At 66.7% G+C, this 108,112-nt stretch carries 128 protein-coding genes and 1 pseudogene (2 of these 129 only partly in view); 81 read left to right on the top strand and 48 right to left on the bottom strand.

The window, feature by feature from the left end:
* The 7 genes from CFB81_RS22810 to CFB81_RS22780 form a co-directional block, all read left to right on the top strand.
* On the top strand, nt 1-556 hold the final stretch of the coding sequence (locus CFB81_RS22810) for a PLP-dependent aminotransferase family protein (protein WP_089436614.1). It extends 923 nt beyond the left edge of the window; 556 of the gene's 1,479 nt are visible here — the last part of the coding sequence; the start codon falls outside the window, past its left edge; the stop codon is at nt 554-556.
* An 84-nt stretch (nt 557-640) separates the two neighbouring features.
* Complete coding sequence (locus CFB81_RS22805) at nt 641-1,000, top strand: hypothetical protein (protein WP_256976303.1); 360 nt, start codon at nt 641-643, stop codon at nt 998-1,000.
* A gap of 367 nt (nt 1,001-1,367) precedes the next feature.
* The gene (locus CFB81_RS22800; protein WP_089436613.1) at nt 1,368-2,213 is read left to right on the top strand and encodes a CPBP family intramembrane glutamic endopeptidase; all 846 of its coding nucleotides are present in this window, start codon (nt 1,368-1,370) and stop codon (nt 2,211-2,213) included.
* A 44-nt stretch (nt 2,214-2,257) separates the two neighbouring features.
* Complete coding sequence (locus CFB81_RS22795) at nt 2,258-3,160, top strand: hypothetical protein (protein WP_256976302.1); 903 nt, start codon at nt 2,258-2,260, stop codon at nt 3,158-3,160.
* A gap of 348 nt (nt 3,161-3,508) precedes the next feature.
* Nucleotides 3,509-5,140, top strand: coding sequence for a trypsin-like peptidase domain-containing protein (locus CFB81_RS22790; RefSeq protein ID WP_179236044.1), 1,632 nt, complete (start codon nt 3,509-3,511; stop codon nt 5,138-5,140).
* A gap of 228 nt (nt 5,141-5,368) precedes the next feature.
* Complete coding sequence (locus CFB81_RS22785) at nt 5,369-6,577, top strand: MFS transporter (RefSeq protein WP_089436610.1); 1,209 nt, start codon at nt 5,369-5,371, stop codon at nt 6,575-6,577.
* Nucleotides 6,578-6,703: 126 nt separating this feature from the next.
* On the top strand, nt 6,704-7,243 hold the full coding sequence (locus CFB81_RS22780) for a DUF4303 domain-containing protein (protein WP_069617927.1): 540 nt from the start codon (nt 6,704-6,706) through the stop codon (nt 7,241-7,243).
* A 58-nt stretch (nt 7,244-7,301) separates the two neighbouring features.
* Here the strand turns inward: CFB81_RS22780 and CFB81_RS22775 are convergent, their stop codons facing one another.
* From CFB81_RS22775 to cobA, 6 genes are all read right to left on the bottom strand, one after another.
* Nucleotides 7,302-8,000 (bottom strand): fumarylacetoacetate hydrolase family protein, encoded by a 699-nt coding sequence (locus CFB81_RS22775; RefSeq protein WP_089436609.1) that lies wholly within the window; start codon nt 7,998-8,000, stop codon nt 7,302-7,304.
* Nucleotides 8,001-8,117: 117 nt separating this feature from the next.
* Nucleotides 8,118-9,056, bottom strand: a complete 939-nt coding sequence (locus CFB81_RS22770; RefSeq protein WP_089436608.1) for an AraC family transcriptional regulator — start codon at nt 9,054-9,056, stop codon at nt 8,118-8,120.
* Nucleotides 9,057-9,146: 90 nt separating this feature from the next.
* Complete coding sequence (locus CFB81_RS22765) at nt 9,147-9,746, bottom strand: uracil-DNA glycosylase family protein (protein ID WP_089436607.1); 600 nt, start codon at nt 9,744-9,746, stop codon at nt 9,147-9,149.
* A 124-nt stretch (nt 9,747-9,870) separates the two neighbouring features.
* Nucleotides 9,871-10,923 carry a CmpA/NrtA family ABC transporter substrate-binding protein gene (locus tag CFB81_RS22760; RefSeq protein WP_089436606.1) on the bottom strand — a complete coding sequence of 351 codons (1,053 nt, stop codon included), beginning with the start codon at nt 10,921-10,923 and terminating at the stop codon, nt 9,871-9,873.
* A 5-nt stretch (nt 10,924-10,928) separates the two neighbouring features.
* Complete coding sequence (locus CFB81_RS22755) at nt 10,929-11,522, bottom strand: ANTAR domain-containing response regulator (RefSeq protein WP_069617922.1); 594 nt, start codon at nt 11,520-11,522, stop codon at nt 10,929-10,931.
* 120 nt (nt 11,523-11,642) lie between these two features.
* Nucleotides 11,643-12,404: a uroporphyrinogen-III C-methyltransferase gene (gene cobA, locus CFB81_RS22750; RefSeq protein WP_089436605.1), complete on the bottom strand. Its 762-nt coding sequence runs from the start codon at nt 12,402-12,404 to the stop codon at nt 11,643-11,645.
* Between the two features lie 654 nt (nt 12,405-13,058).
* Between cobA and CFB81_RS22740 the strand changes: the two genes are divergently transcribed.
* The 7 genes from CFB81_RS22740 to CFB81_RS22705 all read left to right on the top strand — a co-directional run bounded on the left by CFB81_RS22740 (nt 13,059) and on the right by CFB81_RS22705 (nt 26,510).
* A complete protein-coding gene (locus CFB81_RS22740; RefSeq protein ID WP_089436604.1) occupies nt 13,059-14,384 on the top strand; it encodes an MFS transporter in 1,326 nt (441 codons plus the stop codon).
* A 21-nt stretch (nt 14,385-14,405) separates the two neighbouring features.
* A complete protein-coding gene (gene nirB / locus CFB81_RS22735; RefSeq protein WP_089436603.1) occupies nt 14,406-16,979 on the top strand; it encodes a nitrite reductase large subunit NirB in 2,574 nt (857 codons plus the stop codon).
* Nucleotides 16,980-17,016: 37 nt separating this feature from the next.
* Nucleotides 17,017-17,364, top strand: a complete 348-nt coding sequence (gene nirD, locus CFB81_RS22730) for a nitrite reductase small subunit NirD (RefSeq protein ID WP_069617918.1) — start codon at nt 17,017-17,019, stop codon at nt 17,362-17,364.
* A 16-nt stretch (nt 17,365-17,380) separates the two neighbouring features.
* Nucleotides 17,381-21,568: a bifunctional nitrate reductase/sulfite reductase flavoprotein subunit alpha gene (locus CFB81_RS22725; protein WP_089436602.1), complete on the top strand. Its 4,188-nt coding sequence runs from the start codon at nt 17,381-17,383 to the stop codon at nt 21,566-21,568.
* Between the two features lie 209 nt (nt 21,569-21,777).
* A complete protein-coding gene (locus tag CFB81_RS22720; protein ID WP_089436601.1) occupies nt 21,778-22,212 on the top strand; it encodes a hypothetical protein in 435 nt (144 codons plus the stop codon).
* 426 nt (nt 22,213-22,638) lie between these two features.
* Nucleotides 22,639-25,233: a bifunctional lysylphosphatidylglycerol flippase/synthetase MprF gene (gene mprF, locus CFB81_RS22710; RefSeq protein WP_069617915.1), complete on the top strand. Its 2,595-nt coding sequence runs from the start codon at nt 22,639-22,641 to the stop codon at nt 25,231-25,233.
* Nucleotides 25,230-26,510: a virulence factor family protein gene (locus CFB81_RS22705; RefSeq protein WP_089436600.1), complete on the top strand. Its 1,281-nt coding sequence runs from the start codon at nt 25,230-25,232 to the stop codon at nt 26,508-26,510. The genes mprF and CFB81_RS22705 overlap by 4 nt, the downstream gene beginning before the upstream one ends.
* Nucleotides 26,511-26,594: 84 nt before the next feature.
* Here the strand turns inward: CFB81_RS22705 and CFB81_RS22700 are convergent, their stop codons facing one another.
* The 5 genes from CFB81_RS22700 to CFB81_RS36910 all read right to left on the bottom strand — a co-directional run bounded on the left by CFB81_RS22700 (nt 26,595) and on the right by CFB81_RS36910 (nt 31,454).
* Complete coding sequence (locus CFB81_RS22700; RefSeq protein WP_069617913.1) at nt 26,595-27,032, bottom strand: DUF934 domain-containing protein; 438 nt, start codon at nt 27,030-27,032, stop codon at nt 26,595-26,597.
* Complete coding sequence (locus tag CFB81_RS22695; protein WP_089436599.1) at nt 27,029-28,813, bottom strand: nitrite/sulfite reductase; 1,785 nt, start codon at nt 28,811-28,813, stop codon at nt 27,029-27,031. The genes CFB81_RS22700 and CFB81_RS22695 overlap by 4 nt, the downstream gene beginning before the upstream one ends.
* 194 nt (nt 28,814-29,007) lie before the next feature.
* A complete protein-coding gene (locus tag CFB81_RS22690; protein ID WP_089436598.1) occupies nt 29,008-29,397 on the bottom strand; it encodes a hypothetical protein in 390 nt (129 codons plus the stop codon).
* A gap of 92 nt (nt 29,398-29,489) precedes the next feature.
* Nucleotides 29,490-30,923, bottom strand: coding sequence for a PLP-dependent aminotransferase family protein (locus CFB81_RS22685; RefSeq protein ID WP_069617910.1), 1,434 nt, complete (start codon nt 30,921-30,923; stop codon nt 29,490-29,492).
* Between the two features lie 129 nt (nt 30,924-31,052).
* Nucleotides 31,053-31,454, bottom strand: coding sequence for a hypothetical protein (locus CFB81_RS36910; RefSeq protein ID WP_373452654.1), 402 nt, complete (start codon nt 31,452-31,454; stop codon nt 31,053-31,055).
* Here CFB81_RS36910 and CFB81_RS22675 point away from each other — a divergent pair.
* On the top strand, nt 31,436-32,557 hold the full coding sequence (locus CFB81_RS22675; protein WP_089436597.1) for a PotD/PotF family extracellular solute-binding protein: 1,122 nt from the start codon (nt 31,436-31,438) through the stop codon (nt 32,555-32,557). The genes CFB81_RS36910 and CFB81_RS22675 overlap by 19 nt on opposite strands.
* Complete coding sequence (locus CFB81_RS22670) at nt 32,554-34,326, top strand: GGDEF domain-containing protein (RefSeq protein ID WP_089436596.1); 1,773 nt, start codon at nt 32,554-32,556, stop codon at nt 34,324-34,326. Before CFB81_RS22675 ends, CFB81_RS22670 begins: the two co-directional genes overlap by 4 nt.
* Before the next feature lie 84 nt (nt 34,327-34,410).
* Here CFB81_RS22670 and CFB81_RS22665 read toward each other — a convergent pair whose 3' ends face one another.
* Together CFB81_RS22665 and CFB81_RS22660 are read right to left on the bottom strand one after the other, a co-directional pair.
* Nucleotides 34,411-34,710: a DUF4148 domain-containing protein gene (locus CFB81_RS22665; protein WP_069617907.1), complete on the bottom strand. Its 300-nt coding sequence runs from the start codon at nt 34,708-34,710 to the stop codon at nt 34,411-34,413.
* A gap of 291 nt (nt 34,711-35,001) precedes the next feature.
* Complete coding sequence (locus tag CFB81_RS22660) at nt 35,002-35,259, bottom strand: hypothetical protein (RefSeq protein ID WP_069617906.1); 258 nt, start codon at nt 35,257-35,259, stop codon at nt 35,002-35,004.
* Between the two features lie 539 nt (nt 35,260-35,798).
* Here CFB81_RS22660 and CFB81_RS22655 point away from each other — a divergent pair.
* On the top strand, nt 35,799-36,695 hold the full coding sequence (locus tag CFB81_RS22655) for a LysR family transcriptional regulator (protein WP_089436595.1): 897 nt from the start codon (nt 35,799-35,801) through the stop codon (nt 36,693-36,695).
* Nucleotides 36,696-36,813: 118 nt separating this feature from the next.
* Complete coding sequence (locus CFB81_RS22650; RefSeq protein WP_089436594.1) at nt 36,814-37,446, top strand: LysE family translocator; 633 nt, start codon at nt 36,814-36,816, stop codon at nt 37,444-37,446.
* Between the two features lie 70 nt (nt 37,447-37,516).
* Here the strand turns inward: CFB81_RS22650 and yddG are convergent, their stop codons facing one another.
* Both yddG and CFB81_RS22635 read right to left on the bottom strand, forming a co-directional pair.
* On the bottom strand, nt 37,517-38,461 hold the full coding sequence (gene yddG / locus CFB81_RS22645) for an aromatic amino acid DMT transporter YddG (RefSeq protein ID WP_141723401.1): 945 nt from the start codon (nt 38,459-38,461) through the stop codon (nt 37,517-37,519).
* Nucleotides 38,462-38,904: 443 nt separating this feature from the next.
* Entirely contained in the window at nt 38,905-40,590 is a 1,686-nt protein-coding gene (locus CFB81_RS22635; RefSeq protein ID WP_089436592.1) for a metallophosphoesterase family protein, read from the bottom strand.
* 308 nt (nt 40,591-40,898) lie between these two features.
* On the opposite strand from CFB81_RS22635, the gene CFB81_RS22625 reads away from it, so the two are divergent.
* From CFB81_RS22625 to CFB81_RS22595, 7 genes are all read left to right on the top strand, one after another.
* A complete protein-coding gene (locus CFB81_RS22625) occupies nt 40,899-41,198 on the top strand; it encodes a YXWGXW repeat-containing protein (RefSeq protein WP_089436590.1) in 300 nt (99 codons plus the stop codon).
* 227 nt (nt 41,199-41,425) lie between these two features.
* Entirely contained in the window at nt 41,426-42,220 is a 795-nt protein-coding gene (locus CFB81_RS22620; RefSeq protein WP_089437107.1) for an RNA polymerase sigma factor, read from the top strand.
* Nucleotides 42,217-42,648 carry a hypothetical protein gene (locus CFB81_RS22615; RefSeq protein WP_069617900.1) on the top strand — a complete coding sequence of 144 codons (432 nt, stop codon included), beginning with the start codon at nt 42,217-42,219 and terminating at the stop codon, nt 42,646-42,648. The genes CFB81_RS22620 and CFB81_RS22615 overlap by 4 nt, the downstream gene beginning before the upstream one ends.
* Nucleotides 42,645-43,148 (top strand): periplasmic heavy metal sensor, encoded by a 504-nt coding sequence (locus CFB81_RS22610; RefSeq protein WP_069617899.1) that lies wholly within the window; start codon nt 42,645-42,647, stop codon nt 43,146-43,148. The genes CFB81_RS22615 and CFB81_RS22610 overlap by 4 nt, the downstream gene beginning before the upstream one ends.
* A gap of 228 nt (nt 43,149-43,376) precedes the next feature.
* Nucleotides 43,377-44,771: a DUF1800 family protein gene (locus CFB81_RS22605; protein WP_069617898.1), complete on the top strand. Its 1,395-nt coding sequence runs from the start codon at nt 43,377-43,379 to the stop codon at nt 44,769-44,771.
* 2 nt (nt 44,772-44,773) lie between these two features.
* Complete coding sequence (locus tag CFB81_RS22600; protein ID WP_089436589.1) at nt 44,774-45,931, top strand: DUF1501 domain-containing protein; 1,158 nt, start codon at nt 44,774-44,776, stop codon at nt 45,929-45,931.
* 57 nt (nt 45,932-45,988) lie between these two features.
* Entirely contained in the window at nt 45,989-46,207 is a 219-nt protein-coding gene (locus CFB81_RS22595) for a YXWGXW repeat-containing protein (RefSeq protein WP_069617896.1), read from the top strand.
* Between the two features lie 83 nt (nt 46,208-46,290).
* Here the strand turns inward: CFB81_RS22595 and CFB81_RS22590 are convergent, their stop codons facing one another.
* A complete protein-coding gene (locus CFB81_RS22590; RefSeq protein WP_089436588.1) occupies nt 46,291-47,487 on the bottom strand; it encodes a tyrosine-type recombinase/integrase in 1,197 nt (398 codons plus the stop codon).
* A 296-nt stretch (nt 47,488-47,783) separates the two neighbouring features.
* Here CFB81_RS22590 and CFB81_RS22585 point away from each other — a divergent pair, with 296 nt between their 5' ends.
* Entirely contained in the window at nt 47,784-48,164 is a 381-nt protein-coding gene (locus CFB81_RS22585; protein ID WP_069617894.1) for a DUF4377 domain-containing protein, read from the top strand.
* A gap of 9 nt (nt 48,165-48,173) precedes the next feature.
* On the opposite strand, the gene CFB81_RS22580 is transcribed toward CFB81_RS22585, so the two are convergent.
* Nucleotides 48,174-49,562, bottom strand: a complete 1,389-nt coding sequence (locus CFB81_RS22580; RefSeq protein ID WP_089436587.1) for an MFS transporter — start codon at nt 49,560-49,562, stop codon at nt 48,174-48,176.
* 91 nt (nt 49,563-49,653) lie between these two features.
* Nucleotides 49,654-50,931 (bottom strand): acyltransferase, encoded by a 1,278-nt coding sequence (locus CFB81_RS22575; RefSeq protein ID WP_256976300.1) that lies wholly within the window; start codon nt 50,929-50,931, stop codon nt 49,654-49,656.
* 514 nt (nt 50,932-51,445) lie between these two features.
* Between CFB81_RS22575 and CFB81_RS22570 the strand changes: the two genes are divergently transcribed.
* On the top strand, nt 51,446-51,682 hold the full coding sequence (locus CFB81_RS22570; protein WP_089437106.1) for a DNA-binding protein: 237 nt from the start codon (nt 51,446-51,448) through the stop codon (nt 51,680-51,682).
* A gap of 63 nt (nt 51,683-51,745) precedes the next feature.
* On the opposite strand, the gene CFB81_RS22565 is transcribed toward CFB81_RS22570, so the two are convergent.
* Genes CFB81_RS22565 through CFB81_RS22545 form a run of 5 tightly spaced genes read right to left on the bottom strand, consistent with a single transcriptional unit; the run spans nt 51,746 to nt 54,893 of the window.
* Nucleotides 51,746-52,825, bottom strand: a complete 1,080-nt coding sequence (locus CFB81_RS22565; protein WP_179236040.1) for a tyrosine-type recombinase/integrase — start codon at nt 52,823-52,825, stop codon at nt 51,746-51,748.
* Nucleotides 52,825-53,016, bottom strand: a complete 192-nt coding sequence (locus tag CFB81_RS22560) for an excisionase (RefSeq protein WP_027791759.1) — start codon at nt 53,014-53,016, stop codon at nt 52,825-52,827. Before CFB81_RS22560 ends, CFB81_RS22565 begins: the two co-directional genes overlap by 1 nt.
* A 44-nt stretch (nt 53,017-53,060) precedes the next feature.
* A complete protein-coding gene (locus CFB81_RS22555) occupies nt 53,061-53,771 on the bottom strand; it encodes a hypothetical protein (RefSeq protein WP_089436585.1) in 711 nt (236 codons plus the stop codon).
* Complete coding sequence (locus CFB81_RS22550) at nt 53,764-53,964, bottom strand: hypothetical protein (RefSeq protein WP_089436584.1); 201 nt, start codon at nt 53,962-53,964, stop codon at nt 53,764-53,766. The genes CFB81_RS22555 and CFB81_RS22550 overlap by 8 nt, the downstream gene beginning before the upstream one ends.
* Nucleotides 53,961-54,893 carry a phage Gp37/Gp68 family protein gene (locus CFB81_RS22545; RefSeq protein WP_089436583.1) on the bottom strand — a complete coding sequence of 311 codons (933 nt, stop codon included), beginning with the start codon at nt 54,891-54,893 and terminating at the stop codon, nt 53,961-53,963. The genes CFB81_RS22550 and CFB81_RS22545 overlap by 4 nt, the downstream gene beginning before the upstream one ends.
* On the opposite strand from CFB81_RS22545, the gene CFB81_RS22540 reads away from it, so the two are divergent.
* The 4 genes from CFB81_RS22540 to CFB81_RS22525 all read left to right on the top strand — a co-directional run bounded on the left by CFB81_RS22540 (nt 54,892) and on the right by CFB81_RS22525 (nt 56,847).
* Entirely contained in the window at nt 54,892-55,551 is a 660-nt protein-coding gene (locus CFB81_RS22540; protein ID WP_089436582.1) for an HNH endonuclease, read from the top strand. The genes CFB81_RS22545 and CFB81_RS22540 overlap by 2 nt on opposite strands.
* A gap of 77 nt (nt 55,552-55,628) precedes the next feature.
* Nucleotides 55,629-56,213, top strand: a complete 585-nt coding sequence (locus tag CFB81_RS35700) for a hypothetical protein (protein WP_143328630.1) — start codon at nt 55,629-55,631, stop codon at nt 56,211-56,213.
* A gap of 145 nt (nt 56,214-56,358) precedes the next feature.
* A complete protein-coding gene (locus CFB81_RS22530) occupies nt 56,359-56,559 on the top strand; it encodes a hypothetical protein (RefSeq protein WP_089436580.1) in 201 nt (66 codons plus the stop codon).
* Nucleotides 56,560-56,586: 27 nt separating this feature from the next.
* Nucleotides 56,587-56,847, top strand: coding sequence for a DUF1488 family protein (locus CFB81_RS22525; protein ID WP_089436579.1), 261 nt, complete (start codon nt 56,587-56,589; stop codon nt 56,845-56,847).
* Nucleotides 56,848-56,849: 2 nt separating this feature from the next.
* Here the strand turns inward: CFB81_RS22525 and CFB81_RS22520 are convergent, their stop codons facing one another.
* The 3 genes from CFB81_RS22520 to CFB81_RS22505 form a co-directional block, all read right to left on the bottom strand.
* A complete protein-coding gene (locus CFB81_RS22520) occupies nt 56,850-57,299 on the bottom strand; it encodes a hypothetical protein (protein WP_089436578.1) in 450 nt (149 codons plus the stop codon).
* Nucleotides 57,296-58,480, bottom strand: coding sequence for a hypothetical protein (locus CFB81_RS22515; RefSeq protein ID WP_089436577.1), 1,185 nt, complete (start codon nt 58,478-58,480; stop codon nt 57,296-57,298). The genes CFB81_RS22520 and CFB81_RS22515 overlap by 4 nt, the downstream gene beginning before the upstream one ends.
* A 292-nt stretch (nt 58,481-58,772) precedes the next feature.
* A complete protein-coding gene (locus CFB81_RS22505) occupies nt 58,773-60,674 on the bottom strand; it encodes a DNA cytosine methyltransferase (protein ID WP_089436575.1) in 1,902 nt (633 codons plus the stop codon).
* Between the two features lie 142 nt (nt 60,675-60,816).
* Here CFB81_RS22505 and CFB81_RS22500 point away from each other — a divergent pair, with 142 nt between their 5' ends.
* Nucleotides 60,817-61,149 (top strand): hypothetical protein, encoded by a 333-nt coding sequence (locus CFB81_RS22500; protein ID WP_089449582.1) that lies wholly within the window; start codon nt 60,817-60,819, stop codon nt 61,147-61,149.
* Between the two features lie 310 nt (nt 61,150-61,459).
* Nucleotides 61,460-62,083 (top strand): hypothetical protein, encoded by a 624-nt coding sequence (locus CFB81_RS22495; protein WP_143328629.1) that lies wholly within the window; start codon nt 61,460-61,462, stop codon nt 62,081-62,083.
* Between the two features lie 9 nt (nt 62,084-62,092).
* Here the strand turns inward: CFB81_RS22495 and CFB81_RS22490 are convergent, their stop codons facing one another.
* The 15 genes from CFB81_RS22490 to CFB81_RS22430 all read right to left on the bottom strand — a co-directional run bounded on the left by CFB81_RS22490 (nt 62,093) and on the right by CFB81_RS22430 (nt 72,249).
* A complete protein-coding gene (locus tag CFB81_RS22490; protein ID WP_089437105.1) occupies nt 62,093-62,533 on the bottom strand; it encodes a zinc-finger-containing protein in 441 nt (146 codons plus the stop codon).
* 83 nt (nt 62,534-62,616) lie between these two features.
* Entirely contained in the window at nt 62,617-63,228 is a 612-nt protein-coding gene (locus CFB81_RS22485; protein ID WP_089436573.1) for a 1-pyrroline-5-carboxylate dehydrogenase, read from the bottom strand.
* A complete protein-coding gene (locus CFB81_RS22480; protein WP_256976337.1) occupies nt 63,225-64,970 on the bottom strand; it encodes an AAA family ATPase in 1,746 nt (581 codons plus the stop codon). The genes CFB81_RS22485 and CFB81_RS22480 overlap by 4 nt, the downstream gene beginning before the upstream one ends.
* A 17-nt stretch (nt 64,971-64,987) precedes the next feature.
* Nucleotides 64,988-65,872: a DNA translocase FtsK gene (locus tag CFB81_RS22475; protein ID WP_089436571.1), complete on the bottom strand. Its 885-nt coding sequence runs from the start codon at nt 65,870-65,872 to the stop codon at nt 64,988-64,990.
* A gap of 30 nt (nt 65,873-65,902) precedes the next feature.
* Nucleotides 65,903-67,102, bottom strand: coding sequence for a hypothetical protein (locus CFB81_RS22470; RefSeq protein WP_089436570.1), 1,200 nt, complete (start codon nt 67,100-67,102; stop codon nt 65,903-65,905).
* Between the two features lie 11 nt (nt 67,103-67,113).
* A complete protein-coding gene (locus CFB81_RS22465; RefSeq protein ID WP_089436569.1) occupies nt 67,114-67,923 on the bottom strand; it encodes a PD-(D/E)XK nuclease family protein in 810 nt (269 codons plus the stop codon).
* Nucleotides 67,920-68,219, bottom strand: a complete 300-nt coding sequence (locus CFB81_RS22460) for a KTSC domain-containing protein (protein WP_089436568.1) — start codon at nt 68,217-68,219, stop codon at nt 67,920-67,922. Before CFB81_RS22460 ends, CFB81_RS22465 begins: the two co-directional genes overlap by 4 nt.
* Nucleotides 68,220-68,311: 92 nt before the next feature.
* Entirely contained in the window at nt 68,312-68,455 is a 144-nt protein-coding gene (locus CFB81_RS36225) for a hypothetical protein (RefSeq protein ID WP_009927940.1), read from the bottom strand.
* Entirely contained in the window at nt 68,452-68,619 is a 168-nt protein-coding gene (locus tag CFB81_RS36220) for a hypothetical protein (protein ID WP_179236038.1), read from the bottom strand. Before CFB81_RS36220 ends, CFB81_RS36225 begins: the two co-directional genes overlap by 4 nt.
* Complete coding sequence (locus CFB81_RS36215; protein ID WP_179236036.1) at nt 68,616-68,792, bottom strand: hypothetical protein; 177 nt, start codon at nt 68,790-68,792, stop codon at nt 68,616-68,618. The genes CFB81_RS36220 and CFB81_RS36215 overlap by 4 nt, the downstream gene beginning before the upstream one ends.
* Nucleotides 68,792-69,037: a hypothetical protein gene (locus CFB81_RS22455; RefSeq protein ID WP_089436567.1), complete on the bottom strand. Its 246-nt coding sequence runs from the start codon at nt 69,035-69,037 to the stop codon at nt 68,792-68,794. The genes CFB81_RS36215 and CFB81_RS22455 overlap by 1 nt, the downstream gene beginning before the upstream one ends.
* Complete coding sequence (locus CFB81_RS22450) at nt 69,034-69,384, bottom strand: hypothetical protein (protein WP_089436566.1); 351 nt, start codon at nt 69,382-69,384, stop codon at nt 69,034-69,036. The genes CFB81_RS22455 and CFB81_RS22450 overlap by 4 nt, the downstream gene beginning before the upstream one ends.
* A gap of 48 nt (nt 69,385-69,432) precedes the next feature.
* Nucleotides 69,433-69,861 carry a hypothetical protein gene (locus tag CFB81_RS22445; protein ID WP_256976298.1) on the bottom strand — a complete coding sequence of 143 codons (429 nt, stop codon included), beginning with the start codon at nt 69,859-69,861 and terminating at the stop codon, nt 69,433-69,435.
* A 538-nt stretch (nt 69,862-70,399) separates the two neighbouring features.
* A complete protein-coding gene (locus CFB81_RS22440) occupies nt 70,400-71,230 on the bottom strand; it encodes a hypothetical protein (RefSeq protein WP_069264275.1) in 831 nt (276 codons plus the stop codon).
* Between the two features lie 671 nt (nt 71,231-71,901).
* Complete coding sequence (locus tag CFB81_RS22430) at nt 71,902-72,249, bottom strand: helix-turn-helix transcriptional regulator (RefSeq protein ID WP_172820435.1); 348 nt, start codon at nt 72,247-72,249, stop codon at nt 71,902-71,904.
* A gap of 84 nt (nt 72,250-72,333) precedes the next feature.
* Between CFB81_RS22430 and CFB81_RS22425 the strand changes: the two genes are divergently transcribed.
* From CFB81_RS22425 to CFB81_RS22350, 17 genes and pseudogenes are all read left to right on the top strand, one after another.
* Nucleotides 72,334-72,636 carry a YdaS family helix-turn-helix protein gene (locus CFB81_RS22425; protein ID WP_089436565.1) on the top strand — a complete coding sequence of 101 codons (303 nt, stop codon included), beginning with the start codon at nt 72,334-72,336 and terminating at the stop codon, nt 72,634-72,636.
* A 116-nt stretch (nt 72,637-72,752) separates the two neighbouring features.
* Nucleotides 72,753-73,127, top strand: coding sequence for a hypothetical protein (locus CFB81_RS22420; protein WP_059584259.1), 375 nt, complete (start codon nt 72,753-72,755; stop codon nt 73,125-73,127).
* Nucleotides 73,124-73,345, top strand: a complete 222-nt coding sequence (locus CFB81_RS22415; RefSeq protein WP_179236034.1) for a hypothetical protein — start codon at nt 73,124-73,126, stop codon at nt 73,343-73,345. Before CFB81_RS22420 ends, CFB81_RS22415 begins: the two co-directional genes overlap by 4 nt.
* The gene (locus CFB81_RS22410) at nt 73,339-73,566 is read left to right on the top strand and encodes a hypothetical protein (RefSeq protein WP_089436564.1); all 228 of its coding nucleotides are present in this window, start codon (nt 73,339-73,341) and stop codon (nt 73,564-73,566) included. The genes CFB81_RS22415 and CFB81_RS22410 overlap by 7 nt, the downstream gene beginning before the upstream one ends.
* Nucleotides 73,563-73,832, top strand: a complete 270-nt coding sequence (locus tag CFB81_RS22405; RefSeq protein WP_089436563.1) for a hypothetical protein — start codon at nt 73,563-73,565, stop codon at nt 73,830-73,832. Before CFB81_RS22410 ends, CFB81_RS22405 begins: the two co-directional genes overlap by 4 nt.
* Nucleotides 73,775-74,698 carry a hypothetical protein gene (locus CFB81_RS22400; RefSeq protein WP_256976297.1) on the top strand — a complete coding sequence of 308 codons (924 nt, stop codon included), beginning with the start codon at nt 73,775-73,777 and terminating at the stop codon, nt 74,696-74,698. The genes CFB81_RS22405 and CFB81_RS22400 overlap by 58 nt, the downstream gene beginning before the upstream one ends.
* A pseudogene (locus CFB81_RS22395) lies at nt 74,695-75,814 on the top strand (site-specific DNA-methyltransferase). The gene CFB81_RS22400 and the pseudogene CFB81_RS22395 overlap by 4 nt, the downstream one beginning before the upstream one ends.
* The gene (locus tag CFB81_RS22390; protein WP_179236032.1) at nt 75,811-76,785 is read left to right on the top strand and encodes a phosphoadenosine phosphosulfate reductase family protein; all 975 of its coding nucleotides are present in this window, start codon (nt 75,811-75,813) and stop codon (nt 76,783-76,785) included. Before CFB81_RS22395 ends, CFB81_RS22390 begins: the two are co-directional and overlap by 4 nt.
* On the top strand, nt 76,689-77,888 hold the full coding sequence (locus CFB81_RS36660; RefSeq protein ID WP_256976296.1) for a YdaU family protein: 1,200 nt from the start codon (nt 76,689-76,691) through the stop codon (nt 77,886-77,888). The genes CFB81_RS22390 and CFB81_RS36660 overlap by 97 nt, the downstream gene beginning before the upstream one ends.
* Nucleotides 77,885-78,148 (top strand): hypothetical protein, encoded by a 264-nt coding sequence (locus tag CFB81_RS35695; RefSeq protein ID WP_143328628.1) that lies wholly within the window; start codon nt 77,885-77,887, stop codon nt 78,146-78,148. Before CFB81_RS36660 ends, CFB81_RS35695 begins: the two co-directional genes overlap by 4 nt.
* Complete coding sequence (locus CFB81_RS36210) at nt 78,145-78,318, top strand: hypothetical protein (protein ID WP_179236030.1); 174 nt, start codon at nt 78,145-78,147, stop codon at nt 78,316-78,318. The genes CFB81_RS35695 and CFB81_RS36210 overlap by 4 nt, the downstream gene beginning before the upstream one ends.
* Nucleotides 78,315-78,539, top strand: coding sequence for a hypothetical protein (locus CFB81_RS22375; protein ID WP_089436560.1), 225 nt, complete (start codon nt 78,315-78,317; stop codon nt 78,537-78,539). The genes CFB81_RS36210 and CFB81_RS22375 overlap by 4 nt, the downstream gene beginning before the upstream one ends.
* Nucleotides 78,536-78,799 (top strand): hypothetical protein, encoded by a 264-nt coding sequence (locus CFB81_RS22370; protein ID WP_089436559.1) that lies wholly within the window; start codon nt 78,536-78,538, stop codon nt 78,797-78,799. Before CFB81_RS22375 ends, CFB81_RS22370 begins: the two co-directional genes overlap by 4 nt.
* A gap of 11 nt (nt 78,800-78,810) precedes the next feature.
* Nucleotides 78,811-79,065 carry a hypothetical protein gene (locus CFB81_RS22365; protein WP_089436558.1) on the top strand — a complete coding sequence of 85 codons (255 nt, stop codon included), beginning with the start codon at nt 78,811-78,813 and terminating at the stop codon, nt 79,063-79,065.
* A complete protein-coding gene (locus CFB81_RS22360; RefSeq protein ID WP_089436557.1) occupies nt 79,062-79,532 on the top strand; it encodes a RusA family crossover junction endodeoxyribonuclease in 471 nt (156 codons plus the stop codon). Before CFB81_RS22365 ends, CFB81_RS22360 begins: the two co-directional genes overlap by 4 nt.
* A gap of 10 nt (nt 79,533-79,542) precedes the next feature.
* A complete protein-coding gene (locus tag CFB81_RS22355) occupies nt 79,543-79,869 on the top strand; it encodes a hypothetical protein (protein WP_089436556.1) in 327 nt (108 codons plus the stop codon).
* Nucleotides 79,866-80,525 carry a hypothetical protein gene (locus CFB81_RS22350; protein WP_089436555.1) on the top strand — a complete coding sequence of 220 codons (660 nt, stop codon included), beginning with the start codon at nt 79,866-79,868 and terminating at the stop codon, nt 80,523-80,525. The genes CFB81_RS22355 and CFB81_RS22350 overlap by 4 nt, the downstream gene beginning before the upstream one ends.
* A 319-nt stretch (nt 80,526-80,844) precedes the next feature.
* Here the strand turns inward: CFB81_RS22350 and CFB81_RS35690 are convergent, their stop codons facing one another.
* Nucleotides 80,845-81,027 carry a hypothetical protein gene (locus tag CFB81_RS35690; protein WP_143328627.1) on the bottom strand — a complete coding sequence of 61 codons (183 nt, stop codon included), beginning with the start codon at nt 81,025-81,027 and terminating at the stop codon, nt 80,845-80,847.
* Between the two features lie 193 nt (nt 81,028-81,220).
* Here CFB81_RS35690 and CFB81_RS22345 point away from each other — a divergent pair, with 193 nt between their 5' ends.
* The 13 genes from CFB81_RS22345 to CFB81_RS22285 all read left to right on the top strand — a co-directional run bounded on the left by CFB81_RS22345 (nt 81,221) and on the right by CFB81_RS22285 (nt 91,663).
* A complete protein-coding gene (locus tag CFB81_RS22345; RefSeq protein ID WP_089436554.1) occupies nt 81,221-81,880 on the top strand; it encodes a putative metallopeptidase in 660 nt (219 codons plus the stop codon).
* A gap of 18 nt (nt 81,881-81,898) precedes the next feature.
* On the top strand, nt 81,899-82,378 hold the full coding sequence (locus CFB81_RS22340) for a DUF2280 domain-containing protein (RefSeq protein ID WP_089436553.1): 480 nt from the start codon (nt 81,899-81,901) through the stop codon (nt 82,376-82,378).
* Entirely contained in the window at nt 82,329-83,882 is a 1,554-nt protein-coding gene (terL, locus tag CFB81_RS22335) for a phage terminase large subunit (protein WP_089436552.1), read from the top strand. Before CFB81_RS22340 ends, terL begins: the two co-directional genes overlap by 50 nt.
* 20 nt (nt 83,883-83,902) lie before the next feature.
* Nucleotides 83,903-85,369: a DUF1073 domain-containing protein gene (locus CFB81_RS22330; RefSeq protein WP_089436551.1), complete on the top strand. Its 1,467-nt coding sequence runs from the start codon at nt 83,903-83,905 to the stop codon at nt 85,367-85,369.
* The gene (locus CFB81_RS22325; RefSeq protein ID WP_089436550.1) at nt 85,366-86,121 is read left to right on the top strand and encodes a phage minor head protein; all 756 of its coding nucleotides are present in this window, start codon (nt 85,366-85,368) and stop codon (nt 86,119-86,121) included. Before CFB81_RS22330 ends, CFB81_RS22325 begins: the two co-directional genes overlap by 4 nt.
* A gap of 1 nt (nt 86,122) precedes the next feature.
* The gene (locus CFB81_RS22320; RefSeq protein ID WP_089436549.1) at nt 86,123-87,577 is read left to right on the top strand and encodes a DUF2213 domain-containing protein; all 1,455 of its coding nucleotides are present in this window, start codon (nt 86,123-86,125) and stop codon (nt 87,575-87,577) included.
* A gap of 9 nt (nt 87,578-87,586) precedes the next feature.
* Nucleotides 87,587-88,093, top strand: coding sequence for a hypothetical protein (locus CFB81_RS22315; protein ID WP_089436548.1), 507 nt, complete (start codon nt 87,587-87,589; stop codon nt 88,091-88,093).
* Between the two features lie 69 nt (nt 88,094-88,162).
* Nucleotides 88,163-89,254 carry a DUF2184 domain-containing protein gene (locus tag CFB81_RS22310; protein ID WP_023474713.1) on the top strand — a complete coding sequence of 364 codons (1,092 nt, stop codon included), beginning with the start codon at nt 88,163-88,165 and terminating at the stop codon, nt 89,252-89,254.
* Nucleotide 89,255: 1 nt separating this feature from the next.
* Nucleotides 89,256-89,723 (top strand): hypothetical protein, encoded by a 468-nt coding sequence (locus CFB81_RS22305; RefSeq protein ID WP_089436547.1) that lies wholly within the window; start codon nt 89,256-89,258, stop codon nt 89,721-89,723.
* A gap of 62 nt (nt 89,724-89,785) precedes the next feature.
* Complete coding sequence (locus tag CFB81_RS22300; protein WP_089436546.1) at nt 89,786-90,169, top strand: DUF4054 domain-containing protein; 384 nt, start codon at nt 89,786-89,788, stop codon at nt 90,167-90,169.
* 28 nt (nt 90,170-90,197) lie between these two features.
* Entirely contained in the window at nt 90,198-90,677 is a 480-nt protein-coding gene (locus CFB81_RS22295; RefSeq protein WP_060009935.1) for a hypothetical protein, read from the top strand.
* A gap of 61 nt (nt 90,678-90,738) precedes the next feature.
* Nucleotides 90,739-91,110 carry a hypothetical protein gene (locus CFB81_RS22290; protein ID WP_089436545.1) on the top strand — a complete coding sequence of 124 codons (372 nt, stop codon included), beginning with the start codon at nt 90,739-90,741 and terminating at the stop codon, nt 91,108-91,110.
* A gap of 4 nt (nt 91,111-91,114) precedes the next feature.
* The gene (locus tag CFB81_RS22285; protein WP_089436544.1) at nt 91,115-91,663 is read left to right on the top strand and encodes a hypothetical protein; all 549 of its coding nucleotides are present in this window, start codon (nt 91,115-91,117) and stop codon (nt 91,661-91,663) included.
* A 49-nt stretch (nt 91,664-91,712) separates the two neighbouring features.
* Here CFB81_RS22285 and CFB81_RS22280 read toward each other — a convergent pair whose 3' ends face one another.
* Complete coding sequence (locus tag CFB81_RS22280; RefSeq protein WP_143328626.1) at nt 91,713-92,168, bottom strand: hypothetical protein; 456 nt, start codon at nt 92,166-92,168, stop codon at nt 91,713-91,715.
* A gap of 208 nt (nt 92,169-92,376) precedes the next feature.
* Here CFB81_RS22280 and CFB81_RS22275 point away from each other — a divergent pair, with 208 nt between their 5' ends.
* Genes CFB81_RS22275 through CFB81_RS22245 form a run of 8 tightly spaced genes read left to right on the top strand, consistent with a single transcriptional unit; the run spans nt 92,377 to nt 98,978 of the window.
* Entirely contained in the window at nt 92,377-93,852 is a 1,476-nt protein-coding gene (locus CFB81_RS22275) for a DUF3383 domain-containing protein (RefSeq protein WP_089436542.1), read from the top strand.
* 15 nt (nt 93,853-93,867) lie between these two features.
* The gene (locus CFB81_RS22270; RefSeq protein ID WP_089436541.1) at nt 93,868-94,308 is read left to right on the top strand and encodes a phage protein; all 441 of its coding nucleotides are present in this window, start codon (nt 93,868-93,870) and stop codon (nt 94,306-94,308) included.
* A 2-nt stretch (nt 94,309-94,310) separates the two neighbouring features.
* Nucleotides 94,311-94,883: a phage tail assembly chaperone gene (locus CFB81_RS22265; protein WP_089436540.1), complete on the top strand. Its 573-nt coding sequence runs from the start codon at nt 94,311-94,313 to the stop codon at nt 94,881-94,883.
* Between the two features lie 59 nt (nt 94,884-94,942).
* Nucleotides 94,943-95,074, top strand: coding sequence for a hypothetical protein (locus CFB81_RS36905; RefSeq protein ID WP_009927600.1), 132 nt, complete (start codon nt 94,943-94,945; stop codon nt 95,072-95,074).
* Nucleotides 95,067-97,124 (top strand): mannosyl-glycoprotein endo-beta-N-acetylglucosamidase, encoded by a 2,058-nt coding sequence (locus tag CFB81_RS22260; RefSeq protein WP_089436539.1) that lies wholly within the window; start codon nt 95,067-95,069, stop codon nt 97,122-97,124. Before CFB81_RS36905 ends, CFB81_RS22260 begins: the two co-directional genes overlap by 8 nt.
* Before the next feature lie 8 nt (nt 97,125-97,132).
* Nucleotides 97,133-97,696 (top strand): phage baseplate protein, encoded by a 564-nt coding sequence (locus CFB81_RS22255; RefSeq protein ID WP_256976295.1) that lies wholly within the window; start codon nt 97,133-97,135, stop codon nt 97,694-97,696.
* The gene (locus tag CFB81_RS22250) at nt 97,696-98,013 is read left to right on the top strand and encodes a hypothetical protein (RefSeq protein WP_059638706.1); all 318 of its coding nucleotides are present in this window, start codon (nt 97,696-97,698) and stop codon (nt 98,011-98,013) included. The genes CFB81_RS22255 and CFB81_RS22250 overlap by 1 nt, the downstream gene beginning before the upstream one ends.
* Nucleotides 98,010-98,978 (top strand): hypothetical protein, encoded by a 969-nt coding sequence (locus tag CFB81_RS22245; protein WP_089436537.1) that lies wholly within the window; start codon nt 98,010-98,012, stop codon nt 98,976-98,978. The genes CFB81_RS22250 and CFB81_RS22245 overlap by 4 nt, the downstream gene beginning before the upstream one ends.
* On the opposite strand, the gene CFB81_RS22240 is transcribed toward CFB81_RS22245, so the two are convergent.
* Nucleotides 98,975-99,520 (bottom strand): hypothetical protein, encoded by a 546-nt coding sequence (locus CFB81_RS22240; protein ID WP_143328625.1) that lies wholly within the window; start codon nt 99,518-99,520, stop codon nt 98,975-98,977. The two genes, CFB81_RS22245 and CFB81_RS22240, sit on opposite strands and share 4 nt — an antisense overlap.
* A 10-nt stretch (nt 99,521-99,530) precedes the next feature.
* Between CFB81_RS22240 and CFB81_RS22235 the strand changes: the two genes are divergently transcribed.
* The 6 genes from CFB81_RS22235 (at nt 99,531) to CFB81_RS22210 (ending at nt 104,055) form a co-directional block, all read left to right on the top strand.
* On the top strand, nt 99,531-100,280 hold the full coding sequence (locus CFB81_RS22235) for a Gp138 family membrane-puncturing spike protein (RefSeq protein WP_089436535.1): 750 nt from the start codon (nt 99,531-99,533) through the stop codon (nt 100,278-100,280).
* Between the two features lie 7 nt (nt 100,281-100,287).
* Complete coding sequence (locus CFB81_RS22230) at nt 100,288-100,641, top strand: hypothetical protein (protein ID WP_089436534.1); 354 nt, start codon at nt 100,288-100,290, stop codon at nt 100,639-100,641.
* Nucleotides 100,638-101,819, top strand: a complete 1,182-nt coding sequence (locus CFB81_RS22225) for a baseplate J/gp47 family protein (RefSeq protein ID WP_089436533.1) — start codon at nt 100,638-100,640, stop codon at nt 101,817-101,819. Before CFB81_RS22230 ends, CFB81_RS22225 begins: the two co-directional genes overlap by 4 nt.
* Nucleotides 101,819-102,481, top strand: a complete 663-nt coding sequence (locus CFB81_RS22220) for a DUF2612 domain-containing protein (protein WP_089436532.1) — start codon at nt 101,819-101,821, stop codon at nt 102,479-102,481. The genes CFB81_RS22225 and CFB81_RS22220 overlap by 1 nt, the downstream gene beginning before the upstream one ends.
* Nucleotides 102,482-102,544: 63 nt before the next feature.
* Nucleotides 102,545-103,831 carry a hypothetical protein gene (locus tag CFB81_RS36655; RefSeq protein WP_256976294.1) on the top strand — a complete coding sequence of 429 codons (1,287 nt, stop codon included), beginning with the start codon at nt 102,545-102,547 and terminating at the stop codon, nt 103,829-103,831.
* A gap of 29 nt (nt 103,832-103,860) precedes the next feature.
* Nucleotides 103,861-104,055, top strand: a complete 195-nt coding sequence (locus CFB81_RS22210) for a hypothetical protein (RefSeq protein ID WP_089436531.1) — start codon at nt 103,861-103,863, stop codon at nt 104,053-104,055.
* Between the two features lie 9 nt (nt 104,056-104,064).
* Here CFB81_RS22210 and CFB81_RS22205 read toward each other — a convergent pair whose 3' ends face one another.
* Nucleotides 104,065-104,772, bottom strand: coding sequence for an SGNH/GDSL hydrolase family protein (locus CFB81_RS22205; RefSeq protein ID WP_089436530.1), 708 nt, complete (start codon nt 104,770-104,772; stop codon nt 104,065-104,067).
* A 2-nt stretch (nt 104,773-104,774) separates the two neighbouring features.
* Nucleotides 104,775-105,059, bottom strand: coding sequence for a transcriptional regulator (locus tag CFB81_RS22200; RefSeq protein ID WP_089436529.1), 285 nt, complete (start codon nt 105,057-105,059; stop codon nt 104,775-104,777).
* A 173-nt stretch (nt 105,060-105,232) separates the two neighbouring features.
* On the opposite strand from CFB81_RS22200, the gene CFB81_RS22195 reads away from it, so the two are divergent.
* The 4 genes from CFB81_RS22195 to CFB81_RS22180 are packed head-to-tail and all read left to right on the top strand — an operon-like array spanning nt 105,233 to nt 106,992.
* Nucleotides 105,233-105,415 carry a hypothetical protein gene (locus tag CFB81_RS22195; protein ID WP_060010129.1) on the top strand — a complete coding sequence of 61 codons (183 nt, stop codon included), beginning with the start codon at nt 105,233-105,235 and terminating at the stop codon, nt 105,413-105,415.
* Nucleotides 105,408-105,905: a lysozyme gene (locus CFB81_RS22190; RefSeq protein WP_089436528.1), complete on the top strand. Its 498-nt coding sequence runs from the start codon at nt 105,408-105,410 to the stop codon at nt 105,903-105,905. The genes CFB81_RS22195 and CFB81_RS22190 overlap by 8 nt, the downstream gene beginning before the upstream one ends.
* Complete coding sequence (locus CFB81_RS22185) at nt 105,902-106,450, top strand: hypothetical protein (protein WP_089436527.1); 549 nt, start codon at nt 105,902-105,904, stop codon at nt 106,448-106,450. Before CFB81_RS22190 ends, CFB81_RS22185 begins: the two co-directional genes overlap by 4 nt.
* Complete coding sequence (locus tag CFB81_RS22180; protein WP_089436526.1) at nt 106,447-106,992, top strand: lysis system i-spanin subunit Rz; 546 nt, start codon at nt 106,447-106,449, stop codon at nt 106,990-106,992. The genes CFB81_RS22185 and CFB81_RS22180 overlap by 4 nt, the downstream gene beginning before the upstream one ends.
* A gap of 20 nt (nt 106,993-107,012) precedes the next feature.
* On the opposite strand, the gene CFB81_RS35680 is transcribed toward CFB81_RS22180, so the two are convergent.
* Complete coding sequence (locus tag CFB81_RS35680; RefSeq protein WP_143328624.1) at nt 107,013-107,690, bottom strand: DUF6602 domain-containing protein; 678 nt, start codon at nt 107,688-107,690, stop codon at nt 107,013-107,015.
* Nucleotides 107,691-107,783: 93 nt separating this feature from the next.
* A protein-coding gene (locus CFB81_RS22170) for a hypothetical protein (protein WP_089436524.1) crosses the window boundary here: on the bottom strand, nt 107,784-108,112 show its 3' portion. 151 nt of this gene lie beyond the right edge of the window; 329 of the gene's 480 nt are visible here — the last part of the coding sequence; the start codon falls outside the window, past its right edge — the gene reads right to left on this strand; it ends in the stop codon at nt 107,784-107,786.

Genomic DNA, 108,112 nt, shown 5'->3' with positions numbered 1-108,112 from the left:
GCCGATCGGCGCGATGCAGGGGCTTGCGCCCGATTCGCCGGTCGTCTATCTCGGCTCGTTCAGCAAGACGATGTTTCCGGCGCTGCGGATCGGGTTTCTCGTGCTGCCCGACGCGTTGCTGGCCGCGGTACGGCCGGCGCTGCCGGAGATGCTGCGCGGCGGGACGCGCCATGTGCAGCTCGCGCTGGCTGATTTCATCGAGACGGGCGAGTACGGCCGGCATCTCGGGCGGATGCGCCGGCTGTATCGCGACCGGCGGCGTTTGCTGCTCGCGGCGCTCGATAGCAGCCTGAGCGTGCCGCATCAGGTCGAGGGCGGCCCGTGCGGGCTGCATCTCGCGCTGCGGCTGCCGGCGCGTTATCGCGATCGCGCGATCGTCGACGCGGCGCGCGCGCATGGCATCGGCCCGTTTCCGCTGTCGGGTTTCGCGATCGATGCGGCGCGGGCCGGCAACGGGCTCGTGCTCGGTTTCGGCAATACGTCGGCCGACGCGTTCGAGCCGATGTTGCGGATGGTGTCGACGATCGCGGAGCGGGTGGGCGCAGGTGACGCGTGATGGTATGGTTTCGCGATTTCAACTGCCTGCTGCCCGATCGTGATGACGCTCCGCCCGTCCCTGCCTTTCGTTGCCGTTGCCTGCATGTCGTGGGTGGCCGTCGCCGCTCACGCTCAACCGATGCGCGACGGCTTCATCTGCGATACCGACAAGCATCACGTCGTGATCGATCACACGGCGGATCGCGCATTGCGCTACCGCGCATGGAACAAGCCGCATCCGGTCGACGGGAAGCCGGACGTCGAAGTGCGCGGCGGCACGGAAACCACGGGCGGAACGGATCCGTGCGTGAGCACCGACTGGTCGTTCAAGCGCGGCAATATCACGTACGAGGTATCGGACAGCGCCGCTTGCACCGACGGCAAACCGCCGCGCGGCGCTTACGGGACGGTCTCGGTGACGATCAACAAGGAATTCGCGGCGCGTTACTGGTGCGTCAAGTAACCGGTGCTTTAAAACACCGAAAGGCTGCGCCGTCAGCAAAACATTCAATATTTTAAAAAATCGGCCGATATCCCGATATTGAAGTTTCCCGAGCGCATGGCGTGAATCGAAAGTCTTGCTTTTTCGATCGTAAGGAATGGTCAACGGCGCTTGCCACGACGCATGCCATGAGCGACGATTCTTCTCCGTAACAAGCGGTTACTTTTCGTGATGAATGAATAGTGGAGGACGAAGGCCGGCCAAGTCGCGATGCGTCGCATCGGCCACGTGCTCCCTATAAATAAAAATGCCGATCCGATGAGATCGGCCGCAGGCATCCGAGCGCGCAATTACTGCGTGTGCCGTCTGCGAAATCGTACAGAGCCAGATGAAATCCGATTCAAGCCACTATTGCTTCCCGGATCTGCTGGAAGCATTTTTTATCGTCGTCGTGCTGAACCTGGTCGAGTATTTGACGAACTCGATTATCTGGTCGCTCGGCCGCAGCGCAGGGCTTCAGACGATGGCGATCGCCAGCATCGGGAGGGTGCTCGCGAACGGGCTCGTATTTACGGTGCTGCTTCATCACGGCAAATTGACCTACCGTAGCCTGCTGCACGACAGCGTCGATTCCTGGCGAACGACGATCGCGCGATTTCTCGTGCCCGTTTTGCTGATCACACCGGCATTGCTCGTGGCGATGAGCGTGCTTGAAGTCGGCGTCGGGCAGTTTTTCCCGTGGAGCGGAAGCCGGGAGGAAGCCAGCGAGGTTTATGCGAATGGCGGACTCGGCCTGATCGTATTGACCTGCGTGATTGCGCCGCTACTCGAAGAGATGTTGTTTCGCGGCGTGATGCTGCGCAGCTTCTTGCGACAGTACCCGGAGGGAACGGCTATCGCGCATTCGGCGGCCGTGTTCGGTCTCGCACACTTGAATGTGTATCAGTTCGCGCTTGCATTCGGACTCGGTTTGTTGATCGGAAAGCTATATGCGGCCACCCGATCGTTGTTGCCGGGAATATTGATTCACGCCTGCTACAACACCGCGGTGGTCATCGTCGCACTGAAATCGCCGTTCGTCCTCACCCGGGAGAGCCTGCTCGAGGTCTGGCCGACTTCCTGGTGGTTCGGCGCGCTGGTGTTGGGCGGCGTCGGCGCATGGGGGCTGGTGAAGTCGGTGGCTGCGCTGCGAATGGCGCCCGTGCGTACGGTAAACGACAACGGCGCGAACTGAGCGCGCGCCATGATGGTTTCTACAACGAGAAAACGAGGTAAAGCATGCGGGGCAAGCAAGTCTGTCTGGTGGGTCTGGCGAGTACGGTCCTGATGTTGACGGCCTGTGGCGGTGATGATGGCGGCGGCGCCGGTACGGGAAGCAGCGCATCGAACAACGATACGGCGGGGACGCCGCCGGTCACGTCGCCCGCCACGCCGGCGCCGGGCGCCCCTACCCAGCCGTCCGTACCCACGGCCTGCCGACCGAACGGCAGCTTCAGCTATTCGGGTGCTGCGTCGCCGGTTGCGGCGAACAACGGCCAGCTGGCGGTGCTCGTGGTGCCGAATTTGCCGAGCGAGTGGGCGAAGAACCGCAACATGACGGCGGCCAATGTGCCGGCGACGAGCCTGGTTCAGCAGGGAAGCGGCGCGTTTACGACGCTGGCGTCGTCGGCGGCGGCGACCGACTGCCTCGGGCTCGACCACGGGGCCGTGACCGAGATCCAGGGCGTCGGCACCGATGTGGCGATCGGCCGGTGGAATCGCGCGATGGACACCGACGGCAATACCTATACCGATGCGCAGGGCGTGCACTACGCGGTCGGCACGCCGCTGTCGTTGCCCGCCACGGGCGCTCCGCTTTCGTGTACGCAGGTGATCTCCGACACGGTGGCGAGCAACAACGGCGGCGCGGATGGGACGCTCGTTTCGGCTTCGGCCACGCTGGATCCAGTCACGCGCATGCTCACCACGCTGAACCTGTCGATCCAGCTCGGAAGTGCGCAACACGGGCTGACGTATACGCAGGTGCCGTTGAACGGTGTGTTGAAGACCACCGGGCCCGCGACGATTCAATCGATCGTCGTCGGACATGACGCGGCCCAGCCGCTGGTCGCCGTCGGTTACACGGCTGCATTGCCGAACACGCAAGGCGTCGGCGGGGTGGCGGTGTTGTCGTGCCATTGAACGGAGCGGGTGCCGGTTCGTCGACGGATGCGGACCGATGACGGACCATCCGCGCTTCGCATGCTGTCTGTCGGTGATGCGCGACAGACTGATGATTGGCCGCAGACCGCCACGATGACGCCGGCACGCGCACCGCTGCGTGGTGGATATTCGGATTGACGAACCGCGCGCTTTGTTCGAAACGAACGCCGTCGCGGCTCTGCCGCCACGGCGCCTCCCGGCATACGGGTTTCGATTCGTATGTTCCAACCGGCGCGTGCGCTATAAATGGTTGGGTGTACCGGTGCTTGTCGGGCGCCTGCGCGTCGCGCGCAGGGGAGCGTCGCGGCTGCCGGGGGAGGTGGCGCCGTGGTTTGCCAGACGCTTGCTCGCGCCGTGCTTCGCACCGCGTTGATCGGGGGCGTGTTTGCCGGATGTTTGCCGCCGCCCGCCGCCGTTGCCGGTACCCTCGCGCCGCACGCCGCACCGCCGGCGATGAAGGCGCGGCCGCCTGCCGCGCCTTACGCGATGCCGGTCGACTTCCCGGCGATCGTCGAGCGCTACGGCCCGGCGGTCGTGACCATCCTGGCCGCCACGCCCGATCCGCAAACCGGCGGGCCGGCCTTTGCCGCCCTCGATCCCGACGATCCGCTTGCCGCGTTCTTCCGGCACGGCGCGGCGTCGCCTGCACAAGCGGCGCAGACGCCGGCGCCCGATACGCCGCCGCGGGCGGTGTCCGGCAGTGGCTCGGGTTTCATCGTCAGCGCCGACGGCCTGATTCTCACGTCCGCCCATGTGGTCGACGAGGCGACCGACGTGACGGTGCGGCTCACCGACCGCCGCGAATTCAAGGGGACGGTGCTGGCCGTCGATCCGCAAAGCGATGTCGCCGTGCTGCGCGTCGACGCGACGAAGCTGCCGTTCGTGCGCGTCGGCGATTCGTCGAAAGTCCGCGCGGGCGAACCGGTGATGACGATCGGCGCGCCGGACGGATCGGGCAACACGGTCACGGCCGGCATCGTCAGCGCGACGTCGCGCCGCTTGGCGGACGGCAGCGCGTTTCCGTTCTTCGAGACCGACATCGCACCGAACCCCGACAACTCGGGCGGCCCCGTGTTCAATCGCGCAGGCGACGTGATCGGCATCGCGGTACAGGTCTATACGGGCACCGATCGCTACGCCAGCACGACGTTCGCCATTCCGATCGCATTCGCGGCAAGGATGCGCGCCCAGTTGCGCGCGCAACAGCAGGCGCAGATGCAGACGCAACAGCAGACTCAGGCGCTCGCGCCGGGCGCGCCGTCGGGCAATGCGTTCGGCGCGGAGGTGCAGGACGTCGGTGTCGGGCTGGCCGCGGCGTTCGGGCTGCCGCGCCCGGCAGGCGCGCTCGTCAATGGCGTCGCGCCCGGCTCGCCGGCCGCCGTGGCCGGCCTGAAGCCCGGCGACGTGATCGTGAAGATGGGCGACAAGACCATCGGTCGCTCGGCGGAACTGGACGATCTGGCCGCCGCGCTGCCGCCCGGCGCGAAGGCGCCGCTGCGCGTGATCCGCAACCGTGCGCCGATGAAGCTGACGATCGTCGGTGCCGACGACGCGGGCGGGAGCGCGGCCGCAACGGTCGGCTCGGCCGCGCCGAAGGCCGCTGGACGGCCGGGGCTGGGGCGGGCCGCCGGCGAGCCCGGCGAGCCCGGCGACACCGGTGGCAGCGGTGACCGCGGTGACCGCGGTGACCGCGGTGACCGCCTCGGCCTGACGATGCACGCGCTGAGCGACGCCGAGCGCCGGTCGACGGGGCTCGCGGTCGGGATGATGGTGGATGCGGTGCACGGCCCGGCCGCGCGCGCAGGCATCCTGCCCGGCGATGTCGTGCTGGAACTCAACGACACGCTGCTCGAGACGCCGGACGACGTGCAGACGCTTGAAGCGAGCGGCGGCAGCGTGATCGCCGTGCTGATCCAGCGCAACAACGCGCGGAAGTTCGTCTCGGTGCGCGTGCGGTAGGGCGTTGACGCGGCTGCTGGCGTCCGCCTAACATCGTCCGATATCGCTGGCGGTCCGCCACGCATTCAGGAGCCATTCGGCATGAAAACGGCTTGCTTCATCGTAGTCATTCATAGGCGCAGGGTCCGGTAGCGGCACCGCGCCGGCACCCATGCGCCCCCGACTCGTTCGGGGGCTTTTTTTTGTGTTGCGCACGGCCGTGCGGCCCGTGCGCGGGAGGGCATTCGCTTGTCATCGAACCTGTCGACCGCTTCCGACCCGGCGTCGCCGCGGCATGCAACGTTGATTGTGCTGTGCGCGTTGTCGGTCCTGCCGCTGAGCCTGTTCCTGCCGTCGCTGCCGGCGATCGTGCGCGACCTGCGCACCGACTATGCGCTCGTCGCGCTGTCGCTCGGCGGTTATGCGGCGGTGGCCGCGTCGCTCGAATGCGTGACGGGGCCGCTGTCCGACCGGTTCGGGCGGCGGCCGATCGTGCTGACGAGCGTCGCGATATTCGCGCTCGGTTCGCTCGGCTGCGCGGTGGCGACCGATATTCGCGTGTTTCTCGGCTGCCGGCTGATGCAGGCGGCGATCACGTCGGTCTATCCGGTGTCGATGGCGGCGATCCGCGATACCGGCGGCGGTGCGCGCGCGGCGAGCCGGATCGGCTATGCGGCGATGGCCGCCGCGTTCGCGCCGATGCTCGGCCCGACGCTCGGCGGCGTGCTCGAGCAGACAGTCGGGTGGCGCGCAAGCTTCTGGTTGCTGGCCGCAGTCGGCATCGCGCTGTTCGCCTGGTGCGCGCTCGATCTCGTCGAAACCCATATACGCCGGCCGTCGAGCTTCGCGCAGCAGCTTCGAGCGTATCCGGCGCTGCTGCATGCGCGCCGTTTCTGGGCCTATGCGCTGTGCATGGCGTTTTCGACGGGCGCGTTCTATGCGTTCCTGGCCGGCGCGCCGCTCGCCGCGAAAACGCTGTTCGGCATCGCGCCGGCGGAGATCGGCTTCTACATGGGGACGATCACGGCCGGCTTCGTGTGCGGCAGCTTGCTGGCCGCGCGGGCCGCGCACCGCTACGCGCTGGCCACGACGATTCTGTGCGGGCGGGTCGTGGCGTGTGCGGGTCCGCTGATCGGCCTCGCACTCGCGTTCGGCGGCGCGACGCACGCGCTCGCGTGGTTCGGGCCGTGCGTGCTGGTCGGCATCGGCAACGGGCTGAGCACTCCCGGCGCCCATGCGGGCGCGGTGTCGGTGCGCCCGGAGCTGGCAGGCAGCGCGTCGGGGCTGGCCGGCGCGATGACGATCGGCGGCGGCGCCGCGCTGGCGTCGCTGACAGGCGCGCTGCTGACCCCGCGCAACGCAGGCTACCTGCCGCTCGCGATGATGCTGCTGTCGGCGGCGATCGCGCTGGCGGCCGCCGTGTGCGTGCGGGCGTTCGACGGGCAGGACGCCGGGTGAGCGCGGGTGCGCCCCGGTACCGGCGCGCAGCCGAATGACGGACAATCCGCCGCATGCCGGGAGACAACGCATGATCCGCGCGCCGCGCGTCCCGGCGAGCGCGAAGGGCGACTGGACGAGGATGCGATGAGCGACTTTTCTGATTTCCAGCGGGACATTGCCGACGCCGCGAGGGCGACCTTCAGGGCGCTGCGGGCGTTGCACCCGGACGAGCATTTCTATGCGTTTGCGTTGTACACCGACAGCGGCGCGATGACGGTGGTGCCGGCCGCCAATTCGGTCGAAGGGCTGCGCCGGATCCGCGCGCAACAGGCGGTGGCGGACGACGATCCGTGGTTCGTGTGGGGCGTGTCCGAGTGGGCGTATGCGGCGGCCGAGGCGTCGCCGTTCAACGCGATCTGCGGCAGGCTGGCCGACGAAGTGCTGAGCCCGCAGTTCGTCCGGTCGCGATTCGCGGAATTTTCCCGGCAACTGCACGCCGACATGATCGCGGCATTGCGGCTACTCGATCGCGACGGCGTGTTCGGCACGGGCGACGACAGGGCGGCCATCACGCTGTTCGTGTCGATCAGCGACGACGACGCGGCCGAGGCGCTGGAAAACGCGTCGGCGAAAGCGCTGAATCCGCCGGCCGTCGCCGACGCGTTCCTGCGCCGCTACGACTGACCGGCATCGGAATCCCGCGCGCCGCCCGGCCCGGCGGGCGGCCGCCCTGCACACTGCGTTACGGCTTCGCGCCGACCACGAATTCGAACGTCGCGATGCCGTCGACGCCGCCCGTCACGCGATCGCCAGGCTGCAGCGCGCCGACGCCGGCGGGCGTGCCGGTGAAGATCAGGTCGCCGGCCTTCAGCTCGACCGAGCGCGACACGTACGCGATGACGTCGGGCACGGCCCAGATCATGTCGGCGAGGTCGCCTTGCTGGCGCGTGTCGCCGTTGACCGCGAGCCAGATGCGGCCGGTCGCCGGGTGGCCGGTGGCCGTCGCCGCGCGCAGCGCGGTCACCGGGCCCGATGCGTCGAAACCTTTCGCCCAGTCCCACGGCCGGCTCAGCTTCTTCGCTTCGGCCTGCAGGTCGCGGCGTGTGAGGTCGACGCCGACGCCGTAGCCCCACACGTGCGACAGCGCGTCGGCCGGGTCGATCGACCGGCCGTCCTTGCCGATCGCGACCACCAGCTCGATTTCATGATGGAGATCGTTCGTCAGCGGCGGATAGGCGACCGTGCCGCTGGCCGGGACGATCGCGTCGGCCGGCTTCGTGAAGAAGAACGGCGGTTCGCGGTCGGGGTCGGCGCCCATTTCGCGGGCGTGGTCGGCGTAGTTGCGGCCGACGCAGAATACGCGGCGCACCGGAAAGCGCGCGGACGACTGTTCGACTTCGACGGAAGGACGCTCGGCGGCGTCGATGACATAGGCGGACATCGGATTGGCCTCGTTCGGTAGGAAGACGGATGGCCGGCGCGCCGGCCGGCATGCGTGCAACGATACCCGACGCGCGCGCGCGCGGATGCGACGCAACTGCGTTTTACCGGGACAAAACTACGCGTCGGCGGGTTGCGCGTCGTCGGCGGCGGGCAGCGCGGCGTTTGCGTCGCGGTACGCCTTCGGCGACACGCCGACCCGCGCGCGGAAGCGCCGCGCGAAATACCCTTCGTCGCGGAAGCCGACCGAGCGAGCGATGTCCGCGATGCGCCGGCTGGTATGGGCCAGCAGCGACTGCGCGAGCGCGATCCGGCGCTCGGTGACGAGATCGGTGAAGGTGCTGCCGGTTTCCTTGCGCACCAGGTGCGCGAGGTAGTTCGGGGAGAGAAACGCGGCTTCGGCGGTCGCGGCGAGCGTCAGGTCCTCGCGGGTCAGGTTCGCGCGGACGTGGCGCAGCACGCGGGCCAGTGCGTCGCGCCGGCCGGCGCGCTGGGCGCCGCGCTGCGCGAGCTTGTCGAGCGCGCCCGCGTACTGGGTGCAGACGAGCCCGATCAGCTGGAGCAGGTAGCCGCGCAGCAACGTGGTCGAGCCGAACGTGCGCGCGCGATCGGCGTCGAGCATGCACAGTGCGAGGCGGCGCGCTTCGTCGTACGTATCGCCGGTCAGGATGAAATCGAGGTGCTCCTGGAAGCGGAACGGCGTCAGTTCGGGGAAGCGGTGCGCGGGCACGTCCTCGAGATCGAGCGGATCGACGTCGAGATCGGCGCGCAGGAACGCCTGGCTGAAGTTGACCACGACGAAATGCGCGCCTTCCGGATGCGGAATCAGGTGCTCGCGGTGCGGCAGCACGAACGCGAGCGCGCCGCGCGGAAACGGCCGCGTGACGCCGCCGATGCGCTGCTCGGTGTCGCCGCCGAGGTTGAACTGGATCTGGAAATACGCGTGCCGGTGCGGCTCGGTGATCGCCTGGCGCGACGCCTGGTCGCGGATGTAGAAATCGAGCCGGTCGCTGCGTTCGGGCATCCCGTACAGGCGCGGCGGGGCGGTGGAGGGCATGAAGGATTGTGCTGTTCGTGACGCGGTTGAGCCGCGATGGTACAGCGAACCGGGCGCGACGGGGACGGGCGCGGCCCCGCGCCTGCGCGGTCAGCCTGTCGCGAGCGGCGCGACCCGGCGCCGCAGCTCGGGCACGACCTCGGCGCCGAACCACGGATGGCGCTTGAACCATGCCTGGTTGCGCGGCGACGGATGCGGCAGCGGCAGGATCGCGGGACCGTAGTCGCGCCACGCCTGCACGGTGTCGGTCAGCGTCGCCTTGCGCGTGTCGCGCAGGAAATGCCGCTGCGCGTACTGGCCGATCAGCAGCGTGAGCCGGATCGACGGCAGTTCGGCCAGCAGCCGGTCGAGCCACAGCGGCGCGCATTCGGGACGCGGCGGGTTGTCGCCGCTCGCGCCGCGGCCCGGGTAGCAGAAACCCATCGGCACGATCGCGAAGCGCGTGTCGTCGTAGAAGGTCTCGGCGTCGACGCCGAGCCAGTCGCGCAGCCGCTTGCCGCTCGCGTCGTCCCACGGGATGCCGCTCGCGTGGACGCGCGCGCCCGGCGCCTGGCCGACGATCAGGATGCGTGCGTGGCGATGCGCACGCACGACCGGGCGCGGGCCGAGCGGCAGGTCGGCTTCGCATGCACGGCACGCGCGGATTTCGGTGAGCAGCACGTCGAGCGGCGTGCGTGTTTGTTTCGGCATGGATACGGAGCGGGGATGGGGTCGCAACGCGGTGCCGCATGCGCGGCACGGGCGGCCGGCGGTCAGCGGCCGGGCCGCCTGCGTGGCGCCGGCTGCATTGCGCGGTGCGCGCTACGGCCACGCGTTATGCCCGCGACAGACCCGCTGCGCCGCCTTCGGCGACCGCGGCATCATACAACGCGGTCTGCGCGATCGCCGCGGCGATGCCCGCGTCGTCGTGCGAACCGTCGAGCATGCCCCAGCGCCGGTATTGCGACAGGAACCACTGGCCCTCGCGCGGGTCGGGCCGGTTCACCGCGCCGCCGTCGTGAAAGCGGATCGGCAGGGGCGGCGTCGCGAACGGCCCCGCGCCGTAGTCGCCGAGCAGGCGCGGCGCGATCAGGCGGGCCGGCACGCCGAGCGCGTCGGGCGACGCGAGCCAGTCGGCCGCCTCGCGGCGGTGCGCGGCGCTGTCGAGCCACGCGCACGCGTCGACGAGCGTGCGGACCAGCGCACGAGCGGTGGCCGGATACAGCGAGACGAAATCGCGTCGGCTCGCGAGCACCTTCTCCGGGTGATCGGGCCAGATCTCGCTCGTGACGGCGACGGTGCGGCCCGCGCCGCACGCTTCGGCCACCGCGTGCCACGGCTCGCCCGCGCAGAAGCCGTCGAGCTCGCCGCCCGCGAGCGCCGCGACCATCTCGGGCGGTGGAATCACGACGCTGCGCACGTCGCGCAGCGGATCGATGCCGTGCGACGCGAGCCACGCGTTCAGCCACATCGCGTGCGTGCCGGTCGGGAAGGTCTGGGCGAGCAGCGGCTTGCGGCCGAGCGTCGCGAACGCGGCGCGCACGTTGCCGGTTTCGCGGTAAGCGTCGGCGAGGCCGCGCGAGAACGTGATCGCCTGGCCGTTGCGGTTCAGCACCATCAGCGCGGCCATGTCGGCCTGCGGGCCGCCGATGCCGAGCTGCAGCCCGCAGACGAGCCCGTACAGCGCATGCGCGGCGTCGAGCTCGCCGCTGAGCAGCTTGTCGCGCACGGCCGCCCACGACGGCTGGCGGCTCAATTCGAGCGTGAGGCCATGACGCGCGCCGAGGTTCAGGCGCTGCGCGACGATCAGCGGGGTCGCGTCGCTGAGCGCGACGAACCCGAGGCGAAGATGCGCGCGTTCCGGCGCGGCGGGGAGAGAGGTATTCATGGCACTCATGACTGGGGTGACGCGTCGAGCAATTGTCGCGCGATGTCGACGATGCGCAGGCCCTGATCCATCGCGCGCTTGCGCAGCGCCGCATAGGCGTCGTGTTCGGACAGCTTGCGCTGGTCCATCAGCACGCGTTTGGCGCGATCGATCAGCTTGCGTTCCTCGAGTTCGCGCTCGACGTCGGCCAGCCGGCGACGCAGCGCATCGTCGTGCGAGAAACGCGCGAGCGCGACTTCGAGAATCGGCGCGAGGCGCTCGGCCGACAACCCTTCGACGAGATACGCGCTGACGCCCGCGCCGACTGCCGCGCGGATCAGTTCCTGGTCGGCGTCGTGGCTGAACATCAGCACGGGGCGAGGCGCGGTCGCATGCATGACCGCGAGCTGCTCGAGCGTGTCGCGCGACGGCGAATCGGTATCGATGATCACGACGTCGGGGCGTTGCTCCTCGACGGCCGCCGGCAGGCGCGCGGGCGTCGCGACGTCGTTCAGCATCTCGTAGCCGAGGCGCGCGAGCGCGTCGCCGAGCTCGCCGATCGGCTTGTCGGTATCGGTGACGAGCAGCACGCGCAGGCGGACGGGGGCGGACGAACTCATGAGGCGGGCCACCGGGGCAGGGACGTATCGGTGCAACCGGCGAACGATGCATGCAGGCTGCGCGCGCGGCCGGGGCGGACGGAGACGGAGAGCGGCTGAAGCCGCGCGATGCCGCGCATGTCAGGCGGCCCGCGCCAGCGTCGCGTCGGTCGTTGCGTCCGCGTCCTGCGCGGCCGCTTCGCCGATCGCGCCGCCGACGAGGATCACGGCCGGACTGCCGAGCCGCGCGGCTTCGATGCCGCGCGCGAGCGTGCCGAGCGTGCCGGTCCAGCGGCGCTCGTCGGGCGTGCCGGCCCATTGCACGGCCGCCGCCGGCGTCGACGCGGAGAGCGCGGCGAGCAGGCCCGCCGCGATGCGCTCGACGCGGCTCATCCCCATGTAGATCGCGAGCGTGGTGCCGGTCGCCGCAAGCCGTGCCCAGTCGGGTTCGCCATGGTCCTGGCGGTGCGCGGTGACGAACGTGACGCCCTGGCAGTGCTCGCGGTGCGTGAGCGAGATGCCGAGGCTCGCGGCGGCGGCGAATCCCGACGAGATGCCGTTGACGATCTCGACCGGAATCGCGGCCGCGCGCAGTGTCGCGAGTTCTTCGCCGGCGCGCCCGAACAGCAGCGCGTCGCCGCCTTTCACGCGCACCACGTGCGCGCCGCGCAGCGCGTAGCGGCGCATCAGCTTCTCGATGAACGCCTGCGGCGTGGAGCGGCAGCCGCCGCGCTTGCCGACGCGGATCACGCGCGCCTGCGGCGCGAGTTCGACGATGCCGGGCGCGACGAGATCGTCGAGCAGCAGCACGTCGGCGGCGGCCAGTGCCTTGACCGCCTTCAGCGTAAGGAGATCGGGGTCGCCGGGGCCGGCGCCCAGCAGCGTGACTTTACCTGTCGTCATGTCGTGTTCCTGTGCCGCATCGCATTGCTGCGGCGGTCTGATGTCGCGTTGCTGCGCGGCGGCGGCGGGCGGTCGAAACGCACGGGCATCCGGCCGTGCCGCGCACGGGGGGACGCCGTTGTCCTGTCGGGCCCGCCGTAAAGGGCGAGCAAGGTTCTGCGGAGACTGCCCACCGGCGCCGTTGCCGGTGTAATGAAACGTTCAGCAATATCCGGGCCAAGCGGCGCAACGATGCGGCCGTCGCGCGGCGCACCGTGCGACGGCCGCGAGCGTGCATGTGCTCGCCATGCGCGAGCACTCGCCATGCCGCGTCGGCGTGCATCGTGCGCCGCCCGTGCGCACCGCGATGTCGCACGGCGACAGTGCTGCAGCGCACCACATCTGTGCCTCGATGCATCGCGACGGAGAGCGCGCCGCGCATCGCGGTGACGCGCCCGATGCCCGATGCGCCTTGTGCGGTGGGGCTCGCGGCGTGATTGACGCCGACATGGCACGTCGCTTGCGTTAGCTCGTTCGGACGGGTCAATGGCGATCCGTCCGCAGTACCGAATACCGAAGCGCCCGGCAACGGGCTTCATGGGCAACGGCGTCCTACGCATCGGGTCTCGACGAGACCGGGTGCGCAGGACGCCGTTTTTCGTTTGGGCGGACGACATGACCGACAAAGCTACCCGTATCGATCTCTTCAGCCTCCGCACCGCGTCGATGCGCGCGTTCCATCTGACGTGGATGGCGTTCTTCGTATGCTTCTTCGCGTGGTTCGCGTGCGCGCCGCTGATGCCGCTGATCGCGCGCGAATTCCATCTCACGGCGGCGCAAGTCGCGAACATCAACATCGCCGCGGTGGCCGCGACGATCGCCGTGCGGCTGCTGGTCGGCCCGCTGTGCGACCGCTTCGGCCCACGCCGCGTGTATGCCGGGCTGCTGCTGCTCGGCGCGATCCCCGTGTTCGCCGTGTCGTTCACGCACGATTACCTGTGGTTCCTGATCTGCCGGCTCGGCATCGGCGCGATCGGCGCGGGCTTCGTGATCACGCAGTACCACACGTCGGTGATGTTCGCGCCGAACGTGGTCGGCACCGCGAACGCGACGACGGCCGGCTGGGGCAATGCCGGCGCGGGCGCGACGCAGGCGCTGATGCCGCTGCTCGTCGCCGCGGGCCTGATGCTCGGCTTCGGCGAGGATTCGTCGTGGCGCATCGCGCTGGTCGTGCCGGGCGTGGCGATGCTCGTGATGGCGTGGGCGTACTGGCGCTTCACGCAGGACTGCCCGCAAGGCGATTTCGTCGTGCTGCGCAGGCAGGGCGTGACGGTCGACAGTGGCAAGAAGGGCGGCTGGGCGAGCTTCTTCGCGGCCTGCGGCAACTACCGCGTGTGGATGCTGTTCGTCACGTACGGCGCGTGCTTCGGCGTCGAGGTGTTCATCCACAACATCGCCGCGCTGTACTACGTCGATCACTTCAAGCTGTCGCTGAAGGACGCCGGTTTCGCGGTCGGGATGTTCGGTCTGCTCGCGCTGTTCGCCCGCGCGCTCGGCGGCTGGCTGTCCGACAAGATCGCCGCGCGGCGCAGCCTCGACGTGCGCGCGACGCTGCTGTGCGCGCTGATCATCGGCGAAGGGCTCGGGCTGATCTGGTTCTCGCATGCGCAAGGCGTCGGCATCGCCCTCGTCGCGATGCTGACCTTCGGCCTCTTCACGCACATGGCGTGCGGCGCGACGTATGCGCTGGTGCCGTTCATCGACCGGAAGGCGCTCGGCGGCGTCGCGGGGATCGTCGGCGCGGGCGGCAACGTCGGCGCGGTCGCCGCGGCTTTCCTGCTGAAGGGTGTCGGCGACGTGCAGCACACGCTGAGCCTGCTCGGCCTTGCCGTGACCGCAACCGCGTTGTGCGCGATGGCCGTGCGCTTCAGCGAAGAACACAAGGCGCGCGAAGCCGAGCTGCGCGATCGCGCGCTGGCCGCCGCCGGCGCCGCGAACTGATCGACCGAAGGAACCGTCATCATGAAACTCATCGTCATCGGCCACGGCATGGTCGGCCACAAGCTCCTCGAATGCGTCGCGGCGCAAGCCGGTGCGGCGGGCGCGCTGCAGGTCACGGTGCTCGGCGAGGAGCCGCGCCCGGCCTACGATCGCGTGCATCTGTCGGAATTCTTCGCCGGCAAGTCGGCGGACGACCTGTCGCTCGTCGAACCCGGCTTCTTCGAGCGTCATCCGCGGTTCGACCTGCGACTGAACGCGCCGGTCGCATCGATCGACCGCGCCGCGCGTACGGTCACGCTCGCGTCGGGCGAAACACTCGCGTACGACAAGCTGGTGCTCGCGACCGGCTCGCGCCCGTTCGTGCCGCCGGTGCCGGGCCGCGACCGCGCCGGCTGCTTCGTGTACCGGACGATCGAGGATCTCGAAGCGATGCAGGCGTGCGGCGCGCACGCGAAGCGCGGCGTCGTGATCGGCGGCGGGCTGCTCGGCCTCGAATGCGCGAAGGCGCTGCGCGACATGGGGCTCGACACCCACGTGGTCGAATTTGCGCCGCGCCTGATGGCCGTGCAGGTCGACGACGGCGGCGGCCGGATGCTGCGCGCGAAGATCGAGGCGCTCGGCGTGACCGTGCATACCGGCAAGAACACGCTCGAGATCGTCGACGGCGACGAAGGCGCGCACCGGATGGCGTTCGCCGACGGCTCGCATCTCGACGCCGACATGATCGTCTTCTCGGCCGGCATCCGGCCCCGGGACGAACTGGCCCGCGCGTGCGGGCTCGAGATCGGCCCGCGCGGCGGCGTCGCGATCGACGGCGCGTGCCGCACGAGCGACGCCGACATCTACGCGATCGGCGAATGCGCGGCCTGGAACGGCATGGTGTACGGCCTCGTCGCGCCCGGCTACGAGATGGCGCGCGTGGTCGCGAAGCAGCTTGCGGGCGACGCGGACGAAGCGGCGGACGCCGCGTTCGCCGGCGCCGACATGAGCACCAAGCTGAAGCTGATGGGCGTCGACGTCGCGAGCATCGGCGACGCGCACGGCACGACGGCCGGCAGCCGCACCTACCAGTACGCGGACGAGCGCCGCCAGGTCTACAAGAAGCTGGTGGTGTCCGACTGCGGCAAGTTCCTGCACGGCGCGGTGATGGTCGGCGATGCGGCCGAATACGGCACGCTGTTGCAGATGATGCTGAACCGCATCGAGCTGCCCGAGTCGCCGGAATTCCTGATCCTGCCGTCGTCGGACGGCGCGGCGAAGCCGGCGATCGGCGTCGACGCGCTGCCGGATGGCGCGCAGATCTGCTCGTGCAACAACGTGTCGAAGTCGCAGATCTGCGCGGCCGTGGCCGACGGCGCGACGAGCCTGGGCGCGCTGAAGACGTGCACGGGCGCCGGCACGTCGTGCGGCGGCTGCGTGCCGCTCGTCACGCAGATCATGAAGGCCGAGATGAAGAAGCAGGGCCTCGCGGTCAACAACCATCTGTGCGAGCACTTCCCGTATTCGCGCCAGGAGCTGTTCCACCTGATCCGCGTCGAGCGCATCACGACGTTCGACGCACTGCTGCACAAGCACGGCCGCGGGCTCGGCTGCGACGTGTGCAAGCCGGCCGTCGCGGGCATCCTCGCGTCGTGCTTCAACGAATTCGTGCTGAAGAAGGAGCACGCGGGCCTGCAGGATTCGAACGACTACTACCTCGCGAACATCCAGCGCGACGGCACGTATTCGGTCGTGCCGCGCATGCCGGGCGGCGAAGTCACGCCGGAAGGGCTGATCGCGGTCGGCCAGGTCGCGAAAAAATACGGCCTGTACACGAAGATCACCGGCGGCCAGCGCGTCGACCTGTTCGGCGCGCGCGTCGAGCAGCTGCCGTCGATCTGGGAGGAACTGATCGCGGCCGGCTTCGAATCGGGGCACGCATACGGCAAGGCGCTGCGCACCGTGAAGTCGTGCGTCGGGTCGACGTGGTGTCGCTACGGCGTCGACGATTCCGTCGGCCTCGCGATCGACCTGGAAAATCGCTACAAGGGGCTGCGCGCGCCGCACAAGATCAAGTTCGGCGTGTCCGGCTGCACCCGCGAGTGCGCGGAAGCGCAGGGCAAGGACGTCGGCGTCATCGCGACCGAGAAGGGCTGGAACCTGTACGTGTGCGGCAACGGCGGGATGAAGCCGCGCCACGCGGAACTGCTCGCGTCGGACCTTGATCGCGACACGCTGATCCGCACCATCGACCGCTTCCTGATGTTCTACGTGCGCACGGCCGACCGGCTGCAACGCACCAGCGTGTGGCGCGACAACCTCGAAGGCGGCCTCGATTACCTGATCGACGTCGTCGTGCACGACAAGCTCGGGATTGGGGCCGAGCTCGAAGCCGACATGCAGCACGTGGTCGACACCTACGAGTGCGAATGGAAGCGGGCGGTCACCGATCCGGAAACGCGCAAGCGCTTCCGGCATTTCGTGAACAGCGACGCGCCGGACACGACCATCGCGTTCGTCGAGACGCGCGGCCAGATCCGGCCCGCGACGCCCGCCGAGCGCACGGGCGGCAAGCCCGTGGCGATTCCGGACGTCGCCGAACCCGCGACCGTTTGACCCTGACCGACACCCGCGTCTTTTAAAGGAGCCCGTCATGAACGATCGTCTTCCGCTGTCCTGGACCCGCGTGTGCCCGCTCGACGACATCGTGCCGAACACCGGCGTGTGTGCGCTCGTCAACGGCGAGCAGATCGCGGTGTTTCACGTCGCGCACGCCGAAGAAGGCGGCGTGTTCGCGATCGACAACGTCGATCCCGTGTCGCAGGCCGCCGTGATGTCGCGCGGGCTGATCGGCAGCCTCGGCGAGCGCGTCGTCGTTGCATCGCCGTTGTACAAGCAGCACTTCGACCTGCGCACCGGCGAATGCCTGGAAGCGCCCGAGAAGTCGGTGAGCGCGTATCCGTCGCGGGTCGAGGACGGCTTCGTGTGGGTCGCGGCCTGAGCGCCCCGGAGCACGCATGACCGCCACCCCCGTCAAGAGCGTGTGCCCGTACTGCGGCGTCGGCTGCGGGATGGTGCTGCACGTCGAGGATGGCGAAGTCGTCAAGGTGTCCGGCGACGCCGACCATCCGACCAACTTCGGGCGGCTCTGCACGAAGGGTTCGTCCGCGCACGTCGCGCTGCGCCGTTCGGGGCGGCTCGATCGTGCGTTCGTGCGCCGTGCCCGCGACGAAGACCTCGTGCCGCTGCCGGCGCGCGACGCGATCGCCGAGACCGCGCGGCGGCTGCGCACGGTGCTCGATACGCACGGGCCCGATGCGCTGTCGTTCTACGTGTCGGGGCAGATGTCGATCGAGGCGCAATATCTCGTCAACAAGCTCGCGAAGGGTTTCGTCGGCACCAACAACATCGAGTCGAATTCGCGCCTGTGCATGGCGAGCGCGAGCACCGGCTACAAGCAGTCGCTCGGCGCGGACGGCCCGCCCGGGTCGTACCAGGATTTCGATCGCGCGAACCTGTTCTTCGTGATCGGCGCGAACATGGCCGACTGTCACCCGATCCTGTTCCTGCGGATGATGGATCGCGTGAAGGCCGGCGCGAAGCTGATCGTCGTCGATCCGCGCCGCACCGGCACCGCCGACAAGGCCGACCTGTTTCTGCAGATCCGGCCGGGCACCGATCTCGCGCTGACGAACGGGCTCTTGCACCTGCTGCATGCGAACGGGCGCACCGACACCGCGTTCATCGATACGTACACCGAAGGCTGGGACGCGATGCCCGCGTTCCTCGCCGACTACACGCCGGAGCGCGTCGCCGAAATCACGGGGCTGGCCGAAGCAGATATTCGCACGGCCGCGCAGTGGATCGGCGACGCGCAGGAATGGACGAGCTGCTGGACGATGGGGCTCAACCAGAGCACGCACGGCGTGTGGAACACCAACGCGATCTGCAACCTGCATCTCGCGACCGGCGCGATCTGCCGCCCGGGCAGCGGGCCGTTCTCGCTGACCGGCCAGCCGAACGCGATGGGCGGACGCGAGATGGGCTACATGGGGCCGGGGCTGCCGGGCCAGCGCTCGGTGGCGTCCGACGACGACCGCCGCTTCGTCGAGAACCTGTGGCGCGTGCCGGCCGGCACGCTGCGCAAGGACACCGGCAACGGCACGGTCGACCTGTTCGAACGGATGGCGGCGGGCGACATCAAGGCGTGCTGGATCGTCTGCACGAACCCGGTCGCGACCGTGCCGAACCGGCGCAACGTGATCGCCGGGCTGCAAGCCGCGGAACTCGTGATCGCGCAGGACGCGTTCCTCGACACCGAGACCAACCGCTACGCGGACGTCCTGCTGCCCGGCGCGCTGTGGGCCGAGGGCGACGGCGTGATGATCAATTCCGAGCGCAACATGACGCTGATGCGCGCGGCGGTCGCGCCGCCCGGTGACGCGCTGCCCGACTGGCGCATCATCGCGGAAGTCGCGCGCGCGATGGGTTTCGGCGATGCGTTCGACTATGCGTCGGCGGCCGACGTGTTCGACGAGATCGTCCGCTTCTCGAATCCGGCGACGGGCTACGACCTGCGCGGCGCGAGCCACGCGGCGCTGCGCGACGGGCCCGTGCAGTGGCCGGTCGCGCCGGGCGCCGCGCGCGAGCGGCACCCGATCCGCTACCTGAACGACGGCGTGAGCCAGCCGCTGCGCACGGCAGCCGACGGCAGCGACGCGCCGCGCATCGCGTTCCCGACGCCGTCGGGCAAGGCGCGCTTTTTCGCGCGGCCGCACGTCGATCCGGCCGAGCTGCCCGACGACACGTTTCCGATCGTGCTGAACACCGGGCGGCTGCAGCATCAGTGGCACACGATGACGAAGACGGGCAAGGTCGCGATGCTGAACAAGCTCAACCCGCGCCCGTTCGTCGAACTGCACCCGGACGATGCGGGCGCGCTCGGCATCGCCGTGAAGGACAGCGTCGAGATCCGTTCGGCACGCGGGCGCGCGGTGCTGCCGGCCGTCGTGACGGACCGCGTGCGGCGCGGCAACTGCTTCGCGCCGATGCACTGGAACGACGTGTACGGCGACGACCTGTGCATCAACGCGGTGACGAACGACGCGATCGACGCGGAATCGCAGCAACCCGAACTGAAATACTGCGCGGTCGCGCTGACGCGCGTCGAAGCCGATGCGTTCACGCACGCCGCCGCCGACACCGCGCAACCCGATGCAGGCGCCGACGACGCGCGCCCCGCGCCGGCGAAGGTGCAGGCCGCAGCTTCACAGGAATCCGACATGGCAGACATCGACACTTTCGCGGCCGCGCTCGGCGTCGCCGATTTCGCGCCGCCGCCGCTGACCGACACCGAGCGGCTGTACGTGGCCGGCCTCGTCAGCGGGTTGAAGGCGAGCGCCGGCCGCCGCGAAGGCAGCGTGCCCGTGCTGCCGGCCGGCGCGCCGTTGACGCCGCCCGTGCGGTTCTGGCTCGACGGCATGCTCGCGGGGCTGTTCAGCCGCTCGCTGCCCGCGCACGCCGCGGAGCGTGCCGCGCCCGCGCTGCCGGCCGACGCCGCCACGGCCGGCGGCGTACGCATCGTGCGCCCGCGCCCGAAGGTCACGTTGTTGTGGGCGTCGCAGACCGGCAACATCGAATCGTTGACCGACGATTACGCGACCAAGCTGATGAACGCGGGCTTCGAGATCCGCACCGCGTGCATGTCCGACTATCCGGTCGCGTCGCTGGCCGGTGCGCAATACGTGTTGCTGATGACGAGCACGTTCGGCGACGGCGATGCGCCCGACAACGGCAGCGAGTTCTGGGACGCATTGCAGGCCGGCAGCGCCGCGCGCCTCGACGGCGTGCATTTCGCGGTGCTCGCGTTCGGCGACCGCAACTACGACCAGTTCTGCGGCCACGGCCGCCGGCTCGACGCGCGGCTCGCCGAACTCGGCGCGGCGCGCCTGTGTGCGCGCGTCGATTGCGACGTCGAATTCCAGCACGATGCCGATCAGTGGCTCGAGCGCGTGGTCGCGCGGATCAAGGAGGCCGATGCCGCGCTGCACGCGGTGCCGTCCGGCGGGATGAGCCCGTCGGGGCTGCTGCCGACGAAAGCGCATCCGGCGCCGTCGAAGCTCGTCGCCAACCTGCGGCTGAACCGGCCGGGCGCCGCGAAAGACACGCGCTACGTGTCGCTGTCGACCCAGGGTGCGAACCTCGAATACGAAACCGGCGACGCGCTCGGCGTGTGGCCGACCAACTGCCCGGAGCTGGTCGACGAGCTGCTGTCCGTCACCGCGCTGAAGGCCGATGCGCCCGTGTCGGTGCCGGGCGTCGGCGAGATCCGGCTCGGCGACGCGCTCGCGCGCCACTTCGACATCACGCGCCCGCATCCGGACACGCTGGCCTTCATCGCGTCGCGCAGCGCGAACGGCGCGCTGAAGTCGCTGCTCGGCGACGATCGCAAGGCCGACCTCAAGCAATGGTTGTGGGGGCAACAACTGGCGGACGTGCTGCACGAATACCCGGTCGAGCTGTCGGGCGCGGAGCTGGTCGGCATGCTCAAGCGCATGCAGCCTCGCCTCTATTCGATCGCGTCGAGCCCGAGCGCGCACGCGGGCGAGATTCACCTGACCGTGTCGGCCGTGCGCTATCACAACGGCCGGCGTGCGCGCAAAGGCGTCGCGTCGACGTTCCTCGCCGATCGCGCGGACGACGGCCGCGTGCCCGTGTTCGTGCAGAAGTCCGCGCATTTCCGGCCGCCGGTGAACGGCGACGTGCCGATCGTGATGGTCGGGCCGGGCACCGGCGTCGCGCCGTTCCGCGGCTTCCTGCACGAGCGGCAGGCGCGCGGCGCGCGCGGGCGCAACTGGCTGTTCTTCGGCGAGCAGCATGCGCAGACCGACTTCTACTACGGCGATGAACTGAATGCGATGCGCGACAGCGGCTTCCTGACGCGGCTCGATCTCGCGTTTTCGCGCGACCAGGCCGACAAGGTCTACGTGCAGGACCGGATGCGCGAGCAGGGCGCCGAGCTGTTCGCATGGCTGGAGGAAGGCGCGCACTTCTATGTGTGCGGCGACGCCGCGCGGATGGCGAAGGACGTCGATACGGCGCTGAAGGCGATCGTTGCCCGGCACGGCGGCATGTCGGACGAAGCCGCGAACGACTACGTCGCGCGGCTTTCGAAGGCACGGCGCTACATGCGAGACGTGTATTGAATCGCGCGAGCGGTGGACGGTTGTCCGCCCGGTTCGTTGGCGCGTTGACTGCTGGCGCTCCCGTGCGCGCGCCTGCTCGGCGCGCACGAACGCTCCGGGCGGGAACGCCGGCCGCTCGGGCGCCGAGTCACCGCATCGGCCGCTCGCTGCAGCAATGGATCGGACGGCGCATGATGGCGGCTCCTCCCACGAAGCCATGGAGTTGCGTGATGACCGTTTTCCCGCATGTTCCGATTCGAACGTTCGTGATTGCCGCCGCGTTGGCGGCCGCCGCGGTTTCCAGCGTGCCGGCCATCGGCCAGACGTCGACGGTGCCGGCAGGTTCGGCCGCTGCGACGCCCGACAACGCGGTGCTGCTGACCGTGTTCCTGAAGCACGACCAGTCGCGCCCGCTTGCGGAGCTGAATGCGCAACTCGCGAAGCAGGGGTTCTACAAGGCGTTTCCGCCGCCGGGCGTCGAGGTGGTGAGCTGGACGGTGACGATGGGGATCGGGCAGATCGTCGTGCTGCGGCTGCCGGCGTCGCGGCTGCGCGAGGTCAACCGCGTGCTCGAGGATACGGCCTGGGGCGCGTACCGGACGGAGTTCTATCCGACTTACGACTACAAGGCGATCGGGTTGGGGGAGCATGAGCGGGCGAAGTAACGCGCAGCGGCGTATTTCCGGACCGGCGGTGCGCCGCGGAGGGCGCAGCGAATCGGCCCGCCGCCATTCCGCAACGCGCCGCGCCCTCGCGTTTTCGTCCTCGCCCGCCGGGCTCCGCGCGGTAAATTCCACCCAAATGCATCACAAGTCATTCATCCGATGAAAAAACGACCTCCGTTGCCGGTATGATGCGCACCTCGCGTTCGTGGGGTGCACGGTTTCTTTATGCGTTTCGATGCGCGAGAAACCACAAATCGGCACAAAGGCGACGTGAAAGATTTTGTAATATAAGTTCCGTATACTCGTAAGTTCTGATCCAGGCGCCACCCGCCCGTCTTCGGCCGGCCGCCCATGCAGAACAACCAGATAGGTCGCCGCCCGGGCAACCCGCGCCGCGACACGCTATGCAACACCACTGAACACGTTATGTCTTTCCGCCACCCTGGTTCGCCCGGCCGTGCCGAGGCGGTGATCGCCCGTGCCCGGGCGCTGATCCGCCACGAACGCGTGCTGTCGCCGCTGCTCGCGCTCGGCATCGGCCTGCTGCTGATCGTGGTTTTCCAGCATTTGTCGGAATCCGTCGACTACCGGTCGGTGATCCGCCAGTTGCGTCACATGTCCGCCGGCGAATGGGGCGCGTCGCTCGCCGCGACGGCCCTCAGCTATCTCGCGCTCGTCGCCCGCGATGCGGTCGGCCTGCGCTATGTCGCGGCCAGGGTGCCGCGCGTCGCGCTGTGGATTGGCGCGATCGCCGGTTCCGCGCTCGGCAACGCGACGGGCTTCGGTGCGTTGACGGGCGGTGCCGTGCGCGCCCGCGTGTACGGCGTGTCGGGTGTCACGCCCGCCCAGATCGGCCGGATGACGGTGTTCACGAGCGGCACGCTGGCGCTCGCGATGGTGTTGATGACGGCGGTCGGCATGGTCTGCGTGCCGGAGGCGCTCGCCGCGATGCTGCACGTCGCGCCCGGCGTGCTCACGTGGACGGGCGCCGCGTTGCTCGTCGCGCTTGCCGCGCTGGCCATGCTGTGCGGCAAGACGGCGCGCCCGGTCGTCACGCGCTTCAAATGGCTGTCGTTCGACGTGCCGGCGCGGCGCGATCTCGTCGCGCAGGTCGTCTACGCGGTGCTCGACGTCGCTGCCGCGGGCCTGACGCTGTGGGTATTGCTGCCGGCGGCGCCCGTCGGTTTCCCGACCTTCCTCACCGTTTACGCGGCCGCCTTGCTGCTCGGGATGATCGGCCATACGCCGGGCGGGATCGGCGTGTTCGAAGCGGCGATGGTGTTCACGCTCGGTCGCGAAGTGCCCGCGCACGCGATGGTCGCCGCGCTGATCGCGTATCGCGCGATCTACTTCGGCGTGCCGCTCGTGCTGTCGGCCGGCCTGCTCGCCGGTTTCGAGGGCCGCGCGCTGCGGCGCCGGCTCGTGACGCGGCAGGCCGTGCGCGTGTCGCAGCTCGCGCCGGTGTTCCTGAGCCTCGTGACGTTCGCGGTCGGCGGGATGCTGGTGATCTCGAGCGCGACGCCCGCGTTCTGGCACCGGATCGCGATCCTGCGCCACATCGTGCCGCTGTGGGTGCTCGAAGGCTCGCAGGTGATCTGCAGCGTGCTCGGCGTCGCGCTGCTGTTCGTCGCGCGCGGGCTGCTGCGCCGGCTCGACGGCGCCTGGTGGATGACCTTCGCGTTGACGCTCGCGAGCCTCGCGCTGTCGCTGGCGAAGGGCCTCGCGTTCGTCGAGGCCGGCGTGCTCGGCACGCTGCTCGTGCTGCTGCTCGTCAGCCGTCGCCGGTTCAACCGTCATTCGTCGCTGCTCGCCGAGCGCTTCACCGTCAGCTGGTTCGTGTCGGTGGCGATGGTGCTGATGCTGGCCGTTTGGGTGCTGTTCTTCGCGTTCCGCGACGTGCCGTACACGCGTGATCTGTGGTCGCATTTCTCGTTCGATGCGCGCGCGCCGCGGGCGCTGCGCGCGACGCTCGCGTCCGGCGTGTTCGTCGCGCTGTTCGCGCTGTGGCAACTGCTGCGCCCGGCGCCCGGGCGTTTCGTGAAACCCGCGGAGCAGGACCTGATCGACGCGGAGCAGATCATCCGCGCGCAGGAGTGCAGCGACGCGGGCCTCGCGCTGATGGGCGACAAGTCGTTCCTGTTTTCCGAATCGCGCCGCGCGTTCCTGATGTACGCGAAGAACGGCCGCACGTGGGCCGCGCTGCACGACCCGGTCGGGCCGCGTGAAGAGTGGCCGGCGCTGATCAGCAAGTTCATCGCGCTCGCGCACGCGCACAGCGGCCGCGCCGCGTTCTACCAGGTGCGCGCGAATGCGCTGCCGCTGTATCTCGACGCGGGGCTCACGCTGATGAAGCTGGGCGAGGAAGCGCACATCGCGCTCGACCAGTTCGACCTGAAGGGCTCGAACCGGTCGCACCTGCGCTACGCGCTGCGCCGCGGCGACAAGGATGCGCTGACGGTCGAGGTGATCGCGCCGGGCGACGTGCCGGCCGCGCTGCCGGCGCTGCGCGACATCTCGGACGGCTGGCTCGACAGCCGCGATGCGCGCGAGAAGAGCTTCTCGGTGGCCGCGTTCCACGACGGCTATCTGTCGACGCAGTCGGTGATGCTGGTGCGGCAGGCCGACAAGCCGATCGCGTTCGTCACGTTCATGACGACCGACCTCAACACCGAGGCGACGGTCGGCGTGATGCGCCATCTGCCGGACGCATCGCCGTACGCGATGGAGTATTTGTTTACGCAGCTCGCGCTGCATCTGAAGGAAGCGGGGTTCCGCAAGCTGAGCCTGGGCATCGCGCCGTTCTCGGGGATGGGCGCGGCGAAGATGCCGTCGCCGTTCCACCGGCTCGGGCTGATGGTCTGGCGCTTCGGCGGCCGCTTCTACAACTTCCGCGGCTTGCGCGCTTTCAAGAGCAAGTTCGAACCGCACTGGGAGCCGCGTTATCTCGCGGCCTCGGGCTCGGTCGGCGTGTTCGTCACGCTCGCGGATCTGTCATTGCTGGCTGGAGGTCGGCGTTCATGATGTTGAAGAAGGGAATCGCGCGGGCGGCAGCCGCCTGCGCGGGAGTGATGCTGGCCGGCGCCGCGTGCGCCGCGCAGCCGGCCGCAGTGAAATCCGAAACCGTGTCCGGCGGCCGCTACGGGCCCGTGACCGTGACCAGGCCGAGCGGGCCGCTGCGCGGTTTCGTCGTGCTGTTCTCGCGCGAGGCCGGCTGGCATGCCGCCGATCAGCAGGCGGCCGACGCGCTCGCGAAAGCCGGCGCGATGACGGTCGGCGTCGATTCCGGGCGTTACGCGGCGAATCTCGCCGCGAAGCAGGAGGCCTGCCACCACCTCGACGGCGACGCCGAGGCGGTCAGCCATCAACTCGAACGGCTCGCGCAGTCGTCGCGCTATTTCACGCCGATCGTCGCGGGCGTGGGTCAGGGCGGCGCGATCGCGAAGCAGATCCTGTCGATGGCGCCGGAGAACACGATCGCCGGCGTCGTCGCGGTCGGTCCGGCCGCGAAGCTCGATCCGCGCTTCAAGCCGTGCCCGCCCGATTTGACGATCGTGCGCCGCGCGATGCCGGGTTTCGTCGAAACGGCTGCCGCGGGCGATACCGCGAAGCTCGTGTCGCTCGTCACGTCGCACCTGCGCGACACCAGCAGCAGCGACGAGCTCGACGTGTCGGATCTGCCGCTCGTCGAGCTGCCGGCCAAGGGCGGCAGCGACCGGCTCGCGATCGTGATCTCGGGCGACGGCGGCTGGCGCGATCTCGACAAGACGATCGCCGAGGCGCTGCAGCGCGACGGCGTGTCGGTGGTCGGCATCGACGCCCTGCGTTACTTCTGGAGCGAGAAGCCGCCCGCGCAGGTGAGTCGCGATCTGGCCCGCGTGATGCGCACCTACATGGCGCGCTGGCATGCGAACCGCGTGGCGCTGGTCGGCTACTCGTTCGGCGCCGACGTGATGCCGTTCGCGTACAACCGGCTGCCGGCCGACCTGCGCGACAGGGTCGCGGTGATGTCGCTGCTCGGCTTCGCGCCGTCGGCCGATTTCCAGATTCGCGTGACGGGCTGGCTCGGCATGCCCGCGAGCGACAAGGCGCTGAAGGTCGCGCCGGAAATCGCGAAGGTGCCGCCCGCGCTCGTGCAGTGCTTCTATGGCGCGGAAGAGACGGACACGATGTGCCCGGCGCTCGCGAACACGGGCGCCGACGTGATCAAGACACAGGGCGATCACCACTTCGGCCGCGATTACATCGCGCTCGAGAAGAAGATCCTCGGCGGGTTCGGCAAGCCGGCGGCGGCGCGCTGAACGCCGGCGGCGCCCGCTTGACGGCGGGCGCGGGCCGATTTTGCTTCCGGGTTCATCGTACGGGCGGCCAGCGAGCCGCCCGTTTCATTTTCCGGGCTGTGCTGCCGCGTCCTGCGGCGGCAGGGTCGTTCTCGCATCGCGCTGATAGAAGCCCGGAAACCGGTCGAGCTGCCGCCGTGCGGCCGCGAGATCGGTGTCGTCGCCGAGCACCGCGCTCGAAAATCCCGTGCGTTCCATCAGCAGCAACTGGTCGACCAGGACGTCGCCGGTCGCGCGCAGGTCGCCGGCGAAGCCGTAGCGCCTGCGCAGCAGGTAGGCCTGGCTGTATGCGCGGCCGTCGGTGAACGACGGAAACTGCAGGTCGATGCGCTCGGCGTGCGCGATGCGCGCGGCGAGCGGCGGCAGTTCCTCGTCGTTGCCGATCGTCAGCGTCGCCGCGCCGTGCTGCTCGGTTTCGTCGGCATGTTCGGCCGGCGTCAACAGGCGGATGCGCGCGCTTGCGTTCGCGGTTTCGTGGTTCATGCGGGTTCTTCCTGATGACGCGCGGCGTTCGCGGCGGTCTTGAACGGTTCGGTACCGACGCGGCGCACCGTGTCGATGAATCGTTCGCTGCGGCCGTTCGCGTCGATCCGCGCATCGAGATACGCGTTGACGATCGCATCGACGACGTCGACGATCTCGTCCGCCGAAAACGACGGGCCGATCACCTTGCCCGGCCGCGCGGGGCCGCTCGCGATCGAGCCGTCCGACCCGCCGAGCGTGACCTGGTACCACTCCGCGCCATCCTTGTCGACGCCGAGGATGCCGAGATGGCCGCTGTGATGATGGCCGCACGAGTTGATGCAGCCGCTGATGTGCAGGTCGAGGTCGCCGATGTCGTGCAGCAGGTCGAGATCGTCGAAGCGCTCGGCGATCGCGTCGGCAACCGGAATCGAGCGGGCGTTCGCGAGCGCGCAGAAATCGCCGCCCGGGCACGCGATCATGTCGGTCAGCAGCCCGACGTTCGCGCTCGCGAGCCCGATCGCGCGGGCGTTTTCCCACAGCAGGAACAGGTCGTCGACGTGTACCCACGGCAGCACGACGTTCTGCGTGTGCGTGACGCGCGCCTCGCCGGCCGAGAAGCGGTCGGCGAGATCGGCGAGCGCGTCGAGCTGGTCCGGCGACGCGTCGCCGGGCGCCTGCAGGCGGCGCTTGAACGACAGCGTGACGATGCGCAGCGCCGGGTCGCGATGATCGGCGACATTGCGGGCGAGCCAGCGCGCGAACGCCGGATGACGGCTCGCCTGCGCGGACAAGCGCGCGTTCGCGTCCGCGAGGTCGAGCGTGCGCGGCTTCAACCGCGGCGGGACGAACGACGCGGCGACGCGATCGAATTCGGCCTGCGGGATCGTGTGCGGGCCGCCGTCGTGAACGACGATCTGGCGGAACTCTTCCTCGACGTCGTCGATGTAGCGTTGGCCTTCGGTCTTCACGAGGATCTTGATCCGCGCCTTGTACTTGTTGTCGCGCCGGCCGTAGCGGTTGTACACGCGGACGATCGCCTCGAGGTAGTTCATCACGTGCTGCCACGGCAGGAACGCGCGCAGCAGCGTCGCGATCGTCGGCGTGCGGCCCATCCCGCCGCCCACGCTCACGCGAAAGCCGAGCGCGCCCGCGTCGTCGCGCACGAGCTTCAGGCCGACGTCGTGCCAGTCGGTCGCCGCGCGATCTTCGGTCGCGCCCGTGATCGCGATCTTGAACTTGCGCGGCAGGAACGCGAATTCGGGGTGCAGCGTCGTCCACTGGCGCATCACTTCGGCGAACGGGCGCGGATCGGCGATCTCGTCCGGCGCGACGCCCGCGCGTTCGTCGCACGAAATGTTGCGGATGCAATTGCCGCTCGTCTGGATGCCGTGCATGTCGACGGTCGCGAGCAGGTCCATCACGTCGGCCGCCTTCGCCAGCGGAATCCAGTTGAACTGCACGTTGGTGCGCGTCGTGAAGTGCGCGCTGCGGGTCGGCAGGCGCAACGTGCCGAGCAACGCCTGGGCGTCGCACGCGGCGCGGTAGGTGGCGTCGTCGGGTACGTCGTAGTCGCGCGCGATCCGCGCGAGCATGCGAAGCTGCGCGCTCGACAGCTCGCCGTACGGCACCGCGACGCGCAGCATCGGCGCGTGGCGCTGCACGTACCAGCCGTTCTGCAGGCGCAGCGGCCTGAACGCGTCCTCGCCGAGCGTGCCTTGCTGCCAGCGTTCGAGCTGGTCGCGGAACTGGGCGGCGCGGCTGTGCACGAGCGCCCGGTCGAAATCGGTATATCGATACATGACGTGATAGCGAGAGGCGCCACGGCGAACGGCGCGCGGCGCGGGAAGGCGTTGCGACGGATGTCAGGCAACGGAAGACAGCGTAGGGAACGCGATGCGGCGGGACAAGCAGCAGATCGAAACGAAAAAGGCGCAGCAGATGGCCGGCGGGACGCCGGCGCGGGCCGGGCATGCGCGCATGCCCGTGGCCGAGGTCATGCGTCGACGACGAGCGCCGGATCGAGCGCGCGAATGCGCTGGTCGATGAAGTAGCCGCCGCCTTCCTGGTAGCGCAGGAACAGGCGGCCGCACGTGCGGCAGCGGCTGACGGTGCAGCGGTTGTACGGGAAATGGCGCGGCGCGATCGGCGCGTCGTCCGACGCGTAGCGCGTGCCGGCCGGATGATGTTCCGCGTAGGTCGGCTCGGGTTCGCCCGGCGGGATGAGCGTGGCCACTTCGATCAGTTTGGTGTCCGGCAGCGACAGCGGCAGGGTCGTCCAGCCGGCGAGCGAGGTTTTCGTGCACGTGCACGGCTGCGTGACGTGCGCCGCTTCGGCGGTCAGTTTCAGCAGCGCGTCGTGATCGAGATAAGGCAGTGGGTTCATGAGTCGTCGTGAAGGGCGGCGGGACCTGCAATGTAACCCGCGTACGGATCGGCTGCATGGCCGTGACGTGGCCGGCGCAGCGCGCCCAGTGATCAGCCTGCCTTGCGGACCGACGGCTGCGCGACCAGTTCGCCGAGCACGCGGATCGCGCGCTCGATGTCGCGGCTCCACGGATGGCCGAAGTTCACGCGTACGCAGCGCTCGAAGCCGTGCGCGGCCGAAAACAGCGGGCCCGGCGCGAAGCTGATGCCGCGTGCGATCGCCTGGCGATGCAGCTCCATCGCGTCGATCGCGTCGGGGAACGCGAGCCACAGGAAATACCCGCCGTCGGGCCGCACCCATTCGACGCCGGCCGGCAGCCAGCGCCGCAGCGCGTCGTCCATCCGGTCGAGCTGCGTGTGCAGCGCGCCGCGCAGCTTGCGCAGGTGCCGGTCGTAGCCGCCGTGTTCGAGATAGTTCGCGATGCCGGCCTGCGCGGGAATGCTGGCCGACAGCGTCGTCATCAGCTTGAGCCGCTGCACCTTCTCCGCGAACCGGCCCGCGGCGGCCCAGCCGATCCGGTAGCCGGGCGCGAGCGTTTTCGAGAACGAACTGCAGTGCATCACGAGGCCGTGACGGTCGAACGCGCGCGCGGGCAGCGGATAGTCCGGGCCGAAATGCAGTTCGCCGTACACGTCGTCCTCGATCAGCGGCACGTTGCGCGCCGCGAGCAATTCGACGAGCGCACGCTTTTTTTCGGCGGTCAGCGTAACGCCGGTCGGATTCTGGAAATTGGTCATGAACCAGCATGCGCGGATGTCGTGCCGGTCGAGTGCGTTCGCGAGCGCATCGAGATCGAGGCCCGTGCGCGGATCGACGGGAATCTCGACCGCGCGCAGGTCGAGCCGCTCGATTGCCTGCAGCGCCGCATAGAATCCCGGTGCTTCGACGGCGACGACGTCGCCGGGCCGCGTCACCGCCATCAGGCACAGGTTCAGTGCTTCGAGCGCGCCGTTCGTGACGACGATTTCGTCGATTGGCTGCGAAATGCCGGTCGCGAGATAGCGCCGCGCGATCTGCTGGCGCAGCGCCTCGTTGCCGGGCGGCAGGTCGACGACCGTGCTCCACGGGCTCACGAGCCGCGTGGCCTGTGCGAGCGACTTCGCCAGGCGCGGCAGCGGAAACAGCTGCGGCGCCGGGAACGCGGAACCGAGCGGCACGATGCCGGGCTGCGTGGCCGCATCGAGCACGGAGAATACGAGGCTGCTGATGTCGACCTTGCGCGTGGCGCCGGCGCGGCTCGCACGGCGTTTCGTCGCCGGGCTCGCGGCCGGCTGGGCGCCCGGCGCGACGTAGTAGCCGGAGCGTTCGCGCGCACGGATCAGCCCCCACTGTTCGAGCAGGTAATACGCGCGAAACACTGTCGACTGGCTCACGCCATGTTGCGCGATGATTTGCCGCAGCGACGGCAGGCGCGTGCCGACGGCGAGGTTGCCGTTGCGGATGTCGTCGGCGATCGTGTGGGCGAGGGTTTCGTAGCGTTTCATCGGCGTGGGCGGAGCGCGTCGTCGCCGTACGCGGGCCGAAGCGGCGCCGCGCCGACGGGCGGCGCTCATTGTCCGATGCGCGGCCCGAAAAGGAAAGCCGCGGGGTGTCAGCCGCGCCGTCCCGATGCGTCAGGGCGCGTTCGGCTCGACAATCTGGCCGCTGGCGCCGCGCTGCTGCGGTCGCGACGGCTGGACCTTGCGGGCCACGAGCACGCACGGCACGCCGGCCACGGCGAGCGGCACCACGAACGAGCCGGTCGTGATCGACGGCATCACGCCGGTGAAGGTCGTGATGAAGATGCCCGCGAGATGGCGCGCGAAATTCCGGATCCCGCCGAGCGATGCGCCGTGCGCGGGTATCGGCGTGCCCGCGACGCAGGCCCCTGTAATTGGGGTGCGTTTTGCCGCGACGCCCGCGAATATCCGCGATGTGCGGCTTGTTCCGATTGCGTGCCCCTGCGTTTTATGGTCTCGTTGCGGGATATCGCATCGACTCAAAAAAGGACAGTCGGATGCAGGCGGGCGATTCACGCGGGGTCCGATTGATCAGGGGAATCGGCGCATGTGCGCGCGCCCGCGGGGCCGTGCGCACGCTGTTCATCATATCGATGCTGGGCTGGCTCGCGCTGCCGGCCTTCGCCGTCTCTCCCGAAGCCGTCAACGACAACGTGCTGCGCGTGCTGGCGTGGCCCGGTTACGCGGACAGCGATATCGTCAGCGCATTCGAGACGCAGTTTCATGTGCGCGTCGAAGTGACGCTGGTCGATTCCGACGAGGCGCTGTGGACGCGGATGCACAGCGCGTCACCGCCGCCGTACGACGTGCTGGCCGCGAACACGGCCGAGATCCAGCGCTATGCGCATGAACACCTGCTCGCGCCGATCGACCTGTCGCGTATCCCGAACCGGCGGCGGCAATTGTCGAATTTCCAGCAACTCGCGACGATCGGCGGCCTCGTGCAGGACGGCGCGTCCTACGCGATCCCGTTCACGTATTCGTCGATGGGGCTGATCTACGACCGCAAGCAGGTGCCGGCCGCGCCGCGCTCGATGCGCGAGCTGTGGAATCCGCGCTATCGCGGCAAGGTGCTCGACTTCAACAGCGCGCAGCACAATTTCTCGTTCACGGCGCTGGCGCTCGGCTATCCCGATCCGTTCCGCCTGTCGCCCGCGCAGACGCTTGCCGTGGCCCGCAAGCTGATCGACCTGCGCCGCAACCTGCTGACGTACTACACGCTGCCCGAGGAAGCGACCGCGCTGTTCGTCCAGCATCGCGCGGCGCTGATGTTCGGCAACTACGGCACGCAGCAGGTCGAGCAGTTGCGTCGCGCCGGCGCGGACGTCGGCTACGTGATCCCGGACGAAGGCGCACTCGCGTGGCTCGATTGCTGGGCCGTCACGCGCGGCACGCGACGGCCCGAGCTTGCATTCGCGTGGATCAACTACATGCTCGAACCGGCGATCGGCACGTTGCTGACCGAGCGTCAGGGGCTCGCGAACACGCTCGAGCCGCGCGGCCTGGATACCGGGCGCCAGCATCTCGTGTGGCTTCAGCCCGTGGAGGACATCGCGCGCCGCGAATCGCTGTGGAGCCGCATCGTGTCGGGCGATCGGCCGGAGCGGTTCGCAAAATGATCCGGCTCGGGCTCACGTCGAAGCTGTCGGTGCTGTTCGCATGCATCGGCGTGATCGCGTCCGGCACGACCGGCTACTACGCGTATCGCGCCAACCGCGCGATGCTGGTGCAGGAAGCGCAGCACAGTCTGCTGATGTCGACGCAACTGCTCGGGCAGCGCTTCACGACCGCGCTCGCCGACGTTGCGGACGACGCGCTGGTGCTCGCGCAGTTGCCGTCGTCCGCGGCCGTCGCGGGCGGCGACAATCCGGACAACGTGCGACGCATGCGGCTCGAGCAGGTGTATTACAGCTTCATGAGAAATCATGCCGAATATCTGCAGATCCGCCTGATCGCGAGCGGGCATTTCGGGATCGAACGCATTCGCGTCGATCGCGACGCGCGCGGCATCGTCGTGCTGCCCGAAAGCGTGTTTCAGGAGAAAGGGCAGTTCTCTTACGTATTCGATACGCTCGCGACGGCGCCCGGTCATATCTACCTGTCGCCGATCGTGATCAATCACGAGACGGGAACGCATGCGGCGGAAGGGCTGCCGATCCTGCGCGTCGGGACCCCGGTGGTCGACGCGTCGGGCCAGACGGTCGGCGCGCTCGTCGTCGACGTCGAACTCTCCCGCGTGTTCGACCGGATCGAACGCGATCTGCCGGACGACTATGCGGTCTATCTCGCGAACGAGTGGGGCGATTTTCTCGTGCATCCCGACCCGGAGCAGACGTTCGGTTTCGATCGCGGCCGGCGCGTGCTGATGCAGGACCGTTTTGCCGTCACGCGCGCGCTGTTCGACAGCGGGCGCATGAACGTGACGTTCAATGGGCTCGCGCAGCCCGATCAGGCGCCGGGCCAGATGTTCGCGTTCGTGCGCACGCCGTTCGGGCACGACGAGGGCAGCCGCTTCGTCGTGCTCGGGATGGCCCGCCCGCTGGCCGACGTCCTCGCGCCGGACGGCATGCTGGGAGAGCGGATCGTCAGGATGGTGCTCGTGTCGAGCGTGCTGGCGGTGATTCTCGCGATCCTGTTCGCGCGTGCGATCACGCGGCCGTTGCAGACGCTCGCGCGCGCGGCGACGCACGTGTTCGACGATTCGGCTGCCGAACGGCTGCCGGTCGCGCGTGCCGACGAGATCGGCGTGCTCGCGCGTTGTTTCGACAGCATGCGCGTCGAGATACGCACGCAGATGGCGATGCTGCGCGCGAAGCAGCAGGAACTCACGCATCTCGCCGGTCACGACCCACTGACCGGCCTGCCGAACCGCCTGCTGTTCATGGAGCATCTCGATGCGGCGATCCGGCATGCGGCCGCGGCGCGCGAGGGGCTGGCGGTGATGTTCGTCGATCTCGACCGCTTCAAGCAGATCAACGACCAGCACGGGCACTCGGCCGGCGATCGCACGCTCGTCGCGGTCGCGAAGCGGTTGAGCCAGGTGCTGCGCGGCGACGACATGGCTGCACGGCTCGGCGGCGACGAATTCATCGTGCTGATTTCGGACGTGCGGTCACCGGCGGTGATCGGCGATGTCGCGACGCGCATCCAGATCGTGATGGCCGAGGAGCTGGAGTTCGACGAAGGACGCATGGCCGTCGGCGCGAGCATCGGCGTCAGCGAGTTTCCTGCGGACGGCGCATCGGCCGAAGAGTTGCTCGTCAAGGCCGACGCGGCGATGTATGCGGCGAAGGCGTCCGCGCAGAGCGTGTGCGTGCGCTATCAGGACCTCGTCCGCGGCGGCGCACCCGACGAGACCGGCCGCGCCGCGTCGGGCGGCGGCGGCTGACGGCCGGGCAAAACGCGACGAGCCCGTCGCGGGACGGGCTCGTCGCCGGTGCGGGCTGCACGCGCGAGGCGCGCGGCGGCACGCTTAGTGGCCGAAGTAGACCGAGTCGCGCGGGCTGTGTGTCCGGCCGGCCGGTACGCCGCCCTCGACGGTCGCGGCCGGTTGCGAACCGAAGCCGCTGTTGTCGATGCCGTGCACGCGGGCTTGCGCGGCCTGGATGTCGGCCGGATAGTGCGGGCTCGCCTGGCTGGGCTTGTAGCCGGCGTTTTCGAGCTGGACCAGTTCGTTGCGCACCTGGGCGCGGGTCACGGTGCTTTGTGCGAATGCGCCGAACGACGCGGACAGGGCGACGGCGGCGACGACTGCGGAAACGAGCGATTTCATGATGACCTCCGATGTTTATTGGCTTTCCGCGTTCGACACCATGTCGTCAGCGGTTGATTACATCGTAGGCGCCGGCTCACCTAGGGTAAACGTGACTTTGAGGGAAAGATCGTTGCGTTACGGGTAATAATGCAGCGCAAACGCGATCCGTCCCCATGCTGTATTGCGAGGATGGCGGGCAATTGCGGGAGAGTTTGGGGCGGGATATCGCGTACGGGGCTGGGGCACGCGTCGCCGGCCAACCACGGCGAATAGCTTGGAGCGGAACCGCAGGGCTACAGCGCGGCCGGATCAGACCCCGTCGTCGTCGATTTCCTTGCGCTCGCGGCGTTCCTCGTTACCGCGGCGCGCGCGCAGGCGCTGGCGCGACAGGACGGCGATCACTTGCTGGGTCGGTGCGCCGGACGGCAACTCGTTGCGAATGCGATCGGGCACCATCGGCAGGCCCGCACGCTGCCGGCGCAGCGCCTTGGCAATTGCGCGGCGGCATTCGTCGCCGTGGCAATCCCATTCATCGCGGACTCTCTGGCAATAACGGCATTGTTCCATCCGAATAGTCTAACGCGTCTTCGGGAATGGAGCAGGGCGTGGCGTCGGACGATTACGCGCTGGGCGGCAGAGGCGGCCGACGGCCCGCGGGACAGGCGATGGCGGACTCGATCGGGCTGCGAACCGAGCGAACCGGAACCGTTCGCCGACACTACGGTTTCCCGTCCTTCTCCATACGGAGTCCTTGCGCGCGGACGGGCCCGGTGCACGTCATCGGAGCGACCAGATACCCCAGATCGCGATCAACAGGCCGACGCCCAATCCGCAGCCCAGCAACACATAGGTTTCCATTTCGTGCCTCTGAAGACATGGCGACGCTGACGTCGACATCGGCGTACGCGCGGCAAAGCCGGTCGCGTATCGTCCGCGCTGTCGGTCGGCGCGATACGCCGGGTCTGCGAATACTACGCGTCGCAGCTTTCAGAACCCATGCGCGATCCTGCTCGCGCCCGATGCATGACCGTCGAACCGGTTCAATATAATTCAACGGAACTGGCCGCCTCATGCGCGGCGTACATATCTCCGAACGAGGAAATCCGATGACGCTTGCCCAGTTGCAGGCCCTGGCCGCCGTGGTCGAACTCGGCTCGCTGACGGCCGCGGCAGACCGGCTCAGCCGCAGTCAATCCGCGATCAGCCACGCGCTGACGGAGCTGGAGGACATCACGCAGGTCAAGTTGCTCTGGCGCGACCGGCAGCCGGTCGTCCTGACCGCGGCAGGCGAACGCCTGTGGCCGTATGTCCAGAGCGTGGTGCGGGAAGCGCAGATGCTGCGCCAGCAGTTCAGCCTGTCGCGCGGCAAGCTCGAAGGGAGGCTGGTGGTCGCATCGCTGCCGAGCGTGTCGCTGGCGTTCGTCGTTCCCGCGCTCGAGGCGTTGAAAGACATGCACCCGGGCGTATCGGCGGTGCTGCTCGAAGGCACGGACAGCGAAGTCGAAGGGTGGATCGACGACGGGACGGCCGACGTCGGCGTGGTAGCCGGCACGAAGACATTCGCGCACAACCTGCCGCTGCTCGACGAGGATTTCGTCGCGGTCGCGGCGGACGACCTGTTCGCGGGCCGCAAGAGCGTCACCGCCAGGCAACTGGCCGTTGCACCGTTCATTTTCTCGAAGGCGGGGTGCGGGCCGGTGATCGCGGATTACTTCGCGCGCGGCGGCGTGCCGCTTCGAGCCGCGTTCAACGTCGTCGAGATGCGCACGATCCTGTCGATGGCGGAGGCCGGCATGGGCGTATCGATCGTGCCGCGCATCACGCTGACATACACGCCGTTCGGCGGTCGTGTGCTGGCGCTGTCGCCACGGCTGCATCGCTCCGTGCGGCTGGCGTGGAATACCGCAGGAAATGCGGTTGCCGATGAATTCGTGCGGCTTGTCGATGCGCAACGCGCGAAGGCGGAAAAGACGATCCGGACGCGCGCGAAAAAGGGCAAATAGCGACCGGTAGCCATGATGAATGGTCTTCATTAGCCACTTGCAAGTTATTCATGCCGACGATGGTTGAGATGCAATACATTGTTCCGACCTCGTTGTCATTGCCCTGAAGGAGGGTGCCATGCCGGCCTTGCCCACCCTGTTTGCGTTCGGACTCGTGTCGCTCGGCATGGTGCTGACGCCCGGACCGAACATGATCTATCTGGTGTCGCGCTCGATCTGCCAGGGCCGCCGCGCCGGGCTGGTCTCGCTCGGCGGTGTCGCGCTGGGGTTCGTCTTTTACATGGTGTGTGCGGCAGCGGGCATCACCGCGCTGCTGATGACCGTGCCGTATGCGTACGATGCGCTGCGCCTGGCCGGCGCGCTGTATCTGGCCTACCTGGCATGGCAGGCGCTGAAGCCGGGCGGGCGCTCCGCATTCCAGGTCCGGCAGTTGCCGCACGACAGCCGCGCGAGGCTGTTCGCGATGGGTTTCGTCACGAACCTCGCGAACCCGAAGATCGCGGTGATGTATCTGTCGTTGCTGCCGCAGTTCATCGTGCCGGGGCACGGCAGCGTGCTCGCGCAATCGCTGGCGCTCGGCTGCGTGCAGATCGCGGTGAGCGTCGGCGTCAATGCGCTGATCGCGTGCGCGGCCGGTTCGATCGCGGGTTTTCTCGCGGGACGGCCGCGCTGGGCGGCGGTTCAGCGCGGGTTGATGGGCACGGTGCTGGCCGGCCTGGCCGTGCGGATCGCGCTGGAATCGCGCAGCTAGCGCACGTCGGTCGACGGTTCCGAAAATCGCCGGCAGCGATCCGGCCTTGTGTCGACGGCACCTGGCATCGTCACCCGTGGCAATTGCCCTTGGCTTCCTTGGCGACCGGCACGGGCCCGGTCTCGTCACGACGCCGTCCGCGCGTCGCGAGCCAGCACAGGATCGAGCCGCCGCACACCATCGACGCGCCTTGCCAGAATTCGGCCGACAGCGGCGCGTGCAGCAGCGCGGCGGCGAGGGCGGCGGCGAGCACCGGCGTGAAGTACGATGCGCCGACGATGACCGTCACGTTGCCGTGCATGATGCCGGTGTTCCAGGCCGCATAGCCGAAGCCGAGTGCCGACGCCGCCAGCACGAGATACACGACCGCGCGCAAACTGAACGTCATGCCGCCGCCGCCTTCGATCGCGAACTTGATCCAGAGCACCGCGGCGACCAGCATGAAGAACGGCGTCACGCCGTTCTTGCCGTCGGCGATGCGCGCGGTCACAGTGCAATAGCCGGCCCAGATCAGCGCACCGAAGAGCGCCAGCCCGTAGCTCAGCGGATTGTCCGCGACGTTGCGCAGCATGCCCGCCGGATCGAGCCCCTGGTCGCCGCCGAGCACCCGGCAGATGCCGAGCATCGACAGCAGGACGCCGGGCACGACCAGCAAGTTCGCGCGCTGCTTGTTGAACACGATGGCGGCGACGAGCGTGAGGCTCGGCCACAGATAGTTGACCATCGCGACTTCGATCGCTTGGCGGGCGTTGCTCGCATAGCCGATCGACAACGACAGGCACACCTCGTAGGACACGAACAGCAACCCGCCCCACAGCAGATAGTTTTTCGGGAACCGGCTCAGGTCGGGGAAGCCGATCGAAAACAGCAGAAGCACGGACGCCACCGTATAGATCATCGCCGCGCCGCCGGTCGCGCCGAGGCTTTCGCTGACCCCGCGAACGAGTGCGACCACCGACGCCCATAACAGCACCGCGCCGAGCCCGGCGAGCGTTGCGTTGTTCTTGCGTTTGATGCTTGCTGCCTGTTTCAACATGTTGATTCGATTTCGGATGATTCGGGTCGGCTCGCGCGTGCCGTCATCGTGAGCAGCGATACAAAGAGAAGATTTCGCCGGAAGCGCGCATTTTACGGGGGCGCAGCCGTCGCGGCGATTCAGCCGGACCGGCGTGTCCGATCGATTCGGTCGCGCGAGCCGATACGCCACGGTGCACCGATTCCCGACAGCGCGTGTCCGATCGAATCGAGCATCGCTTTCCGCGTCGGCCGAGCGTGGTGTGCGGCAGCGCATTCGCGATGGCGTCGAATGCGTCGGCCGTTGGGGGGCGTGTGAATGCGGTATTCGAAACGCATCTGCATGGCCGGAGTGCGATGCGGGCACTCCAACCCGCGCCGCGCGTTCCGCCCGTCGACTGCCGCGCATCGGGCGCTCGTCGCAGCGGGCGCCCGATGCGTCGATCACCGCTCGCGCCGCTTCTTGCTCAGCTCGATCGTCTCGAACAGCGCGTATTGCGCGGTCGGATGCTGGTCGGCGCCCGGCGCATGGTAGTAGCGCATCGTGATCGTCGTGTGGCCGCCCGGCTTGCCCGGATCGTGATCGAACACCGCGATTCCGTAGCCGGTGCCCGTATCGCGGCGCGCGGACCAGATCGCGTCCTCGAGCGCATCGGCCGGCTGGCGCACGAACGTGTTCGGCGCGCCGCCCGGCACCGGCCGGTTCGGTTTCGTGAACACCTTCGCCTGCGCAAAGCCGGTCGACGGGTTTTCGCCGTACACGTCGAGCGGCGCGCTGGTGCCGCCGCCGCCGAGGATCAGGTGGATCGTGCCGTGGCTCGTGTCGAACGTCGTGCGGTCGGGGTCGTTCGAGCCGACCGGGCGCGGCTGCAGCGTCTCGACCACTTCGCCGGTCTTCGCATCGACGCCCGCGCGGTGATTGCAGCCGCGCACCGGGTAGCTGCGCTCGTAGTCGTGATCGTGGCCGCACAGCACGAGATCGACGCCGTAACGGTCGAACAGCGGCAGCCACGCTTCGCGAATGCCCTTGTCGGACCCGTTGCCCGTCTTCGACGAACTGAGCGCGTCCTGGTGCATCTGCACGACGATCCAGTCGATGTCGTCGTCGTGCGCGGCATGGCGCAGCGTGCGTTCGAGCCAGCGCGTCTGCTCGCCGTTGCTGTAGCCGCGCACATAGAACGACGTGCCGGGCTCGATCGGCGGGCGGCCGGTGCTCGCGGCCGGCACGAGCGGCGCGGGGCCACCGACGAAAGCGGCGGCATCCTGATACACGACGTCGTCGGCGTCGAGCGACACGAACAGCACGGAGCTCACGCGGAAGCTGTACCAGCGGCCCGGAAAGTGCGTGCCGTTCTCCGGCAGCGTATAGCGTGCAAGGTACGAGTCGAGCCCTTGCGGGCCATTGTTGAATTCGATCTCGTGATTGCCGGGGCACGGCATCCACGGGCGATTCGCGGCCGACGTCTGGTTGTTGTTGCCGAAATCGCGCCACACCTCGGGCTGGTGCGCGGGGTTCAGGTTCGCGTAGCAGAGGTCGCCGTTCAGCAGGTGAAACAGCGGCTGGAACTGCTCGACGGCCTGCACCGCGAAGCGGCTCTGCGGCGACGACAGCACCCACGCGCCGTTCGGCGTCGCGAGATCGCCGTAGCTCGTGAAACGGAACGGCGCCCGGCCGCGCGGCGCGGTCGAGAAAGTCGCGGAGAACGGCTGTGCGGCGCGGCTGTCGTTGTCGGCCGTGATCTCGTAGCGATAGCGCGTATCGGGCTTCAGCCCATGCACGCGCGCGTGATACGCGAACACGGTCTCGCCGTTCAGGCCGTCGGTGTACAGGCGCTGGACGCCGTGTACGGTGCGCGGCGGCTCGCCGTCGGCGACGATGCGCGTGCGCGGATTGACGGCCGGGGCGAGCGACGCCCACGAGATCACGACTTCGGACGTCGGGTCGTTGCCCCACGTCAGATGAACCTGTTCGGGCGTGCCGTCCGGATTCGACGCAGCGGCGCGGGCGGCCGCGAGCCCGCCGGCGGCGGTCGCGAGGCCGGAGACGCCCGCGAGTTTCAGGAAGCCGCGACGCGACACGGAAGCGGCCGGCTCGTTCGGCTGATCGGGGAGAGTGTCCTGGTTCGACATGGTCGGTGTGTTCGTTGATGGGACGCGAGAGGGGAGCCGCACGGCCGTGCGCGAGCACGGCCGGGACATGGGCCGGAAACGAGCGGGATCCCGGTCGCATGCATTGTCGAAGGGCAGTTTTGCCGCGTTGTGACAGTACCGCAACCGTGCGTGCGCGCTGGCCGATACAGGGTCGCGCGCCGCGCGCCTCCAGTCCGCATCGGCCTCCGCGAAAATTATTCGCCGATGTCGCGACGGATTTCTCCCGCCTGCTCCGTTTAACGCATGAACGACCGCTTCCGGTCGATGCCGTTATTTCGGAGTCTTTCATGAAACTTTCTGTTCCATTGCGATGGGCCGCCGGCTGCATGGCGGCGCTCGCGACCTCCGCCGTATTCGCGCAGGCCGTCATCGTCGCGCCTTTTGCGCCGCCGCCGCCGCGCGTCGAAGTGATGCCGGCGCCCCGAGCGGGCTACGTCTGGGATCAGGGGCACTGGCACTGGCGGCAGGGCCGTTACGTATGGATTCCGGGCCACTGGCAGGTGGTGCGGGTCGGTTACCACTGGGTGCCCGGGCATTGGGCGGCGCGCGGCCCGGCCTGGTGCTGGGTGCCGGGCCACTGGGCGTGACGTGCACGCCGCCGCGCGTCGAAAGGATGCCCGTGCAGCGGATTCTTCATGCAACATCATGAGCCGAAGCGATGCCTGTCCGAACCATCGTCATACTGGCGGCCGCGGCCATCGTGCTGGCCGGCTGCGTCGTCGTGCCGGCCCGTCCGGTGTATTACCGGCCCGCGCCGGTCGTCGTATATTGAGCGCGCCGGCCGATGGTCGCGCGGCCGGCAGACAGGATCGACATGCGGCGCGAACCGGATGTCGATGAAACCGGCACGGCCGATACCGTGTGCGATGCCGGGCGCGACGCGCGCGGCGTTGACGAACCGGCGGAGCCGTCGGTGCGGCGCCGTCCGGCGATGGTCCGACGCATGCAAGGAGAGCACGACGATGAGCTTCAGCCGGGCGGCGGGTCCCTCTGCCGTGACAGGGCGGCGCCCGCGCGCCGCGCGACGGAGCAGGCGGCGTTGAACGATCGCGGCGACCGCGATCCGGACGCGGAACTCGTCGCGCGCGTCGGTGCGCGCGATGCATCGGCGGTGCGCGTGCTCGTCGCGCGCAAGCTGCCGCGGCTGCTCGCTTTGGCGACGCGCATGCTCGGCGACCGGAACGAAGCCGAGGACGTCGCGCAGGAGACGTTCTTGCGAATCTGGAACCAGGCGCCGCGCTGGCGTGAAGGCGAAGCCCGCTTCGACACGTGGCTGCATCGCGTGGTGCTGAACCTGTGCTACGACCGGTTGCGCGGCCGGCGCGAGGAGCCCGTCGATACGCTGCCCGACGTGCCCGACACGCAGCCGGAGCCGGCCGTGCACGCGGAGCTGCGTTCGCGCGACGCGCGCGTGCGGCAGGCGCTGGCCGCGCTGCCGTCGAGGCAGCGGGAAGCGCTGGTGCTCCAGTACTATCAGGAAATGTCGAATGTGGAAGCGGCCAACCTGATGGGCATCACCGTCGATGCGCTGGAAAGCCTGCTCGCCCGTGCGCGGCGCAACCTGCGCGCGCAACTGGCCGGCGACCCACCTAGCGAGGACAAGCGATGACACCCGAACGATTTCGTACCATCGTCGCCGCGTACGGTTCGGACGCGCGGCGCTGGCCGCAGGCCGAACGCGCGGCGGCCGAAGCGTGGGCGCACGCGCATCCACGCGACGCACTTGAAGCGCTCGACGAGGCCGCCGAGCTCGATGCGTGGCTGATGCAGGACACGGTGGCGCCGCCCGCGCCGGCGCTGGTCGAGCGTATCGTCGCGACCGCGCCGGCGGCGGCGCCGGCGCCGCAACGCGCGCGACGTCGCGGCCGGGTGTGGTGGTCGGGCGCGGCGTTCGCGGGCGTCGGGCTGGCCGGCGCGCTCGCCGGTGCGGTGGCCGTGTCGATGCTGATGCTCGGCAGCGCGCCGATCGCGCAACACGAATCGGGCTACCTGACGACGACGTTCGGCGGCCCGAGCATCGACGGAGCCGACGAATGACCGAACGCGGCTGGAAATTCACGCTTGTCGGCTCGGTCGTGCTGAACGTGTTCATGCTCGGCGCGATCGGCGGCGGCGCATACCAATGGTTCTCGACCCATCGCGACCTGCATGCGGCCGGCGCGCCCCCATCGCGCACCGCGTTGCGTTTCGCGGCGGACGAGTTGCCCGACGGGCGGCAGCGCGAGTTCGCCGCCGCGCTGAAGGCGGCGCGCAAGAGCGGCCGCGATTTCGCGCGGGAAGGGCGCGACGGCCGGATCACCGTGCTCGACCTGCTCGCCGCGCCGCAACTCGATCGCGCGGCGATCGATGCGGCGCTCGACCGCACACGCGCGGCCGACACCGCGATGCGGGCGCAGATCGAGCGCAGCGTCGTCGATTTCGCGGCGACGCTGACGCCCGACGAGCGCGTGAAGTTCGTCGACGGGTTGCAGCACAGCGGGAACTGGCGTTTGCCGCCGAGGCTGCAGAAGAAGCCGGACGCATCGGCGAGCGAGTAAGCCGGATAAACCGCGCGCGGGCGGCACGCAATCTGCGTGTTGCCCGCGCGTCATGCGCGTGCCGGTTCCGATGAGTCGCGCGGTCGTTATCCATTGACGATGCACGCCGCCGCGCTGCGGGACTTCCGCCCGGCGTTTCCCCCCATCACAAAAAATATTTCCCTTCCCGCGACGGATTTTCCTGTGTGCTTGCGTTGAACGTCAGTACGCACCGCAAGAGAGCCCGTCATGGACCACCCGAACGACGCCACGCCGGCCGCGATCGCGCTGAACCGCTTCGGTCTCGGCGCGCGGCCCGACGAAGCACCGCCCGCCGACCCGAAGGCCGGCTTGCTCGCCCAGTTCGACCGCTACGACGCCCGGCCCGCCGCATGGGCGAGCGAGCCGGACGCGATCACGCTCGCCACGCGCTTCGCGAACACCCGCACCGCGATGACGAGCGACGACCCGGCCGCGAAGCGCGCAACCGCGCAATCGATCCGCCGCGACGGCTACGACGCGTATCGCAGCGCCGTCGCCGCGCGCATGAACAGCGCGCTGACGACGTCCGCGCCGTTCGTCGAGCGTCTCGTGCATTTCTGGGCGAACCATTTCGCGGTGTCGGTCGACAAGGGGCAGGTGGCCGCGTACGCGGGCGCGTTCGAGCGCGACGCGATCCGCCCGCACGTGCTCGGCCGTTTCGAGGACATGCTCGTCGCCGTCGAGCAGCATCCCGCGATGCAGGTGTTCCTCGATCAGGCGCGCTCGGTCGGCCCCGACAGCCCGGCCGCGCTGCGTGCGCAGGCACGCAATCCGTCGGCAAAGCGCGGGCTCAACGAGAATCTTGCCCGCGAAATCATGGAACTGCATACGCTCGGCGTGCGCACCGGTTATACGCAAACCGACGTGACGGAATTCGCGCGTGCACTGACCGGCTGGAGCGTGGCCGGCGGCCGCGGGCCGCAACCGGGCGATGCGGCGCCCGGCGCATTCGTGTTTCGCCCGAATCTGCACGAACCCGGCACGCGCACGGTGATGGGCCGCGCCTACGATCAACCGGGCGAAGCGCAGGCGCGCGCGGTCCTGCACGACCTCGCGCGATCGGAGGCGACGGGCCGGCACATCGCGTTCCAGCTCGCCCGTCATTTCGTCGCCGATACGCCGCCGCCCGCGCTGACCGACCGGCTCGCGCGCGCATTCGATGCGAGCGGCGGTGACCTGCCGACCGTCTATCGCGCACTGGTCGACGCGCCCGACGCGTGGTCGCCGGTCAACCGCAAGTTCAAGACGCCGTGGGAGTGGGCCGTATCGTCGCTGCGGGGGCTCGGCTGGCGCGATACCGCTGATCTCAAGGCCGCGCCGCTGCTCGCGCAACTCGGCCAGCCGGTGTGGCGGCCGGGCTCGCCGGCCGGCTACGACGACGTCGCCGCGAGCTGGGCGGCGCCCGACGCGCTCGTGCGCCGCGTCGAGATCGCGCAGCGCCTGGCCGCGCGTACGGGCGACCGGCTCGATCCGCGCACGCTCGGCAACACGCTGCTCGCCGGTTCGATGAGCGCGCCGACCGCGACCGCGCTCGCGCGTGCCGAAAGCGCGACGACGTCGCTCGCGCTGCTGCTCGTGTCGCCCGATTTCCAACGGAGATGACCATGGCACTGTCCCGCCGACAATTCCTCCGCGTGGCCGCCGCCGGCGCGGGCGCGATCCTCGTCGCGCCGCGGATCGCGTTCGCGAACGTCGAGACCGACCGGCGCTTCGTGTTCGTGATCCAGCGCGGCGCGGCCGACGGCCTGAACATCGTCGTCCCGTATGCGGAGCCCGCGTATGCGTCGCTGCGCGGCCCGCTCGCGATCGACACGGCGGCCGCGACGCGACTCGACGGCACGTTCGCGCTGCATCCGTCGCTCGTGCGGACTGCGCAGCTGTACCGCGACGGTCAGGCACTGTTCGTCCATGCGATTGCGTCGCCGTATCGAGACCGCTCGCATTTCGACGGCCAGAACGTGCTCGAAACGGGCGGCCGGGCGCCGTATCAGGTGAAGGACGGCTGGCTGAACCGGCTGGCCGCGCTGCTGCCGGCGACGCGCGACAACGCAATCGCATTCGCGCCGACCGTGCCGCTCGCGCTGCGCGGCACGGTGCAGGCCGCGTCGTATGCGCCGTCCGGTTTGCCGGCCGCGCCGGACGATCTGCTCACGCGCGTGTCGGCGCTCTACGAAGCCGACGCGCAGCTCGGCCCGTTGTGGCAATCCGCGATGGAAGCGCGCGGCCTCGCCGGCGACGCGCATGCACGGCAGGACCCGGCCGGCGTCGGCAAGCTCGCCGCGACGTTTCTCGCACGCGACGACGGCCCGCGGATCGCGATGATCGAGACGGGCGGCTGGGACACCCATAGCGCGCAGAACGCGCGGCTCGCCAATCAGTTGAAGGCGCTCGACACGATGCTCGCCGCGCTGCGCGACGGCCTTGGACCCGCGTGGCAGCAGACCACGGTGCTGGTCGCGACCGAGTTCGGCCGCACGGCCGCCGCGAACGGCACGGGAGGCACCGACCACGGGCAGGCGTCGGTCGCGATGCTCGCGGGCGGCGCGGTTGCCGGTGGTCGCGTGATCGCCGACTGGCCGGGACTGCGGCCGGGCGACCTGTACGAAGGGCGCGACCTGAAGCCGACCGCGTCGCTCGACGCGCTGATCGCGGGCGCGGCCGCCGACAGCCTGCGGCTCGATCCGCGCCGCACCGCGTCCGCGTTGTTTGCGGAAAGCGGCGCGACACGGCCGATGAGCGGCCTGATTCGCGGGGGCGCGTGACGCGGGGCATGCCGTGTACGGCCCGATCAACCCATTACACAACAGGGAGAATCGACAATGAAGATCCAATCCGTTTCGCTGGCCGTGCTGGTGAGTGCGAGTGCCTTACTGATGTCCGCCTGCGTGGTCGAGCCCGTGCGGCCGCCGCAGCCCGCGCCGGTCGTCGAGGTGGCGCCGCCGCCGCCCGCGCCCGGCTATCGCTGGGCGAAGGGGCACTACCGGTGGGCCGGCAATCACTGGGCGTGGGTGCCGGGGCACTGGGTGGCCGTGTACTGACACCGCAAGCGTGTCGACATGCGGTGCGGCGAGATCAACGTGCCGGCGGCAAGCGAGCGTGCGAAGTGCCGCAGCAACGCAGCCTAGTCCCACCCGATCCGGTGCTTCTCCTCCGTCTCGCGATGGCGCCAGTCGTCGTCCGCGTGAAGATACTGGCTCGTCGTCGTGAGCGACACATGGCCGAGGTTGTCGCGCACGAGCCGCAGGTCGACGCGGCCATCGGCCATGTGCGAGCCGGCGCTGTGGCGCAACCAGTGCGCGGATGCCTGTTCGAGCACGCGCGCCGCCTGCTCGCCGGCTTCGTCATTCGCGCGCAGCCGGTCGGCCGCGTGCCGGAACACCTGCTTCACGATCCGGTGCAGCGCCGCGCGCGTGAGCGGCTTGCGCGCCTGGCCGATCGGCAGCACGAGCGGCGTCGGCTCGCCGTCGCGCGGCAGCGCGGGCAGGCCGTGCGCACGCCGGTAGCGCGACAGCTCGGCCATCATCTCGTCGGTGGCCGGCACGAGCCGCTGCCGGCCGCCTTTGCCCGTCACGTCGAGCCACCAGCGCTTGTGCCCGTTCGCGTCGCGCCGGCAGAAGAATTGCCCCATCGTCGTATCGGCCGCTTCGGTAATGCGCAGCCCGCCGAGATACAGCAGCGTGAAGAGCCACCGCGCGCGGTCCGCATGGAAGCATGCGCGGGCATCGTCGCGCGGCATCGCGGCGATTGCATCCTTCACCGATTGCCACAGCGGCTGTCCGAGATGGCGCGTGACGCGCGGCGCGGGCCGGCGCTGCCGCTGTCGCGACAACGCGAGCGGGTTGCCGGCCAGATAGCCGGCCTGCACGAGCCACGAGAACATCACGTTCAGGATCACCAGCGCCTGCCGCTGGCTGGCTGCCGACAGCGGACCGTAGAACGGCCGCCAGCGCGGATCGTTGCGCGGATGCTTGCGGCCGCCGTTCGCGCACCATAGCTCGGCCGGCGCGGGTGCGAGCAGGAACTGCCGGTAGACGACGAGATCCTCGTGCGTGAGCGACGACAGCGGCTTGCCGCATGCGATCACGGCCCACAGCAGCAGGCGCTCGGCTTCCTTGCGGTAGTTCTGGAACGTGGTCGGCGTATCGACGAAGCGCGCGAGCCACGCGCGCACGGCGTCGAGGTCGTTGGTCGCGGCGATCTGCGGGTGCGCGCTGCCCGAGCGATTGGTGCCTGAGCGTCCGTCGAGCGTGGCCGGTACGGTCAGCGTATCGATCGGCAGCGGGCGGAGTGCAGTGTCGGGCGAAGAGGATGAGGTCATGCGAAGGAAACGCACTGCGCGAATCGCGCGGGCGTGGCCGGGCGGACGCAGGCAGCGCACGAAAGCGTAGCGGGAAGCGCCGATGGTACACGATCACCATATGGTGAAGCCGCCGTCGACGGCGATCGTCGCGCCGGTGACGAAGCGCGAGGCGGAACCGGAACACGGTAACGTATCGGCTCGCACGCGACATCCGATAAACGAGGGCAGTCGAGCACGTTCAGTCAGGTGTTTGTGAACCTTCTCACCGGGCGGTTCGTCTAATTGCCCCTCCAACGCTCGCAGAGGCATACCAGATGATTCACACGATCCGAACGCTGCTCGGCGCGGCCGTCATTGCCGGCAGCACGCTCGTCGCCGGATGCCAGACCGACGCCGCTGCCACCGCGTCGAGCGCGGCGCGCCCGGCCGACGGCAAGCCCGTGACGAAGACAGTCTATGTCGCGCCGCAGTCCGCGCGCTGCACGGGCGTCGCGCCGATGGAGTGCCTGCAGGTGCGCAGCAGCCCGAGCGAGCCGTGGAGCCTGTGGTATGCGGGAATCGAAGGATTCGCGTACCAGCCCGGCTACGTGTACACGCTCGAAGTCGACGAATATCGCGTCGCGCGTCCGCCGGCCGACGGTTCGTCGATCCGCTGGGTGCTCAAGCGCGTCGTCGAACGCCGCCAGGTGAACTGACGGCCGCGATCACGCGGAAGGCCGCGCCGCCGCACCGGCCGGCGGCGCGGCCGCATCGATCCGCCGGAACACGACCGACGACAGCAGCGTCACCGCGCCCATGCACGCGAACGACAGCATGAACCCGTGCGCCATCGAGCCCCGATCGGCGGCGAACAGATTGACGAGCCCGCCGCCGATCGACACGCCCAGCCCCATCGCCAGCATCTGCATCATCGTGAACAGGCTGTTGCCGCTGCCGGCATCGGCATGGGACAGCCCCTTGAGCGTCACACCGTTCATCGCGGCGAACTGCATCGAATTCGCCGCGCCGAACACGATCAGCAGCACGCCTTCCAGCACCGGCGCGGGCCGCGCCGACACCAGCGCGAACCCCGCGATCGCGCAGCCGACGATCCCGGTATTCACGACCAGAAACGCCGCATAGCCGAAGCGCTTCACGAGCGGCGCGATCCAGCGTTTCGCGACGACGCCCGCGATCGCGGCCGGCAGCATCATCAGCCCCGATCGCAGCGGCGTATAGCCGAGCTGCACCTGCATCAGCAGCGGCAGCATGAACGGCACCGAACTCGTGCCGATCCGGCACAGCAGGTTGCCGAGCAGCCCCGAGCCGAAGTTCGGCTCGCGGAACAGCCCGAGCCGGAACAGCGGCTGCGTGCGGCGTCGCGCGTGAGGCAGGTACGCGAGCGCGCTCGCCAGCCCGAGCCCGGCGAGCCCGGTCGCCCACGCGGCGCGATGCGCGGACATCGGCGGGTCGATCGCGAGCGACAGCGCGATCATCGCGGCGGACAGCAGCGCACAGCCCACGAAGTCGAACGGCGGCGGCTGCGTCGCCTGGTCGTGCGGCAGGTAGTGTTGCACCGCGATGAAGCCGATCATGCCGACCGGCACGTTGACGATGAACACCCAGTGCCACGAAATCGCCTGCGTGAGCCAGCCGCCGAGCGTCGGCCCGACGATCGGGCCCAGCTGGCCGGCGATCGACACGAACGCGATCGCCGCGACGTACTGCTCGCCCGGCACGCGGCGCAGCACGGCGAGCCGCCCGATCGGCAGCAGCATCGAGCCGCCGATGCCCTGCACGGCGCGCGCGACGACGAGCTGGCCGAGCGTGTGCGACGCGGCGCAGCCGATCGACGCGAGCACGAACACGAGGATCGCGACCGAGAATACGCGGCGCGTGCCGAACCGGTCGGCGAGCCAGCCGGAGGCTGGCGTGAGCATCGCCATCGTCAGCGTGTAGACGACCACGACGGGCTGCATCGCGAGCGGCGACGCATGCAGGCTTTGTGCGATCGACGGCAGTGCGGTGTTGACGATCGTCGTATCGAGCGACTGCATGAAGAATGCGGCGGCGACGATCCAGAGCAGCGCGGAATGTGTGGGTTCCCGGGACATGGCGAAATCGGTGGTACGAAAGACGGGCGCCGGCGTACGATGGCGCGGCGCCCGCCGGGCCTCAAGCGCTCGATGGTACCGATTCCGCCGGTCATCGGGAAGCGGTCTCGCCGACCGCATCGAGGGCATGTTCGTCGTCGGCGGGACGCTGCTCGACGCGGGACACGCGCGTCGGCTCGGCCGCGCGGCGTGCCGGGCGCGCGTCGTGGCGCTTGGCGATGAACGGATGCTCGACGTAGCGGTAAGTCAGCAGCGAACACAAGACGGCGACCAGCGCGCATGCGAGCGCGAGCGCCCAGATGCCGGAATCGCCGGCCAAATTGATCGGGAAAACGAATTTGTTGAACGCGTGAATGATCAGGTACACGATCACCATGTGGATCATGTAGATGCTGAAACTGGCGGTGCCGAGCAGCGCGAGCGGCCGGGTATCGAGCAGGCCGTAGAACGTGTTCCCGCTGGCGATGCAGAGAAACACCGGAAGTAGCGGCAGCGCGCCTTCGATCGAATAGCGTTCGGCCGGGGACGGCGACATCGCGAGGATCAGCAGCGCGACGGTCGCCGCCGGTTTCGTCGCGAGCCGCGCGCGGATCGCGGGGTGCCGCGACACCTCGTAGGCCACCGCGCCGAGCGCGAACAGCAGCGCCATGCCGCCGGGCGGCCCGAACAGCGCCGCGCAGGCCGTGACGATCGCGAGCGCGAACAGCTTGCGCCACGCGCGCGTGGCGACGAACCATGCGAGAAACGGAACGGCGACGTAGAACCGCCATTCGTAGGCGAGAGTCCACCAGACGCCGCTCAGATACGGCGTCCGCTCCGCTCCGTTGATCGGGAACGCGCCGAACCAGCCGAGCGACACGGTCTTGAGCAGGTCGGCCAGCAGCTGCGTCGGTGCGCCGACGGCGTTGCGGGGAAACCAGTAAAGCGTGCAGATGACGATGACGGCTGCGTAAAACAGATAGAGCGGCGCGAGGCGTCGCACGCGTCCGACGAAGAAGGTCCGTACGTCGAGCGCGCCTCGGCATGCGCGTTCCCAGAACAACAGCCCGGTGACCATGAAGAACATCGCGACGGGAATCGTCCCGAGATTGCGCAGGAAATCGGTGCCGGCACCCCAGACGCCGGTCGACAGCAACGCCTGGTTGCACGCGAAGTGATGGAAGACCACGGAGATGGCCAGCAGGCCGCGGAAACCGTCGAGATTGCGATAGCGCATCGACAGCGACTTGTCGACGGCCGACCGGTAGAACGGCACGTGCCGGGCGACGAGCCACGCGATGATCGCCACGGCCGCAACGCATGCCGGGAAGTAGAGCTTGTCGGGTGTCGGGGAGAACAGGGTTTCCAGAGAGGGCGTAACAAAGTCCACTGAAGAGCGTCTCGTGTCTTGGATCGGGATTTCAGGCACGGATGGTCGGATGGTCCGCGTCGATGCAAGGTCTTCTGCGCGCTTCGCACGGCTTTCGATCGCCGGTCTTGTGATCCGATGGTATCAAACGATTGCGACGGTCGCGGGCGATGCGGCGGCCCGTTGTGCAACACGATGTTTCAGGGGCGAACCGATGCAGCGCCCGTATTCGTCATGCTTGTCGCCTGCTGTGCTCGCTTCGCAAATCCCGTTCCTCGCCCGGCCGGACATTCATCGCGGTCGATGGCATTCGACTGGCCATTCGGTCGGCTTCCGCATCGTCCCGCCGGGGCTTACCTTGAGCGACAGCAGTTCGATGCGTCGGGCCAGCGGCGGAAGAGGGGCGGATTCCTGCCGTTCTCTGCCGCTGGTCTACGCCGACCCCCGGGGTCCGTCCGGTCATGAAGGTGATAGCAATGCTTGCAATTTACCCTCATGACGCTATCATTGATAGCAAAACTGGATGGAGGTACTCATGGCAAATCTTCTGGTGCGTAACGTGGATGACACTATCGTTCAAAGGCTGCGCGAGCAGGCCGCGGCCAATGGCAGGAGCGCCGAGGCCGAACATCGAGCCATTCTGGCCGAAGCGCTGGGCCGGCCGAAGCGGCGCACCTTCGCGCAAGTGCTGATGAGCATGCCGGAGGTGGGCGAAGACGCGGATTTCCAACGTGTTCAGGATTCAGGCGAGGTCAGGCGTGTTTTTGATTGAAACATTCGATCGCCCGGAAACCCTTGTCGCATAAGGGCGTGTTCAGAACCTGTTCAGAATTCGTTAAGAACCCACCTTCACACGAATAGGCTCAATCCCTCGCGCATCCGCGTAGGTTTCGGCGGATGTGTCCGACATGTGGCCCAGCAGCGCCTTCGTGTCGACGTTCCCTTGCTTGTCATACAGCCGCTTCGAAAGGCTTCGGATTTCATGGAACGACGGCGCGTTGCCGTCCGGGATACCGGCCTTCTTGCGAGCGCGCGCGAACGCTGCCGAAACTACCCCCAAGCCAACCGGCGCGCCCGGCACCGTTCCGTTTTTCCTCCCCGTGTAGTGGATCAGATACTGGCTGATGACGCCGGTCTTCTTGCACCGCGCTATCACGTCTGCGAGCGTCATCCCAATCGCATCGAGCCGCAGCGACGTCGGGATCTCGACGACCACCCCGGTTTTCTGTCGCGTCACGCGCGCGTGCCCGTGCCTGATCCACGAGCGCTCCCATCGAGCGCAGGTGGACCGATCCTGACCCGACACCAGGGCGAGCAGCATCGCGTTCTCCAACCAGCTTGCCACCCTCGGCGCCTGCTCCAAGATTTTCCGGAACGACTCCGGCGTCAGCCGGGCACGTTGCGTCTTGAACTTCACACCTTCGGTAAGCGCCGCGGGGTTGGTGCTCATCCAGCCGAGCGACACCCCGCGCCGGCATATCGCCATTGCACGGGCGCGCACGACTTTCGCCAGCGCGGTCTTGCCCTCGGCGAGAATTGCTTCGATGATGTCCGCGAAGTGCTTCGTCGTCAGGTCAGCGCACTTGACCTTGCCGATCTTCGCTTCGAGCCGGCCATCGGCCAGCTTCCGACTCTGTGCGGTGTTGTATTTCTCGGAGACTGGCATCTTCTTGAGCAGCTCGCTGAATGTCGGAGAATCGCTCTCGATCCGCTCGGCAAGCGTCTTGGCTGACTTTCCGGTTGCGACGAGCATGTTCGCTTCCGTCGCCTCGTAGATCGCCTGTGCGAGCGGCACGCGCCCGAGAATGTGCGTCTTCTTCGTGCGTGGGTCATACCAGGTGAAGTAGCCCGGGCGTGGCTCGTGAAGGTGCTCGGGCCAGTTCGCACGTGTGCGAACGCGAGGGCGTGCTGCCATCATGCAATCCTATGGACGAGGCGAGGGCGGGCGCTGTCTTGATAGACGGCGTTCTGCTCGACGTAATACGCGTTCCCAACCTTGATCGGAGGCGGGTAGATCTTGCCCTCCTTGATCCATCGCGAGGCCGTGCGCATTGCGGGCGCCGGGCTGAATTCTCGGGTGAGCCAATCGCTCAGGCGGATTTTCATATTCATCCCCATTGAGTACGAGATAGTTTTCGGAACAGAGAATCTCAGGCGATGCGCCTGAACTCGACGACCCAGACCCACGGGTTCGTATCCCAGCCATGCCCGCGCGCGGCGTTCAGGCTGTCCCACAGGTCATGGAAGGCGCGGATGCTCGGCGGCCGGAAGGCTCCGGCGCTGTAGCCGCGCATGTGATGGTCCTCGATCGTCACGCCCTCGGCGCGCGCGTCCGGTTCGGTGATGCTCTGCAGGCGCTCGACGCGTATGGCGGTGATCTCGAGCAGCGTGCGCGCCGCAGCGCGCGGCATGAAGATCGACGGCCGGCGCCACCACGCCGGCGTTGCGTCGCTGCGCGCCGCGTGCGGCACTGCGTCGTCGAAGCGGTACTCGCGGCCTGTTTGGAGCGTCATGTCGACGAAGTGCCACTCGTCGCGCTCCTTTTTCGCGCTGTAGCGGGTTTCCCAGCGACCGTATGCAATGTGCGTCTTCCGCACCCAGAGGCGATCGCCGGCCACGCCGTAGGGGGAGGGAATCTGACGGCTTTCCTCATTGCCGCGGAGCGCCCACCATGACCCGGTGCTCGGATCCTCGAAACCCCAGCACGCCGGGTCATTCCAGTCTGGGCCGTCCTTCGGGCCACCGCCGATGAAGTCGATGGAACTGCGCTTCGGAATGGCGATGCGTCGCGTCTGCGACTTCCGCCCGGCGCGCGCGGCGGCCGACATCGGCTCGTTGAAGAGGATGGGGTGCTCAGTCATAGTCGAGCTCCTTCGTCTCGGCGAACGTTGTAGTCGCGAGACGCACCATTGCCCCGATGTTGGAGGACAACTTCCACGACGGGTACGTCGTCGCGAGCTGCGCTTGCAGCTTCTTCCATTCGCCGAGAGTCATCGTCATGGTCAGCGTCATCGGCACGTCGTCGGGCCGCTGAATCTTGAACTCGGATTTCATCGTGCCTCCGGGAATTCGTCGTGCGTGCGGCCGTCGAGGTGGCGGCCGGCGGTCTTCTTGCCGATGCGGTACACGGCCGGCTCGTCGTCGTAGCTCAGGCCGTCATGCTCGCTCGGCGTCATCGTGCTGAACGACCATTCATCGCCAAACCAGTCCGCAACACGCTCGGTCCGCGTCGGCCGGCCGCCGCAGTTTTCGCCAGGCGCCCACTCGCCCCATTGTTTGAACAGGAACGGCACGCCGGCAGCAGCACACTGGTCGCGGAGATTTCTGGCCCAATCGGGATGCATCGGCCGCGCGTTAGCGCCGCTTTCACCTCCACAGATGACCCAGTCAGGCATCAGCTCGGTAGGTATTTCGCCGAGGTCACCCAGCATTGGCTCGACGCTCCAGAACCGCATGCGCGCCGGCACGGCGAGGAGCTTTTCGGCATCGCGCAGCATCTCTTCGCGGTTCACGATCGTTGCGCCGATCGAGACGTTGTCGTGCAGGCGCGGCCTTTCGATGCAGTCGAGGTCGAATTGGTACTGAGCGGCTTCGCTGACCATCGACATGACGTTGCCGATCCGCTTCGTCAGCAGCAGCCAATCGAGGTTCGGCGTGTCGGCGATCAGCCGGAACAGGTCCGCGCGCCACGCGGGATCCACAGCGTTGTCGAACACGTCCGCGAGCGACGCGCAGAAGACGCGCTGGCGCCGGCCGTGCGCGGCGAAGAACTCCGCGTGCCGCGCGTTCCAGCGAAGCGGCTGTCGCCACGTGGCCGCCGACGTGCGCACGCGCTCGCCGTGCGCCCCCCAGACGACCTTGTGCAGGCGCGTGTCCATCATGTGCTCGGCGTAGCAGTGGTCGCATCCGGGCGACACCTTCGTGCAGCCAATCCATGGCGAGAAGGTATGATCGGTCCACTCAATCATCGAATTTTCAGCCATGGCTCAGACTCCGGAAGGGACTTTGAAAATTGCCGCCAAGAAGGCCGGCATGGATTTGGCCACGTTCATCGCGAAAAGCGAGAAGGAAAAGCGATGCACGTCGTGCAAGCAATGGAAAGATCGTTCGCTTTTTAATCGTGACCGTACGAGACACGATGGCCTCTCGGCCAAATGCCTCGGGTGTAGCCGCGTGAAAGCTGAAGATCGAGTCGTTACAAAGGGGCGACAGTCGCCGATGCGCGGCAAGAAGTTCTCGGCAGAGGCTCGTGCACGCATGGGTAGACCGAAGGGTTTTGCTAGCCCAATGAAAGGCGTTCCACGTAGCGCCGAAACGAAAGCGAAGATCAGCGCAATCGTGCGGGAGCGTGCGCTTCGGGGGCCGGCAGCACCTCGTTACATCGATGGCAAAAGTGCCGAGCGTCAAAATGGACGGGCCAGCTTGGAGGCCAAACGTTGGCGGTACGACGTGATGTCGCGGGATGGCTGGATGTGTATCCACTGCGGCGACGACAAAGGTGGGAATCTTGAAGCTCACCATCGCAAGGAATGGGCGGAATATCCCGAGCTGCGCTTCGACGTCAGCAATGGCATTACCCTCTGCCGCGCGTGCCATTGGCTCGCTCACGCCTACCATGGGTGCGTGCCAGGGCTGAATTAACACGTGGTCGCACGATTCGATTTTGGTGTTCTCGGTCATGCTAGGATCCCTCTCCGAAATCCAAAGTGGGGGATGTGATGAACAACTCGGATATTGGAGACGAGGGCAACATTGATAACTCAAGCCTCGTCGAAATTCCGTTTCCAGATCGGAAGCGTCAGAGCTTCGGAATATCGAGCGCCCGTGATTTGCTGGCGAAGATAGAACGAGAACTTTCGGAATTTGAAGGTTGCACTCATTTTGTTCGCGCCGGTGATCACGCGTTCAACCTCTGCCTGTCGCTTTGGCATATGACCGATTGGGCATTTGCTGACATGACCCCGGATGAGTGCTGCAAAGCCCAGCAATTTCTCGGTACGGTGTTCAACAAACCGAGCGAATTCAGTGTTGCTGTGCAGAAGGCTGAGCCGGCTCTCAAAATCTGCCGAATCATGGCGACAGCCTCGAAGCACGTCGAAGTCACAAAGTTTCCCGAGCCATCCCTCGACACGATGATTGACATCTACGCGCACGCAACAGATGTCGATGCTCCGATTATTCTTAAATGGGGAGTAAGTATTGAGGGAGCCTCGTATTCGATGCTTGACGTTTTCAAACGTGCCACATCCTTTTGGACGAGCTTTTTCGTTGCAATCGGATGGCCTGCCGACAGACGAATATGAATTGGGAGGTCCGCTCATGAAAGGCCCCCTGCAGCGCGCCGCGTCTGCGCCTTCCGGCCTTCGAGAATGATTCGCACCATCGGGCCGCTGAACAAAGTTGGGAGTTCGGTCATGCTAGGATTCCGTCGAAAGAGGGGAGGGAAACATGAAGGCCAGCAGCGAACGAGCGCGATTGGAGAACCTTCTCGCCGATGCGCAGCGGGAACTGGAGGCGGCCGCCGCGGCCGCTGACCCATTGAAGATGTCGGGTGATAGGCCTCCTGACGAGGCAGCGCTCACGCGATTCGAAGTGGCGAGCGCACATGTAAAGTCGCTCGAGCTTGCGATTCAAAACCTCGCAGACTGACGCGGCCTACACAAACAGGAGACCGCCATGGCGTACGAACCGACGCCAGGCACGGAACCGATTGTGAAAGACGGTGACGTCCACTTCTCTCTGACCGTCAACGGCGTCGTCCAGCGCTTCTGCGTTTCGCGAGAGGCACTGGACGATCACTTCGGTGACCCGCCGGGGACCGCATCGGATCGGCTGGCCGCGTTCGAGCGCGGGAAAGAGCGGATCTACCAGGCGGCTGCCGGCAAACTGGGAGTTCCTGGGAGCGGCGTCCTCGTCGTGGGCACGTTCGATTTCTGACCTTATTGGCCGTCTCCTGCGCGGGCGGCGTCGATGGCGCGCGCTGGTGCGCCGAGCGGTTTCCAGTGCGTGTACGGCGGCTGTTCGCGCGGTAGTCGGCTGCCGGCCGGCGCTTCCGAATGGGTCCATTCATAGTGATCAGTCCACTGGCGCCAGCATCCGTCGTTGAGCATGTCGAAGTCGTAGCACTCGGGATGCTCGGGCGATTCTGGATCCAGCCAGAACACAATCACCTCAATATCGGCCGGTGCGGTGTCGATCGGCTGCCGCGGCTCTCCTGACACGTTGCACGCCGTGCACACGCCGCGCCATTCTCCCGTTGCGTCGTGCGCGTCGCCGATGTTGTCGCAGGCCGAGCAGCGCACCGTCAGCTCCGGATACAGCTTCTCGCGCAGGTGATGGGGCAGCCCGGCCGCGCGGATCTCGAATACCTCGACGTCGGTCAGCTTCATTGGATCTGACCCGCGCCGATCGCGTCGACGGCCTCGATGAACTTGCGATGCTCGTTCTCGCGCTCCCACCATGCGAACATCACGTATCGCCTGACCCACATCTCGGACGTTGTGTCGACGCCTACGTTGTCGATGAGATTCGGGTGCGAGAACGCGACGGATCGCGTACGTTGAATCGCGCGGCGCTCCGTGCGTTCCACATAAACCTCCGGCTCGCCGTTCTTCATCAGCGCGCGCCAGCGCGTTCCGTCCCGCTGATCGTCGGGCGACTCCTCGGCGCGCGGCTCCGGCAGGGTCATGTCGCCGTGCTGGATCTTGATCGCGTTGTCGAGCGCGTTGACGTGCTCGGTCGTCAGCGTCTGCGAGCGGTCCGCTTCTATGACGGCGAGCGCGGCAGCGATGACGCCTGTCGATGCGCGCGGCCCCGGGTTGCCCGGATGGGCGGTGAGCAGCTCGAGCTCAATTGCCCGCGCGAACCGATGCGCCCATCCGATCGAGGGATAGCGGGACTCGCGATAGAGTTCGGTGATCCGATCGCTCGTCAGCCCCTCCCGAGCGTCTGCCTGCGCGGGAGCGTTCCGGATCACCTTTTCGACACCAGCTGAGCCAGCTTTACGCCATGCTTCGCCGATTTCTTCGCGCGTCAGAACGGGGGCCTGCGCGGGAGGCTGCGGTCCAGCGTAAAGCATCGTTCCCGGCGCCAGGCTGGCGATGTCGCGATGGCGCCAGGCGATACCATTGATGCCGCCAACGGCGTTGATGCGTGCCACAGGTTCTGCCGCGTCCGCGATGGCGCGCTCCCGTCGGCAGGAGCCGTCCGTGCGCTCTTCGCACGGGCCCACGCCGCTGCACATGCACGGTGTCGGCACACCAGCGAGCCGCGCGCGCAGCCACGTTGCGACGTCTTCACCCTGCTGGCATCCGAATTCGCTACAGATTCCATGCAACAGGTTCAGATTCACGCGCACCGCGTTGTAGACCCAGCGGGCGATCGGGCGCAGCGGATCGCCGTCCTGCTGTGGCTCGATGGCGTCGAGCAGGTCGCGCACGATCTTGACGCTCGCCGAACTGTCGTTCGTGAGTTCGTCGATGTTGTCGCCGCCGTGCTCCGCGTCGTAGTGGTGGCGGATGAACTCGCGCAGCTGGTCGACGGTATAGCCGCCGTAGGTGTTGGTGGTCATGGTGTGAGCCTCGATGGTCATGCGAAGAGGTCGCCCTGTTTTTTGCCGCTCGACTCCGCGAGGTGCGTAGGGCAGAAGTGGGCATCGGCGCCGACCTGATGCGCATGCGCCGCGCACAGGGGCCGATCGCATGTCTTGCCTGGCTTCGTCTGGAAATCGCAGAGGAAGTCGCTCGGCGCGTCGCAGCCGTCGACCGAGCAGCGACACCCGCGCTTACGACCGCGCGTGCAGATGATTCCGGACATGCCGCCGGGAACGCGAAACGGGGTGCAAGGCATCAGGTGCCTCCGTTTTAGAAGGTCTGCGGCGCGACGGTCAGCGCGATCGCGATCGGGCGCACCCAGACCGGTGTCGACGAAAGCCGGAACGTCTCGCCGGATTCGGCGAGCAGCAGCGTGGTGCCCATCACCTCGGCGATTGCCTGCGCGGCGTCCGGCGGCACGGCGTTGCCGATGCGCTCGCGCCACGCCTGGTCGGACAGTCCGTCGAGTTCGAGATACTCCTCCGGCTCGACGAGAGATTGCAGGACGGCCAGCTCGAGCGTGGTGAACGGCCGGTGCCATGTGCCATTGAGCGCGCGGATCACGGCGACGGTCTTCTCGTTCGCCGCGGGCATGCGCGGATCCGCGACGGACCATCGCCCGTTGTCGTGCCCGGCGGCGGCCGATACTGCGCCCGTGTGCTGGTCCCAGCCGACCACGCCGTAGTGGCCGCCGGTCAGGTACGCGTCGCCGCGCTCGCGGCGCATGCCCGGGCGCGGATCGGCTACGGCGAACGCGCCTTGACCGCTGTCGCTGCGCGCGATGACCGTGCCGGCCGGCTCGTCGAATGCGGTTACGCGGTACTTGCCGGCGCCTTCGAAGCCGGTGCTCGCGCGCGGATCGGCGACCGCGTACGCACCCTGGTCATCGCCGCCGATCACGGTGCCGGCGTGGCCGGCCCATTCGGTCACCTTGTACTTGCTGAACAGCGGGCCGGCCGGCGGCCGCGGATCCTGTACGCATTGGCCGGTTCCGTGCGCGCTGGTGACGGCACCGGCCGGGTCGCGCCACGGGATGATGCGGAATTCGTTGTTGTGCTTGGCCGGGCCTTGGTGGCGCGGGTCCGCGACGCTGAAGGTTCCTTGCCCGGGCGACTTCTGGCCGGTGATCGTGCCGGCGTGGTCGTTCCAGTCGAGTACGCCGTACTGCTGGTATTGCGCGGCGTCGGCCGGCCCGCGCGGGTCGGCGACCGAAAAGGTGCCGTTGCCAGGGCGGCTCGCGCCGGCCACCACGCCGCACGGTTCCTCCCAGCGGTTCACGCCGAGCACGCCGTTGTGCATGTCCGGCACGATCAGGTAGTCGCGCAGCTGGCCGTTCTCGACCGCGAGCTTGTTCAGGCTGCGCCAGTCGCTACCCGCTTCGACGAAGGCGAGGCGCACCCACGTTTTCCACTGCAGCGACGGCACGCGGTGCATCGGGCCGGCGGCCTCGACATCGCCCGGCAGCGGCATGCGGCCGAGCAGCGTGCCGACTCCCTGCAGGCGCTTGACCGGCGGCTCGTACAGGCACGCCGGTACCTTTTCCATGTGCCGCGCGACGAGCAGGAATCGCTTGCGGCTCTGGGCGAGGCCGGCGATCACGCCGCAGTCGTGCGTCGTCTCGTTCTTGGCATAGCCGTAGTGCTGGAAGAGCTGCCCGATCTGGTCCAGCAGGTGGCGGCCGCGCGTCGCGAGCCGGGGGACATTTTCGAACACGATCAGCTCGACCGGGTCGTCCTTCCATGCCTCGCACATCAGCCATACGCAGCGCAGCGTCAGCTCGTTGAGAGCCTGGTACTTCGGCGTGCGGCTGAGCGTCTCCGACAGCAGGCCGGACGCACCCTTGCACGGCGACGAGATGAACACGCAGTGCGGATGCAGGTAGCCGGCGGCGCGGCGTACGTCTTCGGGCGTGGCCTCGCGCCATCCGGTCGGCGGCTCGACGCCGTGGAACGCGGTGTACTGCTCGCGCGTGAACAGGTCCATGACCGTGCACGGCGTGCCGACCAGCGTCTCGAAGTCGCGCGCGGCCGCCGGATCGTTGTCGATGCCGCCGATGCAGCGCCACGTCGCGGTCATGTTGCCGACGTGAGAAGTTGCTTTGGTGAAGCCCTTGGCGCCGCCGCCGAGGCCGCAGCAGAATCCGAAGCTGTTGAAGACGCGCTGAACGTTCATAGATGTCGGTGTAGTTCAAAAAAACGGGCGCCGTGCTGGCCGCCCATAAAAGAAGCCGCGCATCCGAGGCAACGGAACTTGCGCGGCTTTTGGGCAGGTGGGTGTGCTACGATCTCAAATCGAAAAACTATTCGGGGAAGGCATGAACGAGATCACTGCATTGTGTAAAGTCGCTGTTGAATCCGCTTTGGAAGTGAGAGCGACGACGCCAATCAGTAGCGGCATTCGCATCGATGATGGGCCGCTGAAGGGATACGTCGTGCTCTTTAGTCGTCGCGTCCTTCGGGTCTTCGAGCAAATCAGTAACGATGCGACGGCATCGATTTCAGTGACCGCTGTGAGTCGAGCTATTCGAGATGACGCGGGATACATTGCCAAGACGAATCAAGTTCACCAGTTCCGCGGCATCAAGGTTTATCGCCCCAATAGAACCAAGAGGCTGACGATCAAAGCGAAACTGTTGGATCGAGAGTGATCGATCAACGGTACATCACCTAATGTTGGTATATGCGAGCGGTTGCCGACTTGAAACCCGCCCGCCGAGCTACGCAATGGTAGCCGTCTTTTATCGTCGTCGTTCAGTTGCGTGTGCCTCGCAATTGCTGCGTCCTCTATGTGCAGGGGCAGGACGGCCGCCGAACAAAGTTTGATCGCACGACCGCGTGAACGAACGTTGCGGCAACTGCGCCCGACACCAAACACCGAAGAGGTGCAAGCATCGATAATTGCTCGGGGCGCGTGCTACGATTCGCACTGAAATGTACGGGGGTGCGATGAAGCGAGCGATGTACTACTACGCATCAGGTGTTCTTATCGGTGCCATTTCCGTGGCCGCCTATCGATACGTCGATTGGGGCAACCTCAAGGCGGCTGATTGGGCTGCATGGGTCCAAGCGCTAGGAGCGATCGCGGCTATTGCCGGGGCATACTTTCTGGGCGAGCGGTCGGCGTCTCATCAGTTGGAAATTGCAACGCAAACTCGTGATCGCGAACTGGCTGAGCGGCGTTCGTCGCTGAAAGCGATCCTCGACGAGGTGTACGTACGGTTCAAGCGAATCGAACCTTCGCTAAACGATAACGGTGCGTTTAATTTTTCCGCATTTACGCAAGTAAGTGATGATCAATTGAGTCGGACACTCGATCTGCTTGATAAGGTTCCACTTTTTGAGCTGGATTCAGGCGAGTTGACGCAGGCAGTCATTACCATACAAACCGCGTGCATGAGTCTCACGCGATTGGTGAAACAGTTCAAGTTGCACCAAAAAGAAAAGCCCAATGAGTATCCGGGGGATGATATTGCCACCGCATTTATGAGGGGCAGCCTGGAAACTCTGGACGAAACGTTCGCGACCGTCGTGACGCTCACGAATGGGAAGTACCCGAAGTTGCGACCGCCATCGATCTTCTAATCGGTGGCGTCACAGAACCTGTCGACTCTTACAGATCTCGGCGACGCGATCGCATGTCGAGACGTCGAACCAGCCGATGTGACATTCCTCGTGGTTCGCGATGCCGAGTTGTTGGGCCAACCAGACGTATGCGTCGGTGCGCGTCATCGCGCCGGACTGCCAGATCGGGTTGAAGGCGGCTTTCGCACGTTTCCGCGCGTCACGCGTTGGCCCGTCGGCGAGCGTGCCGAGCGGGATCGCGGTGAAGGGGTGCAGGCCGACGTATGCCCGGCAGGAGAGACAGATGAACGCCCACGGCCACTCGCCATACTCGCGTCCGTAGATCGCCGAGTTGTTCACGATCTCGACGGGGCCGCCGTCGTACGGGCACGTAGTCGGTGCCGGGAGCCGGTTCTTGACGCGGGCGGTCGCGCGCCGTGATGGATTCCACGGTGTCTTCGTCGTATGCATGATCAATTCGAAAAAATGGGCGCAGTGCGAGCCGCCCGAATGCGCCGCGCAATCCGGGGCACGGAAGGCGCGCGGCGGTGCTGCTATCGGGGCATCCACTGCGTGCCGCGCACGATCCGGCCGACCGGTTCGAGCACAAGCACCTCGGATTCCTTCTCGCTGCGCACGAGCGCACTGCCGCGCCGCTGGACTTTCTCGAGCGACGCGTGACGCCGTGGTTTGCAATACCTGCCGACCGTCACGAACAGCGGCGCACGCGCGCCGACCGGCCCGAGCGTCAGCTCATCAATGCGGGCTTCGAGTGCCGCGGTATTCGCGCGCCAGGTGTCGGCTCGTTGCTGCGCGGCGTCGCGCTCGGCGGTGAGCCGCTCGACCTCGGCTCGCAGCTCTGCGATGACGGAGGTGGTGTCGGCCGCTACGGCCGACGGCGGCAGGCTCGCAATGGCCCCGGCCAGCGACAGAGCGACGACCGGCAGCGCGGCGTTGGCCGGTGGTGTCGGCGCGACGCCGCGCGCGAGCCAGTACACGTACTCGTTGCCGCCGCCCGCGCGCTTCTCGCGCTCGACGATCGCCTCGCCGAGCATCCGGTTGAGCTCCTTCGTCACGTCGAGATGCGGGAGCCCGGTTCCGGTCGCCACGGCCTTCGCTGTGGCTTCCGACGTCGCGGCGAGATACTTCTCGATGTCCTCTCTCACGCTGCCTCCCGTATTGCGTGCTGCGCGGCCGGCGCGACCTGACCGCCCTCGACCCAGAACGCTTCGATGGCTTCGGGTAGGCCGGCGGGCGGCGTCTTCAGGCTCATGAACACGAGCGCCGTGTCGATCTGCTCGGTGTAGGCCAGGTCGTCGAGCCAGTAGAGCAGCCGATCGCGCTCGGGGCCGACCAGGACGTCGGCGCGATCGAGCACGAGCAGCTTCAGGCCCGAGAAGTGGCTGATCGCCGCGGCGATGTGCGCGTCGACGCGCCAGCGCTCGGATTCGGACAGCAGGGCGTAGGCGCGCCCGTCGGCGAAGATATCCATCTCCGGCGTGATCGTCACGTCGGCCCATTCGGACATCTCGGCGAGCGCGACGAGGCGCTCGTTCATCGGCGTGAGCGCTTCGCTGAGCAGGTTGGCCGGGATGCCATTCGGTGCGAGCGCGTCGGCGATTGCCTCGTACGCCGCGACGTCTTCGTGTAGCGCCGCAGCTTGCTTCGCCAGATCGGCGGCGCCGGCGGCGCGCCGTTCGATTTCGCGGAGCGTCGCGATGTCGGTGTCGAGCTGCTTTCGGCTGCGTTGGAGGTCGGCCAGTTCGGAGCGCGCGGCGTCGCCGCTCTCGCGCGCGGCGGCCGCGCCGCTTTCCTCTGCGTCGTCTTCGAGTGCGCGCAACTGCGTCGCGGCCGCGTCCGCCGCTTCGACGTCGCGTTTGCGGTTCGCGGCTGCGTTTTGCAGCGTCTTCAGGCCCTGCTCATACTCAGGCAGCTTCGCGGCCGCGTCACCGTCGCGCGCGCCGGCTGCGGCCGCCGCCGACAGCACGCCGTTGAGGTAGCGCAGGAGCGCGCCGCATTCAGGGCAGGTGCATTCGGTGCCGGCCGGCGCCGCGCCGGCGAGCACACGAAGCGCCTCGACCTTCGGCAGAAATTCGGCGACCTGCTCGTCGGCGAGCTGCGCGAGTTCAACCGCCTTCGCGTAACCGGCTGCGCGCGTGCGCAGGCCGGCGATTTTCGACGCGCGCGCACGAGCCGCGGTGTCCGCCGCGTCGGCGGCGCCGATCTGCTGCTGCAGTTCGCCGATCCGGTCGTCGAGCGCCGCGCGGTCGCCCGTGAGCTTCCGCAACGCCGCTTCGTCAAACTCGACTACCGCCGGGCGCCACGTGGCTGCCTTCTGGCTGCCGTACGTCTCGCCGGTCGCGGTGCGCCACGACTGCTTCGCGCCGCGCGCGCGGTCGGCGGCTTCCTTCTGCGCCGCTTCAAAACCGGCGCGCAACATCGGCGTGATGGCCGCGAGCCGCGCGGCTGCCGCTGCCGGCACCGCATCGGCGCGGAATCCGAGCTTGCCCAGCAGCCGGGCGCGCATTTCGTCGACGCCGATCTTCACGCCCATCAGGTCGTACAGGAATGCGCGCCGCTCGGCCGGGCCCAGGTGCGCGAATCGCTGCGCGTCGAGCACCAGCGGAAGGCGCGGGTCCTCTGCGAGCTCGCGCTTCAGCTTGCCGGACGGCAGCATGACGCTGTTCGTCTGCTCGCCGCACGCGACCACGATCTGGCCGCCGTCGGCTCCCTCGGTGACGAGCGAGCCGTATTCCTTCTTCAGCGCGACGCGCACAGTGTCGCCGGTGAGCGCCATGCGCACGGCTTCCTGCAGGCTGCTCTTGCCGGCGCCGTTCGGGCCGGTGAAGAGGGCGACGGGTTTGGCGAGCCGGAGGTCCGCCGTGCGGATCCCGAGAACGTTCGCCACATAGATGTCGGTGATTTTCACGATTCCTCTCCCTGCGGTCCGCGCGGGCGCAGCACCGTGCGGCTGCCGTCCGAATCCATCGCACTGACGATGCCCTTCGCTTCGAGCAGCTCGACCAGCCGCGCGGCGCGGTTGTATCCGATCTTGAACTGGCGCTGCACGCTCGAAATCGTCACTTTCTGCTGCTCGATCACGAACGCTTCGACTTGGGCGTACAGCGGATCCTCGTTGCCGGAGGCGGCTTGATCCTCGTGCCACTCCTTCCAGCCCTTCACCCATGCGATGCACAGCTCGCCGGCCATCACAGGGCATTCGCTTTCGGGCTTGCCTTCGGCGGCCGCCTGCCGGCCGGCCTGATGCTGTTCGTCGATCTGCGCTTGCGTCGGGCCGTCGCCGAGCTTCGGCACCTCGCGGAATTCAGCGTCGACGACGTCGTCCCCGTCGGGCCGCTGACCGTCCATGCCGTCGCCGTCCTGATCGGTGTACTCGCGGCCGAGGTCCAAACCGCGCTGATCCGATTCGCCGCGGATCTCGTCCATGCCGCCGGTGTGCTCGTCGGGGTTTGCGACGACGACCAGCACGGTTTTCCCGCTGGCTTCGTAGAGCTCGTGCAGGTTCGGCTGAGAGCCACCGAATTTCACGACCGCCTTGACGCCGTCCTTGATCGTGATCTGGTCGAGGTCGCCCTGGACGACGATGCGGCCATCGCTCGCGATCAGGTGCGTCGCCATCTTCACGTTGTGCTCGACGCGTGCACGCAGCCGGTCGATGACGTCGTTTTGCTTCTTCTCGGACAGCTTCACCCAGACGTCGGGCATCAGCTTCATCTCGGTCACCAGCGCGGAAAGCAGGTCTTTGCCGATGCTGTCGGCGGTCATCTGGAGGACGTTCTTGTCGGTCATGTCGAATCCCTTGGCGGCGGTGAGCGCGCGTTAGTCGGCGTTGATCGGATTGCGCGGGCGGCGGCCGGCCGGCGCGGTCGTTTGAGCGGTTGCCTTGCCGGCTGCCGCCTGTTCGGCTGCCGCCGTGATGGCGCGCATGCGTGCCGAGGCGAGGGCGTTTAGTTCGGCCTTTGCGGTTTCGTCCGGCACACCGGCGATCGCGCTGCGCGCGAGGTCGAGGTCCTCGGGCGTCTTGGCGGACTCGATGTCCTCGCGGATGCCGAGCACCAGGCCGCTCACGTCGAAGTCGAAGCCGCCTTGGTCGCCGTCATCGTCATCGCCCGGTTCACCCTGGTCGTCGACGGGTTCTGCTTGCGAGTCCGACGACGGCGCGGCGTTTTCGCGCGATACGGTGGCGGGACCGGTTTGCGCTGGCGTGGCGCGCGAGACTTCCTCGGCCGGCTGCGCGCGGCCGGCACGCAACTCGTCGAGCGTCGAGCGGTTGACCGAGTAACTGCCGTCTTCGTGCACGTCGACGATGTCCGCCACTTCCTCGACGCTCGTCAGGCCCATCAGCAGCTCGGGCGCGTACAGCTTTCCGAAGAACGACGCGGTGCGGTACCGCAGCATCACCTCATCCATCGTCTGCCACTTGCTGCCGTTCTTCGTGTACCAGCCTTCCTTGACGGCCATCTCGATCGACACGGCAGGCGATTCGATCCGCTCGCCGGTCTCTTTCTCGATGGCCCACGCCACGCAGACCTTGTCGACGATCGGTACGCGCTTCGTCACTGTGCTGCGGTTGCCGTTCTCCCAGACCGTTTCGACGCGTTCGACTGTCTTGTCGCCGAGCACCTTGATGTCGAAGCGCAGGGGCGAGAAGCGACCGCAGCCGTTCACCGCGGCGATGATCCACTGCGACGACCAGGACGGCCGCCCCTCGACGATGTATAGGTTCTGCATCACCATCAGCGGATCGGCGCCCATGCGCTGCGCCATATTCAGCGCAACGACGGCGTTCGCGAGCGCGTTCGGGTTCTCACGCGATTCCTTCACGTTGCCGTACTTGTCGAGCTTCTCGATAACCTTGCGATACGCGGCAGGCACGAGCGTCGACGACGCGAGAAGATTCGCCGCGCGCTGCATCAGCTCGAACGACTGCAGCGAGCCGAATCCGGGGGCCACAGCGGGCATGTTGGCCTCGCGCGGCAGCGGCGAGCGGACGGATTCGAGAGTGGTGGGCGTGGACATGGATACCTCGGTTATTCGTGGAATTGGCAGGTGCCGTAGCGCGGGCAGTATTTCTTGTCGCACAACAGCGATTTCGGATTCGGATAGAAGCGACCAGAGCGGAACATGTCGGCGGCGAACTGGATCAGCCCCGGCGTTTCCTCGGTGCCGAGCATCACGCGCTTGGCGTTCTTGACCGGGGCGGTCGCGACCTCGGGCGTACCCTTCGTTTTTAGGCCGATGATCTCGGCGGTGTCGCCGATCTGCTCGCCGGTCGTGTGCTCGTACAGCAGCTCGTATGTCCCGATCTGCGGGCCGTGGCCCTTCGTGACAGCGACGCCCTGCGCGACGGCCTTCGATCCGCTCTTCAGGTCGGCGATGCCTGGGCCGAGCGCCGTGCGACGGACACGTGCGCGGTCCATCGTGCCGGTGAGGCGGACCACGATCCCACCGCCGCAGTCGATGTCGAGCGGCTTCGTTTCCATCTCGACCGCGACGAAGTCGTACAGCGGCGTGATCTCGAGGCAGTACTTTGTCGTGAGCGAGATGCCGATGCGCTCCGCTTCCTTCAGGCTGAGATCGTCGCTCGCAGGGTTGTACTCGTTCGATGGGTCGTGCAGCTTGTCGACGAACGCGCCGGCCGCGTCGTCGACGGTCAGGCCGGAGCCGTCAAGCACGCTCTGGTCATAGGCGGCCGTGCCTGCGTGGATCGCGGTACCGAGGGCGGCGCGCAGCCCGACGACGTTGCGCATCTTCAGGAGGTGGATTGCCTCCCACCTGTAGGCGCATTCGAAAAGTGCGCCCCAGCTGGATGCGCGCACGGTGTAGACCGAGGGAGTCATGCGGCCCCTACGGTTTCGGCATCGACATCCGCGGCCGGCGCCGGCATCTTCTCGATGCACACGTACGGGAAGCGGTCGGGGAACGGCTTGATGTGCTTGTAGAAGTGCGAGCCGAGCGAGTCGGCGGTCTTGAGCGCATCGAAGTTCGCCTGGGTGAAGCCGGTGTAGTGGTACAGCGACGTCGGCGCATTCGTCTTGCGATCCTTGAAGCGGACCGCGAGCGTTTCAGATTCGGCGTCGTAGCCGATGCTATGGATCTGCGACGACTCGACGGGCTGGGTGTCGATGGTTTTCATGTCTTGGAACTCCAGATAGAACGACGAGAGACGCGCATCGAACGGCGCGGCATGTGGCGGACAATGGGGCGCCGAGGGGGCGACGGCGGCGCTTAGAGGATTCCCAAGCGTTTGCTGAAGTAGTCGATCGCGATCGCGATAACCGCGACCGCGATGAAGATCGCGAGAACGAGTGCCCGGGCGGCACGCGGGTGTCGGCGCTCGAAGAGGTCAGCGTGGTCGGTGAAGCGGCTCATGCGGGCCTCGTGACGAGGGCAGTGATGGCCGTGCCGTCCGCGTTGAGCTTGGCAAGCACGAACGTGCACACCGCGGCGATCGTGATCGCGACGAAGTAACCGGCTATGGGATTCCATTCGAACACCCGGTCGAGCAGCGCGCCGAGGAGGTCGAACGGTGTCATCCGAGACTCCGCAGGTAGGGGCCGGCGACGTACGCGCCGTACCAGAGGAAACCGGCCGCCGCGCCGTACGCCGCCGCCCATGCCGAGCCCTCGAGCACGTAGCGCAGGCGCAATACAGGTGATTGCTTGTATTTGCGCGATACAGTCTGGAGGCTGTTAAGCGAGGCGCGCATCAGTGCCCCCTCCGTAGATTCCGCTCGGCAAACGTCGCGACGTTCTGCTTCGTGCGGTTGAGGATCTGATGCGCGATCGACTCGCTGCCAACCATGGCGATGCCGAGCGCCGCCTTGCTGATCAGCATTTCCATCACGTTCGCGAGCGCGTCCGGATTTCCGTATGCGCCGCAGCTGCGCACGTAATCAGCGATCAGCTTTTCAGCGAGGTCGCCGCATTGGGCAGGGGATTTGAGGGTGCTCATCGGTTGACTCCGGCGATGGTGATGTGGCGAACGGGATCGGACACGGGCATGGGTGCGCGGAAACCTGCCTTCGCCAGCGCGTCGTCGACCACGGCGCGGATGCCGGACGTGAGCACGGTCTTCGACGCGACCAGGTGCAGGGCGTCGATCAGGTGCGCCATCGGTTGAAGGTGTGCGTCGAGCGAGCGGTCGGCCGCGAGCGAGCGCGCATACGCGTCGGCCGATTCGGTTTCGCCCGCGTCGGACGGCAGTTCACCGTACGCGAAGCTCGAATCGGCCCGTTCCTGCGCCAGTTCCTTCGCGCGCTGCAGCCATGCTTGACCGAGCGTGTATTTGATCTCGTTCATGTGGTCTCTCAGTGTGGTTTGAGCGCCAGCCGTAGCGGGCGCGGGTGATCAGTCGTCGAGCGCGCGACGAACGGCGTGGTCGGTGCAGCAGGAAAAACCGGCGTTGCCGGGGCCGAACTTCTGGCCGCATCCCGAGCAGTAGACATTGGCGAAACGCGGCGCGGCGGCGGCGAGATCAGCGTCGGCGATGCGCTGCGCGATTTCCGCGTCGAGGACTGCCTTGCAGACGTTCCAGACCTCGTACACATCCTCGATCCTCCCGCGGCGCAGCGCGGCGTCGAGCACGGCGATCTGTTCAGTCGAGAACGGCAACACGTCGAACGTGAAGCCTTCGGCGATCGCTTCGTTGCGTTCGTCGCGCGCCAGCGCTTCGTCATCCGCCGCGGCCTGCAGCTGGTCGGCGTGTCGGTCGACCAGCGCGGGCAGCGTGCGGGCGTTGTGGTGATGAGGTCGAGGAGTGTGCATCGCGTCCTCCATTGAAAGTAGGATTGCTAATCAAATATCTGTCTTGAACTGCGATGGTGCTTGCGCAGCTCTCACTGGTGACGCCTCAGAAGAAGAACCGCCACCGGTCAGAACTGCATCACTCGCGCGCCCGACTACTCCCGGCCGTGCCGGCTCCGGGCCGCGCGAGGTTTGTGCCGATTACGACGCCATCGGTCACGTGGTGCTGGCTGTCTTGTGTCAGGTTCACTCGGGTATTGCATGCCGCTGCGGTTTTCCGCAGCGTCCGTCCTGACTCACGACGCTGATCGCGCCGGCCGGTTGCTCCGCGTGTGCGGTCCCGGCTTACCTTCGATTGTTAGAGAGCGATCCGCTTGGGGCGGTGGCGCGGCGTCGGTGTCGCGTTGAGGGAAATTATAACTAAAGTTATCGATGTGTCAATAACCAAAGTTATCGTGCAGATGGAAAATTTGTAACAGAAGGCGGAACGGGAGGCGATCACGCGGGACGCTGCGCGCAAAAAAGCCCGCTCAGGGCGGGCTTGCGCGGACTACGGTATTTCTAGGGAAGGCTATGCCGATTTTCGGCGGACCGCGCGGAAAATAGCGATGGGAGTGACTCCGTACGCATCAGTTGGGCGCCCCATCATTTCACGCAATCCCCCCAGCATTTGCGACATCGCAGAATCGAGACCGGATGAACTGACATCCGGACTGGGCTCAACGACTCCGGGCTGCGCATCGACGATTCCCAAAACAAACCATTGGCCAGGCACTTGCGTGCCATGCTTCAGAGCCAAGTCATCCGGATTGATCAGCATGCTTTCGGCCCGCAAGGTCGACCAAAGAGTATCTTCGCCGATCCTGAACGAAGCCTGGATCGAATGCGGCAGCTTCTGAAGAATTTTCGCGAGGCGATCATAGGATTTTTTTCCCTCCGCCATAACTTTCTGCTTTTGTTTTGGGGGGAGAGTGAGCCCCTCCAGCTCGTTATGCAGGAAAACGTCCGCGAAATCTGACCACATCTCCTTCAGCATTCGAATATCGATCACACTCATTGTGCCGCTCGCCAAGAAAAGCCCACCGATAGGCGTGTTGGCGATCTCGCGATGCACAAACTGAAATTCATCGAGGCGATCGAGTACCTCGATTGGAGCAAGCCAACTGGGGTCAAACAAACGTTCGAGCCCTCGTTCGACCACGTCGGTGCCCCCCATTTCGCCAGACAGCACTTTGATCGACCCGCCCATCTTGGACGTGTCCGACGACGAGTCTTTCGCGGTTCGCTTTGTCTGCGTCAGGACTCCGTCTTCGAACAGCTGCGCAAAATAGAAATCGACCCGCCCTCTATCGAGGTATGCGAAGTCATAGAGATATTCGATGCTTGGTGAGCCTTGATCCACGGTCGATTTCCTCTTGGATTGATTTTTTCTTTTCCTCGAACGTGCGTTGCCGCTCACGGAGGGAGTCCAAGGCCATATGGATTCCCTCGGTGACGCTCTTGCTGAATCTCGAATCGGCTTCCAAGACCTTCTGGACGCTTGAGATAAAGTCTTGATCCATATGGAGATCCTCCCTGCGAAGCCATCATTATAGCTGGCGAGCAGCGCCTGCGATGCCCAAGGCATTCAATTGGCCGGTCAAGTCCTCGGCTCTCCCTAGGGACTGCAGCTGTGCAACCCACGGTCGCGTGATTATATCCGGGAGCTTGGCGTCGCGCCCCCAATTCAGTATCCGCATAACGCGGTTGAAAGCCCCTGTTTTTTGCGCCACACTACTGTACATACATACAGTAGTGTGGCGAACGGAAGACGAGGGCGGCCAGTGGAAGAAGAAATGAAGACGCGCCTGCGCTGCAGGCCGGGAGACTTGGCAAGGGTCGTGGCGAGCACGAACCCAGCGCTGATCGGCACGATCGTGACAATTCAGAGGCTGCGTTCTGACGGCCGGTGGGATGTGCTGCTCGAAAAGCCGGCGTTCGGCTTCACGGGGCTGATGAAGCGGCCGGTCGTGACGCGGGAGTTTTCGTTCTGGGATGCGTCGCTAGAACCGTTGCCGGAGAGCGCCCGGTCTGTTAGTCGCCGCGCGGCCTATCTTCGTCCGGAGTCGAGCGAGGGGTGGGAAGCGTTTGAGCTAGCAAGCCACTGATGTACGCCTCGACCTTGGCGCGGCCGAGGTCGTCGAGCTGATCGTATCCAGCTGGGATCTGCGGGCCCACTTCGTCGCCGAATTCGAGCCACTCCAACGTCGTCAGAAGGGCCCGCGCGAGCGCGAACCCGTTCGTGGTCGTGGTGCTGCCGCCTCGTTCAACCTTTGCTATCGCCGGCTGAGATACGCCGACAAGTTCCGCGACGTGCTTCTGGGACAGGCCCAGTGCTTCGCGACGCTCCTTTGCCCGACGCCCGAATTCAGGATTTTCCATAGCGGGCATCGTATAACCTTGGTTGTAGGGCGGCAAATAACCAAAGTTCTTGCGGATGAATAACTTTGGTTATAGTATTGCCGCATGAAACCGACCAATTGCTCCGTGCCGGCTCTGGAGGCAGCGATCCAAAAAGCTGGGTCGCAGTCCGCACTTGCCCGCCTGATCGGCAAAAAGCAGCCACACATCCACAAGTGGCTGCATTCCCCCAATCCAATGAGACCCGAGAACTGTGTCCTCGTCGGAAATGCCGTCGGCATCCCGTACAGGGACTTCCGTCCGACCGATTGGCACCTGATCTGGCCTCATCCCGCGGAAGCCGCCGAGCCGGGCGCATGTATGTCAGAAGGGGAGCGGCACGACGTGCTTCATGCGGGCATCGGCTGATCGAAGTGGTTCGCATTAGTTGAAAGCTGGCCAGGTGTTGTCCTGGCCTTTATTTCGCCCCGGCGCCAATTGGGTAAGCAAGTGGGTAATCAACTGGGTAACGATTGATTTTTCGTATGAACCAGCCAGAAATCAGGATGTTCGCGCTGTGGACGCCGGCCGCCACGCTTCCCGAGAGCGAGATCGAGGCCATGACGTTTGAGGAGTGCCTGGCGAAGGCGCTCGAGATCGGCGTCACGCGCTTCGATCGAAAGACGCTCGCGAAGAAATCGAAGATCCACTATCCGCACCTCGGCGATCTGATCGCCGGGCGCCGGCCGTTTCCCGCGACGAAACTGCACCTGTTCTGCATGTTCAGCGGCTGCGACTACCCGCGGCAGTGGCTCGCGATCCAGGAGCGCAAGGCGATCGAGGAATACCGGCGGCTCAGCCAGCAGGCGATCGGCGAGTTCGTCCAGCAGGCATTCGGCCAGCGGCAGGTGGCGGCATGACGCTGACTCTCCGCCAGCGCGACGTCGGCAAGCTCTTCGCCCGCAAGCTCGGGCGCCCCATGACCTACCTCGGCCTCGTCGAGGAAAAGCACCTTTTCATCTTCCGCGATCCTCCGCAGGACTACCTCGCGTTCCGGCCCGACCAGCTCTGGATGCTCGAACGCGTGCGGCCCGAGGCGGCTCCGATCGACAACACGAAGGAGGGCGGCTCGTGCTGACCGAACTGTTCGAGCGCGCGGCGTTGCGCGCAGGCTGGCGCGCCGCGCGCGCCGGTGTGCCGTTCCATGAGAACCCGCTGCGCGGCGCGCTCGCCTGCTTCGCGCGGCAGTGGGGGCGCGGCTGGGCGGCGGCGAATGACTGCCCGCGGCCGTACAGCTTCTACGACTGGGAGCTGGGCATTTGCGCGACGACTGCCGAGCAGTATCGGGAGGCCGCATGAGCACGGCGAGCGCCTGGAATCCTCGATTCCTCGCACACGCGCAGTCGCGCGGAATGACGCCCGAGCAAGTGCGTGATGCCGACTGCGTCGCGTTTCCCGGCGGCCGCATGGCGGGCTTCATCTGCTGGAACAGCGCGCGGGTCCGCGAATTCGTCGCCGAGACGGGCGCTGACCGTCGCGACGTGACGCGCCTCGGTTCCTACGACGCATGGCTGGCGGCGCGCTTCGGTGCTGCGCAGCTCGAACTGCCGCTGGAGGTCTCATGACCTGGGCGCACGATGACCTCGCCAAGGATCTCGCCGCGCATCTTCGCGGCGCGTCCGATCGCCTCGTATGGACCGACATGCAGCTCGGGCCGGCCGGCTCGCCGCGGCCCGACGTATACACGGTGCCGTGTTCGTTCGCTCGGTTCCAGCCGGTCGCCTACGAATGCAAGATCAGCGTCGCCGACTTCCGGCGCGACGTGACGGCAGGGAAGTGGACGTCGTACTTGCGCTTCGCCGCCGGCGTCATCTTCGCCGCGCCGGCCGGCCTGCTGAAGAAGGAAAACATTCCGGCCGGCTGCGGCCTGATCGTGCGCGGCCCGGACGGCTGGCGCTCGCTGAAGGGCCCGACGCTGAAGAACATGGAGAACCTGCCGCGCGACGCGTGGATCAAGCTGATCATCGACGGCATGGCGCGGCTCGCGGACCAAAGCCACGAGCAGCTGCGCGCGGGCCTGTGCAATGAATGGACGTTCGAAAAGAAGCTGCGCGCGCGTCTCGGCAACATCGTCGCGGATGCTGTCAGGGATCAGCTGCATGCGGAACACCGTCTGAAGGCGGCCACCGAGCGGATTGAGAACCTGGCCGCGGAGGCGGAAAACGAGCGGCGGCTGATCCTCGATCGCGCGAAGGAGCATGCGGAGCGGGACGCCGCGCTGATCGATAGCGCGCGCATCGAGCTCGCGCGTGCGCTCGGCCTGCCGGCCGGCGCGGGGGCGTGGGAGATCGCCAACGCCTGCAAGCAAGCCGTGCGGCGCGTCAGCATCGATTCGGAGGTTAAGCGGCTCCGTCAGCAGCTGGAGCGCATTCAGGTTGCGATCGAATCGGCTGCCGAGCCGCTGCCGCACATCGCGCGGGAGGTGGGATGAACTGGCTCGACCGTTCCCACCGCGGCGACTGCCGCGACCTGATGCGCGCGATGGTAGCCGACGGCGTGCGGGTGCAGACGATCGTCACGTCGCCGCCGTACTGGGGCCTGCGCTCGTATCTGCCCGACGGCCACCCGGACAAGCATCGCGAGATCGGGCAGGAGCCGACGCTGCGCGAGTTCATCGACACGCTGGTCGGTGTGTTCGATCTCGCGCGCGAGCTGCTCGCCGACGACGGCACGCTGTGGCTCAACATGGGCGACGCATACGCTGGCTCATGGGGCGCGCAAGGGCGCGGCGGTCAGATGGCCTGCCGGTCCACGATCAGCGCTCAGCAGATCGCGGCCGCGCAACGTAAGCAAAGCGGCACCGGCTCGCTGTCGCGCTCCGGTTTGAAGGCGAAGGACCTGATGGGCCAGCCATGGCGGCTCGCGTTCGCATTGCAGGACGCCGGCTGGTATCTACGGCAGGACATCATCTGGCACAAGCCGAACCCGATGCCGGAGAGCGTGCGCGATCGCTGCACGAAGGCGCACGAGTCTGTTCCTGCTGAGCAAGAGCCCGAAGTACTACTTCGACCAGGAAGCGATCCTCGAACCCGTCAGCCCGAACACGCATGCGCGCCTGTCGCAGAACGTGCAGGCGCAGATCGGCAGCGAGCGCTCGAACGGCGGGACGAAGACGAACGGGAACATGAAGGCCGTCGGCCGCGGTGTCGGATGGGGGCACGGAACTGACGCCGGCGAGCGTTCGCGCGGCCGCGTGAAGCGGAAGTTGGCTAACAAAAGCAATGGCACGAAGAACAACGCCAGCTTCGACGAGGCGATGGCGATCATGCCGACCGAGCGCAACCGTCGTTCCGTGTGGACCATCCCGACGCAGTCGTACAGCGGCGCGCACTTTGCCACGTTTCCGGAAGCGCTCGTCGAGCCCTGCGTGATGGCCGGCAGCCGGCCGGGCCACGTCGTGCTCGATCCGTTCTTCGGCAGCGGCACCGTCGGCCAGGTCGCGCAGCGGCTCGGCCGACGCTTCCTCGGCTGCGAGCTGAACCCCGACTACGAGCAGTTGCAGCGCGACCGCCTGCGCCAGCCCGGCCTCGTGCTGGAGGTGTTGTGATGGACCGGCCGACTCTTCACGTCGTCTCGCTGTCGGGCGGGAAGGACAGCACCGCAACACTGCTCGTCGCGCTCGAGCTGCACGGCCGCGAGAACGTCCGCGCCGTGTTCGCCGACACCGGCAACGAGCACGAGTCGACGTACGAATACGCGCTTGAATACCTGCCTCGCGCGCTCGGCATTACCGTCGACGTGGTGCGCGCCGACTTCGCAGACGAGTTCGCGACGAAGCGCGCGAACCTCGCGCGGCTCGCGGCAGGCGAGCCGGAATCGGCCGTCTACGGAAAGCGCGAGTTCATGTACGCGTGGACTCCCGAAGCGGCGGCGCGCGCGCTCGACCTGCTTCGACCGAGCGGGAACCCGTTCCTTGACCTGTGCATGGTGCGTGGTGGTTTCCCTTCCCGGAAGCGGCAGTTCTGCACTGAATACCTGAAGCGCAACCCGCTTACCGAGTATGCCCTCGGCCTGATCGACGATGGCTACTTCGTCGAATCGTGGCAGGGCGTGCGAGCGGACGAGAGCGAGGCGCGCCGGTGGCTTCCGAGTTACGAATGGCGCGGGGGGCATTACGCCGTATTCCGGCCGATTCTGCGCTGGAATGTTGCCGATGTGTTCGATGCGCACGCAACTGCCGGCATCTCCGCAAACCCGTTGTACCGCGAAGGCATGACGCGCGTCGGGTGCATGCCCTGCATCAACGCAGGGAAGCTCGAATTGCGCGAGGTCGCGCGCCGCTTTCCCGAGCACGTCGAGCGCATCGCCGCGTGGGAGAGCCTCGTTTCGGAGGTGTGCCGACCCTTGAGCCCCGTCTCATTCTTCCACATGGGCACAACGGGGCATTCGGGCCAAGCCACAACAGTGCATCAGGTCGTCGAGTGGTCGAAAACGACGCGCGGCGGCCGCCAATACGACCTACTCGCGGACGCCGCGCCGGCGACCGCATGCGCTTCGGCGTACGGATTGTGCGAATGAATCAGCTCCCGAATCCTCTCACCCCAGCGGACTGCAACCTCCGCGATTTCCCGTTCATGCCGCTCGAGGTGAAGCGCCTGTTGACGTCCGAGACGTGGATCCTCGGCAGCGGCGACGAGCGCGCGGCCGCGATCACGCTGTGGCTCGAAAGCTGGCATCAGATTCCGGCCGCCAGCCTGCCGGCCGACGACCGCATGCTCGGCCATCTGGCCCAATCGAAGAGCTGGAAGCGCGTAAAGGAACACGCGCTGCGCGGCTGGGTGAAGTGTGCCGACGGCCGCCTCTATCACCCGGTCGTCGCCGAGAAGGTGCTCGAAGCGTGGGTCTCGAAGCTGACCAGCAGCCTGTCCGGCACCACGGGCAACGCGAAGCGCTGGGGCATCGAGGTCGACACCGTGGCCGTGCGCGCGCAGATCGTCGAGGCCGCGAACCTCCTGAAAGCGATCGCCCCGCAATCCGAATGGCTGCGAAAAAAGCAGGTTCGGGAGATCGTATCCGATTCGCGTCGCGATCCCGATCCGATCGCCCCCCGATCACCAACGCAATCGCCCCCCGATTCGCCCCCCGATCGCAAGAGAGAGGGAGAGGGAGATGTAAACACAGCAAGCGGCGGCGGCACAGCACAGGGAGGCGGGGAAGAACCGCCGATCGCCGCCGCTTTCGTCGAAATCCTTCGCTCGTCTGGCGTCGGCTTCGCCGCCGACGACACGCGGTTGGCGGGCTGGCCCGGGCGCGGCGTGACGTCCGACGACCTGCGCGCGGCCATCGCCACGGGGCGCAAGCGCCGTGAGCGCGAGCGCTCCGAGCAGCCGCTGAACCTTGGCTTGCTCGAGCTGATCCTCGGCGATCTCCTCGCCGCGCGCGCCGCGACGCCCGCGTCAGGTGCACGCACTGTCGGCGACTGGTGGCGCTCGTGGACCGGCATCGTCGAGCACGGCGGCACGCTCGGCATCGAGCAGGGCCGCGACGAACCTCCGTTCGATTTCAAGCTGCGCGTGTTCGACGCCGCGGGCGACGGCCCGTGGTGGGACGACCACAACCGCGCATTTCGCAACACTGCCGGCCCGGTCGCGGCCGGCGCTTTGATGGGGGAAGGGCGATGAACTGCAAAGTCGGCGACATGGCAGTCCTGATCCAAGGGGTGAATGCTGGGCATGTCTGCGAAGTGTTGAGCCCGTGGGGCACGAGGAACGGCCGTTTCGTTTGGAACGTGCGCATGGTCGTTTCGCTTCCGCGCTTTCTCGACGGCGACCGCTCTCGGCCTGATTCGCCATCGCGGGAGGGGCAATGCTGCGACGTGAACCTGCGCCCGATCAGCGGCGTGCCGGTGACGGACGACGTCAGCGAAGAGGTGACGGCATGAAGCGGATAACGAAGGCGATGAAGCAGGCCGGCGGCCATCGATACTGCTGCGAATGCGCGGCTCACGGCCCGCGCGTGAAGGCGCACTGGACGCACAAGGGGCGCGACTACTGCGATGCGCACAAGCCGGCCGAGACGGTTGCGCGGCCTGCGCGCGAGGTGCGCCCATGAGCCTGCTGACGGGGAACACTCGCTATCGGCTCGGCTGGTTCGGGAAGGTGATTCTCGAGGTGTCGGAATGGCGGCGCCAAGCCGCCCTTAGCCATCCCGATACCTGGCCGTGGATCGAGGTGTGGCGCGATGCCACGTTTCGCGACGTGCTTGACCTGGCGGAGCGGAACTGGGCACTCGTCCCGCGCCCTTCGAAGGACGCCGGGAGGGCAGTGCGATGAACTGCAAACTGGGCGATCTGGCCATCATCATTCGCGCGCCGAAGGCTCCGGAAAACGTCGGGCGCATCGTCAAAGTCGCCGAGGCTTTCGGCGAGCACAAGGGCTACTTTTGCTGGACCGTCACGTCGGACTCGCCGATGACCGTGTTCGTGAACGGCGTGCCGACGTTGAAAACCGCAGGCGCGATTCCCGATGCATGGCTCCGTCCTGTCTCGGGTCTGCCCGTGACCGACGACGTCGAAGACGAGGTGACGGCATGAGGGTCTTGGGTATGGATGTGATCGAGTCGCCGCTGTGCGCTGACGTGCCGCGCATGACCGTTTCGCCGCGATTCGCCGAGCTGATGCCCGCCGAGTTCGTGAGCGACTTGAACCGGTGGATGCGCGAGTTCTTCGGCACTTCCGACGTGTCGTACATCGTCGAAGGCCGCACGATCGTCATGAGCCCGCGCGCGGCCGCCGCTCTCCGCCGGCAGGCTTCGCAGGCTTCGGTTCGTCCCGGGCATTGGCAAGGGTGGCGGGTATGACGCAGCAATCGCTCATCACGGCGTCGCCGATCGCGCAGCGCGTCGAGTTCGTCGTTCCCGGCACGCCGGTCGCGAAGGGCCGCCCGAAGTTCGCGCGCCGCGGCGCCCACGTCAGGGTCTACACGCCCGAGGAGACGGAGCGGTACGAGAACCTCGTGAAGATGGCCGCCCGCGCCGCGATGCGTAGCGCCGAGCCGTACGCCGGCCCGATCCGTCTGATCGTGCACATCGGCCTGCCCATCCCGGCGAGCTGGTCGATGAAGCGCCAGGGCGAGGCGGCCGCCGGCGCCATCGGCGCGACGAAGAAGCCGGACGCCGACAACGTTGTCAAGGCGTTGAAGGACGGCATGAACGGAGTGGTGTACGTCGACGACGGCCAGGTCGTCGACCTCTGGGTGTCGAAGCGCTACGCGCGCACGCCGGGCGTGCGGATCGAGGCGATCGAGTTGAATTTGAAGTCAGCATAGGAGCGGGGCCTTGAAAGCAAAAAGCAAACTCACCATCAACGCGATGATCGCGGCCATGAAGCCCGGCATCCGCTATTCGGCACACGACCTCGCACGGCGCTTGAAGCACCCCGTTTCGTCGGTGCGCCAGCTGCTGTCGCTCGACGTCGCGCTCGCGCGACTCGACTGCCATTCGGAGAGCCGCGGGCGGATGTACTCGCTCGCGGGCACGAGCCGCTCGCCCGGCACGCACGTCGACACGCGCATCCGGCCGGACTTCACGAGCAACCTGTCGGGCTACATGGCTGAGCTGAACACGCGCCAGGCGCTGGCGATGATGACGCGGGGTGGCCGGTGATCGCCATCTTCGAGAACACGCAGCAGGCGCTGCACGTCAGCTTCCTGGTGACGTCGCTGCCGCCGCGGCAGAAGCAGCAGTTCCGCCTGGCGTTGATCCAGATCCTCGAATCGGTCGGCCGTCTCAGCACGCGCCAGGCTGAATTCCTCGACTACCTGTACGGCACCTCGTCGGGCACGATCAACTTCGACGGGCTGAGCGGTGACGAAATCCGGGCCCAGTGCGCGATGGTCGTCGGCGCGGTGCGTGATCACTTGCTGAAGCCGGAACGCAACGCGGTGTGGCTGCGATACGCCTGCGGGATGCCGGCGCGCCCGGCGAGCGCCGCGCGCGCCGCAGACCCGGGTATCCCGCCGTCGGTCGAGTGGAAGCGGGCGCTGGTCGAGATGCGGACGTACCTGCGCCCGTCGCTCACCGTGACGAACGGGAAGGCGATCATGGCGCTGATCGCCGGTCATTCGCAGGCACGGCTGCGCCAGGACGGGTTGTCGTATCGGGAAATCTCCGAGGAGACGCACGTCACGGTCCGCACGCTCGAGCGCAACGCGCAGATCATCCGGAAGCGGCTCGTCGAGCTGGAGCACCAGGCCGTGAAGCGGCTGACGCCACTCTTCGAGCGAAACAACGTGACGATCGCGGAGGCCGTTGAGGCGTAAGGGGTATGGCGAAAATTCCCCTTGCAAATGTGGCGGACAGGGTATAAATTTTCGTCACATTGCAGAGTTGCGACCAAAGCCCGCCGAGCCGACAAGCCAGCGGGCTTTTTCGTTGCGGCGTGTCCGCGCTATACTCGGCTCGGCCTTAGCTACGCCGGCGGGAAAGACGTAGCGAGGTGATCAGCCAGCGCGCCGAAAGGTGCAGACGGGTTTCCGCCGCCCTGCTGGCACCAGACATGTTGAGCCCGCTGAGCGAAAGTCAGCGGGCTTTTTACTTGGTCGGCTGGATCTAAACCAACTTTTAATAAGTCCCCCGTTTCTACAGCGCGTCTATTTCCTTGGCGATTTTGGCCACGGTTGCGCCGATAAATTGTCCGAGCAGCGCTCCATCTCTGGCGGGGTCCATAAACCATCGGTCGCCGGTGGCTGGTGCGACTAAACCGGATGCGAGTGCTGCTTTGACGAGTTCGACGGCCTGCTCTGTTGCTCGTGCTGTAGTCATTAATGCTCTCCTGTTTGCGCTTTTTAGATGGTTGGCCGCGACCGCGTTCTGAACTCGCGGCCACGAGGATATTGCGTTAATTGAGTGATTTCAGTCAATGTCATTTAATTATTTTAATAATTTCATTATCTGAATCAAATTGGCGGCATTAACTTGAGTGTTTCATTATTCGAATCAAATCGCAGATATTCAAATGAAGAGATCTGCTGCGATAGCGAAAATGTTGCCAATATCTCGCCCGTTCCCGCCTGACGTCCTCTTCGACGATTCGAACTGGATCCAGCACATCGTGCCGGCCGACGGCGTGGCCGAGTGGGTGAACGAGACGCTCTTGCGCGACGGCGCGCCGCTACACAACCCTGACCACGAGCACCTGATCGGCGCCGACGTCGCCTACCTATGGGCGGCCGTCGAGAATGTGCGCCAGATGCGCCGCGTCGTCGGCCAGTGCGAAGAGGTGACGATCCGCGCCGGTGGCTGGCAGCGCGCCCGGCAGGAACAGCAGTACCTCGAATGGTTCGGCCGCGTGCCGGCGTTCCTGATCACGCTCGACGCGCACTACGCGCGCGAGTGCAACGACCTGCAGTGGTGCGCGCTCGTCGAGCATGAGCTGTACCACATCGGCCAGCGCACCGACGAGTTCGGCGCGCCGGCTTTCACGAAGGACGGCATGCCGAAGCTCGGCATCCGCGGGCACGACGTCGAGGAATTCGTCGGCATCGTCCGGCGCTACGGCGTGGCCGGTGGCGCCGGCGACACCGCGAAGCTCGTCGCCGCAGCCCAGCGCGCGCCGGAAGTCGGCCACATCGACATCGCGCGCGCCTGCGGTACCTGCATCCTGCGGGCCGCGTAACCCGAACGTTTTCCCGCTATGGCAGCACTTCCCGACGCGATCAAGGTGTTCATCGTGCAGTCGCTGGCGTGCTTCGACACGATCGCGCGCACCGTGAAGGACGTGCGCGAGGTGTTCGGCGTCGAGGTGTCGTCGCAGCAGTGCGAGCGCTACGACCCGACGAAGCGGGCCGGCGCGACGCTCAGCAAGAAGTACCGCGAGATCTTCGAGCGCACGCGCGCGGAGTTTCTCAACGACACATCCCGCATCGGTGTGTCGCACCGCGCGGTGCGCCTGCGCGCGCTCGACCGAGCCGTCGCGGAAGCGGAGCGACGCAACAACCTGCCGCTGATGGCGCAGCTGCTCGAACAGGCTGCGAAGGAATCCGGCGACGCCTACACGAACCGGCGCCGCCTCGAACACACTGGGGAGAACGGCGGCCCGATCGAGAACAGGACGGTCGTCGTCGATGAAAGCCAGGTCGCAGCCGCCGTCGCCAAACTCGAAGACGAGTATTGACCCCGCCATCGAGCGGGCCGTCCTGAAGGCGAAGTGCGAGCGGGACCACCTGTTTTTCAGCCGGTACTTCTTCAAGCACAGGCAGGCGATCAAGTTCCGCGTCAACTGGCACCACGTGCTGATCGCCGACACGGTGCAGCGCGTGATCGACGGCACGCTGAAGAACGTCGTCATCAACGTGCCGCCGGGCTCGTCGAAGACCGAGCTGGTCGCGATCAACCTGATCGCGCGCGGCCTCGCGCTGAACCCGCGCGCGCGGTTCCTGCACATCAGCTACTCGGACGATCTTGCGCTGTTGAACAGCGAGACGGCGCGCGACATCGTCTCATCCGACGAGTACCAGGCGCTCTGGCCGCTGAAGGTGGCTGACGACGCGAAGTCGAAGAAGCGCTGGAACGTGCTCGTCGACGGGAAGAAAGCCGGCGGCGTGTACGCGGTGTCGCTCGGCGGCCAGATCACTGGCTTCCGGGCCGGGCACATGGCCGAGGGTTGGCAGGGCGCGATCATCATCGACGACCCGCTGAAGGTTGAGGACGCGTACAGCAAGACGAACCGGGACAAAGCCAACCGCAAGCTGCAGTCGACCGTGAAGAGCCGAAAGGCGAGTCCGGACACGCCGATCATCGTGATCATGCAGCGGCTTGCGGAGGAAGATCCGACGGGCTTCATCAAGGCGCGCAAGCTGCCGGGCGAGTGGGAGTTCATCGAGATCCCGGCGCTGATCACCGACGAGTACGTCGCGAAGCTGCCGGCACACATCCGCGAACGCGTCGAGCGCGACGAGCGAGACGAGGACGGCCGGTACAGCTACTGGCCGTACAAGGAACCGCTGCAGGAGCTACTCGCGTCCGAGAAGGCCGACGCGTACGTCTTCAACGGCCAGTACATGCAGCGGCCGTCGCCGCTGGGCGGCGGGATCATCCAGAGCGGCAAGTTCCTGCGCTACGGCGCGCTGCCGCAGCTGCAGTACCGGAAGATCTTCGCCGACACGGCGCAGAAGACCGCCGAGCGGAACGACTACAGCGTGTTCGAGTGCTGGGGCCTCGGCTACGACAACCGTGTGTACCTGATCGACCTGGTGCGCGGGAAGTGGAAGGCGCCGGAGCTGAAGCGGCGCGCGATCGACTTCTGGAACAAGCACGCGGCCATCGGTGCCGACGATCCGGGCGCACCGGTGCTGCGCCAGATGAAGGTCGAGGACAAGTCCAGCGGTACCGGGCTGATTCAGGACATTCAGGCCGAGGGCGGCATCCCGATCGAGGGCATCGAGCGCGTGAAGGACAAGCTGACGCGCGTCATGGACGTCGTGAGCCACATCGACGCTGGCAACGTCGGCGTCCCGCTGGATGCCCCGTGGGTCAGCGACTTCTTGACCGAGTGCGACTCGTTCACGGCTGACGACACGCACATGCACGACGACCAGATCGATCCGATGGTCGACGCAATCAACGACATGCTGGGAGGCGCGAAGGACCTGTCGGTCTGGGAGCGGCTTGCCGGTTGAGCACGACAGGATTTCCCGGAATGTCGAAACGGAAGCAACAGACCCGGCCGCCGCGCGCGCCGGCGGCGACGCACGCCCATCGCACGGCCGACTCGTTCGCCAACTTCGAGGCGCGGCTCGGCTGGGGTGCCGACAACCAGGCGTCGGCGGCGCAGTACACGCTGTCGTACCAGAGCCGCAACCGCGTCTGGCTCGAAGCCGCGTATCGCGGATCGTGGATCGTGCGCGCCGCGGTGGACGCGATCCCGGAGGACATGACCCGCAAGGGCATCGAAATGTCCGGCCTCGATCCTACCGACGTGTCCAAGATGGAGACGGCGCTGACGCGCAAGGCGATCTGGGACCAGCTCTGCGACACCGGCAAGTGGGCGCAGCTGTACGGCGGTGCGATCGCGGTGATGCTGATCGACGGCCAGGACATGTCGCAGCCGCTTCGGCGCGAGACCATCGGAAAAGGCCAGTTCAAGGGCCTGCTCGTGCTCGACCGCTGGATGGTTGTGCCGCCGGTCGGCGAAGTGGTGACCGAGTTCGGCCCCGATCTCGGCATGCCGAAGTACTACGACGTGCTGCCGACGACGATCGGCTTGCCGCAAGGACGGATTCACCACTCGCGCGTGCTGCGCATGGACGGCGAAGCACTGCCGTACTACCAGCGCATTAGCGAGAACGGATGGGGCCTGTCGATCCTCGAGCCGATGTGGGACCGACTCATCGCGTTCGACAGCGCGACGGTCGGCGCCGGCCAGCTCGTCTACAAGGCGCATCTGCGCACGCTGAGCGTCGAGAAGCTGCGCGAGATCATCGCGATGGGCGGCCCGGCGCTCAACGGCCTGCTGAAGCAGGTCGAGATGATCCGGCTCGGGCAGTCGAACGAGGGCATCACCCTCATCGACGCGACCGACAAGTTCGAGACGCACCAGTACGCGTTCAGCGGGCTATCCGACGTCCTGCTCCAGTTCGCGATGCAGCTCAGCGGCGCGACCGGCATTCCGCTCGATCGCCTGTTCGGCCAGCAGCCGGCCGGCCTGAGCGACACCGGTGAAGGGTCGCGCCTGCTGTATCACGAGAAGGTGCACACGCGGCAGGAGCGTCGGATGCGCAACCCGCTGCACGGGCTGCTCGACGTGATGTGCCGGTCGGAGATCGGTCAGCCGTTGCCCGAGGATTTCTCGTACGAGTTCAACCCGCTGCAGGAGATGTCGGCCGCTGAGAAGGCAGAGATCGGCAACAAGACGGTCGATTCGGTGACGAAGGCCGTCGACGCCGACCTGATTCCACGCAGCCAGGGAATGCGCGAGCTGAAGGCGTCGTCGCCCGACACTGGCATGTTTGGCGACATCCCTGACGAAGCGATCGAGCAGGCCGAGCGCGACGAACAGGGCGAGGACCCGCCGGTTATCGATCCGACGCTTCCGCTCGGCCCTGCGCTGGGCGCGGCCGCACGCACGAACGATTCTCTGCTTCGAAGACTATTCCGACGTCGATGATCCTCACCCTCGATCGAAAGCGCGACCGGCGCAAGAACCCTGTCCGGCTGAGCGGTGCCGAGCGGCAGTACGGCAGCCAGTTGCGCAAGATCGCCCATCAGGTCGGCGTGCTCGTGAACGGCTTTCCGGCCGATGACGCGTCGTATGCGCCGACGATCGAGGAACTGCTGCGGCGGTACGCCGAGGCGCTCGCGCCGTGGGCCGAGGCGACCGCGGCGCGCATGATCGCCGACCTGAACCGGCGCGACGAGCAGATGTGGATGAAGCAGGCCGCCGACATGTCGCGCGCGCTGCGCGAAGAAATCCGCGGCGCGGCCACCGGCGAGACGATGCGTGCGCTCCTGTCCGAGCAGGTGCGGCTGATCAAGTCCATTCCGCTCGACGCGGCCGAGCGCGTGCATCGGCTCACGCTGGAAGGAATCGTCGACGGCGCGCGCGCTGCGCAGATATCGAAGGCGATTCACGAGTCTGGACAGGTCGCGAAGAGTCGGGCCGACACGATCGCGAGAACCGAGGTCAGTCGTACGGCCGCGACCCTCACCGAGGCGCGCGCGCTCGACGTCGGGAGCCCGGGCTACTTCTGGCGGACGTCTGGCGACTCGGACGTACGCGAGGACCATCGCGAGCTGGAAGGCAAGTTTTTCACGTGGGACAAGCCGCCGGTCGCGGATAAGCGGTCGGGCGCGCGGGCGCACCCGGGCTGCATCTACAACTGCCGATGCTGGGCCGAAGTCGTGCTTCCGAAGGACTGATATGCGCATTTTCACCACTGACCACGCGTGCACCTGCGGCTTGCATGCGCCGCGCGCCCGCGCGCACACCCGCGACGGCATCACCGCATCGGGCGTGTACGCGACCGAGCAGCTCGGCGAGCGGCAGTCGATCACGCCGGAAGGGTTCCTGCTTTGCGAGGCCGTGCCGATCGCGCGCGTCGGCGCGCAGGACTACGCCTATTTCGAGCTGCCGGAAATCGAGGCGAAGGACGGCGTCATTGTCGCCGAGCGCACGGCCGACGTGCTGTTCAGTCCCGAGACGCTCGCCAGCTTCGAAGGCAAGCCGATCACGATCGACCATCCGCCGGACTTCGTGACGCCGGCGAACTACATGTCGGTCGCGCGCGGCACGGTCCGAAACGTCCGGCAAGGCGAAGGCGACCAGGCCGAGCTGATGCTCGCCGATCTGCTGATCACCGACGCCGAGGCGATTCGCCGCGTCCAGAGCAAGGGCGCGGACGCGCTCACGCAAGTCAGCAACGGCTACGACGCCGACTATGAACAGATTGCGCCTGGGCGGGCGCGACAGGTGGTGATCGTGGGCAACCACGTCGCCCTCGTGAAAAGCGCCCGCTGTGGCCCCGTGTGTTCGATCGGGGATAGCAGTTCCAACCTACTCCCGACAGGAGATGCAAGCATGGCAACCAAGAAAGGCTCCAAGTTCGTCGACGCGTTGCGCAAGGCGTTCATGACGCGCGATTCCGAAGCGTTCGAGAAGGTCGCGAGCGAGATGACCGGCGACGAAGGCGGCGAAGGTGGCGACGGCCAACCCCAGATTCACATCCACATGCCCGGCACCGGCGCCGACCCGAAGGCGGGTGTCTCCGCGACGGGCGACGAAGGCGCGGGCGGTGGCGAAGGCGATCCACTGAAGCAGGTGCTCGACGCGATCCAGGCCACTAACGGCAAGATCGACGCACTCGCCGACCGAGTGACGAAGCTCGAAGGCGGCGGCACGCAGACGGGCGACGGCGATGACGAAGATCTGGATGGCACCGGCACCACGGACAACGACGGTGCCGGCGAAGGCGACGACGACAAGACCGGCGCGCGTACCGGCGACAGTACCGCACTGCGCGATCAATTTCAGGACGCGCTGTCGCGCGCCGAGATCCTCGCGCCGGGCGTGCGGCTGCCGACGTTCGATGCGAAGGCGGTCCGCAAGAAGACGGTCGACGCCATGTGCGTGCTGCGCCGCCGCGCGCTGCGCGCCGCGCTGGACAACGAGAACGCCGAAATCGTCAAGTCGGTGGTCGGCGGCGCGAACGTGGCCAGCATGACTTGCGATTCCGTCGCGGCGTTCTTCAACGCAGCGTCGGAGGTCGTGCGCAGCAAGAACTCCGGTGTGACGCAGCGCCGGACGAACGATTCCGCTCAGGCCGAGCGGAAAGACATCAACGCCATCCACGCGGAATTCTGGAAGGTCCGCAAGTAAGGAGCCGACATGCCCTCGTTGCAAGCTTATCAATTTCGCATGCCGGCAGGCTTTGCCGGTGATCTCCAGCGCGCCGAAGTCGCCACGATCGAGACGCAGCTGATCGACCCGGCGGCACCGCCGACGGCGTTCGGCGTTCCCGTGAAGATGGTGAACGGCAAGATCCAGCCGATCAACAACGCGGCCGACACGGCGGCGCTTGTCTACGGCGTGAACCTCCGCGCGTACCCGATTCAGGGCAACAGCAACGATCCGCTCGGCACGTCGACGCCGCCGACGAGCGGTCCGACCGACATCCTGAAGCGCGGCTATTTCAATGCCGCGCTGGGCGGCACCGCGCCGGCCACGAAGAACGGTACGGTGTACGTGCGCGTCGCGGCAGCGGCCGCCGGCAAGCCGCTCGGTGGTTTCGAAGCGGCGGTCGACGGCACGAACACCGTCGCGATGCCGGCGAACTGGTACTTCACCGGCCCGGCCGACGCATACGGCATCGTCGAAATCGCCGTCAACATCTGATCCGGCGCTGAACAGCGCTTCACCCGAAGCCCCGCAATCGCGGGGCTTTTGCATTTCTGGAGCCATTACATGGACATGTCCGAACTGAAGCACCTGCGCCGGGCCGGGGCCTCGATCCCGATGTCGGCGGCCGTCGCGGACGCGACGCGCCGGCTGATCCGCGCGCGCACGCAGGACCAGCAGTACACCTACGATCGTGCGACGATCGACTCGACCGGCGTATTTCTCAACGGCCAGCTCGAACGCCTCGACCAGACGCTCAACGAGCCGCTCGTCGAGTACACCTGGTCGCGCGACATCTACATCCGCAGCGACGTGTCGGCGGCCGACGAAGTCGCGTCGTTCACGAACTCGGCGTTCGGGATGAGCGGCGGTATCAACCCGAACGGCCTGAACTGGATCTCGAACGAAGGCAACGCGCTCGCGGGTCCGTCGGTCGACATCGGCAAGACCGCGCAGCCGATGCTGCTCTGGGGTGCCGAAGTCAAGTACACGGTGCCCGAGCTGATCAAGTCGCAGGCGCTCGGCATGCCCATCGACTCGCAGAAGGTCGAGGCGATGAACATGAAGCGCAACATGGACCTCGACCAGATCGTCTACTACGGCGATCCGCAGATGAGCTTCACCGGCCTGGTGAACTCGACTGGCGCCGTCGGCAGCGTTTCGAACGTCGCGAATGGCGCGGCCGGCACGCCGCAGTGGGAAACGAAGACGCCGAAGGAGATTCTCAAGGACGTCAACGAGATCCTGACTTCGGCGTGGCAAGCGTCGGGCTGGAAGGTGAAGCCGAACCGCCTCATGCTGCCGCCCGCGAAACTGGGCTGGGTTGCATCGCAGATCGTGAGCGACGCCGGAAACAAGTCGATCCTGACGTACCTGCTCGAGAACAACATCTGCACGCAGCAGGGCACGCCGCTGGAAATCCTCGAGCTGAAGTGGCTGATCGGCGCGGGCGCCGGCGGCACGCAGGGTCAGCTCGGCACCGTGGACCGGATGGTCGCGTACAACAGCGACAAGAAGTACGTCCAGTTCCCGATGACGGACCTGCAGCGCACGCCGCTCGAGTACCGCTCGCTGTTCCAGATCACGACCTACTGGTCGCGTATCGGCCGCGTCGAATGGCGCTACGGCACGACGGCCGCTTACCGGGACGGGATCTGACATGGCGAAGATCAACGTTCTCACGGCGTTCACGATCCGGCTGACCCACGAGGGCGAAGAAGTCGTCCGGCGCGTCGAGGCAGGTGTGCAGGAGGTCGAGGACTTCATCGCCGAGCACTGGTACGCTAAGGCGCACACTGGCCCGCTGCCGGAGAAATCCGGCGATTCGACCAGTTCGCAAGCCGGTGCAACGGATCAGGCTGCCGCGCTGGCGGCCGCGAAGGCTGATCTGCAGGCCGATTCGGATCGCCTCGAAAAGCTGCGCACCGAGCTCGATACGTTCGGCAAGGGGCTGGACGATCGCGCGGCCGCGCTCGACACGCGCGAAGCTGCAGTTGCGGCGAGCGAGCAGGATCTCGCCGCGCGGATCGCGTCCTTCGAGGCGACTCAGAAGGACGCCACGGCGGCGGCGAAGGATGGCGCTGCCGACGGCGCCACGCAGAAGTCCGGCAGCGGGAAGAAGGCATAATGGCCTCCCGGCGCCGCGCCGCGCAGGCGCGCGCCGGGCACCGCATTTTGGCAAGGTGACACGTGGATATCGCCCAGTTCCGACAGTCGTTCCCCGAGTTCAACGATACGACGACGTACCCCGACTCGCTCGTCCAGTTTTGGATGCCCGTCGCGGTCTCGCTCGTCAATGCTGAGCGCTGGGGCGAGCTGACCGATCTGGGAGTCGCGCTGGTCACCGCCCACCACCTCGCGCTCGCGCTGAAGGACCAGAAGACGGCCGCAGTCGGCGGCGTGCCTGGGCAGGTCACCGGGCCGCAGTCGTCGAAGGCCGTCGACAAGGTGAGCGCGAGCTACGACACCGCGGCTGTCGCCATCAAGGATGGCGGCTTCTGGAACGCCACGATGTACGGCGTTCGCTATCTCAGCCTGGCGCAGATGATGGGTTCGGGCGGCATTCAGCTGTAACGCTGCTGCCGCTGACCGGGAGAGTCCCATGGACGGCATGAAAATCGACCGCCTCGATGAGGTGCTGAAGTCGATCAGCGGGCTCGTGCAGAAGGAGGTGCTCGTCGGCGTGCCCGACAGCACCGCCGGCCGGAAGAACGAAGGCGAGCCGCTCAGCAATGCCGAGATCGGCTACATCATGGAAAACGGTTCGCCAGCCAACAACATCCCGGCGCGCCCGCATCTGGTGCCCGGCGTGCAGGACGCGCGGCCGAAGTTCGAGCCGCAACTCCAGAAGGGCGTCGAAGCGGCGCTCGACGGCGATCTCGAACAGGTCGAGCGCAGACTGAAGCTGGCCGGTCTCGCCGGGCAGAACGGCGTGCGCGCGAAGATCAACAGCAACATCGCTCCCAAACTCGCCGACTCGACGCTGGCTGCGCGCCGGCGCCGCGGCGTCACGCGTGAGAACACGCTGGTCGACACCGCCCAGTATCGAAACGCGATCACTTACGTGGTCCGCAAGAAGTAGTTTCCAGTCTCCCCGATCCAAGGGCCGCCGCGTGCGGCCCTTTTTCGTTGGTGCGCTCGCTATGGCCTTCCTCGACGTAACCGAGGTCCTGCTCGATCCGGATTTCATGGATACGGGCCTGATCTGCAATCGCACGACGCAAACGGTCGACGGCCACGGCCGCGCACAGAACACCGTCGCCTCGACGCCGTTCGCCGCCGTCGTGACGAGCGACAAGGGCGACATCCTGCATCGCAACGCAGACGGCAGCCGAATCATCGGCTCGATCACGCTGCACACGATGTTCCGGCTGATAGACGGCAGCGCCGGCCACGACGCCGACGAGGTCGTGTGGGCGGGCCGCACCTACACAGTCGTTAACGTGAACGACTACTCGCACTTCGGCCGCGGCTTCGTCTGCGCGACGTGCGATCTGAAGCCTCTTTCGGGATGACCCCATGAACGACAGCTCGACCGGCGGATACCTGGCGCCAGCCGTCGATGCGCCGCCGGCCGAGGACGACGCCCTAGACGATCTGGTCCACGACCTGATCGCGGGCGTCACGGCGCTGCCGCCCGACCTCGTGCGGCCGCGCTGGCAGGCGAAGGTGCCGAAGCAACCGGAGCCGTCCGTCGACTGGTGCGCGTTCGGCGTCCAGGAGCAGGAGCCGGACGCAGGCCCTGCGATCCAGCACGACGGCACCGCCGACGGGCACGACACGTACATCCGGCATCAGGACATCGACGTCATGTGCACGTTCTACGGGCCGCGCGCGAAGGGTTATGCGCAGCGGCTCGCCGACGGGCTGACAATCCCGCAGAACCGCGAGCAGCTTCAACTGCAGGACATGGCGTTCGTGGGCGTCGGCCCGATTCGAGCGGCGCCCGACCTTGTCAACCAGCAATGGGTGCGGCGCTACGACATGACGGTGAGGCTGCGTCGCAAAGTGGCTCGCACCTACGCGGTTCTGAACCTGGTCTCGGTGGCGTTTGAGGTCAAGGAATGACGGGCCAGGCAATTTTGCGGAGATGCGTCTGGCCCGGGCTCGGCGAGACTTAGAAGCTGTCGATCAGATTCTTAATCCAGGTATTGTCGACAGCGGCAAGCAGGTTTCGCGCGTCCGGATTGTGATCTTGAGCGGAGTGGTATTGGGCGCGAATCGCCGTGTAATTTCGATCCGAGTTCCATTGGCGAAACTCAGGGAGATACCCTTCGTGGTAGCAGACCCAGTGGAAATGTCCGCTCATCGTATCGTGATCGAAAGTCATGGCGCTGATTTCAGCAGGCGCAAGCGAAATCAACTTCTCAAGCTCATCGTCATTGAGTCCTGCAATGAGGTTTCGAGCAACGTCGTTGTGCGCCTGGGTGGACATGATCGCAGCTCTCATTTCGGCCGTCGACCGAATGTATTGACTGAGCTGTGCGTTTGGATCGGGCGTAAAAAAGACAGGAACACCCTCGTGCCAGATCGACCAGTAAACATGCTCCTTTGCTGCTGCAGGATTGCCCATCTTGGTCTCCTTGTGGTTGACGCATGCCGATCTGGCAAGCGTGTAGGTGATCTTGTCAGAGCAATGTGACGGTCGGCATCCCCAAAATTGGGGATGGTCGATGAAGTAGGTCCTGCATATTCGCAAGCAGTTCTGAATCGACGATATCCGTGCATTTGAAGTTTTATTTGGCCGCTTAAATGCGGCTTTTTCTTTTTTGAGGTTCCAAATGTCAACTGGACTGCCGGTATCGCGTCTGATCAACGTGATGATCAACCTCGCTGCACTCGCTGCGCAGGGCGCGAATTTGAACACTTTGCTGATTCTCGGCCCGTCGGCTGTCATCGACACCAACGAGCGAGCGCGCTCGTACGGTGGCATCGACGAGGTGACGGCCGACTACGGCACCAACACGCCGGAGTACTACGCGGCGGCTCTCGCGTTCAACCAGGTGCCGAAGCCGCAACAGATCATGATCGGTCGGTGGGCGAAGACGGCGACGGCCGGCTCGCTGCGCGGCGGCGTGCTGTCGGCCGCGCAGAAGGACATCGCGCTGTGGGACGCGATCACGACCGGCGCATTCAGCATCACGATCGACGGCGTGGCGAAGTCGGTCACCGGCCTCGACTTCTCGGCGCAGACGAACCTGAACGGCGTGGCGACGGTGATTAACGCCAAGCTGACGGGGGCGACGATCGCATGGAACGGTTCGCAGTTCGTCGTGACGTCGAACACGACCGGCACGAATTCGAAGGTCGGCTATGCGACGGCGCCGGGGGCTGGCACCGACATCTCGGCGATGCTCGGTCTGACGGGCAGCCTTGCCGGCGTGCCGGCGGACGGCATCGCGCCCGAGCAGCCCGTCGACGCGGCCGCGCTGTTCCTCGATCGCTTCGCGAACCAGTTCCTCGGGCTGGACTTCGCCGACGCGTCGATCACGGACGATCAGCACATTGCGGTCGCGAACCTCATCGAGGCCGACCAGCGGCACATCTACGGCATCACGACGCAGAACCCGCAGGTGCTCGACTCGACCGTGACGACCGACATCGCGAGCAAGCTGAAGGCGCTGAACCTGAAGTACACGATCCTGCAGTATTCGAGCGCGACGCCGTACGCGGTGTCGTCGCTGCTCGGCCGCCTGCTGACCGTGAACTTCGACGGCAACAACACGACGATCACGCTGATGTTCAAGCAGGAGCCGAGCGTTGCCGCGGAGCAGCTGACCAGCACGCAGGCGAACACGCTTCAGGCGAAGAATTGCAACGTGTTCGTCGACTACAGCAACGACACGTCGATCATCCAGTACGGCGTGACGCCGAGCGGCCTGTTCGCCGACTCGGTCTACAACGCGATCTGGTTCCGGACCCGCATCGAGACAGACGTCTACAACCTGCTGTACCAGAGCCCCACGAAGATCCCGCAGACCGACGGCGGTAACGCCCAGATCGCTGCGACGATCTCCGCGGCCTGCGAGGCGGGGGTGAACAACGGGTACCTCGCACCGGGTGTATGGAACTCGGCCGGCTTCGGCGCGCTGAACCAGGGCGACACGCTCGCGAAGGGCTACTACGTGTACCAGCCGCCGATCGCGACGCAGTCGCAGGCCGACCGCGAGGCACGTAAGTCCGTCGTATTCCAGGTCGCAGCGAAGGAGGCCGGCGCGATCCACAGCGTCGACATCCTCGTCAACGTCAACCGCTAACAGGGGCATCTCAACATGGCGACTTACAGCTTTCAGGACGTCGCGGCGACGATCGTCGGCCCGGGCGGGGCCTTCTCGCTCGGCTACGGTGAGGCGACCGCGGAAGAAGGCATCACGATCGTGCGCGCGGGCGACAAGAACACGATGACGGTCGGCTCGGATGGCGAGGGCATGCACAGTCTGCATGCCGACAAGTCCGGGCAGGTCACGCTGCGATACCTCAAGACCGCGCCGATCAACGCGAAGTTGATGGCGCTGTACGACGCGCAGTCGCTCGACAGCCGCCTGTGGGGCAAGAATCTGATCGAAGTTCGGCAGACGGCAGCGGGCGACGTGATGACCGCACGCAGCTGCGCGTTCAAGAAGGCTCCCGACCTGAAGTATGCGAAGGACGGCGACACCGTCGAATGGGTCTTCGACGCGATCAAGATCGACAACATCCTCGGGACGTACTGAGCATGACGACCGAACTCAAATTGAACGGTGCGCGGTACGCGGTCGGCAAGCTGAATGCGATGCAGCAGTTTCACGTGTCGCGTCGCATCGCCCCGATCATCCCGCCGATGATCCCGGTACTGATGAAGTTCTACGCCGAGCTCGAGCAGGCCGACGTCGCGCGCGAGCAGGAGCGCGCAAACGCCGCGCTCGCGGCGCTGGCCGCAGGTGCCGAGGGCGAGGAAGGCACGGAAGCGCCGGCCGTCGCGGCGCCGGCACCCGCGGCCGATCGCTCGCGCGAGCTGCTGTCGATGGTCGACGCGATCGCACCGGTGCTGCAACCGTTCGCCGATGCACTGGCCGGTCTGAAGGACGAGGACGCCGAATACGTCTTCGGCACGTGCCTGTCCGTTGTCGAACGCTGGCAGGGGGCCGGCTGGGCGAAGGTCTGGAACATCGCGCACAAGACGTCGATGTTCGACGACATCGGCATCGACGTGATGCTGCCGCTGGTCGTGCGCGTCGTGGTGGCGAACCTCGGCCCTTTTATCAACGGGCTGCTTACCAGCCAAGCGAGCAGCCCGGCGGCGACGTAGGCTGGATCCGCGCGTTGCCCGGCGGGGAGGATTGGCTGCTCGCGCCTGTACACGCGCAGATGTGCCGGTACGAGTCGCTGCTCGACGGAACGCTTGGCCTGGCCGACGTCGCCCTAATGAACGACTCCCTCGCCGTCCGGGCAGACAATGAAGCGGCGTACCGCCGCAAGATGGAAAGAGAAAATGGCTGATTCGGTCGTCATCCGCGAGTTCCTGGTCGCGCTCGGCTTCAAGGTCGACGAAAAGGGCCTGAAGAACTTCAAGGAAGGCGTCGAAGGCACGACGAAGGGCGTCAAGCAGCTGATCGCCACGGTGTCCGGCGCCGCGCTGACGGTGAGCGCGGGCGTCGCGGCATTCGCGTCGAAGCTCGAGCGCCTGTACTTCGTGTCGCAGCGCACCGGCGCGTCGGCGACCAACCTGCGCGGCTTCGAGTTCGCTGCGCGCAACATGGGCGTCTCGGCCGAGGCGGCCACCGGCACGATCGAGAATCTCGCGCGTTTCCTGCGTAACAACCCGGCGGGCGAAGGGTACCTCGCGACGCTCGGCGTGCAGACGCGCAACGCGAACGGCGAGTTGCGCGACACGGTCGACATCATGTCCGACCTCGGGAAGTCGCTGGCGAACAAGCCGACGTGGCTCGCGAGCCAGTACGGCAACATCCTCGGCATCGACGAGAACCTGATGCTCGCGATGCGTAACGGGGATTTCGAGAAGCTCCTCGAGCAGTACCGCGAAATGTCGAAGACGACCGGCCTGGACAAGGCGGCCGACGACTCGCACCGCTTCATGACGCAGCTGCGTGGGCTCGGCACGTCGTTCGAGAACCTCGGGATCCGCGTCGAGGGCGCGATGCTGCAGAAGATCGGGCCGCAGCTCGACCGGTTTCAGCGTTGGATGGACGACCACGGTGACGAGATCGCGAACAGGATCGCCAACATCGCGAGTGCCATCCTGAAAGTGGCCGAGGCCGCGGGGCCGCCGCTTGGAAAGCTTGTAGACCGGCTTATCGAACTCGACCGGGCGACGGACGGTTGGTCGACGAAGATTTTGCTGCTCGGAGTGGCGCTGAAGGCGCTCGGCGTATTCAAGATCGCCGGCGGCATCTGGAAGATGGTGGCGGCGCTGCGCGCGGGCGGTGCGGCGGCCAGTGGCGCAACTGGTCTGCTCTCCGCGATGGGTATTGAGCTTGCCGCGCTGGCCTCAAGTGCGGCCGCCGTCGGCGCCGCGTTCCTCGGCTGGAAGATTGGCGACGGCGTGCGCGACCAGATCGACGGCTTGATCACGAAGCTGTCGGGCGGCCGGTTCCGCTCGTTGTGGGACATCCTCACGCTGCAGGATCGGCGCGGCCTCGACTCGACCGGCGGCTACACGCAGGCCGAGATCGACAGTGTGAAGGACGGCGGCGGCGCGAAGCTGACGCCGCCGCGCGGCGCTGCTCCTGCTCCTGCGCCGACGCCGACGCCGACGCCGACGCCGACGCCGACGCCGACGCGTGCGTCTGCACCTCGACCGGCACCGGGACCTGCGCGTGTCGCATCGGCCGACCTTGCCGGCGCGATGTCGCGTCTCGCTGACACGGCGTTCGGCCATTTGATCGCGCGCGGCGAAGGCGACTACAACAGCGTCAACCGTGGCGCGCGCGGCGGCTACCGCTCCGGCACCGAGAATCTCGAGGGCATGACGCTCGCGCAGGTCATGGCTGCGCAACGCGCCGGGCAGTTCAACGCTGCCGGCCGGTACCAGATCATCGGCAGCACGCTGGCCGAGGCAGCGCGCGGGTTGAAGCTGAACGGGTCCGAGATGTTCGACCGGAAGCTGCAGGACCGGATCTTCGATGAGTACCTTGTGCGCAACAAGCGCCGCGCGATCGCCGACTACGTCGAAGGGCGTAGCGACGATCTGCGCGGCGCGCTGCGCGCGGCGTCGCGCGAGTGGGCGAGCGTCGCGGACCCTGACACCGGCCGCAGCTACTACGCCGGCAAGGGCAACAACCGCGCGAGTATCTCGGCCGCCGAGATGGAAGCCGCGCTGCGCAACACGCGCGCGACGTACCAGCCCGCCGGTGCGCTGGCCGCACAGTCGGCGGCGCGCGGCGGCCCGGCGAAGGTCGAGCTGCACCAGTCCACGCAGATCCACGTGACCGGCGCAGGCGATCCTTCGGCGGCCGGCCGCGCGGTCGAGCGCGAGCAGCGCGCGGTGAACGCCGACATGGTGCGCAATCTACAGGGGGTGGTCTCGTGATCCTCGACATGATCATGATCTCGCCGAAGAAGATCGGCAGCATCACGGTGCAGGTCGCGATCGAAGAGGTCTACAACGATGAGCTGGTGATCACCGAGCATCCGGTTGAGCAAGGGGCGCAGATCACCGATCACGCGTTCAAGCGGCAGCCGGATCTCGCGATGCGGTGCGGCTGGAGCAATGCCGACTACGAGGCGCTGCTCGGCGCGGCGGAGGCGACGTTTGACGGCGGCGGCCTGCCATCGGCGCAGTACGTCAACGCGATCTACTCGCAGTTGCTGGCGCTGCAGCAAGCACGCACGCCGTTAGATGTCACGACCAGCCGTCGCACATACCAGAACATGCTTCTGCAGGGGCTGCGGCTCACGGTCGACGCGAAGACGTCGAGCGCGCTGATCCTGACGGCGACACTGAAGCAGATCAAGATCGTGTCGACGCAGGTGACGAAGTTGCCGCCGCGCGAGAACCAGGCCGACCCGGCATCGACGGCCGAGACCGGCAACGTCGGTACGAAGGCCGCCGTGCCGGCGACGCCGGCGCCGGGCGGCGCAGTACCGCCGGGGAGTATGTGATGCCGAGCTTCTTCGAGATTCCGTTTTCGCCGCGCCCGGAGCGATTCACCGTGACGCTGAGCGGGACCGACTATCGACTGACGGTCCAGTACCGCAAGGCCGGCGGCGCAGGCTGGGTGCTGGACATCGCGGACGCCTCGGACAATCCGCTGGTGTCCGGCATTCCGCTGGTGACTGGCATCGACCTGCTCGGCCAGTACAAGCACCTCGGCTTTCAGGGACGGTTGTGGGTGCAGGGCGCTGCTGATCCGGACGACGTTCCGACGTACGAGGATCTCGGCATCGGATCGCATGTTTTCTGGGTGACGGACCAATGAGTATTGAGCAGTTCGGCCGAAAGGTATCGCTGATCATCGGCTTCGACAGCGGCGAGGCGCTCGATCTGTCGGAGCTGCGGATCGTGTTCCGCGTGCAGCGGGGCGATCTGCAGACGCCGAACTCGGCGCGGATCCGCGTCTACAACGTGTCCGAGACGACGGCGCGGCGCGCGCAGAAGGAATTCACACGCGTCGTGTTGCAGGCCGGCTACGAGGGCAACTACGGGATCATATTTGACGGTCAGATCAAGCAGGTGCGCCGCGGACGCGAGAGCCAGACCGACACGTTCGTCGACATCACCGCGGCGGATGGCGACTCAGCGTACAACTTCGCCGTGGTCAACACGACGCTCGCGGCCGGGTCAACGCCGGCCGATCACGTGGCTGCCGCGTGCACTGCTATGGGCCCGTATGGCGTACAGCAAGGCTATCTGCCCGAATTACCGTCGAACCCGCTGCCTCGAGGCAAGGTTATGTTCGGCATGGCACGGGATTTCATGCGATGGACCGCACGAACCACGCAGACTGTCTGGAGCATTCAGGACGGCAAGGTGGTGATGGTGCCGGAGACAGCGTACATGCCAGGCGAGATCCCGGTGATCACTTCCTCGACCGGTATGGTCGGCCTGCCGCAGCAGACCGCGAACGGCATCGAGGTGAAAATGCTGCTGAACCCCAGCGTGAAGATCGGTCGGTTGATCTGTCTGGACAACGCGAGCATCCAGCAGTACGAGTACAGCCTGAACGTCGGCCAGCAGGCCGAGAACGAGCGGATCGAGATGCAGGCAAAGCTGCAGGACGATGGCTTCTACTACGTGATGCTCGCGGAGGTGAGCGGCGATACGCGCGGCGAAGAATGGTACACGAGCGTGACGTGCCTGGCGGCCGACGTGACGGTGCTGCCCGATTCCTTCCGGGACAAGGCTACGGTGCCGTCAGCCGACGTGATCAAGCGGTTCGGCTAACGCAGCTCATTCTGATACTGCGAGATGCTTTTGCCGAATTCGTCCGGAGTGATCGCGCGTTTTACGAACTTCCCTGAGCCGTCGTCGAGAATTTTCACCTCCGCGTAGTTGATCAGTGAATCTTGCCGACTGTTTCCGAACTTCGTGACGATTAGAACGGAATCATTGACCGGGCTGAGCACTTTTCCCCAGCACGCGGCGACGAGGGCGCGACCATATAACGATTCGGCCGCCCGCAACTTGGGCGCATCGGCGATAGGCAGGCGACACGGCATGTTCCTATAGAGGATCGAGCTCATTGCCGAGCGAGGGATCGTGTCATCGACTGTTTTCGCGAAAACGTAGGCCGACTGTCCAATGGTTGAGCGGTCAAATGACTTCGCGCGGATAGCCGCGTCTTCCTGCTCCTGAGCGATTTTCCATTTCGGTACCTCGTTCTGTTCGGCGGCGAACGCTCGATTCTTCGCGATCAAATCATCAATGTCAGCGGCTTGAACGGAGCAGGCAGTCATTGCCAGCACGGCTGCAACAAACAGTTTCATATCGAAGTCCATGGATAGACGTGAAAGGGTAGGCGACCCGGAGATCGCCCTGCGTGAAGCGTTCGACGGCGTGCGCGCGGGCATCTGGACCGCTATGCCCGGCATCATCCAGTCGTTCGAAAGCGCGGCCGACCGGCCGCCGACCTGCAGCGTACAGCCGGCCATCAAGGCGCTGGTGCGCGATATCGACGGCGCGATCCAGAGCGTCGCGCTGCCGCTGCTGGTCGACTGCCCGGTTCAGTTCCCTGCTGGCGGAAATTGTACGTTGACGTTCCCGGTCAAGCAGGGCGACGAGTGCCTCGTCGTATTCGCATCACGCTGCATCGACGCCTGGTGGCAGTCGGGCGGCGTGCAGGAGCAGGCCGAGCTGCGCATGCACGACCTGTCGGACGGGTTTGTGCTGCTCGGCTTTCGATCGAGGCCGCGCGCGCTCGTCGGCGTTAGCGGCACCTCGACGCAGCTGCGCAGTGACGACGGCGCGACGTACATCGACATGAATCCGACGCTGCAGAAGGTCAAGATCGTCGCGCCGGGCGGTTTCGATGTCGTCGCGCCGCTGTCGACGTTCTCGGCGGCCGTGACGATCACCGGGCTGCTGACGTTCGTCGGCGGCATGGTCGGCAGCGCCGCGAGCGGCGCCGCCGCGGTGTTCAACGGCATCCTCAACGTGATCGGCCAGATCACGGCGAACGGCAAGCGCGTGGACGACACGCACACGCACCCGAACGGCAGCGGCGGCAACACCGGCCCGGTCAACTGAGATTCCCATGCGATACCGAAAACTCGACGCTGACGGCGATTACGTCTTCGGCGGGGGCGCGGCCGACTTCCTCATGAACACGCCGGAGACGGCCGCGCAGGCCGTGCTGACGCGGCTGCGCTTGCTGCGCGGCGAATGGTTTCTCGACACGACGGCCGGCATGCCGTGGGCCACTGATGTACTCGGGAAGTACACGAGCGGCAAGTACGACGCGGCGATACGCACGTGCATCCTCGGCACGCAGGGTGTGACCGAGCTCGTCAGCTACTCGAGCACGGCTGATCCCGAGACACGCGTACTGACCGTCACCGCGACGATCAACACCATCTACGGCACCACCACGGTACAGGCAACATTGTGACTCTCACGACCCTCGCACCCACCATCGACGCAAACGGCATCACTGCGCCGACGTACGCGGACGTGTTCGCGTATTTGCAGGATCAGTACCGTTCGATCTACGGCGCAGACACGTACCTGGAGCCGGACAGCCAGGACGGCCAGCTGCTCGGCGTGTTCGCGAAAGCCATCAGCGACGTCAACTCGGTCGCGATCGCGATCTATCGGTCGTTCAGCCCGGCGACGGCGCAGGGCGATGCGCTATCGAGCAACGTCAAGATCAACGGCATTGCACGCAAGGTCGCGTCGTACTCGAGCGCCGACCTGGTGCTGGTCGGACAGGCCGGCAAGACGATCACAAACGGCGCTGCGAAGGACACCAACGGTGTGCAGTGGACGCTGCCGGCCACGGTGACGATCCCGCCGAGCGGCACGATCACCGTCACGGCGACGTGCGCGTCGATCGGCGACATCTCGGCGCGCGCGGGCACGATCAACCAGATCGCGACGCCGGCGCTCGGCTGGCAGTCGGTGACGAACCCGGCGGACGCCGCGGAGGGTGCGCCAGTCGAGAAAGACGCGGCGCTGCGGCATCGGCAGACGGTGTCGACGGCGCTGCCGTCGCTCACGGTGCTCGACGGCATCATCGGTGCAGTGGCGAACGTTCCGGGCGTCACGCGGTATGTCGCCTACGAAAACGACACCAGCGCCACCGACGCTAACGGTATCCCGTCGCATTCGATTTCGCTGGTCGTAGAGGGCGGCGATGCCACGGCGATCGCGAATGCGATCGCGGCGAAGAAAACGCCGGGGGCCGGGACGTACGGCACGACTGCCGTCATCGTCATGGACGCCTACGGTCGGCCCATCACGATCAAGTTCTTCCGGCCGGCGCCCGCGCCGATCGCCGCGACGGTCAGTCTGAAGGCGCTCACCGGCTATACCAGCCAGGCGGGGCAGCAGATCCAGCAGGCCGTGTCCGACTACATCAATGGCGTGCAAATCGGCGGCGGCCTATCCGGTAGCGTCGAATGGGGTGACGCGCTGACAGCGGCGAACGGCGTGGGCGGCGGCATCACATTCAAGCTGTCCGGCCTGACACTCACGGGCCCGCGCGGCGCCGGCGCGCCGGACGTCGCACTGCTGTTTAACGAGGCGGCGTCGTGCACGCCGGCGAACGTGACTCTGGTGGTGACCTGATGGCCGAGCTGACCGACTACACCGCGCTGATCACGTCCGAGCACCGCGACCTGCCTCGGTTTGCGGCGGTGCTCGGCGCGCTCGTGCAGCCGCTCGTCGACCAGATGAACATGCTGCAGAGCATGCCGGGAAAGTTTGATCTCGACAACGCGGTCGGCGTGCAGCTGGACGACGTCGGACTGTGGGTCGGCGTGTCGCGGAAGATCCGCACGCCGCTGTCCGGCATCTACTTCTCGTTCGATGTCGCTGGCCTCGGATTCGATCAGGGCATCTGGAAGGGGCCGTTCGATCCCGACACCGGTCTGACGGTCCTCGACGACGACACGTACCGGCTTGTCATCCGCGCGAAGATCGGCGCGAACCACTGGGACGGGACGCTCGAATCGAGCGCGGCGATCCTAAACAGCATCTTCGACGCGGACACGCACGTGTTCATCGAAGACCACCAGGACATGTCGATGACGATCGCGATCGCGGGCAAGGTGCCTTCGGCCGTGTTTCTCGCGCTGCTCGCTGGTGGCTACATCCCGCTGAAACCGGAGGGAGTTCGGGTCGCATACACGGTCGTCACGTCGGTGGACGGGGCACCACTTTTCGGTTTCGACATGAACAACGATTTGGTCGCCGGATTCGACACCGGCGTCTGGGGTACCGCGCTGTAACCGACCGCACCACCTGCACAGCAAGCCGCCTTTAGGGCGGCTTTTTTCATTTCTGGAGCATCAATGCCCACGATTCAGAACGACTTCCTGCCGTTCGCGACCGGCCCGGGTGCGAACGTTGTCGATCAGGCTACATACGCTGCGCTCACCGCGCTCGCGACGGGCTTCTTGTCCGGCACGGCGCAATCCGTCCAGGTGAACAAGGTGTGGCGCCAGTCGAGCATCATGGCTGCCGTGATCGCGCAGTTCATCGTCGCGCAGACCGGACAAGCCGCAGTCGACGACGGGACCACGCCGACGTTGCTCGCCAATTTCACGAAAGCCGTCAACGCTGCGTCGAAGCAGCGAGTCATCTTGACGGATACGGGGTCGGTGAACGCTCTTGCCGCTGCCAATGCGGTACCGATGGCGGCCCTGCCGACGGCGAGCGGTGTTGTGCAGACGATCGCTGTCAAGGTGACGAATACCGGTGCGTCGACCTATTCGCCAGATGGTCTCGCATCGCGGCCGATCTTCGGCTTGGGTGGTGCAGCGTTGCAGGGCGGCGAGATGGTCGCCAACGGGATTGCGACGCTCGTTTCCTATGTCGGCCCGCTGCTCAACGGCGGCGCATTGTGCTGGGTGCTCTTCGAATGCATCGGTGGCGCGCAGCAGGTCGCGCCGGCGACGCAGCCGCAACATGCGATGCAGTTGGGCCAGGCGACCGGGCGCCTGATCAATATTCAGCGATTTACGGCGAGCGGAACGTATACGCCGACTCCCGGCACGACGTCGATCATCGCTGAAGGCGTCGGCGCAGGTGCCGGCGGCGCCGGCGCGACCGCGACATCGAGCCAGACGTCGTGTGGCGGAGGCGGCGGCGGCGGGGCCTATGCGAAGGTTCGCATTACGGCTGTTCCCGCGTCAGCTTCCGTTACGGTCGGCTCCGGCGGTTCAGCGGGCGGGACGACCGGCGGTGCTGGCGGCGCTACGTCGTTTGGCTCGTATTTCAGTGTCGGCGGTGGCGCTGGCGGCCAGGCGAGTGCCGCGGTGGCCGGACAGAGCACTGGCGCGCCGGGCGGGGGATCCACGACCATCACGATTGGCGGCGGTGCCACTCTGATCGAACAAGGGCAAGGTGGTATGGGAGATTGGGGCCTCGTCTGGGGAGTCGGAACCGTGGGACTCGGCGGGAAAGGGGGCATCTCTTTCTTCGGGGGCGGGGCAAACGGAGCTGGGTCCGGAAACACTGGGTTCAGCCCGAGCAGCTACGGCGCGGGCGGCGGCGGTGCATGTAATGCCAATACCGGGGCGGGCTTGGCTGGTGGTGCTGGCGCGCCCGGAGTCGTTATCGTGTACGAATTCGCGTAACCGTAGCCGCAACTCATTTTGGTGATGCCATGACAGTTTCCAATTACGCAGTAGTCGAAAACGGTCTCGTGACGAACCTCGTCGCCTGGGACGGCGAAACCGAATGGACGCCACCGGAAGGCTCGACCGTCGTGCAGGTCGAGACCGGAGCGTTCGTCAGCATCGGATACACATACGACGGAAAGGCGTTCGCCGAACCGGAGGCGACGGGTTCGGCGAACTGAGCCTGCCGGCTATTGAAGCGATGCGACGAGGCCCGCGAGCTGCTGGGCCTCGCGATCGCCCTTGATCCGGTAGAGATCCTGATTCGGATGCACGCAGTCGGGCAGCATCGCCTGCCAGTTCGGCAGCGACTTGACGTAGTCGTATTGCTGGATCAGCAGGACACCATACTGTTGCGCCACGGTGCGCATGACGCCTACGTACGCATCAAGCTGCGGTCCGGGGCCCCTACAAACCGGATTCGGCTCCTCGAGAACAGGCACGGCGCCCGCACCGCGGATCGCGGCCACGATTCCCACCAGCGCCTGCTGATAGTCGTCTGTCGTTTCGCGGCCAGCGTCGTTGATGCCGTAGTTGACGATCACGATGTTCGGCCGGATCGAAGCGAGGCGCGTCGCGAGCGGCGCGGAGAAGGGCGTCAGGCCGTTCACGGATTCGGGGGCCGTCGTTCCGCCGATGCCGTTATTCGTGACCGTGATCTGGCCGCCGAGCGATTGCGCGAGCTCTGCCTGCATGATGGTCAGCGCGGGCTGCGCGACGGGGGTCATCTGGCCGGGCGAGGTCATCGACCAGCCGTACATCGTCGAATCGCCTTCCGCATCGATCAGCACGGGTTTCTTCTCGCGGGCCGGAGGCGTGGGATGCGTGGCATCGTCGGATGCGCCCCCTCCGCCGCCTCCGCATGCGCTCATCGATGCGGCCAAGCAGCCCAGCATCATCGCTACGGCTGCTGATCTCCATCGGCCGCCTCCGCGACGTGCGCGCCGAACTGCGCCATCTTCGCGAGGACGCGTGTGAACTCGTCCTCCGTGAGCGCGAGCTTGGCCGCAGCCACGAATGCCATGTGCGGACTCAGTTCGCGCGGGGACTGCCCCCCCGTGTACTTCCGCCACTGATGGTCGCCGGCCAGCCAGAAAAGGTCTGCCATCTGCTTGCCCGTCATTTGCAACTCGTGCTTCAACGTCGCGAGGTCGCGCGTGCTCGGCGGTGTGTACGTGATCGGCATGGGACTGTGCGCGCACTGCGCGCGTGCGAAAAGTGAGTTTCACGGTCGTTTCCTTTCGGGATGTCGGGCGGCGCTGGATGCGCTACCGCTACGAAGCAATGTAGACCCAATGGGTCTATTTGTCAAGAATTACTTATCGCCGCAGAGAGCGGCTTTTTCATTTCGGGGACTCGATGAAGAACGATCTCGTAGCCAGCGCAGTGAAGGTCGCGCCAGCAGTGGGAGGCAGTTTCTGGCCGTGGCTGACCGGCCACGACATCAACTGGTGGGTAGCCGTCGCGACGATCGCGTACATCGGGCTGCAGGCGTACTACCTGGTCAAAAACAAAGGCAAGAGGGCATTGCTCGATGGCTAACGTACCGAAGAAGACACTCGCGAGTGTTGTGGGGGCTGCTGCGGCAGCCCTTCTTTTTTCCAAGGTCCCGAAGTTCGAGGGGCTCGAGCTCGTCGCACGGCCCGACCCGATCGGGATCATCACGGGATGCAACGGCGACACGAAGGACGTGCGCGCCGGCCAGCGGTTCACGCCGGATGAATGCCGCGCGCGCCTCGAACAACGGCTGATCGAGCATGCCGAGCCGGTGCTGAAGTGCACGCCTGGTCTGAAGGGGCATACGTACCAGCTCGCGGCCGCAGTGAGCTTCGCCTACAACGTCGGCGCTGGCGCGTACTGCAGCAGCACGACGGCGAAGCGGTTCAACGCCGGCGAATGGAAGGGCGCGTGCCGCGCGATGAACGAGGCGGACAACGGCCGGCCGCAGTGGGTGACGGCCGGCGGCCGCGTGCTGCCCGGACTGGTGAAACGGCGCGCTGAAGAGCGCGCACTGTGCGAGCGCGGCCTATGACGACCACGAAAACCCACGAAACGCGGCGCACGCTCGCCGAGGACGTCTTCTATCCCGACCACGAGCCGCGTACCGAGTCGCCGACGTTCCGCGCAAGCAAGCGCGAGATGAAGGCGGCCGGCGGCTACGTCTGCGCGGTATGCGGTGACGACCAGGCCGTCGAGTCGCATCACCGGTTCTTTGAGTGGGCGTTCTCGCACGCGATCGACTGGAAGTGGATCCGCGGCGTCGCGCTCAACCAGGTCGACACGATGTTCAGCCACAAGCTTCAGCGCACCGTGCCGATCCCGCGCCAGCACCCGGTCTGGGACGTCATCAAGCTGACGCAGGGCTTCGACTGGGAGGCGTTCGACCCGGCCCGGCCGGAGGCATTCGTCGACTCAACCTACAACCAACTGCTGCTGTGCGCGCTCCATCACCGGGGCAAGGATCACGGCCGGCACGAGGAAAGCGATCCGGTCTGGAGCGTGCAGGCGTTCCTGCTTCCGGACTTCGTCTACTCGCCGGACGAGCTGAAGCAGCTGCACGCGAAGGACCCGAAATGATCTTCCTGAAATTTGCGTGGCCGTATCTGCTTGCCGCGCTGCTCGGTGCGGCGGCTGGGGCCGCCGTCGAGCACCTGATCGGCGCGCGGCAGCTCGCCGACGAGAAAGCCGCGCGCGCGCGCGACGCGCAGCGGCATGTCGGTGAGCTGACGGTGATCTCGCAGGCGGCGCTCGCCGCAGAACAGCGCGCGATAGCTGCCCACGACGCAGCCGCCTCGCAGGTGGCTGCCGTCGACGCACAACTCACGAAGGAGCGAACTGACCATGAAACCGATAATCGCAGCCTGCGCGCTGCTCTTGCCGCTGGCACTGACCGGCTGCGCGTCGCCGTCCGGAACTGCACTACAGCCGGTTCCGACGGTCTGCCCGGAACTTCCGGCGCCGCCAGCATGGGCGATGGTGCCGCCGCCGTCGCAGACCTCGACCCAGCGGTTGCGGAGCGCGTTTTCGGGATCGCCGGCGACGACCAGCGCGAAATCGACAAACTGAAGGCGGTTCAGGGTTGGGTGTGTGCGGTGCGGCCGGCAACGCCGGGATGTTAGTTCAGACCCCTAGCCCGCTGTCATTGCCCTAGCACGTATCGGAGCGGTGCTTCAACCGCGAGGGATCCGCCCATACTGCCAGCGAAGTGCAGGCAATAGATCAGGGCCCAAAGCGCCGCCGGACTGCCCGGGGTGCTAATGCCGTGAAAATGGTCCGTGCTGCAGAACATCAGCGAATCGACGGCAAGAATTCCATCGATTATTCCGGGTTTCAACTTCGACTTCATCGTGTCGAGTGATTTCCATCCTTTGAATCCAACGACGAAAAATGGTATGTGTGGCGGGGCTGTTGGGCCGAAGGAGATACCACTGCCGAACTGCCGTTTGAGGGCTGAGAGCTTGCTCGCTGTTGCTTCGACCTCGCTCCATTGACTCGATAAATCTGACTTTACTTCGATGACAGCAGAAATCCCTTCGGCCATGTAGAGGCGAGTCTTCTCCGATCCAACAATCGGCAAGCTCGGCACGAACGGATATTCGATGACTACGTCCAATTGACCACTTCTGTTCCCAGCCTGGTCAGTTGCGTCACCGGTACCGAAGCGAAAATGCGACGGCAACACCTGCGACAGAAAGCTATCGATGAAGGTCTGGCGCTCAAGTCCTTTTGTGTTGGAAGATAGGCTGACGTTGGATTCATATGCTCCAACTAGCATTTTGTGGATACCGATTAACCGGCTTATGACGTGTTGATTCAATTCGCGCCCCGTGCTGTTCTTTTATGAACGTAGAGTCTAACCGATCTTCCGAGATCGACGTCCAACGCATCTCGAGGCGCCAGCTTTGCAAAATCAGCTCCCGGGGCCATCATCCAACTCGTCCGAGCCGCGATAGCCGGCCCCTGGAATTTCGATCGGTTCGATGTAGAACCCGCGCGCCGTCAGATCCATCGTGACGTCGCTGAACGAGTCGAAAATGTCGTATCCGCATTCGACGTACGTGATCGTGGAATCGAAGTCTTGATCCTCGATCTTGCGCTTCCACGTGAGCGGCAAGTCGGTCGAGTGCCCCGGATCGAAGTGGACGACGCTCAGGTACGGCGGACGAATGCCTCGGGGCGGATACTCCGTGCGTAGCACAAGCTCGACGTTCACGACGACATGGTGTTCCGGGATGCGGT

The sequence above is a fragment of the Burkholderia sp. AU28863 genome (assembly GCF_002223195.1).
GTDB classification, from domain to species: Bacteria; Pseudomonadota; Gammaproteobacteria; order Burkholderiales; family Burkholderiaceae; genus Burkholderia; species Burkholderia sola.
Note: the sequence above shows the minus strand (reverse complement) of the source record. Positions and strands in the feature narration are given on the sequence as shown.

Excerpts from the sequence above, each read along its gene's own strand:
- CFB81_RS22805 (WP_256976303.1), top strand. The coding sequence starts at position 641 with ATGTCGTGGGTGGCCGTCGCCGCTCACGCTCAACCGATGCGCGACGGC.
- CFB81_RS22800 (WP_089436613.1), top strand. The coding sequence starts at position 1,368 with ATGAAATCCGATTCAAGCCACTATTGCTTCCCGGATCTGCTGGAAGCA.
- CFB81_RS22795 (WP_256976302.1), top strand. The coding sequence starts at position 2,258 with ATGCGGGGCAAGCAAGTCTGTCTGGTGGGTCTGGCGAGTACGGTCCTG.
- CFB81_RS22780 (WP_069617927.1), top strand. The coding sequence starts at position 6,704 with ATGAGCGACTTTTCTGATTTCCAGCGGGACATTGCCGACGCCGCGAGG.
- CFB81_RS22775 (WP_089436609.1), bottom strand. The coding sequence starts at position 8,000 with ATGTCCGCCTATGTCATCGACGCCGCCGAGCGTCCTTCCGTCGAAGTC.
- CFB81_RS22770 (WP_089436608.1), bottom strand. The coding sequence starts at position 9,056 with ATGCCCTCCACCGCCCCGCCGCGCCTGTACGGGATGCCCGAACGCAGC.
- CFB81_RS22765 (WP_089436607.1), bottom strand. The coding sequence starts at position 9,746 with ATGCCGAAACAAACACGCACGCCGCTCGACGTGCTGCTCACCGAAATC.
- CFB81_RS22760 (WP_089436606.1), bottom strand. The coding sequence starts at position 10,923 with ATGAATACCTCTCTCCCCGCCGCGCCGGAACGCGCGCATCTTCGCCTC.
- CFB81_RS22755 (WP_069617922.1), bottom strand. The coding sequence starts at position 11,522 with ATGAGTTCGTCCGCCCCCGTCCGCCTGCGCGTGCTGCTCGTCACCGAT.
- cobA (WP_089436605.1), bottom strand. The coding sequence starts at position 12,404 with ATGACGACAGGTAAAGTCACGCTGCTGGGCGCCGGCCCCGGCGACCCC.
- CFB81_RS22740 (WP_089436604.1), top strand. The coding sequence starts at position 13,059 with ATGACCGACAAAGCTACCCGTATCGATCTCTTCAGCCTCCGCACCGCG.
- nirB (WP_089436603.1), top strand. The coding sequence starts at position 14,406 with ATGAAACTCATCGTCATCGGCCACGGCATGGTCGGCCACAAGCTCCTC.
- nirD (WP_069617918.1), top strand. The coding sequence starts at position 17,017 with ATGAACGATCGTCTTCCGCTGTCCTGGACCCGCGTGTGCCCGCTCGAC.
- CFB81_RS22725 (WP_089436602.1), top strand. The coding sequence starts at position 17,381 with ATGACCGCCACCCCCGTCAAGAGCGTGTGCCCGTACTGCGGCGTCGGC.
- CFB81_RS22720 (WP_089436601.1), top strand. The coding sequence starts at position 21,778 with ATGACCGTTTTCCCGCATGTTCCGATTCGAACGTTCGTGATTGCCGCC.
- mprF (WP_069617915.1), top strand. The coding sequence starts at position 22,639 with ATGTCTTTCCGCCACCCTGGTTCGCCCGGCCGTGCCGAGGCGGTGATC.
- CFB81_RS22705 (WP_089436600.1), top strand. The coding sequence starts at position 25,230 with ATGATGTTGAAGAAGGGAATCGCGCGGGCGGCAGCCGCCTGCGCGGGA.
- CFB81_RS22700 (WP_069617913.1), bottom strand. The coding sequence starts at position 27,032 with ATGAACCACGAAACCGCGAACGCAAGCGCGCGCATCCGCCTGTTGACG.
- CFB81_RS22695 (WP_089436599.1), bottom strand. The coding sequence starts at position 28,813 with ATGTATCGATATACCGATTTCGACCGGGCGCTCGTGCACAGCCGCGCC.
- CFB81_RS22690 (WP_089436598.1), bottom strand. The coding sequence starts at position 29,397 with ATGAACCCACTGCCTTATCTCGATCACGACGCGCTGCTGAAACTGACC.
- CFB81_RS22685 (WP_069617910.1), bottom strand. The coding sequence starts at position 30,923 with ATGAAACGCTACGAAACCCTCGCCCACACGATCGCCGACGACATCCGC.
- CFB81_RS22675 (WP_089436597.1), top strand. The coding sequence starts at position 31,436 with ATGCAGGCGGGCGATTCACGCGGGGTCCGATTGATCAGGGGAATCGGC.
- CFB81_RS22670 (WP_089436596.1), top strand. The coding sequence starts at position 32,554 with ATGATCCGGCTCGGGCTCACGTCGAAGCTGTCGGTGCTGTTCGCATGC.
- CFB81_RS22665 (WP_069617907.1), bottom strand. The coding sequence starts at position 34,710 with ATGAAATCGCTCGTTTCCGCAGTCGTCGCCGCCGTCGCCCTGTCCGCG.
- CFB81_RS22660 (WP_069617906.1), bottom strand. The coding sequence starts at position 35,259 with ATGGAACAATGCCGTTATTGCCAGAGAGTCCGCGATGAATGGGATTGC.
- CFB81_RS22655 (WP_089436595.1), top strand. The coding sequence starts at position 35,799 with ATGACGCTTGCCCAGTTGCAGGCCCTGGCCGCCGTGGTCGAACTCGGC.
- CFB81_RS22650 (WP_089436594.1), top strand. The coding sequence starts at position 36,814 with ATGCCGGCCTTGCCCACCCTGTTTGCGTTCGGACTCGTGTCGCTCGGC.
- CFB81_RS22635 (WP_089436592.1), bottom strand. The coding sequence starts at position 40,590 with ATGTCGAACCAGGACACTCTCCCCGATCAGCCGAACGAGCCGGCCGCT.
- CFB81_RS22625 (WP_089436590.1), top strand. The coding sequence starts at position 40,899 with ATGAAACTTTCTGTTCCATTGCGATGGGCCGCCGGCTGCATGGCGGCG.
- CFB81_RS22620 (WP_089437107.1), top strand. The coding sequence starts at position 41,426 with ATGCGGCGCGAACCGGATGTCGATGAAACCGGCACGGCCGATACCGTG.
- CFB81_RS22615 (WP_069617900.1), top strand. The coding sequence starts at position 42,217 with ATGACACCCGAACGATTTCGTACCATCGTCGCCGCGTACGGTTCGGAC.
- CFB81_RS22610 (WP_069617899.1), top strand. The coding sequence starts at position 42,645 with ATGACCGAACGCGGCTGGAAATTCACGCTTGTCGGCTCGGTCGTGCTG.
- CFB81_RS22605 (WP_069617898.1), top strand. The coding sequence starts at position 43,377 with ATGGACCACCCGAACGACGCCACGCCGGCCGCGATCGCGCTGAACCGC.
- CFB81_RS22600 (WP_089436589.1), top strand. The coding sequence starts at position 44,774 with ATGGCACTGTCCCGCCGACAATTCCTCCGCGTGGCCGCCGCCGGCGCG.
- CFB81_RS22595 (WP_069617896.1), top strand. The coding sequence starts at position 45,989 with ATGAAGATCCAATCCGTTTCGCTGGCCGTGCTGGTGAGTGCGAGTGCC.
- CFB81_RS22590 (WP_089436588.1), bottom strand. The coding sequence starts at position 47,487 with ATGACCTCATCCTCTTCGCCCGACACTGCACTCCGCCCGCTGCCGATC.
- CFB81_RS22585 (WP_069617894.1), top strand. The coding sequence starts at position 47,784 with ATGATTCACACGATCCGAACGCTGCTCGGCGCGGCCGTCATTGCCGGC.
- CFB81_RS22580 (WP_089436587.1), bottom strand. The coding sequence starts at position 49,562 with ATGTCCCGGGAACCCACACATTCCGCGCTGCTCTGGATCGTCGCCGCC.
- CFB81_RS22570 (WP_089437106.1), top strand. The coding sequence starts at position 51,446 with ATGGCAAATCTTCTGGTGCGTAACGTGGATGACACTATCGTTCAAAGG.
- CFB81_RS22565 (WP_179236040.1), bottom strand. The coding sequence starts at position 52,825 with ATGGCAGCACGCCCTCGCGTTCGCACACGTGCGAACTGGCCCGAGCAC.
- CFB81_RS22560 (WP_027791759.1), bottom strand. The coding sequence starts at position 53,016 with ATGAAAATCCGCCTGAGCGATTGGCTCACCCGAGAATTCAGCCCGGCG.
- CFB81_RS22555 (WP_089436585.1), bottom strand. The coding sequence starts at position 53,771 with ATGACTGAGCACCCCATCCTCTTCAACGAGCCGATGTCGGCCGCCGCG.
- CFB81_RS22550 (WP_089436584.1), bottom strand. The coding sequence starts at position 53,964 with ATGAAATCCGAGTTCAAGATTCAGCGGCCCGACGACGTGCCGATGACG.
- CFB81_RS22540 (WP_089436582.1), top strand. The coding sequence starts at position 54,892 with ATGGCTCAGACTCCGGAAGGGACTTTGAAAATTGCCGCCAAGAAGGCC.
- CFB81_RS22545 (WP_089436583.1), bottom strand. The coding sequence starts at position 54,893 with ATGGCTGAAAATTCGATGATTGAGTGGACCGATCATACCTTCTCGCCA.
- CFB81_RS35700 (WP_143328630.1), top strand. The coding sequence starts at position 55,629 with ATGAACAACTCGGATATTGGAGACGAGGGCAACATTGATAACTCAAGC.
- CFB81_RS22530 (WP_089436580.1), top strand. The coding sequence starts at position 56,359 with ATGAAGGCCAGCAGCGAACGAGCGCGATTGGAGAACCTTCTCGCCGAT.
- CFB81_RS22525 (WP_089436579.1), top strand. The coding sequence starts at position 56,587 with ATGGCGTACGAACCGACGCCAGGCACGGAACCGATTGTGAAAGACGGT.
- CFB81_RS22520 (WP_089436578.1), bottom strand. The coding sequence starts at position 57,299 with ATGAAGCTGACCGACGTCGAGGTATTCGAGATCCGCGCGGCCGGGCTG.
- CFB81_RS22515 (WP_089436577.1), bottom strand. The coding sequence starts at position 58,480 with ATGACCACCAACACCTACGGCGGCTATACCGTCGACCAGCTGCGCGAG.
- CFB81_RS22505 (WP_089436575.1), bottom strand. The coding sequence starts at position 60,674 with ATGAACGTTCAGCGCGTCTTCAACAGCTTCGGATTCTGCTGCGGCCTC.
- CFB81_RS22500 (WP_089449582.1), top strand. The coding sequence starts at position 60,817 with ATGAACGAGATCACTGCATTGTGTAAAGTCGCTGTTGAATCCGCTTTG.
- CFB81_RS22495 (WP_143328629.1), top strand. The coding sequence starts at position 61,460 with ATGTACTACTACGCATCAGGTGTTCTTATCGGTGCCATTTCCGTGGCC.
- CFB81_RS22490 (WP_089437105.1), bottom strand. The coding sequence starts at position 62,533 with ATGCATACGACGAAGACACCGTGGAATCCATCACGGCGCGCGACCGCC.
- CFB81_RS22475 (WP_089436571.1), bottom strand. The coding sequence starts at position 65,872 with ATGACCGACAAGAACGTCCTCCAGATGACCGCCGACAGCATCGGCAAA.
- CFB81_RS22470 (WP_089436570.1), bottom strand. The coding sequence starts at position 67,102 with ATGTCCACGCCCACCACTCTCGAATCCGTCCGCTCGCCGCTGCCGCGC.
- CFB81_RS22465 (WP_089436569.1), bottom strand. The coding sequence starts at position 67,923 with ATGACTCCCTCGGTCTACACCGTGCGCGCATCCAGCTGGGGCGCACTT.
- CFB81_RS22460 (WP_089436568.1), bottom strand. The coding sequence starts at position 68,219 with ATGAAAACCATCGACACCCAGCCCGTCGAGTCGTCGCAGATCCATAGC.
- CFB81_RS36225 (WP_009927940.1), bottom strand. The coding sequence starts at position 68,455 with ATGAGCCGCTTCACCGACCACGCTGACCTCTTCGAGCGCCGACACCCG.
- CFB81_RS36220 (WP_179236038.1), bottom strand. The coding sequence starts at position 68,619 with ATGACACCGTTCGACCTCCTCGGCGCGCTGCTCGACCGGGTGTTCGAA.
- CFB81_RS36215 (WP_179236036.1), bottom strand. The coding sequence starts at position 68,792 with ATGCGCGCCTCGCTTAACAGCCTCCAGACTGTATCGCGCAAATACAAG.
- CFB81_RS22455 (WP_089436567.1), bottom strand. The coding sequence starts at position 69,037 with ATGAGCACCCTCAAATCCCCTGCCCAATGCGGCGACCTCGCTGAAAAG.
- CFB81_RS22450 (WP_089436566.1), bottom strand. The coding sequence starts at position 69,384 with ATGAACGAGATCAAATACACGCTCGGTCAAGCATGGCTGCAGCGCGCG.
- CFB81_RS22445 (WP_256976298.1), bottom strand. The coding sequence starts at position 69,861 with ATGGAGGACGCGATGCACACTCCTCGACCTCATCACCACAACGCCCGC.
- CFB81_RS22430 (WP_172820435.1), bottom strand. The coding sequence starts at position 72,249 with ATGGAAAATCCTGAATTCGGGCGTCGGGCAAAGGAGCGTCGCGAAGCA.
- CFB81_RS22425 (WP_089436565.1), top strand. The coding sequence starts at position 72,334 with ATGAAACCGACCAATTGCTCCGTGCCGGCTCTGGAGGCAGCGATCCAA.
- CFB81_RS22420 (WP_059584259.1), top strand. The coding sequence starts at position 72,753 with ATGAACCAGCCAGAAATCAGGATGTTCGCGCTGTGGACGCCGGCCGCC.
- CFB81_RS22415 (WP_179236034.1), top strand. The coding sequence starts at position 73,124 with ATGACGCTGACTCTCCGCCAGCGCGACGTCGGCAAGCTCTTCGCCCGC.
- CFB81_RS22405 (WP_089436563.1), top strand. The coding sequence starts at position 73,563 with ATGAGCACGGCGAGCGCCTGGAATCCTCGATTCCTCGCACACGCGCAG.
- CFB81_RS22400 (WP_256976297.1), top strand. The coding sequence starts at position 73,775 with ATGGCTGGCGGCGCGCTTCGGTGCTGCGCAGCTCGAACTGCCGCTGGA.
- CFB81_RS35695 (WP_143328628.1), top strand. The coding sequence starts at position 77,885 with ATGAACTGCAAAGTCGGCGACATGGCAGTCCTGATCCAAGGGGTGAAT.
- CFB81_RS36210 (WP_179236030.1), top strand. The coding sequence starts at position 78,145 with ATGAAGCGGATAACGAAGGCGATGAAGCAGGCCGGCGGCCATCGATAC.
- CFB81_RS22375 (WP_089436560.1), top strand. The coding sequence starts at position 78,315 with ATGAGCCTGCTGACGGGGAACACTCGCTATCGGCTCGGCTGGTTCGGG.
- CFB81_RS22370 (WP_089436559.1), top strand. The coding sequence starts at position 78,536 with ATGAACTGCAAACTGGGCGATCTGGCCATCATCATTCGCGCGCCGAAG.
- CFB81_RS22365 (WP_089436558.1), top strand. The coding sequence starts at position 78,811 with ATGGATGTGATCGAGTCGCCGCTGTGCGCTGACGTGCCGCGCATGACC.
- CFB81_RS22360 (WP_089436557.1), top strand. The coding sequence starts at position 79,062 with ATGACGCAGCAATCGCTCATCACGGCGTCGCCGATCGCGCAGCGCGTC.
- CFB81_RS35690 (WP_143328627.1), bottom strand. The coding sequence starts at position 81,027 with ATGACTACAGCACGAGCAACAGAGCAGGCCGTCGAACTCGTCAAAGCA.
- CFB81_RS22345 (WP_089436554.1), top strand. The coding sequence starts at position 81,221 with ATGAAGAGATCTGCTGCGATAGCGAAAATGTTGCCAATATCTCGCCCG.
- CFB81_RS22340 (WP_089436553.1), top strand. The coding sequence starts at position 81,899 with ATGGCAGCACTTCCCGACGCGATCAAGGTGTTCATCGTGCAGTCGCTG.
- terL (WP_089436552.1), top strand. The coding sequence starts at position 82,329 with ATGAAAGCCAGGTCGCAGCCGCCGTCGCCAAACTCGAAGACGAGTATT.
- CFB81_RS22330 (WP_089436551.1), top strand. The coding sequence starts at position 83,903 with ATGTCGAAACGGAAGCAACAGACCCGGCCGCCGCGCGCGCCGGCGGCG.
- CFB81_RS22325 (WP_089436550.1), top strand. The coding sequence starts at position 85,366 with ATGATCCTCACCCTCGATCGAAAGCGCGACCGGCGCAAGAACCCTGTC.
- CFB81_RS22320 (WP_089436549.1), top strand. The coding sequence starts at position 86,123 with ATGCGCATTTTCACCACTGACCACGCGTGCACCTGCGGCTTGCATGCG.
- CFB81_RS22315 (WP_089436548.1), top strand. The coding sequence starts at position 87,587 with ATGCCCTCGTTGCAAGCTTATCAATTTCGCATGCCGGCAGGCTTTGCC.
- CFB81_RS22310 (WP_023474713.1), top strand. The coding sequence starts at position 88,163 with ATGGACATGTCCGAACTGAAGCACCTGCGCCGGGCCGGGGCCTCGATC.
- CFB81_RS22305 (WP_089436547.1), top strand. The coding sequence starts at position 89,256 with ATGGCGAAGATCAACGTTCTCACGGCGTTCACGATCCGGCTGACCCAC.
- CFB81_RS22295 (WP_060009935.1), top strand. The coding sequence starts at position 90,198 with ATGGACGGCATGAAAATCGACCGCCTCGATGAGGTGCTGAAGTCGATC.
- CFB81_RS22290 (WP_089436545.1), top strand. The coding sequence starts at position 90,739 with ATGGCCTTCCTCGACGTAACCGAGGTCCTGCTCGATCCGGATTTCATG.
- CFB81_RS22285 (WP_089436544.1), top strand. The coding sequence starts at position 91,115 with ATGAACGACAGCTCGACCGGCGGATACCTGGCGCCAGCCGTCGATGCG.
- CFB81_RS22280 (WP_143328626.1), bottom strand. The coding sequence starts at position 92,168 with ATGGGCAATCCTGCAGCAGCAAAGGAGCATGTTTACTGGTCGATCTGG.
- CFB81_RS22275 (WP_089436542.1), top strand. The coding sequence starts at position 92,377 with ATGTCAACTGGACTGCCGGTATCGCGTCTGATCAACGTGATGATCAAC.
- CFB81_RS22270 (WP_089436541.1), top strand. The coding sequence starts at position 93,868 with ATGGCGACTTACAGCTTTCAGGACGTCGCGGCGACGATCGTCGGCCCG.
- CFB81_RS22265 (WP_089436540.1), top strand. The coding sequence starts at position 94,311 with ATGACGACCGAACTCAAATTGAACGGTGCGCGGTACGCGGTCGGCAAG.
- CFB81_RS36905 (WP_009927600.1), top strand. The coding sequence starts at position 94,943 with ATGTGCCGGTACGAGTCGCTGCTCGACGGAACGCTTGGCCTGGCCGAC.
- CFB81_RS22260 (WP_089436539.1), top strand. The coding sequence starts at position 95,067 with ATGGCTGATTCGGTCGTCATCCGCGAGTTCCTGGTCGCGCTCGGCTTC.
- CFB81_RS22255 (WP_256976295.1), top strand. The coding sequence starts at position 97,133 with ATGATCATGATCTCGCCGAAGAAGATCGGCAGCATCACGGTGCAGGTC.
- CFB81_RS22250 (WP_059638706.1), top strand. The coding sequence starts at position 97,696 with ATGCCGAGCTTCTTCGAGATTCCGTTTTCGCCGCGCCCGGAGCGATTC.
- CFB81_RS22245 (WP_089436537.1), top strand. The coding sequence starts at position 98,010 with ATGAGTATTGAGCAGTTCGGCCGAAAGGTATCGCTGATCATCGGCTTC.
- CFB81_RS22240 (WP_143328625.1), bottom strand. The coding sequence starts at position 99,520 with ATGAAACTGTTTGTTGCAGCCGTGCTGGCAATGACTGCCTGCTCCGTT.
- CFB81_RS22235 (WP_089436535.1), top strand. The coding sequence starts at position 99,531 with ATGGATAGACGTGAAAGGGTAGGCGACCCGGAGATCGCCCTGCGTGAA.
- CFB81_RS22230 (WP_089436534.1), top strand. The coding sequence starts at position 100,288 with ATGCGATACCGAAAACTCGACGCTGACGGCGATTACGTCTTCGGCGGG.
- CFB81_RS22220 (WP_089436532.1), top strand. The coding sequence starts at position 101,819 with ATGGCCGAGCTGACCGACTACACCGCGCTGATCACGTCCGAGCACCGC.
- CFB81_RS36655 (WP_256976294.1), top strand. The coding sequence starts at position 102,545 with ATGCCCACGATTCAGAACGACTTCCTGCCGTTCGCGACCGGCCCGGGT.
- CFB81_RS22210 (WP_089436531.1), top strand. The coding sequence starts at position 103,861 with ATGACAGTTTCCAATTACGCAGTAGTCGAAAACGGTCTCGTGACGAAC.
- CFB81_RS22205 (WP_089436530.1), bottom strand. The coding sequence starts at position 104,772 with ATGATGCTGGGCTGCTTGGCCGCATCGATGAGCGCATGCGGAGGCGGC.
- CFB81_RS22200 (WP_089436529.1), bottom strand. The coding sequence starts at position 105,059 with ATGCCGATCACGTACACACCGCCGAGCACGCGCGACCTCGCGACGTTG.
- CFB81_RS22195 (WP_060010129.1), top strand. The coding sequence starts at position 105,233 with ATGAAGAACGATCTCGTAGCCAGCGCAGTGAAGGTCGCGCCAGCAGTG.
- CFB81_RS22190 (WP_089436528.1), top strand. The coding sequence starts at position 105,408 with ATGGCTAACGTACCGAAGAAGACACTCGCGAGTGTTGTGGGGGCTGCT.
- CFB81_RS22185 (WP_089436527.1), top strand. The coding sequence starts at position 105,902 with ATGACGACCACGAAAACCCACGAAACGCGGCGCACGCTCGCCGAGGAC.
- CFB81_RS22180 (WP_089436526.1), top strand. The coding sequence starts at position 106,447 with ATGATCTTCCTGAAATTTGCGTGGCCGTATCTGCTTGCCGCGCTGCTC.